Annotated in this window: 107 protein-coding genes, 2 tRNA genes and 2 pseudogenes (1 of these 111 only partly in view); 81 read left to right on the forward strand and 30 right to left on the reverse strand. The window is 66.9% G+C overall.

The features are described from left to right. Positions 1-311 precede the first annotated feature (311 nt). Positions 312-1,787, reverse strand: coding sequence for an aldehyde dehydrogenase family protein (locus tag AC3A6B_RS10805; RefSeq protein ID WP_487836713.1), 1,476 nt, complete (start codon positions 1,785-1,787; stop codon positions 312-314). A 236-nt stretch (positions 1,788-2,023) separates the two neighbouring features. Between AC3A6B_RS10805 and AC3A6B_RS10810 the strand changes: the two genes are divergently transcribed. The 12 genes and pseudogenes from AC3A6B_RS10810 to AC3A6B_RS10865 all read left to right on the forward strand — a co-directional run. Continuing rightward, positions 2,024-2,902, forward strand: coding sequence for a GNAT family N-acetyltransferase (locus AC3A6B_RS10810; RefSeq protein ID WP_487836714.1), 879 nt, complete (start codon positions 2,024-2,026; stop codon positions 2,900-2,902). A 4-nt stretch (positions 2,903-2,906) separates the two neighbouring features. Then, positions 2,907-3,842, forward strand: coding sequence for a 2-hydroxyacid dehydrogenase (locus AC3A6B_RS10815; RefSeq protein WP_487836715.1), 936 nt, complete (start codon positions 2,907-2,909; stop codon positions 3,840-3,842). A gap of 65 nt (positions 3,843-3,907) precedes the next feature. Beyond that, a complete protein-coding gene (locus tag AC3A6B_RS10820; RefSeq protein WP_487836716.1) occupies positions 3,908-4,267 on the forward strand; it encodes a DUF2946 family protein in 360 nt (119 codons plus the stop codon). Positions 4,268-4,402: 135 nt separating this feature from the next. Beyond that, entirely contained in the window at positions 4,403-6,559 is a 2,157-nt protein-coding gene (locus AC3A6B_RS10825) for a TonB-dependent siderophore receptor (RefSeq protein ID WP_487836717.1), read from the forward strand. 19 nt (positions 6,560-6,578) lie between these two features. Beyond that, positions 6,579-7,337: an ABC transporter ATP-binding protein gene (locus AC3A6B_RS10830; RefSeq protein WP_487836993.1), complete on the forward strand. Its 759-nt coding sequence runs from the start codon at positions 6,579-6,581 to the stop codon at positions 7,335-7,337. Further along, entirely contained in the window at positions 7,334-8,782 is a 1,449-nt protein-coding gene (locus AC3A6B_RS10835) for an ABC transporter permease (protein ID WP_487836718.1), read from the forward strand. Before AC3A6B_RS10830 ends, AC3A6B_RS10835 begins: the two co-directional genes overlap by 4 nt. Beyond that, entirely contained in the window at positions 8,779-10,137 is a 1,359-nt protein-coding gene (locus tag AC3A6B_RS10840) for a DUF3526 domain-containing protein (protein ID WP_487836719.1), read from the forward strand. The genes AC3A6B_RS10835 and AC3A6B_RS10840 overlap by 4 nt, the downstream gene beginning before the upstream one ends. A 149-nt stretch (positions 10,138-10,286) precedes the next feature. After that, positions 10,287-11,690 carry an aminotransferase class III-fold pyridoxal phosphate-dependent enzyme gene (locus AC3A6B_RS10845; RefSeq protein ID WP_487836720.1) on the forward strand — a complete coding sequence of 468 codons (1,404 nt, stop codon included), beginning with the start codon at positions 10,287-10,289 and terminating at the stop codon, positions 11,688-11,690. Between the two features lie 66 nt (positions 11,691-11,756). Continuing rightward, entirely contained in the window at positions 11,757-12,251 is a 495-nt protein-coding gene (locus AC3A6B_RS10850) for an Lrp/AsnC family transcriptional regulator (protein WP_487836721.1), read from the forward strand. Positions 12,252-12,271: 20 nt separating this feature from the next. Beyond that, entirely contained in the window at positions 12,272-12,652 is a 381-nt protein-coding gene (locus AC3A6B_RS10855; protein WP_487836722.1) for a (2Fe-2S)-binding protein, read from the forward strand. Next, positions 12,649-14,055, forward strand: a complete 1,407-nt coding sequence (locus AC3A6B_RS10860) for an FAD/NAD(P)-dependent oxidoreductase (protein ID WP_487836723.1) — start codon at positions 12,649-12,651, stop codon at positions 14,053-14,055. Before AC3A6B_RS10855 ends, AC3A6B_RS10860 begins: the two co-directional genes overlap by 4 nt. Further along, positions 14,052-15,065, forward strand: a pseudogene (locus AC3A6B_RS10865) (NAD(P)/FAD-dependent oxidoreductase); the annotation flags it as partial. The gene AC3A6B_RS10860 and the pseudogene AC3A6B_RS10865, both read left to right, overlap by 4 nt. Here the strand turns inward: AC3A6B_RS10865 and AC3A6B_RS10870 are convergent. The 7 genes from AC3A6B_RS10870 to AC3A6B_RS10900 form a co-directional block, all read right to left on the reverse strand. After that, a complete protein-coding gene (locus tag AC3A6B_RS10870) occupies positions 15,056-16,399 on the reverse strand; it encodes an amidohydrolase (RefSeq protein WP_487836724.1) in 1,344 nt (447 codons plus the stop codon). The pseudogene AC3A6B_RS10865 and the gene AC3A6B_RS10870 overlap by 10 nt on opposite strands. Further along, on the reverse strand, positions 16,396-17,094 hold the full coding sequence (locus AC3A6B_RS10875; protein WP_487836725.1) for an HAD-IA family hydrolase: 699 nt from the start codon (positions 17,092-17,094) through the stop codon (positions 16,396-16,398). The genes AC3A6B_RS10870 and AC3A6B_RS10875 overlap by 4 nt, the downstream gene beginning before the upstream one ends. A 195-nt stretch (positions 17,095-17,289) precedes the next feature. Beyond that, positions 17,290-18,879, reverse strand: coding sequence for an ABC transporter substrate-binding protein (locus AC3A6B_RS10880; protein ID WP_487836726.1), 1,590 nt, complete (start codon positions 18,877-18,879; stop codon positions 17,290-17,292). 22 nt (positions 18,880-18,901) lie between these two features. Beyond that, positions 18,902-20,893 (reverse strand): S8 family serine peptidase, encoded by a 1,992-nt coding sequence (locus AC3A6B_RS10885; RefSeq protein WP_487836727.1) that lies wholly within the window; start codon positions 20,891-20,893, stop codon positions 18,902-18,904. Next, entirely contained in the window at positions 20,893-21,912 is a 1,020-nt protein-coding gene (locus AC3A6B_RS10890) for a phosphatase PAP2 family protein (protein ID WP_487836728.1), read from the reverse strand. The genes AC3A6B_RS10885 and AC3A6B_RS10890 overlap by 1 nt, the downstream gene beginning before the upstream one ends. Beyond that, complete coding sequence (locus AC3A6B_RS10895; RefSeq protein ID WP_487836729.1) at positions 21,909-23,936, reverse strand: adenylate/guanylate cyclase domain-containing protein; 2,028 nt, start codon at positions 23,934-23,936, stop codon at positions 21,909-21,911. The genes AC3A6B_RS10890 and AC3A6B_RS10895 overlap by 4 nt, the downstream gene beginning before the upstream one ends. Positions 23,937-24,086: 150 nt before the next feature. Continuing rightward, positions 24,087-24,563, reverse strand: a complete 477-nt coding sequence (locus AC3A6B_RS10900) for a hypothetical protein (protein ID WP_487836730.1) — start codon at positions 24,561-24,563, stop codon at positions 24,087-24,089. A 59-nt stretch (positions 24,564-24,622) separates the two neighbouring features. On the opposite strand from AC3A6B_RS10900, the gene AC3A6B_RS10905 reads away from it, so the two are divergent. Next, positions 24,623-25,228 carry a nuclear transport factor 2 family protein gene (locus AC3A6B_RS10905; RefSeq protein WP_487836731.1) on the forward strand — a complete coding sequence of 202 codons (606 nt, stop codon included), beginning with the start codon at positions 24,623-24,625 and terminating at the stop codon, positions 25,226-25,228. 15 nt (positions 25,229-25,243) lie between these two features. Further along, complete coding sequence (locus AC3A6B_RS10910) at positions 25,244-26,221, forward strand: Bug family tripartite tricarboxylate transporter substrate binding protein (RefSeq protein WP_487836732.1); 978 nt, start codon at positions 25,244-25,246, stop codon at positions 26,219-26,221. Between the two features lie 4 nt (positions 26,222-26,225). Here the strand turns inward: AC3A6B_RS10910 and AC3A6B_RS10915 are convergent, their stop codons facing one another. Then, complete coding sequence (locus AC3A6B_RS10915) at positions 26,226-27,242, reverse strand: 1-aminocyclopropane-1-carboxylate deaminase (protein ID WP_487836733.1); 1,017 nt, start codon at positions 27,240-27,242, stop codon at positions 26,226-26,228. A gap of 127 nt (positions 27,243-27,369) precedes the next feature. Here AC3A6B_RS10915 and AC3A6B_RS10920 point away from each other — a divergent pair, with 127 nt between their 5' ends. After that, the gene (locus tag AC3A6B_RS10920; protein ID WP_487836734.1) at positions 27,370-27,879 is read left to right on the forward strand and encodes an Lrp/AsnC family transcriptional regulator; all 510 of its coding nucleotides are present in this window, start codon (positions 27,370-27,372) and stop codon (positions 27,877-27,879) included. A gap of 27 nt (positions 27,880-27,906) precedes the next feature. Here AC3A6B_RS10920 and AC3A6B_RS10925 read toward each other — a convergent pair whose 3' ends face one another. Next, a complete protein-coding gene (locus AC3A6B_RS10925) occupies positions 27,907-29,490 on the reverse strand; it encodes a phospholipase D family protein (protein WP_487836735.1) in 1,584 nt (527 codons plus the stop codon). A gap of 128 nt (positions 29,491-29,618) precedes the next feature. On the opposite strand from AC3A6B_RS10925, the gene AC3A6B_RS10930 reads away from it, so the two are divergent. The 5 genes and pseudogenes from AC3A6B_RS10930 to AC3A6B_RS10950 all read left to right on the forward strand — a co-directional run bounded on the left by AC3A6B_RS10930 (position 29,619) and on the right by AC3A6B_RS10950 (position 35,946). Further along, positions 29,619-31,721, forward strand: coding sequence for a TonB-dependent siderophore receptor (locus AC3A6B_RS10930; protein WP_487836736.1), 2,103 nt, complete (start codon positions 29,619-29,621; stop codon positions 31,719-31,721). 20 nt (positions 31,722-31,741) lie between these two features. After that, positions 31,742-32,923, forward strand: coding sequence for a PepSY-associated TM helix domain-containing protein (locus AC3A6B_RS10935; protein WP_487836737.1), 1,182 nt, complete (start codon positions 31,742-31,744; stop codon positions 32,921-32,923). After that, entirely contained in the window at positions 32,920-33,120 is a 201-nt protein-coding gene (locus tag AC3A6B_RS10940) for a hypothetical protein (protein WP_214694505.1), read from the forward strand. The genes AC3A6B_RS10935 and AC3A6B_RS10940 overlap by 4 nt, the downstream gene beginning before the upstream one ends. A gap of 74 nt (positions 33,121-33,194) precedes the next feature. Beyond that, positions 33,195-35,313 (forward strand): annotated as a pseudogene (locus AC3A6B_RS10945) (TonB-dependent receptor family protein). Next, positions 35,314-35,946 carry a phosphoribosyltransferase gene (locus AC3A6B_RS10950; protein WP_487836738.1) on the forward strand — a complete coding sequence of 211 codons (633 nt, stop codon included), beginning with the start codon at positions 35,314-35,316 and terminating at the stop codon, positions 35,944-35,946. Between the two features lie 3 nt (positions 35,947-35,949). Here AC3A6B_RS10950 and metK read toward each other — a convergent pair whose 3' ends face one another. Next, entirely contained in the window at positions 35,950-37,131 is a 1,182-nt protein-coding gene (gene metK, locus AC3A6B_RS10955; protein ID WP_126837504.1) for a methionine adenosyltransferase, read from the reverse strand. 183 nt (positions 37,132-37,314) lie between these two features. On the opposite strand from metK, the gene AC3A6B_RS10960 reads away from it, so the two are divergent. Beyond that, positions 37,315-38,205 (forward strand): lysophospholipid acyltransferase family protein, encoded by an 891-nt coding sequence (locus AC3A6B_RS10960; protein ID WP_487836739.1) that lies wholly within the window; start codon positions 37,315-37,317, stop codon positions 38,203-38,205. Then, positions 38,202-39,086: a lysophospholipid acyltransferase family protein gene (locus AC3A6B_RS10965; protein ID WP_487836740.1), complete on the forward strand. Its 885-nt coding sequence runs from the start codon at positions 38,202-38,204 to the stop codon at positions 39,084-39,086. The genes AC3A6B_RS10960 and AC3A6B_RS10965 overlap by 4 nt, the downstream gene beginning before the upstream one ends. Positions 39,087-39,188: 102 nt before the next feature. On the opposite strand, the gene AC3A6B_RS10970 is transcribed toward AC3A6B_RS10965, so the two are convergent. After that, positions 39,189-40,100 (reverse strand): alpha/beta fold hydrolase, encoded by a 912-nt coding sequence (locus AC3A6B_RS10970; RefSeq protein ID WP_487836741.1) that lies wholly within the window; start codon positions 40,098-40,100, stop codon positions 39,189-39,191. After that, positions 40,097-40,837 (reverse strand): ribosome biogenesis GTP-binding protein YihA/YsxC, encoded by a 741-nt coding sequence (gene yihA, locus AC3A6B_RS10975; RefSeq protein ID WP_487836742.1) that lies wholly within the window; start codon positions 40,835-40,837, stop codon positions 40,097-40,099. Before yihA ends, AC3A6B_RS10970 begins: the two co-directional genes overlap by 4 nt. Positions 40,838-40,908: 71 nt before the next feature. Here yihA and AC3A6B_RS10980 point away from each other — a divergent pair, with 71 nt between their 5' ends. The 5 genes from AC3A6B_RS10980 (at position 40,909) to AC3A6B_RS11000 (ending at position 46,888) form a co-directional block, all read left to right on the forward strand. Continuing rightward, positions 40,909-41,583, forward strand: a complete 675-nt coding sequence (locus AC3A6B_RS10980) for a c-type cytochrome (RefSeq protein ID WP_487836743.1) — start codon at positions 40,909-40,911, stop codon at positions 41,581-41,583. Between the two features lie 105 nt (positions 41,584-41,688). Further along, positions 41,689-43,827 carry a cytochrome c biogenesis protein ResB gene (locus AC3A6B_RS10985; RefSeq protein WP_487836744.1) on the forward strand — a complete coding sequence of 713 codons (2,139 nt, stop codon included), beginning with the start codon at positions 41,689-41,691 and terminating at the stop codon, positions 43,825-43,827. Next, positions 43,824-45,140, forward strand: coding sequence for a c-type cytochrome biogenesis protein CcsB (gene ccsB, locus AC3A6B_RS10990; protein ID WP_487836745.1), 1,317 nt, complete (start codon positions 43,824-43,826; stop codon positions 45,138-45,140). Before AC3A6B_RS10985 ends, ccsB begins: the two co-directional genes overlap by 4 nt. 89 nt (positions 45,141-45,229) lie before the next feature. Continuing rightward, entirely contained in the window at positions 45,230-46,228 is a 999-nt protein-coding gene (msrP, locus tag AC3A6B_RS10995) for a protein-methionine-sulfoxide reductase catalytic subunit MsrP (RefSeq protein ID WP_487836746.1), read from the forward strand. A 12-nt stretch (positions 46,229-46,240) separates the two neighbouring features. Continuing rightward, positions 46,241-46,888: a protein-methionine-sulfoxide reductase heme-binding subunit MsrQ gene (locus AC3A6B_RS11000; RefSeq protein ID WP_487836747.1), complete on the forward strand. Its 648-nt coding sequence runs from the start codon at positions 46,241-46,243 to the stop codon at positions 46,886-46,888. On the opposite strand, the gene lysA is transcribed toward AC3A6B_RS11000, so the two are convergent. Further along, positions 46,889-48,169, reverse strand: coding sequence for a diaminopimelate decarboxylase (gene lysA / locus AC3A6B_RS11005; RefSeq protein ID WP_487836748.1), 1,281 nt, complete (start codon positions 48,167-48,169; stop codon positions 46,889-46,891). It lies immediately after the preceding gene. After that, entirely contained in the window at positions 48,166-48,384 is a 219-nt protein-coding gene (lptM, locus tag AC3A6B_RS11010; protein WP_487836749.1) for an LPS translocon maturation chaperone LptM, read from the reverse strand. The genes lysA and lptM overlap by 4 nt, the downstream gene beginning before the upstream one ends. 12 nt (positions 48,385-48,396) lie before the next feature. Between lptM and cyaY the strand changes: the two genes are divergently transcribed. Further along, the gene (gene cyaY, locus AC3A6B_RS11015; protein ID WP_487836750.1) at positions 48,397-48,729 is read left to right on the forward strand and encodes an iron donor protein CyaY; all 333 of its coding nucleotides are present in this window, start codon (positions 48,397-48,399) and stop codon (positions 48,727-48,729) included. A gap of 3 nt (positions 48,730-48,732) precedes the next feature. Here the strand turns inward: cyaY and AC3A6B_RS11020 are convergent, their stop codons facing one another. Then, a complete protein-coding gene (locus AC3A6B_RS11020; RefSeq protein WP_487836751.1) occupies positions 48,733-51,141 on the reverse strand; it encodes a penicillin-binding protein 1A in 2,409 nt (802 codons plus the stop codon). 240 nt (positions 51,142-51,381) lie between these two features. Here AC3A6B_RS11020 and AC3A6B_RS11025 point away from each other — a divergent pair, with 240 nt between their 5' ends. The 32 genes from AC3A6B_RS11025 (at position 51,382) to AC3A6B_RS11180 (ending at position 83,268) form a co-directional block, all read left to right on the forward strand. Continuing rightward, complete coding sequence (locus AC3A6B_RS11025; protein ID WP_487836994.1) at positions 51,382-52,461, forward strand: pilus assembly protein PilM; 1,080 nt, start codon at positions 51,382-51,384, stop codon at positions 52,459-52,461. Then, a complete protein-coding gene (locus AC3A6B_RS11030) occupies positions 52,458-53,078 on the forward strand; it encodes a PilN domain-containing protein (protein ID WP_487836752.1) in 621 nt (206 codons plus the stop codon). Before AC3A6B_RS11025 ends, AC3A6B_RS11030 begins: the two co-directional genes overlap by 4 nt. Before the next feature lie 8 nt (positions 53,079-53,086). Continuing rightward, positions 53,087-53,761: a type IV pilus inner membrane component PilO gene (locus AC3A6B_RS11035; RefSeq protein WP_487836753.1), complete on the forward strand. Its 675-nt coding sequence runs from the start codon at positions 53,087-53,089 to the stop codon at positions 53,759-53,761. Continuing rightward, positions 53,758-54,297: a pilus assembly protein PilP gene (locus tag AC3A6B_RS11040; RefSeq protein WP_487836754.1), complete on the forward strand. Its 540-nt coding sequence runs from the start codon at positions 53,758-53,760 to the stop codon at positions 54,295-54,297. The genes AC3A6B_RS11035 and AC3A6B_RS11040 overlap by 4 nt, the downstream gene beginning before the upstream one ends. Continuing rightward, the gene (locus AC3A6B_RS11045) at positions 54,294-56,444 is read left to right on the forward strand and encodes a type IV pilus secretin PilQ (protein ID WP_487836755.1); all 2,151 of its coding nucleotides are present in this window, start codon (positions 54,294-54,296) and stop codon (positions 56,442-56,444) included. Before AC3A6B_RS11040 ends, AC3A6B_RS11045 begins: the two co-directional genes overlap by 4 nt. Positions 56,445-56,468: 24 nt before the next feature. After that, positions 56,469-57,014 carry a shikimate kinase gene (locus AC3A6B_RS11050; protein WP_487836756.1) on the forward strand — a complete coding sequence of 182 codons (546 nt, stop codon included), beginning with the start codon at positions 56,469-56,471 and terminating at the stop codon, positions 57,012-57,014. A gap of 36 nt (positions 57,015-57,050) precedes the next feature. Then, positions 57,051-58,151, forward strand: a complete 1,101-nt coding sequence (aroB, locus tag AC3A6B_RS11055; RefSeq protein WP_487836757.1) for a 3-dehydroquinate synthase — start codon at positions 57,051-57,053, stop codon at positions 58,149-58,151. Between the two features lie 16 nt (positions 58,152-58,167). Then, on the forward strand, positions 58,168-59,298 hold the full coding sequence (locus AC3A6B_RS11060) for a deoxyguanosinetriphosphate triphosphohydrolase (RefSeq protein ID WP_487836758.1): 1,131 nt from the start codon (positions 58,168-58,170) through the stop codon (positions 59,296-59,298). Then, complete coding sequence (locus AC3A6B_RS11065) at positions 59,295-60,557, forward strand: MFS transporter (RefSeq protein WP_487836759.1); 1,263 nt, start codon at positions 59,295-59,297, stop codon at positions 60,555-60,557. Before AC3A6B_RS11060 ends, AC3A6B_RS11065 begins: the two co-directional genes overlap by 4 nt. Beyond that, positions 60,554-61,129, forward strand: a complete 576-nt coding sequence (locus AC3A6B_RS11070) for a DUF1415 domain-containing protein (RefSeq protein ID WP_487836760.1) — start codon at positions 60,554-60,556, stop codon at positions 61,127-61,129. Before AC3A6B_RS11065 ends, AC3A6B_RS11070 begins: the two co-directional genes overlap by 4 nt. After that, positions 61,126-61,992: a class I SAM-dependent methyltransferase gene (locus AC3A6B_RS11075; protein WP_487836761.1), complete on the forward strand. Its 867-nt coding sequence runs from the start codon at positions 61,126-61,128 to the stop codon at positions 61,990-61,992. Before AC3A6B_RS11070 ends, AC3A6B_RS11075 begins: the two co-directional genes overlap by 4 nt. Positions 61,993-62,013: 21 nt before the next feature. Next, entirely contained in the window at positions 62,014-62,706 is a 693-nt protein-coding gene (locus tag AC3A6B_RS11080; protein WP_487836762.1) for a transposase, read from the forward strand. Between the two features lie 184 nt (positions 62,707-62,890). Further along, on the forward strand, positions 62,891-67,639 hold the full coding sequence (locus AC3A6B_RS11085) for a glutamate synthase-related protein (RefSeq protein ID WP_487836763.1): 4,749 nt from the start codon (positions 62,891-62,893) through the stop codon (positions 67,637-67,639). 34 nt (positions 67,640-67,673) lie between these two features. Continuing rightward, positions 67,674-69,152, forward strand: coding sequence for a glutamate synthase subunit beta (locus AC3A6B_RS11090; RefSeq protein ID WP_487836764.1), 1,479 nt, complete (start codon positions 67,674-67,676; stop codon positions 69,150-69,152). Positions 69,153-69,265: 113 nt separating this feature from the next. Further along, positions 69,266-70,087 (forward strand): ABC transporter ATP-binding protein, encoded by an 822-nt coding sequence (locus AC3A6B_RS11095; protein WP_487836765.1) that lies wholly within the window; start codon positions 69,266-69,268, stop codon positions 70,085-70,087. Continuing rightward, complete coding sequence (gene mlaE / locus AC3A6B_RS11100) at positions 70,084-70,866, forward strand: lipid asymmetry maintenance ABC transporter permease subunit MlaE (RefSeq protein ID WP_487836766.1); 783 nt, start codon at positions 70,084-70,086, stop codon at positions 70,864-70,866. Before AC3A6B_RS11095 ends, mlaE begins: the two co-directional genes overlap by 4 nt. A 20-nt stretch (positions 70,867-70,886) precedes the next feature. After that, a complete protein-coding gene (gene mlaD, locus AC3A6B_RS11105) occupies positions 70,887-71,375 on the forward strand; it encodes an outer membrane lipid asymmetry maintenance protein MlaD (RefSeq protein ID WP_487836767.1) in 489 nt (162 codons plus the stop codon). After that, positions 71,372-72,121, forward strand: a complete 750-nt coding sequence (locus AC3A6B_RS11110) for an MlaA family lipoprotein (protein WP_487836768.1) — start codon at positions 71,372-71,374, stop codon at positions 72,119-72,121. Before mlaD ends, AC3A6B_RS11110 begins: the two co-directional genes overlap by 4 nt. Before the next feature lie 153 nt (positions 72,122-72,274). Continuing rightward, positions 72,275-72,886, forward strand: a complete 612-nt coding sequence (locus AC3A6B_RS11115) for an MlaC/ttg2D family ABC transporter substrate-binding protein (RefSeq protein WP_487836995.1) — start codon at positions 72,275-72,277, stop codon at positions 72,884-72,886. Between the two features lie 16 nt (positions 72,887-72,902). Continuing rightward, entirely contained in the window at positions 72,903-73,175 is a 273-nt protein-coding gene (locus AC3A6B_RS11120) for an STAS domain-containing protein (RefSeq protein WP_487836769.1), read from the forward strand. Positions 73,176-73,233: 58 nt separating this feature from the next. Beyond that, complete coding sequence (locus tag AC3A6B_RS11125) at positions 73,234-74,181, forward strand: ABC transporter ATP-binding protein (RefSeq protein WP_487836770.1); 948 nt, start codon at positions 73,234-73,236, stop codon at positions 74,179-74,181. Next, entirely contained in the window at positions 74,181-74,945 is a 765-nt protein-coding gene (locus AC3A6B_RS11130; protein WP_487836996.1) for an ABC transporter permease, read from the forward strand. The genes AC3A6B_RS11125 and AC3A6B_RS11130 overlap by 1 nt, the downstream gene beginning before the upstream one ends. A gap of 6 nt (positions 74,946-74,951) precedes the next feature. Further along, the gene (locus tag AC3A6B_RS11135) at positions 74,952-75,194 is read left to right on the forward strand and encodes a BolA family protein (protein WP_487836771.1); all 243 of its coding nucleotides are present in this window, start codon (positions 74,952-74,954) and stop codon (positions 75,192-75,194) included. Between the two features lie 19 nt (positions 75,195-75,213). Next, the gene (murA, locus tag AC3A6B_RS11140; RefSeq protein ID WP_487836772.1) at positions 75,214-76,500 is read left to right on the forward strand and encodes a UDP-N-acetylglucosamine 1-carboxyvinyltransferase; all 1,287 of its coding nucleotides are present in this window, start codon (positions 75,214-75,216) and stop codon (positions 76,498-76,500) included. Further along, on the forward strand, positions 76,497-77,138 hold the full coding sequence (gene hisG / locus AC3A6B_RS11145) for an ATP phosphoribosyltransferase (RefSeq protein WP_487836773.1): 642 nt from the start codon (positions 76,497-76,499) through the stop codon (positions 77,136-77,138). Before murA ends, hisG begins: the two co-directional genes overlap by 4 nt. A 2-nt stretch (positions 77,139-77,140) precedes the next feature. Then, complete coding sequence (gene hisD, locus AC3A6B_RS11150; protein WP_487836774.1) at positions 77,141-78,508, forward strand: histidinol dehydrogenase; 1,368 nt, start codon at positions 77,141-77,143, stop codon at positions 78,506-78,508. A 41-nt stretch (positions 78,509-78,549) separates the two neighbouring features. Continuing rightward, positions 78,550-78,879 carry a hypothetical protein gene (locus AC3A6B_RS11155; RefSeq protein ID WP_487836775.1) on the forward strand — a complete coding sequence of 110 codons (330 nt, stop codon included), beginning with the start codon at positions 78,550-78,552 and terminating at the stop codon, positions 78,877-78,879. Between the two features lie 5 nt (positions 78,880-78,884). Further along, on the forward strand, positions 78,885-79,979 hold the full coding sequence (hisC, locus tag AC3A6B_RS11160) for a histidinol-phosphate transaminase (protein WP_487836776.1): 1,095 nt from the start codon (positions 78,885-78,887) through the stop codon (positions 79,977-79,979). Then, positions 79,976-80,605 carry an imidazoleglycerol-phosphate dehydratase HisB gene (gene hisB, locus AC3A6B_RS11165; protein ID WP_487836777.1) on the forward strand — a complete coding sequence of 210 codons (630 nt, stop codon included), beginning with the start codon at positions 79,976-79,978 and terminating at the stop codon, positions 80,603-80,605. The genes hisC and hisB overlap by 4 nt, the downstream gene beginning before the upstream one ends. Then, positions 80,602-81,258 (forward strand): imidazole glycerol phosphate synthase subunit HisH, encoded by a 657-nt coding sequence (hisH, locus tag AC3A6B_RS11170; RefSeq protein WP_487836997.1) that lies wholly within the window; start codon positions 80,602-80,604, stop codon positions 81,256-81,258. Before hisB ends, hisH begins: the two co-directional genes overlap by 4 nt. Before the next feature lie 47 nt (positions 81,259-81,305). Further along, positions 81,306-82,052, forward strand: coding sequence for a 1-(5-phosphoribosyl)-5-[(5-phosphoribosylamino)methylideneamino]imidazole-4-carboxamide isomerase (gene hisA, locus AC3A6B_RS11175; protein WP_487836778.1), 747 nt, complete (start codon positions 81,306-81,308; stop codon positions 82,050-82,052). A 13-nt stretch (positions 82,053-82,065) separates the two neighbouring features. Continuing rightward, entirely contained in the window at positions 82,066-83,268 is a 1,203-nt protein-coding gene (locus AC3A6B_RS11180; protein ID WP_487836779.1) for an AAA family ATPase, read from the forward strand. Between the two features lie 6 nt (positions 83,269-83,274). Here the strand turns inward: AC3A6B_RS11180 and AC3A6B_RS11185 are convergent, their stop codons facing one another. Beyond that, positions 83,275-84,210 (reverse strand): amino acid ABC transporter substrate-binding protein, encoded by a 936-nt coding sequence (locus AC3A6B_RS11185; RefSeq protein WP_487836780.1) that lies wholly within the window; start codon positions 84,208-84,210, stop codon positions 83,275-83,277. Positions 84,211-84,219: 9 nt separating this feature from the next. After that, positions 84,220-85,527: a dicarboxylate/amino acid:cation symporter gene (locus AC3A6B_RS11190; RefSeq protein ID WP_487836781.1), complete on the reverse strand. Its 1,308-nt coding sequence runs from the start codon at positions 85,525-85,527 to the stop codon at positions 84,220-84,222. Positions 85,528-85,708: 181 nt separating this feature from the next. Here AC3A6B_RS11190 and AC3A6B_RS11195 point away from each other — a divergent pair, with 181 nt between their 5' ends. The 9 genes from AC3A6B_RS11195 (at position 85,709) to tatC (ending at position 90,634) form a co-directional block, all read left to right on the forward strand. After that, entirely contained in the window at positions 85,709-86,551 is an 843-nt protein-coding gene (locus AC3A6B_RS11195; RefSeq protein WP_487836782.1) for a D-hexose-6-phosphate mutarotase, read from the forward strand. 23 nt (positions 86,552-86,574) lie between these two features. Further along, complete coding sequence (gene hisF / locus AC3A6B_RS11200; RefSeq protein ID WP_487836783.1) at positions 86,575-87,354, forward strand: imidazole glycerol phosphate synthase subunit HisF; 780 nt, start codon at positions 86,575-86,577, stop codon at positions 87,352-87,354. Between the two features lie 14 nt (positions 87,355-87,368). Further along, a complete protein-coding gene (gene hisI, locus AC3A6B_RS11205; protein WP_487836784.1) occupies positions 87,369-87,770 on the forward strand; it encodes a phosphoribosyl-AMP cyclohydrolase in 402 nt (133 codons plus the stop codon). Further along, positions 87,767-88,156 (forward strand): phosphoribosyl-ATP diphosphatase, encoded by a 390-nt coding sequence (locus AC3A6B_RS11210; RefSeq protein ID WP_436305177.1) that lies wholly within the window; start codon positions 87,767-87,769, stop codon positions 88,154-88,156. Before hisI ends, AC3A6B_RS11210 begins: the two co-directional genes overlap by 4 nt. A 9-nt stretch (positions 88,157-88,165) precedes the next feature. Next, the gene (locus AC3A6B_RS11215; RefSeq protein ID WP_487836785.1) at positions 88,166-88,546 is read left to right on the forward strand and encodes a DUF4870 family protein; all 381 of its coding nucleotides are present in this window, start codon (positions 88,166-88,168) and stop codon (positions 88,544-88,546) included. Further along, positions 88,543-88,986 carry a histidine triad nucleotide-binding protein gene (locus AC3A6B_RS11220; RefSeq protein ID WP_487836786.1) on the forward strand — a complete coding sequence of 148 codons (444 nt, stop codon included), beginning with the start codon at positions 88,543-88,545 and terminating at the stop codon, positions 88,984-88,986. The genes AC3A6B_RS11215 and AC3A6B_RS11220 overlap by 4 nt, the downstream gene beginning before the upstream one ends. A gap of 69 nt (positions 88,987-89,055) precedes the next feature. Beyond that, positions 89,056-89,298: a Sec-independent protein translocase subunit TatA gene (gene tatA, locus AC3A6B_RS11225; RefSeq protein WP_487836787.1), complete on the forward strand. Its 243-nt coding sequence runs from the start codon at positions 89,056-89,058 to the stop codon at positions 89,296-89,298. 13 nt (positions 89,299-89,311) lie between these two features. Then, on the forward strand, positions 89,312-89,770 hold the full coding sequence (gene tatB, locus AC3A6B_RS11230; protein WP_487836788.1) for a Sec-independent protein translocase protein TatB: 459 nt from the start codon (positions 89,312-89,314) through the stop codon (positions 89,768-89,770). Positions 89,771-89,830: 60 nt separating this feature from the next. Then, entirely contained in the window at positions 89,831-90,634 is an 804-nt protein-coding gene (gene tatC / locus AC3A6B_RS11235) for a twin-arginine translocase subunit TatC (RefSeq protein ID WP_487836789.1), read from the forward strand. Between the two features lie 24 nt (positions 90,635-90,658). Here the strand turns inward: tatC and AC3A6B_RS11240 are convergent, their stop codons facing one another. Continuing rightward, on the reverse strand, positions 90,659-91,822 hold the full coding sequence (locus AC3A6B_RS11240; protein WP_487836790.1) for a S1C family serine protease: 1,164 nt from the start codon (positions 91,820-91,822) through the stop codon (positions 90,659-90,661). Positions 91,823-92,020: 198 nt separating this feature from the next. Here AC3A6B_RS11240 and AC3A6B_RS11245 point away from each other — a divergent pair, with 198 nt between their 5' ends. Next, a complete protein-coding gene (locus AC3A6B_RS11245) occupies positions 92,021-92,794 on the forward strand; it encodes a Nif3-like dinuclear metal center hexameric protein (RefSeq protein WP_487836791.1) in 774 nt (257 codons plus the stop codon). Beyond that, positions 92,791-93,843, forward strand: coding sequence for a 4-hydroxythreonine-4-phosphate dehydrogenase PdxA (pdxA, locus tag AC3A6B_RS11250; RefSeq protein ID WP_487836792.1), 1,053 nt, complete (start codon positions 92,791-92,793; stop codon positions 93,841-93,843). The genes AC3A6B_RS11245 and pdxA overlap by 4 nt, the downstream gene beginning before the upstream one ends. On the opposite strand, the gene mscL is transcribed toward pdxA, so the two are convergent. Further along, positions 93,830-94,258 (reverse strand): large conductance mechanosensitive channel protein MscL, encoded by a 429-nt coding sequence (gene mscL / locus AC3A6B_RS11255; RefSeq protein ID WP_487836793.1) that lies wholly within the window; start codon positions 94,256-94,258, stop codon positions 93,830-93,832. The genes pdxA and mscL overlap by 14 nt on opposite strands. A 157-nt stretch (positions 94,259-94,415) precedes the next feature. Here mscL and petA point away from each other — a divergent pair, with 157 nt between their 5' ends. From petA to AC3A6B_RS11285, 6 genes are all read left to right on the forward strand, one after another. Then, complete coding sequence (petA, locus tag AC3A6B_RS11260; RefSeq protein ID WP_487836794.1) at positions 94,416-95,030, forward strand: ubiquinol-cytochrome c reductase iron-sulfur subunit; 615 nt, start codon at positions 94,416-94,418, stop codon at positions 95,028-95,030. 13 nt (positions 95,031-95,043) lie between these two features. Next, entirely contained in the window at positions 95,044-96,444 is a 1,401-nt protein-coding gene (locus AC3A6B_RS11265) for a cytochrome b (protein ID WP_487836795.1), read from the forward strand. 16 nt (positions 96,445-96,460) lie between these two features. Further along, positions 96,461-97,216, forward strand: coding sequence for a cytochrome c1 (locus AC3A6B_RS11270; RefSeq protein ID WP_487836796.1), 756 nt, complete (start codon positions 96,461-96,463; stop codon positions 97,214-97,216). Positions 97,217-97,316: 100 nt separating this feature from the next. Then, a complete protein-coding gene (locus AC3A6B_RS11275) occupies positions 97,317-97,928 on the forward strand; it encodes a glutathione S-transferase N-terminal domain-containing protein (RefSeq protein ID WP_057596959.1) in 612 nt (203 codons plus the stop codon). A gap of 19 nt (positions 97,929-97,947) precedes the next feature. Further along, a complete protein-coding gene (locus AC3A6B_RS11280; RefSeq protein WP_487836797.1) occupies positions 97,948-98,514 on the forward strand; it encodes a ClpXP protease specificity-enhancing factor in 567 nt (188 codons plus the stop codon). 43 nt (positions 98,515-98,557) lie between these two features. Continuing rightward, positions 98,558-98,633, forward strand: a tRNA-Thr gene (locus AC3A6B_RS11285). 7 nt (positions 98,634-98,640) lie between these two features. Here AC3A6B_RS11285 and AC3A6B_RS11290 read toward each other — a convergent pair. Continuing rightward, a complete protein-coding gene (locus tag AC3A6B_RS11290; protein ID WP_487836798.1) occupies positions 98,641-98,946 on the reverse strand; it encodes a DciA family protein in 306 nt (101 codons plus the stop codon). A gap of 190 nt (positions 98,947-99,136) precedes the next feature. Between AC3A6B_RS11290 and secA the strand changes: the two genes are divergently transcribed. From secA to mutT, 4 genes are read left to right on the forward strand one after another with little or no spacing between them, the layout of a single operon-like run. Next, a complete protein-coding gene (gene secA / locus AC3A6B_RS11295) occupies positions 99,137-101,920 on the forward strand; it encodes a preprotein translocase subunit SecA (RefSeq protein ID WP_487836799.1) in 2,784 nt (927 codons plus the stop codon). 19 nt (positions 101,921-101,939) lie between these two features. Continuing rightward, the gene (argJ, locus tag AC3A6B_RS11300) at positions 101,940-103,169 is read left to right on the forward strand and encodes a bifunctional glutamate N-acetyltransferase/amino-acid acetyltransferase ArgJ (RefSeq protein WP_487836800.1); all 1,230 of its coding nucleotides are present in this window, start codon (positions 101,940-101,942) and stop codon (positions 103,167-103,169) included. Then, positions 103,166-104,035 carry an ATP-binding protein gene (locus tag AC3A6B_RS11305; protein WP_487836801.1) on the forward strand — a complete coding sequence of 290 codons (870 nt, stop codon included), beginning with the start codon at positions 103,166-103,168 and terminating at the stop codon, positions 104,033-104,035. Before argJ ends, AC3A6B_RS11305 begins: the two co-directional genes overlap by 4 nt. A gap of 8 nt (positions 104,036-104,043) precedes the next feature. Continuing rightward, positions 104,044-104,466, forward strand: coding sequence for an 8-oxo-dGTP diphosphatase MutT (mutT, locus tag AC3A6B_RS11310; protein ID WP_487836802.1), 423 nt, complete (start codon positions 104,044-104,046; stop codon positions 104,464-104,466). Here mutT and AC3A6B_RS11315 read toward each other — a convergent pair. The 9 genes from AC3A6B_RS11315 to AC3A6B_RS11355 all read right to left on the reverse strand — a co-directional run. After that, complete coding sequence (locus tag AC3A6B_RS11315) at positions 104,457-104,672, reverse strand: DNA gyrase inhibitor YacG (RefSeq protein ID WP_487836803.1); 216 nt, start codon at positions 104,670-104,672, stop codon at positions 104,457-104,459. The two genes, mutT and AC3A6B_RS11315, sit on opposite strands and share 10 nt — an antisense overlap. Beyond that, positions 104,669-105,424: a cell division protein ZapD gene (gene zapD / locus AC3A6B_RS11320; RefSeq protein ID WP_487836804.1), complete on the reverse strand. Its 756-nt coding sequence runs from the start codon at positions 105,422-105,424 to the stop codon at positions 104,669-104,671. The genes AC3A6B_RS11315 and zapD overlap by 4 nt, the downstream gene beginning before the upstream one ends. Positions 105,425-105,500: 76 nt before the next feature. After that, a complete protein-coding gene (locus AC3A6B_RS11325; RefSeq protein ID WP_487836805.1) occupies positions 105,501-106,511 on the reverse strand; it encodes a hypothetical protein in 1,011 nt (336 codons plus the stop codon). A 1-nt stretch (position 106,512) separates the two neighbouring features. Then, positions 106,513-108,003 (reverse strand): MBOAT family O-acyltransferase, encoded by a 1,491-nt coding sequence (locus tag AC3A6B_RS11330; protein WP_487836806.1) that lies wholly within the window; start codon positions 108,001-108,003, stop codon positions 106,513-106,515. A gap of 83 nt (positions 108,004-108,086) precedes the next feature. After that, positions 108,087-108,686 (reverse strand): dephospho-CoA kinase, encoded by a 600-nt coding sequence (coaE, locus tag AC3A6B_RS11335; RefSeq protein ID WP_487836807.1) that lies wholly within the window; start codon positions 108,684-108,686, stop codon positions 108,087-108,089. A 20-nt stretch (positions 108,687-108,706) separates the two neighbouring features. Next, a complete protein-coding gene (locus AC3A6B_RS11340) occupies positions 108,707-109,549 on the reverse strand; it encodes a prepilin peptidase (protein ID WP_487836808.1) in 843 nt (280 codons plus the stop codon). After that, positions 109,549-110,772, reverse strand: coding sequence for a type II secretion system F family protein (locus AC3A6B_RS11345; RefSeq protein WP_487836809.1), 1,224 nt, complete (start codon positions 110,770-110,772; stop codon positions 109,549-109,551). Before AC3A6B_RS11345 ends, AC3A6B_RS11340 begins: the two co-directional genes overlap by 1 nt. A gap of 20 nt (positions 110,773-110,792) precedes the next feature. Then, positions 110,793-112,529, reverse strand: a complete 1,737-nt coding sequence (gene pilB / locus AC3A6B_RS11350; RefSeq protein ID WP_487836810.1) for a type IV-A pilus assembly ATPase PilB — start codon at positions 112,527-112,529, stop codon at positions 110,793-110,795. A gap of 118 nt (positions 112,530-112,647) precedes the next feature. Further along, positions 112,648-112,695, reverse strand: a tRNA-Pro gene (locus AC3A6B_RS11355); it runs 29 nt beyond the window's last position.

Here is a 112,695-nt window from a genome sequence, read left to right on the forward strand (position 1 = left end):
AAGGTCATGATGGTCTCGGTTCCTTAGGTGGCAAATGCGACAAGTTCATTACGAAGCGATTGCAGCACGCACACGCGCTGGGGATGTAGGGAAATGGGGTGCCTGGCGCACGAAAGCTGCGGTTTCGAGGGGGTGCGGCGGCATGCCATGCCATCTGCCCTCTATGCGTGCGGAGATGCACCTTCATGGCCAGATGCACGCGCGAACGGACTGATTCCAGGAACACCGCGGAACCGGCTTTGCCGGGCCGCTGGTGTTGCCCCGGTGAGGGGGTTGGCGCCACACGAAGTGGGCAAGCCTGGGGGAGAGCTTCATTGCGCGAAGTCGATCAGCACGCTTTTGAAGCGCAGGTTCGCCTCGACCGCCTGGCGCCCCAGGTCCTTGCCGATGCCCGACTGGTGGTATCCGCCGGTGGGGATGACGAAGTCGGCGCTGCGCCCGTAGCGGTTGATCCAGACGGTGCCGGCGGAGATGCCGCGCATCGCGCGCAGCGCCCGGCCGATGTCGGCGGTGTGCACGCCGGATGCGAGGCCATAGTGCTCGTGGGCGGCCAGTGCCAGGCCTTCCTCCTCGTCGCCGAAGGTCTGCACCGTGAGCACCGGCCCGAAGATCTCTTCCCGCACCGCCGGGTTGGCCGCGTCCACGCCCTCGATCAGCGTGGGCCGGAAGTAGGCGCCGCCGGGGCCGCCGTCGAACAGGCCGCCGCCGCAGCGCACGCTGCCGCCGGCCTCGCGCGAGCGATCGACGATCTCCTGGATGCGCCCGGCCTGCGGCGCGGAAATGATGGGCGGCAGCGTGGCCGCGTCGTCCCAAGTCGCGCCCGGACGCAGCGCTTCGAAGCGCGCCGCGATGCGCTCGACGAGCGCCTCGGCGATGCCGCGCTGCACGATCAGCCGCGACCCCGCCACGCAGACCTGTCCCGCGTTGCCGGCGATCGCGCCGGCGATCATGCCGGCCAGGCGGTCCACATCGGGCGCATCGTCGAACACCAGCTGCGGGCTCTTGCCGCCGAGCTCCAGCGTCACCGGCTTGGGGCCGGTCAGGGCGCAGGCGGCCATGATGGCGGCGCCGGTGCGGGTGGAGCCGGTGAAGGTCATTTTGGAGATCAGCGGATGGCGCGAGAGCGCGTCACCGGTGGTGCGGCCGTCGCCCTGCACGACGTTGAAGAGCCCGGGCGGCACGCCGGCCTCGACGGCCAGCTCGGCCAGGCGCAGCGCGGAGTAGGGCGTCAGCTCCGAGGGCTTGAGCACCACCGCGTTGCCGGCGGCCAGCGCGGCGCCGACCTTCCACGACACCATGACCAGCGGAAAATTCCACGGCGTGATGGCGCCGACCACGCCATAGGGCTCGGCCACCACCATGCCCAGATGGTCGTGGCGCGTGGCCGCGACCTCGCCGCCGAGCTTGTCCGCGTACTCGGCGAAGAAGCGCAGGCCCTCGGCCGTGAACGGGACGTCCCAGGCGATGGCGTCGCGCACCGGGCGCGTGGAGCACACGGCCTCCAGCGGCCCGAGCCGCGCCGCGTCGGCTTCGATCAGGTTGGCCCAGCGGCGCAGCACCCGCGCGCGGTCGCGCGGCGCGCGGCGTGCCCAGTCGCTCGCGCGCCACTGGCTCCAGGCATCGCGCACGGCTGCGTCCACCGTGTCTGCATCGGCCAGCGGAAGCTCGGCATGCGCTTGGCCGTCGGAAGGCCGTTGCACGACCATGCGGCCGGCATCGGGAACGAGGCGTCCGCCGATGAAGTGGCCCGAGGGCACGTGGATCTGTCGCGGGTCGAAGACTTGCATGGTGGACTTTCGATGGAGATCTGTCGCCGAAACGCGCGCTCGCGAAACGGCGCTCGATGCTAGGCAGGTTGGCGCGGCATTTGTGTGCGTAAGCGCGCGCGCTGCCGCATCGAATTGCGAAACCAGGGGCCACGACAGGCGAAGCTTGCAAGTTGCGGCGAAGCGCGAATTGGGTCTGGCGAAAGGCGCGGATGTCGTCCAAGATGAGCTGCCTTTCGCTGCACAAAGACCTTCCGATGCCTGCTCAGACACCGAATGCACCTGCTCTCGACGGCGTGGTGCTGCGACCGATGACCGCCGCTGACCTGCCGCCCGCACATGCGCTGACGGCCGAGCTGCGCTGGCCGCACCGACCCGCGGACTGGGAGCAGGTATTCGCGCACGCCGAGGGCATCGTCGCCGAACGCGACGGCGAGCTCGTCGCCACCGCGCTGCGCTGGCGCTGGGGCGAGCGTCACGCCACCATCGGCCTGGTGATCGTGGCGCCGGCCTGCCAGGGTCGCCGCCTCGGCCACCGGCTCATGAGCACGCTGCTCGAGGGGCTGGACGCGCACACGGTGCTGCTGCATGCCACCGCCGACGGGCGCGGCCTGTATGAACGGCTGGGCTTCGTGCGCACCGGCGAGCTGCGCCAGCACCAAGGCACGGCGCAGCCGGCGCCGCTGGTCGCGCTGCCGTCCGGCTGGCGGCTGCGGCCGGCCGGCCTGCACGAGGCGCCGGCGCTGCGGGCCCTCGATGCGGCGGCGCGCGGCATGCCGCGCGAGGCGCTGATCGATGATCTGCTGGCCAGCGCCGACGCCTGCGTGGTGCTCGACCATGACAACGAGCCGCGCGGCTTCGCGATGCTGCGCCGCTTCGGGCGCGGGCATGCGATCGGCCCCGTGGTCGCGCCCGACGTCGAAGGCGCGAAGGCGCTCATCGCGCATCTCGCCGGCCTGAACGCCGGCCACTTCACGCGCATCGATATCGACTTCGCGAGCGGGCTGGCCGAATGGCTCGAGAGCATCGGCCTCTTGCGCGTGGATGCGCCGACCACGATGGTGCGCGGCGCGCCCCTTGCCACGCCGCCGGGCGGGCCGGCGCTGTTCGCGATCGTGACCCAAGCCGTCGGTTGATGGCATGGGCACGACCGCTTTCCTCTACAAGTCCGACCCGGTGCGCGGCCGCCAGTGGGCCGAGGTGTTCCGGCGCCGCGCGCCCGAGATCGACTTCCGCATCTGGCCCGACATCGGCGACCCCGCGCAGGTGCGCTTCCTCGCGGCCTGGGAGCCGCCGCCGCAGCTGGCCGAGCGCTTCCCGAACCTGAAGGTGCTGTTCTCTTCCGGCGCCGGCGTCGACCAGTTCGACTTCGCGGCGCTGCCGCCGGACTTGCCGGTGGTGCGCATGGTGGAGCCCGGCATCGTGCAGGGCATGGTCGAGTACGTGACGCACGCGGTGCTCGGCCTGCACCGCGACGTGCCGCGCTACCGTCGCCAGCAGCAGCAGGGCCAGTGGCGCCCGCTGCCGGTGCGGCCCGCGGGCGAGCGGCGCATCGGCGTGCTCGGGCTCGGCTCGCTGGGGCAGGCCGTGCTGGCGCAGCTCGCCGGCCTGGGCTTCGACTGCGCGGGATGGAGCCGCTCGCGGCATGCGGTCGACGGCGTGCAATGCCATGCCGGCGCCGACGAGCTGCCGGCCTTCCTCGCGCGCACCGAGATCCTCGTGTGCCTGCTGCCGCTGACCGATTCGACGCGCGGTTTTCTCGATGCGCGGCTGTTCTCGATGCTGCCCGAAGGCGCGGGCCTGGTGCATGTCGGCCGCGGGCCGCAGCTGATCGATGCCGACCTGCTGGCCGCGCTCGCCAGCGGGCAGATCGGCGATGCCGTGCTCGACGTGACCGACCCCGAGCCGCTGCCGCCGGAACATGCCTTCTGGCGCCATCCGAACATCCAGCTCACGCCGCACATCGCGAGCATGACGCAGCCCTTGAGTGCGGCCGAGGTGGTGCTCGACAACCTGCGCCGCTTCGAGGCAGGGGAAGCGATGCTCGGCCTGGTCGATCGCACGCGAGGGTATTGATCCTTCTTCGCTGCCCGCAACGGGCAGCGATCTCGACAGTATGATTCCGGCCCCAAGCCCATGCCATGCTTCTGCGCCGCCTCCTGATTCGACTGCTGTTGCTGGCCGTGTTCTTCAACACGGTCATCGGCATGCCTGCGCACGAAGCAGAGCATCTGCAGCAGAGCGCGGCTGCGGTGACGGCACTGTCGGCCCAGCCGGCAGACGAAGACGCCGATGCCTCGGAGCATGGCAGCGAGGCCCACGGCGCGTGCGCGTGGTGCCTCGCCCATGCGCATCCGGGCATCGCGCCCACTTCGTCGCCGGCCGTGCATGCATTGGCCGTGCAAGCCGGCCTTCCGCGGCCGCAAGCACCGGCGACATTCATCCCCAGCCCTGGCCGTTGGCCTTTCGCCTCGCGCGACCCGCCTCACGCCGCCTCCTGAGGCCCGCCGTTGTGGCGGCGCCTTTCGCTCCGCAGTCCCGCCGCCCGGCGTGAAGTCACGCGCCACGGGCGGCGTGTGTCCGGCCCTTGCCGGGCGCGCCGCTGCGCCCCCTTTTTTGCCTTGCCGAGTCTCCTCATGATTTCCATTCAACGCCCGGGGCCCAGCGCGCCCCTTCCCCTGGCACTCGCGGTCGCCGCGCTGTTCGCCGGCCCTGCGATCGCCCAGTCTTCCGGAGCCGGCCCCGAGGCCGCCCAACTGTCCACGGTCGAAGTGGTCGGCCGCACCGAGTCGGGCGCCTACCACGCCGACGAAGCCGCCGGCGCCAAGTCCGACTTGCCGCTGCGCGAGCTGCCCCAGTCGGTGCGCATCGTCACGCGCCAGGCCATCGACGACCTCGGCGCGACCAAGCTCGACGACGTGCTCGACTACGTCGGCGGCGTCTCGCGCCAGAACAGTTTCGGTGGCCTCTGGGACAACATCGCCATCCGCGGCCTGCCCGGCAACGAGAACACCGGCATGGCCACGCTGCTGAACGGCTTCTCCTCGAACCGGGGCTTCAACGCCCCGCGCGATCTGGCAGGCGTCGAACGCATCGAGTTCCTCAAAGGGACGGCGGCCGCGCTCTACGGCAGCAGCGAGCCCGGCGGCACGCTCAACATCGTGTCCAAGCGGCCGCTCTGGAAGGCGGCCCATTCCGTCGAAGGCTATGTCGGCAGCTACGGCCAGAAGCGCGGCGCGTTTGACAGCACCGGCCCGATCGGTGACAGCTTCGCCTACCGGCTCAACGTCGCGGTGGAAGACCGCGACAGCTTCCGCGACCACGTGAGCGCCGAACGCGGCGTGATCGCGCCGGCTTTCACGTGGAAGCTCGGCCGCGACACCGTGCTGGAGTATTCGGGCGAGCTCCTGCGGCATGCCACCCCGCTGGACCGCGGCGTGGTCGCAGTCAACAACCGCCTCGGCGCCATCCCGCGCAGCCGCTTCCTGGGCGAGCCCGCCGACGGCAAGGTGACGGTGGAGAACCAGACCCACCAGTTCATCCTGTCGCACGAATGGAACTCCACGTGGCGCAGCCGGCTGGGCCTGTCCTACCGCGAGACCTCGGTGAACGGATTCTCGACCGAGGCGGCGGCCCTGCGCGCCGACAACGCGACGCTCACGCGCCAGCGGCGTTTCCGCGATTTCGACTCGGACGACATCGCCCTGCAGGCCGAACTGCAAGGCAACGTGAAGACCGGCGCCATCGAGCACGAGTTGCTGTTCGGTCTGGAGAGCTTCCGCTTCAGCATGGATTCGCTCATGCTGCGCGCCAATCCGACGGCGGCACGGCCGTATGCGATCGATATCTACAACCCGGTCTACGGCCAGCCCCAGCCGGTGCCCGGGCGCAATACCGACACGCTGGAACACCAGCGCAACACCGCGCTCTACGTGCAGGACGCGATCAAGCTCGCGCCCGAATGGCGCCTGGTCGCCGGAGTGCGCGCGGACAACTACCGTCAGTCGCTCGAGAACCGCATCACCGGCACCACCGCCCGCCAGCAACCGTCGTCGAGCTCGCCGCGCATCGGCCTCGCCTGGCTGCCGACGCCGCAATGGACTTTCTATGCGAACGCCGGCCGCTCGTTCCGCCCCAACACCGGTTCCGACTTCGCGGCCCAGGGCTTCGAGCCGGAAACCGGCCGCGCGCTCGAGCTCGGCACCAAGTGGGAGAGTCCGGACCGGCGCATGGGCGCGACCGCCGCGCTGTTCGACATCCGCAAGCGCAACGTGCTGACCGCCGACCCGGTCAACAGCGGCTACTCGGTCGCCGCCGGCGAGATCCGCAGCCGCGGCCTCGAGTTCGACTTCGCGGGCCAGCTGACGACGAACTGGCGGCTCAATGCCAGCCTGGTGCTCAACGACGTGGAGATCACGAAGGACAACGCGCTGGAAGTGGGCGGGCGCCTGCTCAACGTCCCCCGTGTCAACGGCAGCGTGCTCGCGGTCTACGAGAACGCGTTTGCCAACGGGCAGCGCTATGGCATCGGCGGCGGCGTCACGCACGTGGGCAAGCGGCTGGGCGAGGCCCGCACGCAGGCCGAAGCCGATGCCGCGACGCCCGCCTTCGATCTGCCCAGCTACACCACCGCGAAGCTGGTCGCCTACTGGCGCATCAACCCGCGCCTGCGCGCGACGCTGGACGTCGACAACCTGTTCGACACCACCTACTACACCAGCTCCTACAACCGCCTCTGGGTGGCACCGGGCACGGCGCGCACCATCACCATCGGCTTGCAGGCCAAGTTCTGAACGCGAGCAAATGCCAACCATGCCCTCGACCGATCTTCCGCGCGCCACGGCCGCGGTCCATCCTGCCCTCGAAGCCGCCGGCGTAGTTGCCGGCTATGGCGGGCGCACCATCCTGCACGGGTTGGACCTCAGGGTCGAAGCCGGGGAGATCTACGCGCTGCTGGGCGCCAACGGCGCCGGCAAGACCACCACGCTGAGCCTGTTCCTGGGCTTCGTGCGGCCAGGGCGTGGTCGCGTGCGCGTGAACGGCGCCGACCCTGTGGCCGACCCGACGTCTGCGCGGCGCCAGCTCGCATACATCCCCGAGAACGTGGCGCTCTACGAGCATCTGAGCGCGCGCGAGAACGTGGCCTACCTGCTCGACCTCGCGGGCCAGCCCGCCGGCGTACAGGCGATCGACGAGGCCCTGTCATCCGCCGGCCTGGACGCGGCGGCGCACGGACGGCGCGTGTCGGGGTTCTCCAAGGGCATGCGCCAGAAGGTGTCGATCGCGCTGGCGCTGGCGCGCAAGGTGCCGGCGCTGCTGCTCGACGAGCCCACCTCCGGCCTCGACCCGCAGGCCACGGCCGAATTCAATCGCCTGCTGGGGCTGCTGCGTGCGCAGGGGGTGGCCATCCTCATGGTCACGCACGACCTGCTCAGCGCCGCCGACGTGGCCGATCGCATCGGCTTCATCGATGGTGGACGACTGGTCGAAGAAGTCGCAGCGTCGGGCTCGGAGCGCTTCGACGTGCGGTCGCTGCACCGGCGCTACGCCGGCCAGGAGGCGCAGCAATGAGACATCCTGAGTCAACCTTGCTCGCTGTACTGCGCATCGCGCGCGAGGAATGGCGGCTGCTGCGGCGCGACCGCGTCGCCGTGCTCGGATTGACGTTGCTGCTGCTGTTGACTGCCGTGGCCACCTTCACAGCCTGGGACCAGCGCCGCACAACGGACACCGAGCGCGCGCGCCACCAGGCGCAGGTGGACCACGAGTTCGAGGCCCAGCCCGACCGGCACCCGCACCGCATGGTGCACTACGGGCACTTCGTATTCCGGCCGCTGAATCCGCTGGCGGCTTTCGATTCCGGAGTGGATGCCTACACGGGCCACACGCTCTTCCTCGAGGGACATCGCCAGAACAGCGCCAACTTCGGCGACGTGCGGCAATCCTCACTGCTGCTGCGCTTCGGCCAGCTCACGCCGGCCTTCGTGCTGCAGGTGCTGGCACCGCTGCTGCTCATCTTCATCGGCCATGCGGTCCTGGCGCGCGAGCGCGAGTCGGGCACGCTGCGCATCCTGCTGGCCCAGGGCGTTCGACCGCGACACATCGTGGCGGGCAAGCTGCTGGCCCTGTGCGGCGTGGCCGCGCTGGTGCTGCTGCCGGCGCTGCTGGCGCTGAGCTGGATCGGCGCCGCAACACCGGCACCCGCGAGCCTGACGGCCGTGCTGGCGGCGGGCTACGGGATCTGGCTGCTGATCTGGGCCGTCGGCATCGTCGGCCTGTCGGCGTGGTTCGCGCGCGGGCGCGACGCTCTCGTGGCATCGCTGGCGGTCTGGGCGGTCAGCGTCGTGCTCGTGCCGCGCCTGGCGCCCGAACTCGCGGCCTCGGCCCTGGCGCTGCCCACGCGCTTCGAGACCGACATCGCGGTGGCGCGCGACCTGGCGGCACTGGGCGACAGCCACGACCCCGACGACCCCTACTTCGCCGGCTTCAGGAAGCAGGTGCTCGCGCAGTACGGCGTCTCGAAGGTGGAAGACCTTCCGGTCAACTACAAAGGCCTGCTCGGCATGGAGGGCGAGCGGCTGACCAGCGCGCTCTTCGAGCGCTATGCCAACGCCGGCTTCGAGCGCCAGGACGCACAGTTGCGCCGCGTCGACCGCTTTGCGCTGCTGAGCCCGGTGATCGCGCTGCGCCGCCTCTCGATGGCGGCCGCAGGCACCGACCTGCAGAACTACCGCCGCTTCGTCGAGCAGGCCGAGGACCATCGCTACCGGTTGGTGCAGGAACTCAACCGGCTTCAGGCCGAGAAGCTCAGCTTCGCGGAAGACCGTTCCAGCCGCGACAGTCGCATCGGCCACGCGCACTGGCACGACTTTGCCGAGTTTCGCTACGAAGCCGCACCGCCCATCGACGCGCTGCGCCGTGCGGCGCCAGCCGCTGGGGTGCTGCTGCTCTGGCTGGCGACGCTCGCGGGTATGTTGGGGCTGGCAGCGCACCGTCTGGGAAGGATCACGCGATGAGCTGGCTCGCCCATGAATGGCGCCTCCTGGCGCGCTCGAGACTCGCTGTGATTGCGCTGGCATTGCTGCTGGTTCTGTCGGCCCTGGCCGTCATTTCCGGCTCCTGCGAAGTCGCGCGCCAGCAGCAGACGATGGCGCGCCTGGCCGAGCTGCAGCAGCAGGATCTGGCCGTACAGTCGCGCAAGTACGCCCACGGCGGAGATGCCGGCTCCTCTGCGTACTACACCTTCCACGGCACCTGGGATGCACCGTCTCCCACAGCCTTCCTCGCGCTCGGACTGCGCGATGCCGCACCCTATGTGCTGCGCGTGCGCGCACTGGCGCTGCAGGCGCAACTGCACGAAGGCGAGAGTTTCAATCCCGAACTGGCACTGGCCGGACGCTTCGACTTCGCTTTCGTGCTGGTGTACCTGGCGCCGCTGTTCCTGATCGCCTTGTTGTACGACCTGGTTTCGGGCGAGCGCCGGTCGGGCCGGCTGAGTACGCTGCTGGCCATGCCCGGCGCCGGCCGCCGCCTCTGGCTGCGCCGTGCAGGCCTGCGCGCGGCGCTGGTTCTCGGCTGCCTCGGGCTGCCGGTGCTGGCCGGTGGACTCTGCAGCGGCACCACGGTGACAGCCCTGACCCCCGCACTGCTGGCCACGGCGGCCTACCTGGCGGTCTGGAGCGGCCTGGCGCTGATCGTGGCGACACGAAGCGGAAGCTCTGCCGCCAACGCAACGGCACTCATGGGCTGCTGGGCGGCGCTGACCCTCGTCCTGCCCGCCATCGCCAACGCCGCGCTTGCGCGCGCCGTGCCGGTGCACCAGGGCGTGGAGCTGATGCTGGCGCAGCGCCAGGCCGTGCACGGCGCGTGGGACCTGCCACCCGACGCCACGATGGAGAGATTCTTCCGCACCCATCCCGAATGGAAGCACACCGCGCCACTGCCTTCGGGCTTTCACTGGAAGTGGTACTACGCCTTCCAGCAGCTCGGCGACGAGAGCGTGGCGCCGCAGGTGGGGGCTTACCGCGAAGGCTTGCTCGCGCGCCAGCGCTGGACCGCACGCCTGGGTTGGCTGCTGCCGGGCGTCGGCGTGCAGGCCGCGCTGCATCGCCAGGCCGATACCGATTTGCAGGCGCAGCTCGCCTACCAGGATCGCATCGCAGATTTCCACGCGCGCTTGCGGGCCTACTACTACCCGTACTTGTTCAACGAAGTGCGCTTCGGTCCCCGCGACTTCGCCGGCCAGCCGCGCTTCAGCCCGTCGGCCGGGTCGGCGCAGACGCCTGTGGGTCAATTGCTGGGACTGGTGCTGATGGGCGCATTGGCGCTGGTACTGGGTGCGGCCGCCACCGGTCGAGTGCGCCCGATGTGAAGGCCCCTGGCGCATGCATGACGGCAGGATCTGCTGTGACGGCTCGCACAACCGCAGCCTGCTTTGTGCAAGGCCCTCAATGCAGCACCAGCGCGAGGGGCACGCGGCCTAAGCTTTTGGACATCCAAAGGCCCGACATCCGCCCCTCTATGACACACCCCACCGCACTACCCAACCTGGCCGCGCTCGATGCCATCGACCGCGCGCACCTCATCCATCCCGTCTCGCCCTGGCGCGTGCACGAAGAGCGCGGCCCCACCGTCCTCGCCTCGGGCCGCGGCGCGTGGCTCACCGATGCTAGCGGCCACGAACTGCTCGATGCCTTCGCGGGCCTCTGGTGCGTGAACGTGGGCTACGGGCAGGAAAGCGTGGTGCAGGCCGCGGCCGAGCAGATGCGCCGCCTTCCGTATGCCACCGGCTACTTCCACTTCAGCAGCGAGCCGGCCATTCGCCTGGCCGAGAAGCTGGTGCAGATCACGCCCGCGTCGCTGACCCGCGTGTACCTGACGCTCGGAGGCTCCGAGGCGATCGACGCGGCGGTGCGCTTCATCGTCCAGTACTACAACGCCATCGGCAAACCGTCGAAGAAGCAGTTCATCGCGCTGGAGCGCGGCTACCACGGCTCCTCGTCCACCGGTGCGGGCCTGACCGCGCTGCCCGCCTTCCACCGCGGCTTCGATCTGCCGCTGCCGACGCAGCACTACATCCCGTCGCCCTACGCTTACCGCCGCGCGGACGGCGCCGATCCGCAGGCGCTGATCGCCGCCTCGGTCGCGGCGCTGCGCGCCAAGGTGGCCGAGCTGGGCGCGGACAACGTGGCCGCCTTCTTCTGCGAGCCGATCCAGGGTTCCGGCGGGGTCATCGTGCCGCCCAAGGGCTGGCTGAAGGCCATGCGCGAGGCCGCGCGCGAGCTCGGCATCCTGTTCGTCGTCGACGAGGTCATCACCGGCTTCGGCCGCACGGGCCCCATGTTCGCGTGCGAGGCCGAGGGCGTGGAGCCCGACCTGATGACCGTAGCCAAGGGCCTGACCGCGGGCTACGCGCCGATGGGTGCCACGATGATGTCGGAGCAGGTCTATGCCGGCATTGCCGACGGCGCCCCGGCCGGAGCCTCGGTCGGCCACGGCGCGACCTATTCGGCGCACCCGGTCAGCGCCGCGGTCGCGCTCGAGGTGCTGCGTCTGTACGAGGAGGGCGGCGTGCTGGCCAACGGCCAGCGCGGTGCAGCCCACTTCGCGGCCGGGCTCGATGCGCTCGCCGCGCATCCGCTGGTGGGCGATGCGCGCCACCGCGGCCTGCTGGGCGCGCTGGAGCTGGTGAGCGACAAGGCGAGCAAGCGCGGCTTCGATGCGGCGCTCGGGCTGTCGGAGCGCATCTTCGCCGCGGGCTACCGCAACGGGCTGGTGTTCCGCTCCTTCGGCGACCACATCCTCGGCTTTGCGCCGGCACTCACCTTCACCGAAGACGAGTTCGCCCAGATGTTCACGCGCTTGAAGAAGACGCTGGACGAGGTGCTGGCCGCGCCCGACGTGCGCGCGGCCCTGGCCGGCTGAGCGCGCCCGGCGCACACCAGGACCAACGCACGCAGAATCGGGGCATCTCTCCTACCCGGCACCGCCATGTCAGAAGCCTTCAAGATCGACCGACTCGACCTGCGCATCCTGGCGCAACTGCAAAAGAACGGACGCATGACCAACGTGGATCTCGCGGACGCGGTGGGCCTTTCGCCCAGCCCCTGCCTGATCCGCGTGAAGCGGCTGGAGCAGGCCGGCTACATCGCCGGCTACGGTGCCCACCTGCGGCTCGAGAAGCTCGGCGACACGCTGACCGTGTTCACCGAGGTCACGCTGCAGGACCATCACCGCGAGGACTTCGTGCGCTTCGAGACGGCGATCCGCGAGGTGGACGAAGTGCTCGAATGCCACCTGGTGAGCGGCGGCTACGACTACCTGCTGCGCTTCCTGACGCGCGGCGTCAACCACTACCAGGAAGTGATCGAGGAACTGCTCGAACGCAACATCGGCATCGCGAAGTACTTCAGCTACATCGTCATCAAGTCGCCGTTCATCAAGACGCACTGTCCGATCGAGCGGCTGTTTCCCAACCAGCGCTGACCGGCGCTTCCGTTTCGTCCATGCCCGACACCCCGCCTCGCCCTTATCCGTCAGCCCGCTTCGTGCGGCTGGCCGAAACCGACAGGCCCGCGCTGACGCTGCAGATCGATGGCCATCCGGCCAGCGCGCTGGCCGGCGACACGCTGCTGGTGGCGCTGCTCAGCCACGGCCGGCGGGTGCGCGACAGCGAGTTCGGCGACGGGCCGCGCGCCGGCTTCTGCCTGATGGGCGCCTGCCAGGACTGCTGGGTGTGGACGCCGGCCGGCGAGCGCCTGCGTGCCTGCTCGACCCCGGTGAAAGCGGGCATGTCGGTGTGCACGCGGCCGCCGGCGCAGCATTGGCCGCCGACGCCGGACCTGCTGCAGTCCCTGCAGCGCCGTGCCGACGAGGCCGCAGCATGACAGCCGCATCGCTCGATCATCCCGCGCGCGTGGTCGTGGTCGGCACCGGCCCCGCCGGGGTGCGTGCCGCGCAGGCCCTGGTGCAGGCCGGCCTGCGACCCGTCGTCGTCGACGAAGGGCGCCGCGACGGCGGCCAGATCTATCGCCGCCAGCCCGAAGGCTTCAAGCGTCCCTATGCCAAGCTGTACGGCGCCGAGGCCGCGAAGGCGCAGGCGCTGCATCGCGACTTCGATGCGCTGCGCGCGCAGCTGGACTACCGACCCGACACGCTGGCCTGGAACCTGAGCGAGGGCGAACTGCACGTGGTGCGCGAGGGCGAGCCGCAGGCGCTGCCCTTCGATGCGCTGCTGGTGTGTTCCGGCGCCACCGACCGCCTGATGCCCGTGCCGGGCTGGCAACGCGCCGGCTGCTACAGCCTGGGCGCCTCGCAGATCGCGCTGAAGGCGCAGGCGTGCGCGATCGGCAGCCGCGTCGTCTTCCTCGGCAGCGGGCCGCTGCTCTACCTGGTCGCCTCGCAGTACGTGCAGGCCGGCGCGCAGGTGGCGGCGGTGCTCGACACTGCCCCGGCCGGCAAACCCTGGCGCGCGGTGGCCAGGCTCTTCGCGCGACCGCGGCTCGCGCTGCGCGGCCTGGCGCTGATCCGAGGCCTGCGCCGCGCCGGCGTGCCGGTGCTGCAGGGCGTGTCGCCGCTTCGCATCGATGGTGACGACAGCCTCGGTGTGCAGGCGGTCGCCGTGCGCGATGCCCAAGGGGCCGAGCAGCGCTTCGAATGCGACGCGGTCGGCCTGGGCTGGCACCTGCGCGCCGAGACGCAGCTGGCCGATCTTGCGCGCTGCGAGTTCGCTTTCGAGCCGCTGAGCCGGCAATGGCTGCCGCGCATCGACGCCGACGGACGCAGCAGCACGCGCGGCGTCTACCTCGCCGGCGACGGTGTGCGCATCCTCGGTGCCGATGGCGCCGAAGCTGCCGGCCGGCTGGCAGCGCTGGCGGCGCTTGCCGACCTGGGCCATGCCCCGGGCCGCGTGCTGTACGACGCCGAATCCGCCGCGCTGCGCCGCACGCTGGCGCAGATGGACCGATTCCGCGAAGGCCTGGCGCGGGCCTTCCCCTGGCCGCATGCGCAGGCCGCGGCGCTGCCTGACGACGCGGTGGTGTGCCGCTGCGAAGCGGTGACCGCCGGCGAGCTGCGGCGCTGCGTCAGCGAGATGGACAGCCGCGAAGTCAACCGTGCCAAGGCCTTCAGCCGCGTCGGCATGGGCCGCTGCCAGGGCCGCTTCTGCGGCCATGCATCGGCCGAGATCGTGGCGCAGGCCTGCGGCCTGCCCGTGGAACAGGTGGGGCGCTTGCGTACGCAGGCGCCGGTGAAGCCGTTGATGATGAACACACGCGAGCAAGCGCAATGAGCGGCACGACCCACGACACCGATGTACTGGTGCTGGGCGGCGGCCTGATGGGCACCACCGCCGCCTTCTTCCTGCGCCGCGAGCACGGCCTGTCGGTCACGCTGCTCGAGCGCGAGGTGGTGGGCCGCCAGGCCAGCGGCACCAACTTCGGCAACGTGCGCCGCCAGGGCCGCGCGCTGGTGCAGATGCCGCTGGCCAACCGCGCCCGTGCCGTCTGGGGCCGCGTCAACGAACTGCTGGGCGAGGACCTGGAGTTCGTGCCCTACGGCCACCTGCGCGTCTGCTACACCGAGAAGCAGGCCGCGGTGCTGGAGCAGCACGCGAAGGACGTGAAGCCGCTGGGCCTCGACCTCGAGCTCTTCAGCGCCGAGCAGCTGCGCCGGCGCTGGGGCATCTTCGCGCCCGAGGTGCTGAGCGGCTCGCTGTCGCCGAACGACGGCCATGCCAACCCGCGCCTGGCCGGCCCGGCCTTCGCGCGTGCGGCGCGGCGCGCCGGTGCCAACATCGTCGAGCATGCCGAGGTGATGCAGGTCGAGCGCGATGGCGCCGGCTTCGTCGCGCACACCGCGGACGGCCGGCGCTTCCGTGCGCCGCAGCTGCTGGTGGCCTGCGGCGCCTGGTCGAACCGCATGGCCGAGCAGTTCGGCGAAGCCGTGCCGATGAACGCGCGCGGCCCGCAGATGGGCGTGACCGAACCGCTGCCCTATGCGGTCGGCCCGTCGATCGGCGTCTCCTCGCCGATCGAGCACGAGGGCCTGTACTTCCGCCAGATCGCGCGCGGCAACATCGTCTTCGGAGGCGGGCTCAAGGGGCCGGCCTACGCCGACCTGATCCGTGCCTACGTCAAGCCCGACAACGTGCTGCGCCAGCTGCGCGAGCTGCGCCGCCTGGTGCCGGCCTTCGAGCACGTGCAGCTGATCCGCGTGTGGAGCGGCATCGAGGGCTACATCGCCGACTGGCAGCCGGTGATGGGCCCCAGCGCGCGCGTGCCGGGCCTGCACTACGCCTTCGGATTCAACGGCGAAGGCTTCGCGATCGGCCCGGGCGTGGGCGAGACGATGGCCGAGTTGATCGCGACCGGGCGCACGTCGACGCCGATCGAGAGCTTCTCGATTGGGCGCTTCGCTTCTGAGTTGGCGAAGCAAGCGGCCTGAAGGGGAAGAGAAGATGCCAGCGCGCGCTCGGCCACCTCGCAGAACCAGCGCACGCCCAGCGGCAGGGCGTCGTCGTTGAAGTCGTAGCAAGGGTGGTGCAGCGCGCGATCGCCCTCGGGACCCGGATCTGCGCGGCCCTGGCCCAGCCACAGGTAGGCGCCGGGCCGGCGCTGCAGCATGAAGGCGAAGTCCTCCGAGGTGAAGGCCGCGCGCGGCGCCGTGCCGGCCTGCAGGCCGATGGCGCCGGCCGCGGCGAGCGCGAGCGCGGCCTCGTCATCGGTATTGACCGTGGCCGGGTAGTAGCGCAGGTAGCTGACCTGCGCCTGGGTGCCGCTGGCCAGCGCCACACCGTTGACGGTGGCGCGCAGCGCGGCCTCGATGCGGTCCTGCGATGCGGCGTCGAAGCTGCGCACCGTGCCGGTGATCGACACCTCCGCCGGCAGCACGTTGTGGCTGTGGCCGCCTTCGATGCGCGTGACCGACAGCACCGCCGATTCGCCCGGGTCGATGCGGCGCGAGACGATGGTGTGCAACTGGGCGACGAGCTGGCTCGCGGCAAGGATGGCGTCGGGCGTGTGATGCGGCTGCGCGGCATGGCCGCCGCGGGCGCGCAGCACGATGTCGAAGCGATCGGCTGCGGCCATGATCGGGCCGGCCCGCGTCTGCGCGTGGCCGAGCGGCAGGTCGGGCCAGTTGTGCAGCGCATAGACGCTGTCGCAGGGGAAGCGCTCGAACAGGCCGTCCTCGATCATCGCGCGCGCGCCGCCTTTGCCTTCTTCGGCCGGCTGGAAGATGAAGTGCACCGTGCCGTCGAAGCGGCGCGTGCGCGCCAGCTGGCGCGCGGCGCCGATCAGCATGCTGGTGTGGCCGTCGTGCCCGCAGCCGTGGTGCACGCCCGGCATGCGGCTGGCGTGGGCGGAGCGCCCGAGCTCGACCATCGGCAGCGCGTCCATGTCGGCGCGCAGGCCGACGCTGCGCGTCCCGCTGCCGCAGCGCAGCGTGCCGACCACGCCGGTGCCGCCGACCCCTTCATGCACTTCGAGGCCGAGGAGCCGCAAAGCCGCAGCCGCCACGCCGGCCGTGCGACGTTCCGCGAACGCGAGCTCGGGATGCGCGTGCAGGTCGCGGCGCAGCGCGACCAGTTCGGGCAGCAGGTCCGCGACCGGCGCGGCGATCGCCTGCAGGCTCAACGCCCGGCCTCGACCGCATCGGCCAGCTCGGCCAGCGTGTGGAAGTGGTAGTCGGGCTCGGTGTGCTTGGACTCGAGCGTGCCGCCGGAGCCCTTCTGCCCATGGCGCCGCTCGATCCAGCAGGTGCTGATGCCCAACTGCTTGGAAATGCCGATGTCGTGGTACTGGCTTTGCGCCACGTGCAGGTTGTCGGCCTGCTTGTAGCCCCAGGCGCCCTCGAAGCGGCCGCGGGCGTAGGCGAAGTAGCGCGCATCGGGCTTCTCGCACAGCGCGTCGTCGCAGGAGAGCAGCATGTCGAAGGGAGAGCCCAGCGTCTTGTCGAAATGGGCCAGCGCCCACTGCTGCGCGTTGGTCATCGTCACCAGCTTGAAGCGCTTGCGAAGCCGCTTCAGCGCTTCCACGGCATCGGGGAACGCCGGCCACTGCGCCACCGAATCGCGCAGGCCCTGGGCGAGCGCGTCGCTGTCGGGCAGGCCCAGCTTCGGCGCGATGGCGTGCCAGCAGCGCTCCAGATCGTCGGGGTACCAGCCCGCCTTGCCGTCGGCGCGCGCATGGCGGTAGGCGGCGAGGAAGTCCTCGTCCGTCACGCGGGCCTCGGGCACGGCGGAGCGCAGATAGGCGAGCATGCCGCCCTCGAAATCGATCAGCGTGCCGACGACGTCGAAGGTGAGCACCTTGAAATCTTGCAGGGACATGAGAAGTTCCAGGGATGACGGCAATGCCGGTTGTCCTGAGCATAGGGGCCGCCTTCTGCATGGCCGAACCGAACTGGGCCCGCGCTGCGGCACAGGATTTTGTTGTCCGCGCGTTGCCGGCATCTTCTTCTGCCGCCGGTTCCTGCGGCCGGGGTTGCTGGTCCGCCGGTTAGTTGCGTTCGAAGCGCCTGCCGCTCAGCGCATCGTGATCCACTGCCATTCCAGCCAGTTGTCCGGTCGGTGGACGGCCTCGACATTGGCGCGCATCGCCCAGGGAATGACCTGCCGATGCAGCGGGATGTGATGCACCTGCTCTCCATGCTCTCGCATGGCCGCCTTGATGAGCGATTCGCGGCGCACCGGATCAGGCTCGATCGAAGACGCGGCGGCCAATTCGTCGAGCTTGGGATTGCGGTAGTCGCCGAAGTTGAAATGCCCGATGCCATTTGCGCCGCGCATGCGCAGTACCTGGGTCAAGGTGGACTCCGCATCGCTGACGGAGCCGCCCCAGCCAAACAGGTACATCGAGACGTCAAGCTTCTCGAGCTTGACGAAGAAGGTCGACCGCGGCTGGGCATTGACGTTGACGCGCACGCCGATCTGCGCCCACATGCCGGCCAATGCGATGCAGATTCGCTCGTCGTTGATGTACCGGTTGTTCGGGCAGTCGAGGATGATGTCGAAGCCGTTCGGATAGCCTGCGTCCGCCATGAGAGACAGCGCGCGCGCGCGGTCGAAAGGCAGGCGTTTCTCGAATGCGGGATCGTTAAAGACGGCGAGCGGCGAGGGCATGACGACGCCGGTAGGCCGCGATTGGCCGCGCATGACCGCACTGCGTAGCGTCTCGATGTCGACCGCGTGGTACAGCGCCTGGCGCACGCGCACGTCCTTGAACGGGTTGCGCCCCTTGACCGAGCTGTAGATCAGCTCGTCGCGGGCCTGGTCCATGCCGATGAAGAGGACGCGGTTCTCGAAGCCGTCGACCACCTTGACATCCCTGGCGGCACGCAGGCGATCGACGTCCTGCGGCGCCGGGTCCAGCACCAGGTCGACCTGTCCGGAAAGCAATGCCGCGGTGCGGGTGGCATCGCTCTTGATCGGCGTGTAGATCACCTCGCGGACATTGCCCTCGAAGCGGCCCCACCAATCGAGATTGCGCCGGAAGACAGTGCGCGTGTCGGGCTGCCGGGAAACGAGCACGAACGGCCCCGTGCCGTTGGCGTTGTGAGTCGTATGGCGCGTCTCTCCCGCCTTGAAGTCCTGCGGCACGGCGGCGTCGTGCGCCTCGCACCATGACTTGCTCATCATCTGGACCAGCGCCGCGTGCTGCAGGAAGATCGGATTGACTTGAGGCAGAGCGAACTCGACGGTAAGCGCATCGATCTTTCGCACCTCGCCGAGCGCACTCGCGTACGCGCGTATGCCCGAGGTCGGATGCCGCGCGCGTGCGACCGAGAACACCACGTCGTCGGCAGTGAAGGGCTGGCCTTCGTGGAAGCGCACATTCGGGCGCAGCTGCATGCGCCACAGCCGTGGACCGAGCTGTTGCCACTGCGTCGCGAGCGCCGGAACCAGCTTGAGCTGGCGGTCTCGCCCGACGAGCGTCTCGTACACCTGGCCGTTGATCGAGTTGGTCAGAACCTCGTTCTGCGAGTAGGGGTCGAGTGTCTGCAGGTCGCCCTGGCTCGCCCAGCGCAGCACCTGTGCCCAGCCGCTTGTGCCGATCACCAGCGAGGTCGCCAGGACGAGTGCCCGGAGCCCGATTCGTCTGCGCACCTTCGTCATCGTGATCTCCGCTGGGATCGAACTACGCCTCGTCATTGCCATCCTGCGGCGTGACGCCGCGGGCTCTCGCCTTCCGGTCGCCATGGGTGATTCGGACTTCGCACAGCTGTGCGTCAGGACGCCCCCGCGCCATCCATCGCGCGACGTGCGGGGTCGCCCCGCTCGTGCCCGACAAGTGGGCCGTGGTGCCGCTCCAGAAGCCGGGCACCGTTCGGCCCGGCAGCATGGCGCTGCGATCGGCCGCGCCGTAGACGTCGGGACCGCGCCGCCGGGCCTTGTTGAGCGTCGGCCCGTTCGCGGAATACCCGCTCACAGCCTTTTCCCGCAAACGGAAGGCGCCAACGACCACCACGTTTTCGCCATTGGCAACGCTGCTGAGCGTGTACTCGTCGTCGACGTAACGGCTGGGATCATTGACGAAGCGGGTCTGCTGTGGCCGCCGAGCGCCGATCAGGATGTCGTTGCGCTCCACCCAGGCATGGACGGTGACGCCCGCGTCGATCGTGGTCGAGACCTCGATCGACCACGGGCCGTAGAGGGCCTCGCCGCCGCCCTCGTCGAGCGCAGTGGTCGAACGGATCGCCAGCAAAACCATCGTGCCGCTGAGGCCCTGTGCCACGCGGCGCGCGAAGACCACGCTGGCGAGCGTGCGGTCGCCGACGCACAGGCTCGCCGCCTTGCCGACTGACACGGCCTGCGAACGGCAGCCGTTGGGCGCGATGACCTCGACGGTGACTGCTTCGGCATGCACCGCCTTTTCGTCGACCGGAAGCCAGACTTCGATATACGACTCGCGCGGGTTGTCCGGCGGAACAATGAAATCGAAGCGGCCCGGCTTTCCCTTGCGGGCGTGGCGAACCGCGTGCACGTTGGTGCCGGCGGTATTGCCGGCTGCGATCGCGATCTGGACGCGGCTGTCTCCGCCGAGCTCGGCCAGCGCGAGTTCGGTGATGGTGCTGCCGTCATGCGGCCCCGCGATGCTCCCGAGGCTGATGTTGATGTTGCAGCGATAGTCCTTCTTCCCGATCAATTGGGCGACGTCGCGCGTGCGCTGCGCGAGGTAGCGCGCGCCGTCGACGACGTAGACGCCGAGTGATCCCCCCGAGGTGTCGGCAACGGTCTCGGTTGGCAGCTGCACGAACATCAGCAGGAACTTTCCCCATGACTCCGGCCTGTGACTGTTCCATGCAACATGCAGCACCCCCGCGCCGTGGGTGCGTCCGGCATCGCCCCATTGAGGGCGATGGAGCCCTTCCGCATAGAGACGGCGCTCTCCGGCCTCGCCGCGCTCCGGAAACGCCGCCAGCACCTCATCGATCTCCGAGTTCCACAATTCCTCGCCGTAGGACACGCCGTCAAAGCGGGTCCACGGCAACTGCGGAAGCTCCTTCGCGTTCTGGTCCCACACGAGCAGGAAGTCGCTGCGGCCATGGCTGCGGAAGCCTTCGTGGCCGAGGCAGCAGCCATCGTCGATGACGCCGATCGTGCGCAGGATCGCGGAATCCTCGGCGCTCGCGTCGGCCGCGGCTTCGAGCGCGGCCTCGGTCTGAGCCACGGCCTCATCCGCAGCCGCGGTCGTCTGTGAAGCCGTCGGCTGAGGCGGTCGCGAGAGGTGGTCGGCCGCAGGTTGGCCTTGCCCGATGGCGTCCGGCAGGCCGCCGCGCGCGAGGCCGAGCTGGAAGCGCACCAACACGCCGCTGCGAACGGCCTCGATCAGGTTCTCCAGGGTGTCGACCGGCACGCAGGCCGTGACATAGCGGGAGGACGGCCCCTGGGCGGTCGGGAAGTTGAGCGGATTCGATGCGACGATGGCGGCGATGTGCTCCCAGCCAGGCGCATCGGTGGCGGGCTGCCTGGGCAACTCCATCAGCACCCGCACATGCGCCGGCCTGCCATCGCCGAAACCTTCCCAGTCGCTGAGCTCCGCCCAGACCAGATAGGGATCGATCGCGAAGGGACTGTCCAGACGATGGTGCGTATCCGCCTCCGTCCACACGGGCGAAGAGGAGGGCATCATCGCTCCTTCCACTCGGCGACGGCCTGTTGCCACAACCAGGCGAAGGAGGCGGCGGCGCTGGGCGCCGTGCCCGACGGGGGATGCGCGGCATACCTGACGTAGTTCCACAGCATGTCGGCGAGCTCGATCCCGCCCTTCGTATCGCGCGGAAAGTGAATGCCCGCCACGACCCGGTTGAACGAGATCCGGCTCGCCAGGCGCAGCATCATTGTTTTCAGGTCCGCGCGCCACTTTGCCTGCCACGGGGGCACGCAGTCTTGCGGCAGCGCATCGTCGATGATCCCGAGAAGAAGATGGGCGATGAAATACGCTTCTGCCGCGTGGCCCATGGGGTAGGTGGTGTACGAAGGCGTCGGGATCATCGGCTGGATGCGCGGCGACAGCTCGTTGGGCCGCGGCAGGTTGAACACCATCTTGACGCGCTGGGTGATGTGCGACGCGAATGCGACCCCGGCCGACAGCACGTCCAGTGTCCGCGGCGTGGTGTTGGCATTGAGCGGGAGGATGTTGGCCCAGAACGCGGGATTGAAAGTAAGCTGCGCCATGATCTCGGGCGAGCGAGCGAGCCGGTTCAGGGCTGCTGCCTCGACCAGGCCCAGCTCGCTCTTCAGGTCGTCGACCGACGGCGCTACCAGTTCGCCAAGAGGTTGCGGAGCGCCCGGTGCTTCCTGCATGTTGTGGTGAACCCCGTAGTAGAGCAAGACCTTGTCGCGGGTGCCGGCCACGGTGATTCGGCTCAGCAGTTCGCCTGCCACGATCTGGCTGCGCACCCGACCCGACACCGCCAGCAGCGCGGCCGGACCTTTGGCGCGCGGCCAGCATGGCGGGTCAATACCGGGCGTCGCGAGCTCCTCCGGCGAAGTGCCCTGCACCAGCAGCTCGCGCGCCAGGTTGAGCGCCATTGCCGTCGACTGGCCGCGGCGTCCGCCTTGCCCGACGTCGCCGCCGTCCCAGCCATCCCACCCGTCCCAGCCATCCCATCCGTCCCAACCATCCCATCCGTCCTGTGTGCTCATGGCATTTTTCCTTGTTGGTCAATGTGAAGGGGACGCGTTCCCCCCAGCGGCAGGCCTGCCGCGTGCAATGCGTCGCCGAAAAGTTCCGCCAGGCCCGAGCGGCCGCCGGGCGACCGCGCGACGTAGTCGCGCACGGTGAGGCCGGGCTCCAGCTGCAGGATATGGCGCACCGTGGCAGCGGCTTCGTCGGTGCGCCCCGTCAGCGACTGCGCGATCGCGAGCACGCGGTGACTGGAGATGTGCTGGCTGTTGAGGCGCAACGACGACTTCGCTGCTGAGATTGCGCGCTCATAGTCGCCGCCCGTGAGCGCCGCACTCGCGAGCAGGCTTTCGTAGAAATGACGGGAGGGATCGAAAGGCGACAGGCTGAGCGCCTTCTCGATGTGTGCGAGCGCGCCCTTGCCATCGCCGCGGAAGCTGCGCTCGTTGCCCTTCTGCAGCCAGGTCAATGACTCGTTGGGGTTGGATGCCAGCGCAGCGTCGTACATGCGCTCGGCCGCATCCAGATCTTTCAGGTAGCTCGTGTGGACGTTGCCGGCCATCGTGAGGGCGAGCGAGGATTCGGGGTCGATGTCGAGTGCCTGCTGGGCGTACGAAAGCGCCTGCTGCCCATCCCGGTCACGGTCGCTCGACCAGCCCTGAACGACCCGGAACAGGTGCCAGCGCGCGAGCCAGGCAAGCGGCGTCGGATGGCGCGGGGCGCGCTCGTGCAGCGCGAGCAGCGCCGCGTGCGCCTGGTCGAATTCGACTTGCGACAGCCGATACAGGCGGCAGATCGCAGCGAGCAGCAGCGTGTGGGAGGCCAGGTTCGGCAGCGGGGTGCAGCTCGCGCGCCGCGACTCGAAGCCGAAGATCGCGCTGGCGATGCCGTTCACCAGTGCGCCGATCAGCATGCTGTCGATGTGCAGCGCCGCGTCCTGGCTGTCGCTCACGGTGTCGGCCCAAACTACCTGACTGGTTTCGGCCGATGCCAGTTCGGCCTGCACGGTGACCTTCTTGCCTGACAGGAAGAACCTGCCCGAGACGATGAAGTCTGCATGCAACAGCTCGGCCAACTCGCGCACCGAATGGTCCCGTCCGCGCAGCGCGGTCGTCGACAGGCGCGAGATGACGCAGATCGCATTGCTGCGCGCGAGCGCACCGATCACCTGGTCGGCCAGGATGTCGCCGATGCCGAAGCCACTGCCATCCTCGCGGTACGGCACGAACGGCATGACGGCGATCGTGGGATTGAGCGCCATTGGAGTACCCGGGCCCCGTGACTCGTGTGCAACTTCCTCGGAGGGCCTGACGCGATAGAGATGCACCGGCATGGTGACATGCTTGAGGTAGCACGCGCCGAGGTCCTCGAGGCGCCCGTCGAGCCCGTCGACGAGCTGGCCGGCCACCGCGGCGGAGACGATCGTCCCGCCCGCACTGGCCTGGCTCGTGATGCGGGCCGCGAGATTCACGCCGCGCCCGAAAAGCGCGTTCTCGCCGGCGAACACGCCGGCGCAATGCACGCCGATGCGCCAGCGGATCTGGTCATCGACCGGGAGCTGAGAGTTGCCACGATGCGCTTGCGCGTGCAGGCGGGCAGCGCATGCGACGGCGGCTCGCGCGTCGGGGAATTCGAGCACCAAGCCATCGCCGCGGCTTTCGAGCACCACACCACCATGCATCGCGACGATGCCGCGTGCGACCTCGCCCAACAGACGGGAGATGCGTTGAACCGCTCCCGCCTCGTCGCGTTCGATCAACCTCACCGACTCGACCACGTCAGCGAAGGCGATGATCTTGTCCGTGTAGCGCAGCTCGGCAGAAAAATGATTGACCGCGTTCACTGACGTCCGCGGTGTGTGAGCAGTTGAGTTGGCCGCTCGGGCCGGAAGACAGTCATTCGCTGCGCGCTCCTCGAGCCAGCGAGAATAGCCGTGAGAGGCCGTCCTGACAATGGCCCGAACAGCCTGCCTCGGCGCCGCGCGCGTCGGTACGGCGGTGTGCGGTCGCATGGATTCGGGCGATTGAGCGAGCGCACAGGCCATGGCGGCACCCTATGCGCTCAGGTGCAACCCGCGCATCCCTCGCCCGGTGGACGTTTCAAGGCAGGAGGCCTGGATGCACAGGACCGTCGGCGGCAAGCCCTCAGAACTGCGTCTGGCCGCTACCGGTGCGATCGTGCGTCTGCTTCACCTTCATCGAGAAGCGGCGAGAAGATCACCACCCAGGGCCGCGACGGCCGAAACGGGATAAGGGCCTTTGCGCCGCACCGCCCGGACGAACTCGATGGCCTGCACCTGCTGCGCGCTGTACTCGGCAGCAGGGCCGGCCGGGAAATGCTTCGGGTCCTTGTCCATGGCGATCAGCAGCAGGTCGTCCGTCGTCAACGGATCCGAGCCTTGGGCACGGTCCCCCAGGCCGACCTCGAGTGCGAAGGCCCATTCCGCCGGCGCCGCCGGATCCTTGCGCAGCATGCGCGCCGCGAGCTTCGCGGCATGGGGACTCAGCCGGGCGATCATTGCAAAACATTCATCCAGATCCACGTAGACCTCCTCCAAAGTTGGCCGGGGGATGCTGCCAGCGCCGGCGAAATCGGCTGTAGGCGGCTTCCGTGATCCGGCGTCGGCCTTGCACGCACCACGGCTGCGCAGGCCCGGAAAACTGATTTCCATCCGCCTCCTTGCGCTGTCCGGCCGCCTTGCGCAAACTGCGGCGCCACCAAGGAGACGACATGGACGAGACACTGCAGCAGGAACTGCTGATCCGCCGGCTGGTCGAGCGCTGGGCGGTCTGGCGCGACGCCGGCGACTGGGAACGCTTCGCCACCGTGTGGCATCCCGAGGGCGTGATGATGGCCACCTGGTTCCAGGGGCCGTTTCGCGAGTTCATCCGCGTCACGCAGGAGGGCTGGGCCAAGGGCGTGAGCATCCTGCACTTCCTGGGCGGCTCGGCCATCGAGGTGGCGGGCGAGCGGGCCCTCGCGCAGACCAAGATGACCATCTCGCAGCGCGGCATGGTGGAGGGCGTGCTCTGCGACGTGGTGTGCACCGGCCGCTTCTACGACTTCATCGTCAGGCATGAAGGCGAATGGAAGCTGCTGCATCGCCAGCCGATCTACGAGAAGGACCGCATCGATCCGGTCGACCCTGCCTCCACCGTCGAGCTCGATGCGCAGGCGCTGGCGAAGTTTCCCGAGGGCTATCGCCATCTCGCCTACATCCAGACCCGCATCGGCTACACGGTCAAGCCCGACATGCCGATGCTCAAGGGCGAGGCGGTCGAGGCGCTGTACCGTCGCGGCGCCGCGTGGCTCGCCGGCGGCGCGCTCGAGCGCTGAGCGCGGAGGCCTGCCATGGACCCGTGCCTCACCCGCCGCGCGGCGCTCGGCGCCGCGCTGGCGTTCACCGCATGCGCGGCCGTCGCGCAGGGCGCTTATCCCGACCATCCGCTGCGCATCGTCGTGCCGCAGCCGGCGGGCGGCGGCTTCGACTTCGTCGCCCGCACGCTGTCCGACCGCCTGGGCAGGCAGCTGGGCCAGCCGGTGGTGGTCGAGAACCGGCCGGGCTCGGGCACGGTCGTCGGCACCGACCTGGTTGCCAAGGCGCCGGCCGACGGCTACACGCTGCTGCTGGGCTCGGTCTCGAACCTGGCCCTCAACATGGGCATGTACCGCAACCTGCCCTACGACAGCCTGCGCGACTTCGAGCCGCTGGGCCTGGCCGTGGCCTACAGCTACACGCTGATGGCGCGCAAGGAGCTGCCGCAAGCCACGCTGAAGGAAGTGATCGCCTACGCCAAGGCCAACCCGAAGAAGCTCAACTACGCATCGGCCGGCAACGGCTCGGGCCAGCACGTGATCGCCGCGGCGCTGTGGCATGCGGCGGGCGTGGAGCTGACCCACGTGCCCTATCGCGGGGCGCAGGCGGCCTACCAGGACCTGATCGGCGGCCGCGTCGACCTGTTCTTCGATCTCTCGTCGACCGCGCGCACCCAGGTCGATGCCGGCGCGGTGCGCGCGCTCGCGGTGTCCGGTGCGGCGCGCATCCCGACGCAGCCCGACATCCCGACCATCGCGCAGACCGGCGCGGCGCCGCTGGAGCTCGAATCGTGGTTCGGCCTGTTCGCGCCGGCGAAGACGCCGCCCGCCATCCTGGAGCGCCTGCGCACCGAGCTCGCACGCGTGATCGCGATGCCGGAAGTGGCCGAGACCTTCCGCAAGGCCGGCGGCAAGCCGCTCGCCCTTTCGGCCGCCGAGACGCGCGCGCTGGTGCAGAAGGACGTGGAGCGCTGGAGCCGGATCGTGCGCGAGCTCGACATCCGGCCCGAATGAGCGCTCAGCCGTTGCGGAACAGAAAGCTGTAGGCATTGAGCGCCGGCACGCCGCCCAGGTGGGCATAGAGCACCTTCGAGCCCGGCGCGAACTCGCCGCGGCGCACCTTGTCGATCATTCCGTGCATCGACTTGCCCTCGTACACGGGGTCGGTCAGCATGCCTTCCTGCCGCGCGCAGAGGCGGATGGCTTCCAGCGTGCCTTCGTTGGGCAGCCCGTATTCGGGGCCGCCGTAGCGTGTGTCCAGAATCACGTCCTCCTCGGTGACGTCGCGGCCCAACCCGACGAGCTCGGCGGTGCCGCGCGCGATGCGCAGGATCTGCGCCCGGGTCTGCTCGGGCTTGGCCGATGCGTCGATGCCGATGACGCGGTCCGCACGGCCGTCGGCCGCGAAGCCGACCACCATGCCGGCCTGCGTGCTGCCGGTGACAGAGCAGACCACGATGTAGTCGAACTTGAAGCCCAGCTCTGCCTCCTGTGCGCGCACCTCTTCCGCGAAGCCGACGAAGCCCAGGCCGCCGTAAGGGTGCTCGGAGCAGCCGGCCGGGATCGGGAAGGGCTTGCCGCCGGCCTTGCGCACGTCTTCCATGGCCTGCTCCCAGCTGGGGCGGATGCCGATGTCGAAGCCGGCGGCGTCCAGGCGCACATCGGCGCCGAGGATGCGCGACATCTCGATGTTGCCCACGCGGTCGTAGACGGCATCCGAATAGTTGACCCAGTTCTCCTGCACCAGCACGCACTTCATGCCCAGATGCGCGGCCACGGCTGCGACCTGGCGCGTCTGGTTCGACTGGATGCCGCCGATGGACACCAGCGTGTCGCAGCCCTGGGCCAGCGCCTCGGGGATCAGGTACTCGAGCTTGCGCGTCTTGTTGCCGCCGAAGGCCAGGCCGCTGTTGCAGTCCTCGCGTTTGGCGTAGAGATCGACCTTGCCGCCGAGGTGCGCGCTCAGGCGCTTGAGCGGCTGGATCGGCGTCGGGCCGAAGGTCAGCGGATAACGGGGATAGCGGCTCAGGTTCATGGCGGTGCTCCTTGGGACAGCGATGGAGACATCGTAGGAAGAAGTGCGGTTCACAGGGTTGTGAAAACCTGTCTTTCAACGCACCATGAGCGTTCTGTTGATCCATTTCTCAGCGCTTCATTTCACGATGACTAGAATTCAAGCAATAAAAGTGCGCGGCGCGCCGGAAGCGCCGCCTGTACTCGATCGCACCGACAAATCGATACTTCGCGCACTGCAGCGCGATGCCTCGATCTCTAACGTGGCGCTGGCCGCCAAGGTCCATCTGAGCCCGCCCGCCTGCCTGCGCCGCGTCGATCGGCTGAAGCGCTCGGGACTGATCGGCGCCACGGTCGCGCTGATGAATCCGAAGGCGCTGGGCGCCGGCATGCTGGTGATGATCGGCGTGGTGCTCGACCGCTCGACGCCCGAATCCTTCAGCGCCTTCGAAAAGGCGGCGGTGAAGATCTCCGGCTGCATGGAGTGCCACGTCGTGACCGGCGAGTTCGACTACTTCATGCTGGTGCGCACCGCCGACAGCGAGAGCTTCAACCGGCTGCACGCCGAGCAGCTGCTCTACCTGCCGGGCGTGCGGCAGATCCGGTCCTTCATGGTGCTCAAGCAGGTGCTGTCGACGACGCAGATTCCCTTGCCGTGATTCAGGCCGCTGCGTCGAACCGCTCGCTCATAGCTGATCCGTCGGCACGAACCACGAAAACAGCAGCAGCTGCAGCCGCGTCAGCAGGCTCGAGTCGGGCTCGTCGTCGAGCACCTCGTTGGTCTCGTCGCCGGTGCCCACCCATTGCACGCTCTGGCCGTCGGGCTTGAGGACCACGCGGTAGACGCCCTCGATGTCGTCCAGCAGGTAGGCATAGAGCAGCGCCTGCGTGAGCTCGAAGCTGTGCACGCGCACGCCGAACTCGGTGTTGAGCCGCTCGGAGCGCGGGTCGAGGTTCATCGAGCCGAGCAGCACCCACTCGCGGTCGATCAGGGCCAGCTTGGCATGCAGGCGGCCGCGGGCCTGGCGCAGCAGGCGGCGGATCTGCGTGTTGCGTTTCAGCTGCTGCGTACTCAGCTCGAGCAGTTCCACGCCTTCCTGCAGCAGCGCGACGCGAAAGCGGTTGTAGTTGACATTGACCAGCGGCTCGTCGCTGTCGGCCAGCGAGTTGGTGATGATGGTGATGCGCAGGCCGCGCGCGCGGGCCGCGCGGATCCGCGCCATGCCCTCGTCGCCGGGGATGAAGTAGGGCGAGACCACCAGCACCTGCGACTTGGCGCTGGCCACGGTGGCGTACCAGCGGTGCGCCAGCGTCTCCGTGCCGGGCGGCCGGGTTCCCAGCGCCTTGTTCGGGCTGTCGGACAGGGCCTGGGCCTCGGCGCGCATCCAGTGCAGCTCGCCGCGCGCGAGCTGCTCGCCAAGGGGCGGCTCGCTGAGGATGTCGCTTTCCGGCGGCGCATCGGGCCAGGGGGCATGGGCCTCCGAGGTGGCGAGGTCGAACTCGGCCACCAGCTTTTCAGTCGGGTCGGCCGCGCGCACCATGCGCTGCAAGGGGTAGACCACGTCGCTGTTCCAGTAGTCGTCGAAGATGCGCGCGGACTGCGGCACCACCGGGCCGGCCATCAGCAGCTCGAAGTCGATGAAGTTCGCGCCTTCGCTGCGCAGGAAATACTCGTCCGCGAGGTTGCGCCCGCCCGCGATCGCGATGGCGCCGTCGGCGATGAAGAGCTTGTTGTGCATGCGGTGGTTGAGCCGCTTGAAGTCGGTGAAGAAATCCAGCCAGCGCGTGGCCGTGTGCTCGCGCCCGTTCACGAAAGGGTTGAACAGGCGCACCTCGGCCTTCGGCTCGGCGGCCAGCGCCAGCAGCAGGCGGTCGAGTCCGCCCGTATAGAAGTCGTCGAGCAGGAGGCGTACCCGCACGCCGCGGCGGGCGGCATCGCGCAGCTCGCGCAGGATCAGGAGGCCGGTCTTGTCCTTGCCGAGCTGGTAGGACTGCACGTCCAGTGAAGCCTGCGCGCGGCGGATCAGCTCGAGCCTGGCGTCCAGCGCGAAGCTGGCCTGGGGCAGGGGCCGCACGGCCGACAAGTTGTCGGGCTGGGTGTTGATGGGGGCGACGATGCGGCCGAGCTCGGTCTTGGCGGAGACCGGTATCGCCAGCTCCGGCGCTTGGGGTTCTCTGGCCGGCAGGCCGGCGCAGCCCGCGGCAAGACAGGCCAGCCCGATCGTGGCGTGCCGCAGCAGCGGAAGAAGACGGGTGAAAAGGTCTGGCATGGCGCGGGGGATGGATGGTAGCCGCGCGAACCTGCCTCAAGGAGCAGCCGCTCCAGGGGATTGTTGAGTTTTCATTTAATTCACCAATAGAATGCGAATCACTCTTAACAAGATTTCGGGACGAGGGTTTGAACTCCAACTTTTCCGCGCGGCGACAGGCCGCATCGCTCCTGGCCGGATGCCTGGCCGTTTCTGGGTCGTCGCAGGTCTTCGCGCAGGCGGCGAGTGAGGCTGTCCTGCCCACTGTGCGGGTCGACGCCAGCGCCGAAGCCGAAACCGCCACCACCCCCGTGATCGGCTACCGCGCGAAGAACGCCGCAACCGCGACCAAGACCGACACGCCGCTGTCCGAAACGCCGCAGGCGGTGACGGTGATCACGCGCGACCAGATCGTGGACCAGGGCGCGACCAACCTGCAGGACGCGCTGGGCTATGCGGCCGGCGTGCGTTCCGACGCCTATGGCCTCGACGCGCGCACCGATTCCTTCCGCGTTCGCGGCGCCTATCCCGATGTCTACCTCGATGGTCTGCGCCAGGCCTACGGCTACTACACCAGCACCACGCGCACCGAGCCGTACATGCTCGAGCGCCTGGAGGTGCTGCGCGGACCTTCGGGCATGTTGTTCGGATCGGGCACCGCGGCCGGCATCATCAACATGGTGAGCAAGCGGCCCTTGCTCGAAACCCAGCGTGAAGTGGGCATCCAGTACGGCAGCTGGAACCGCAGGCAGATCCAGGCCGACCTGACCGGCCCGCTGACCGCGGACGGCCAGTGGTCCTACCGGCTGATCGCAGTGCAGCGCAAGGCCGACACGCAGGTCGACTTCGTGCCCGACGACCGCAGCCTGATCGCGCCCTCGCTGACCTGGCGTCCCAGCGCGGCGACCTCGCTCACGCTGCAGGGCCTCTACCAGAAGGACAAGAGCGGAACGACCTCGCAGTTCTTTCCGTGGGAAGGCACGATCCTGCCGAATCCGAACGGCCGCCTGCCGACCAGCCGCTTCATCGGCGAGCCCGGCGACTACTACGACAGCGAGCGCAAGACTGTCGGCTGGCTGTTCGAGCACAAGTTCAACGAGAACTTCACCTTCCGCCAGAACTTCCGCCACGCGCAGAACGAGAACGACAACAGCTACCACTGGGCAGACGCCTTCACCATCCCCGGGGGCTGGGGCGCCGACCCGGTGGGCAAGCGCATCCTGTCGCGCTTCCTCGACAGCGGCCTCACGCGCAACCGCATCGACACGCTGGACAATCATCTCGAGAGCCACTTCGACACCGGCGCGCTCAAGCACACGCTGCTGGTCGGCGCGGACTACCAGCGCCATCGCGAGAACGTGTGGGTCGGGATGTCCACCAGCGAGATCGACGCCTATGCGCCGATCTACGGCAACCGGATCGAGCCCGAACGCTTCGCGCGGCCACGCACCACGCAGCGCGCGACCGGCATCTACCTGCAGGACCAGATCAAGCTGGGCAACTGGAACTTCATCGCCGGCCTGCGGCATGACCGCGCTGTGGCCGGCGCCGAAGGCAGCGAGGACGCCAGGGACAGCGCGACCAGCAAGCGCTTCGGCGTGCTGTATGCCTTCCCCTCGGGCTGGTCGCCTTACGTGAGCTATGCCGAGTCCTTCACGCCGCAGTCGCCTCGCGACGGCCAGGTGTTCACGCCGCTGCGCGGCGAGCAGTGGGAAGCGGGCGTCAAGTACGAGCCCGCGGGCCGCGGCCTGGCCTTCAATGCCGCGGTCTACGACCTGCGCGAGAAGAACCAGATCGCACAGCCGATCCCCGACGTCTACACGCAGATCGGCGAGACCAAGACGCGCGGCGTCGAGCTCGAGGCCAAGGGCTCGATCACGCCGAACCTGGACATCACGGCGCACTACAACTACACCGACCTGGACCCGCAGCTCGAAGGGCTGCCGCGCCACCAGGCGGCCGTCTGGGCCAAATATCGCTTTGCCATCGCCGGCACGCCAGGCTTCTCGGCCGGCGCGGGCGTGCGCTACATGGGCGCCTTCCGCGACGTCTCCTTCGGCGGCTACGGCCCGCGCATCCCCAGCGTCGCGCTGCTGGACCTCGTGTTCGCCTACGAGACCGCGAAGTGGCGCTATGCGCTGAACATCAACAACGCGACGGACAAGGAGTACTTCAGCACCTGCCTCGCGCGCGGCGACTGCTGGTGGGGCACGCGCCGCAACGTGGTGGCGAGCGCCACCTACCGCTTCTAACGCTCCCCGAGAGAACCGCGATGAACAGCCGACGAATCAAGACCTGGGCCTGGGTGCACAAGTGGAGCAGCCTGGTCTGCACCGTGTTCATGCTGCTCCTGTGCATCACCGGGCTGCCGCTGATCTTCCACCACGAGATCGGCCACCTGTTGGGCACCGAGGTCGATGCACCGAAGATGCCGGCCGGCACGCCGCGCGCGAGCCTGGACCGCGTGATCGAGGTCGCGCACGCGCTGCATCCGGAACGCGTGGTGCAGTTCGTCTCGCAGCCGGAGGACGACGACGGCCTGTGGTTCGTCACGCTCACGCCGACGCCGGCGCCGACGGATGACTTCAAGTCGGTTGCGGTCGACGCGCGCACGGCCAAGGTGCTGGCGCAGCCCAAGTTCGACGAGGGCTTCATGTACGTGATGTTCAAGCTGCACGTCGACCTGTTCGCGGGGTTGCCCGGCAAGCTGTTCCTCGGCTTCATGGGCCTGCTGCTGCTGGTGGCGATCGTCTCCGGCGTGGTGCTCTATTCGCCCTTCATGCGCAAGCTCGACTTCGGCACCGTGCGGCGCGAGCGCCGGCCGCGCCTGAAGTGGCTGGACCTGCACAACCTGCTCGGCATCGTGACCCTGGTGTGGGCCTTCACGGTCGGCGCCACCGGCATGATCAACACCTGGGCCGACCTGATCATCAAGTACTGGCAGTACGACCAGCTGAGCACGCTGCTGGCGCCCTACCAGGGGCAGCCCGAAGTGCCGAAAGCCGAGCGCGGCTCGGTGCAGCGCTCGCTGGAGCTGGCGCTGCAACGCGCGCCGGACACCAAGGTGTCCTTCATCGCCTTCCCGGGCACGGCATTCTCGAGCCCGCACCACAACACCGTCTTCCTGCGCGGCAACGAGCCCTTCACTTCGCGCCTGCTGCAGCCGGTGCTGGTCGACGCCAAGACCAACGAAGTGACGGCCAGTCCCCAGCTTCCGTGGTACCTCACGGCGCTGCTGGTCTCGCAGCCGCTGCACTTCGGCGACTACGGCGGCATGCCGATGCAGATCATCTGGGCGCTGCTCGACATCGCCACCATCATCGTGCTGGGCAGCGGGCTCTACCTGTGGCTCAAGCGCGGCAGCGCGGTGCCGGCCGCGGCGCGTGCCGGCGAGGCGGAGCACCAGGCCGTCCCGCTGGCGCAGCCCGCCGCGACGGCGAAGGCGGGCTCATGACGAAGCACCACCATCGCCCCCGCTTCTGGCACATGTGGGGCTGGCCGATCGTGCTGGGCGTGCTGACCTGCATCGGGCTGGTGTCGGCGCTCTTCAGCGACGGCGGCGCCGGCGATGCGCTGGCATGGGTCGCCCTCGGCATTCCGTGCGCGGTTTGTGCCTGGTACGGCTGGCGCCGGCCGGCGCGGCGTTCGTAGGACCCGCAGCCGGTCCAGCGCCATAGGGTCTTGCCCGTCGCGGCGGCGCCGCGGCCGGCCGCAGAATCGCCGCGATGAATTCCTCCGTCGCCAAGGCTTGGCTGCTGCTTCTTTCCGCCTCCGCCGCCCAGGCGCAGGATGCCGAGTCCGCGCCCACGCTGCGCGAGATCACGGTCTCCACGCCGCGCGGCGCGGCGCGGCCCTTCGACGTGCCCGGTTCGGTCGACCGCGTGGAAGGCAGCGAGATGCGCGATGCGCGCCTGCAGGTGAACCTGTCCGAAAGCCTGGGCGCGGTGCCGGGACTGCAGGTCCAGAACCGCCAGAACTACGCGCAGGACCTGCAGCTGTCGATACGCGGCTTCGGCGCGCGCTCCACCTTCGGCGTGCGCGGCGTGCGCCTCTATGTCGACGGCATCCCGGCTACGCTGCCTGACGGCCAGGGCCAGACCTCCAACATCGACATCGCCTCGGCCGATCGCGTCGAGATCCTGCGCGGTCCTTTCTCGGCGCTGTACGGCAATTCCTCGGGCGGCGTGGTGCAGGTGTTCACCGAGGAAGGGCAGGGGCCGCCGACGCTCGGCTTCTCGGTCGCCGGCGGCAGCTTCGGCACCGCGCGCATCGGCAGCAAGCTCAGCGGTTCCTCGGGCGCGGTCGATTACCTGCTGAGCGCCAGCCGCTTCCACACCGACGGCTGGCGCGAGCACAGCGCGGCCGACCGCGAGATCCAGAACGGCAAGCTGGGCTTCCGGCTCGATGACGGCAGCAAGCTCACGCTGGTCTTCAACAGCGTGCACCTCTACGCCCAGGATCCGCTGGGACTGTCGGCCGCCCAGTACGCGCTGAACCCGCGCGGCGTCGATCCGGCCGCCACGCAGTTCGACACGCGCAAGACCGTGGACCAGCAGCAGCTCGGCCTGACTTACGAGCGCCGCATCGATGCCGTGAACACGCTGCGCCTGATGGTCTATGGCGGCCAGCGCAGCACCGTGCAGTTCCAGGCGATCCCGACCTTCGTGCAGCAGAACCCGCTGCATGCCGGCGGCGTGATCGACCTGGCGCGCGACTATGGCGGCGTGGACCTGCGCTGGAGCTCGAGGCTGCAGCTGGCCGACCGGCCCTTCGACCTGGTCGCCGGCCTAGCCTACGACGAGCTGCGCGAGCGCCGCCGCGGCTGGGAGAACTTCGTCGGCCCGTCCAGCGCGCCGCTGGCGCAGGGCGTGCTGGGCCGGCTGCGCCGCAACGAGCGCAACGAGGTGCGCAATCTCGATCCCTATGTGCAGGGCAGCTGGCGCTTCGCCGATCGCTGGACGCTCGAAGCCGGCGTGCGACGCAGTACCGTGCGCTTTTCATCCAACGATCTCTACATCGCCGGCACGAACCGCGACGACAGCGGCAGCGCGCTACCGCAAGACCTTGCCCGTGGCCTCGCTGCGCTACGAGGCCACGCCCGATCTGGCGCTCTACGCCTCCGCCGGCCGCGGCTTCGAGACGCCGACGCTCAACGAGCTCTCCTACCGCGCCGACGGCATCGGCGGGCTCAACTTCGCGCTGCAGCCTTCGGTCAACACCAGCGTCGAGGTCGGCGCCAAGGCGCGGCTGGCGGGCGGCCTGCTCACCGCGGCGCTGTTCCAGACCCGAACGCGCGACGAGATCGTAACCAACACCAACTTCGGCGGCCGCGCCACCTTCCAGAACGCCGGCCGTACCCAGCGTGACGGCTTCGAGCTCTCCTGGCTGCACGAAACGGCGAACCACTGGCGCACGCAGCTGGCCTACACCTGGCTCGATGCGCGCTACCGCGATGGCTTCTGCTCGCCGACGCCCTGCAGCGCGATCAGCACCGTGCCCGCGGGCAACCGCATCCCCGGGATCGCGCAGCACGCGCTCTTCGCCTCCTTCGGCTGGGTACCGCCCGAAGGCTGGCGCGCCGGCACCGAACTGCGCGTAGTTGGGCGCATCCAGGCCAACGACCGCAACGACGCTGCAGCACCCGGCTACGCGGTGGTGGCGCTCTATGCGGGCTACCTCAAGCGCTGGAAACGCTGGGAGTTCAATGCCTTCGCGCGCGTGGACAACGTCTTCGATCGGCGCTACATCGGTTCGGTGATCGTCAACGAGTCGAACCTGCGCTATTTCGAACCCTCCCCGGGCCGCAACTGGACGATCGGCATGGGAGCGGCGTATCGTTTCTGAATGGACTTCAGGGATCGACGCGACGCAGGCCGCAAGCTCGCCAAGGCACTGGACGCATGGCGAGGGCGGCCCGACGTCGTCGTGCTCGCATTGCCGCGCGGGGGCGTGCCGGTAGCCTGGGAAGTCGCGCGCTTCCTGGGCGCTCCGCTCGACGCGCTGGTGGTACGCAAGCTCGGCTTTCCGGGCCAGGAAGAATTCGCAATGGGCGCCATCGCATCGGGCGGCGTGCGCGTGATGTCGGAGCTGCCCGGCTTCTGGCCGGTGTCACAGGAGGCCATCGAGGCCGTGGTCGCGCGCGAAACGCAGGAGTTGGCGCGGCGCGAAGAGCTCTACCGCGACCAGCGCGCGCCGCTCGCGCTGGCGGGGCGTGTCGTGATCCTGGTCGACGACGGTCTCGCCACCGGCGCCACCATGCATGCAGCCGTGCTCGCGGCGCGGGCCGCGCAGCCGCAGCGCATCATCGTGGCGGTGCCGGTGGCTTCGCGCGAGGCGGTGCAGTTGCTCGGCACCGTGGCCGACGAGGTGGTGAGCGTCTTCACGCCCGAGCACTTCCGGGCGGTCGGCCTCTGGTATGCGGACTTCGGGCAGACCAGCGACGACGAGGTGCGAGAACTGCTGCGCCAGCGGCGCTGACGCTCAGAGTCCGGCGGCCGCGCGCAGCGCCGTTGCCTGGCTCGTGCTCTCCCAGGTGAACTCGGGCTCTTCGCGGCCGAAATGGCCGTAGGCGGCGGTCTTGCCGTAGATCGGGCGCAGCAGGTCGAGCATCTGGATGATGCCCTTGGGACGCAGGTCGAAGTGTTCCTGCACCAGCGCGGCGATCTTCTCGTCGGAGATCACGCCTGTGCCCTCGGTGTAGACCGTCACGTTCATCGGCTTGGCCACGCCGATCGCATAGGCGACCTGGATCTGGCACTGGCGCGCGAGGCCGGCGGCCACGATGTTCTTGGCCACGTAGCGCGCCGCGTAGGCGGCCGAGCGGTCGACCTTGCTCGGGTCCTTGCCGGAGAACGCGCCGCCCCCGTGCGGGCAGGCGCCGCCGTAGGTGTCGACGATGATCTTGCGGCCGGTGAGGCCGCAGTCGCCCTGCGGGCCGCCGATGACGAAGCGGCCGGTCGGGTTGATCAGGTACTTCGTCTCCTTGAGCCACTCCTTGGGAAGCACCGGCTTGATGATCTCCTCGATCACCGCCTCGATGAAGCTGCCCTTCATCTTGGTCGGCGTCTCGCTCTGGTCGGGGTGGTGCTGGGTGGAGAGCACGACGGTGTCGATGCTGTGCGGCTTGCCGTCCACGTAGCGCATCGTGACCTGGCTCTTGGCGTCCGGGCGCAGGAAGGGCAGGCGGCCGTCCTTGCGCAACTGCGCCTGGCGCTCCACCAGTCGGTGGGCGTAGTAGATCGGCGCGGGCATCAACTCGGGCGTTTCGTCGCAGGCATAGCCGAACATCAGGCCCTGGTCGCCGGCGCCGGTGTTGAGGTGGTCGTCGCTCGCATGGTCCACGCCCTGCGCGATGTCGTTGGACTGCTTGTCGTAGCAGACCATCACGGCGCAGCCCTTGTAGTCGATGCCGTAGTCGGTGTTGTCGTAGCCGATGCGCTTGATGGTGTCGCGCGCCACCTGGATGTAGTCGACGTGCGCATTGGTCGTGATCTCGCCGGCCAGCACCACGAGGCCGGTGTTGGTCAGCGTCTCTGCGGCCACGCGGCTGCGCGGGTCCTGCGCGAAGATCGCGTCCAGAATTGCGTCCGAGATCTGGTCCGCCACCTTGTCGGGATGGCCTTCGGAAACCGATTCGGAAGTGAAGAGAAAGTCGTTCGCCATTTCGATGAAACTCCATGCAAGTGAATTGGCGCGTTGCCAACCCGGTAGGAGCCTTGGCGAACGCTTTAGCAGTGATGTTTAACGTCGCCCTGCAAGTAGTTCCATAACTCAGCGACAATTTGCATTCTATTCGAGCCGCGTTACCCTGCGCGCGCGTCCTGGTTTTCACCCCCCTCCGTGTCGATGATTGCTTTGTTTCGATTGCTCGCCCGTGTGCCGCTGCCCCTGATGCATGCGCTAGGCGGCTTGCTGGGCTGGCTGGTCTGGTGGCTGGCGCCGACCTACCGAAAGCGCTTCAAGGACAACGCCGAGAGCGCCGGCTTCACGCCTGTCCAATACCGGCCGGCCATTGCCGCGGCGGGCGCCATGGCGGCCGAGTTGCCGTGGCTGTGGGCACGGCCGCAGGGCGAGAGCGTGCTGCCGCGCATCGTCCGGTGGGAGGGGGTGGCCGAACTGGAGGCCGCATTGGCCGCGCGCAAGGGCGTGATCATCATCTCGCCGCATATCGGCAGTTGGGAGACCCTGGGGCAGGCGGTCGGCGAGCGCTTCGTCGATGCCTACGGCCCGATCACTGCCTTGTTCAGGCCGGCCCGCAAGAAATGGATGGCCGCACTGATCGCCGGTTCGCGCGACCGGCGCGGTCTGCAGACGCTGCCGACCAGCGTGAGCGGGGTGCGCGGGTTGATGCGCACGCTGCGCGCCGGCGGCTATACCGGCATCCTGCCGGACCAGGTGCCGCCGCTGGGGCAGGGCGTGTGGGCGCCTTTCTTCGGCCGGCCCGCCTACACGATGACCTTGCTGCCGCGTCTCGCGCAGCAGACCGGTTCGCGCGTGTTCCTTGCCGTCTGCGAGCGGCTTCCGCGGGGCGCCGGCTACGCGATTCGCATCGAGCCCTTCGACGGCACCGCGTTGAACGATCCTAAAGCGACGCCCGAAGCCGCTGCGACGGCCCTGAACGAAGGCATCGAACGGCTCATCCGCCGGCTGCCGGGCCAGTATGTCTGGGACTATGCGCGCTACAAGCGGCCGCGCGGCGAGGCGGCGCCCGCAGCGGCAGCGCAGGCGGCACCATGAGCCTGTCGTCCCAACTGGGCATCGGCTTCATGCGCACGCTGGCCCATGTGCCCCTGCCGCTGGTACGTGGCTTCGGCGCATTTCTGGGCCGCGTTCTGCATGTCGTCGCGGCGCGGCGCCGGCGCGTGGTCGATACCAATCTCGCGTTGTGCTTCCCGAACAAGTCGCCCGAGGAGCGGCGCCGCATCGCGCGCGAAACCTTCGTCTATGTGGCGCAGTCCTGGCTCGATCGCAGCTGGCTCTGGCACGCGCCGGAGACCACGGTGGCCGCCCGGCTCAAGGTGAAAGGGTCGGCGCGGGAGATCGACGAGATCGCCAATGGCAGCGAGCCGATGATCCTGTTCGCGCCGCACTTCTACGGCCTCGATGCGGCAGCGACCGCGCTGACCATGCACACGGCGCGGCCCTCGACAACCATCTACACCACGCAGCGCGACCCGCTGGTGGACGAGTGGATTCGCGAAGGGCGCAAACGCTTCGGCAACGTGGTCGCGCTGAACCGGGTCGACGGCATCAAGCCGATCGTCGCGGGCCTGCGCAAGGGTGGCTTGCTGTACCTGCTGCCCGACATGGACTTCGGCCGCGACCAGACAGTCTTCGTGCCCTTCTACGGCGTGCCTGCCTCGACCGTGCCCTCGCTGTCGCGCTTCGCCCGCCTGGGCCGGGCCAAGGTCGTGCCGGTGGTGTCGAAGCTCACCCGCGCGGGCTACGAGATCGAGGTGCTGCCGGCCTGGCAGGACTTCCCGAGCGAGGACGTGGTGGCCGACACCGCCCTGATGAACGAGCGTCTGCAGGGCTACATCGACACCATGCCCTCGCAGTACTACTGGGTGCACCGGCGCTTCAAGACGCGGCCGGACGGCATGGCGCCGGTGTATTAGGCCCGCCGGCTTTTTTCACTTCGCTTCGCTGCGTGTAACTCCACCCCCCGCGGGGGAAGGCGCGGCCCGCCTTGGGGCGGCCCGGCGGCGGCCGCAGTCTCTCTATTGAGCCCGCTGCAGGAAGGCTTCGATCTCGCTCGCGACGTACTGCGGCTGCTCGTGCACGATCCAGTGCGTGGCGCCCGGCACCTTCTTGATCTCGAGCTTCGGCACGTAGTCTTCCAGCCCTTCGAGCAGTCCCGGCAGCAATGCGGCGTCGTCGAGTGCCCAGAAGACGAAGGTGGGCACATTCACCACCAGCCGCTCGCGCGGCAGCGTCGGAATCTCCGACGGCTTGCCGGGCAAGGCCGGCTTCATCGGCGTGACGCGGTAGAGGTTGCAGGCGCCGGTCAGGCCTGCGTCCCACACCTCGCGGTACTGCTTCTTGACATCCTCGGTCAGCCAGCCGAAGCCGTCCGCCCCCGCCTTCATCAGCGTGAAGAAGGGCCACATGCGCTTGTAGTCGTCGGCAGAGAGCAGCGCCTCGGCATCGGGCCGCGCGAGGAAGTTCATGTAGGCGCTCGCGGCCTGCTGCGCCGGGTTGTCGAGCAGCTCGCGCGTGAAGGTGCCCGGATGCGGCGAGTTGATGATCACCAGCTTGCCCAGCTTGTCGGGGTGCTGGTTGGCATAGCCCCAGCCGAAGGCGCCGCCCCAATCATGCGCCACCAGCGCCTCGATGCGGCCGTCCGCATTCTCGCTTTGGGCGAGCTGCTCGATGTCCTGCACCAGCAGGTGCGCGCGGTAGGCCGATACCTCGGTGGGCGAGCTCGATTTCTCGAAGCCGCGCAGGTTCGGCGCCACGCAGCGGTAGCCGCCGTGCTCGGGGCTCGCGAAGTATTCGAGCAGCTCGTCCCAGATGAAAGCGGCCTCGGGAAAGCCGTGCAGGAACACCATCAGCGGCCGGCCGGGCGCGCCCGCGGCGCGGCAGCTGAGCGTGGTGCCGTTGGGCAGCGCGCGCGCAAAGGTTTCGATCATGGCTCGTTGTCTCCTTCTTCTGTCGGTTCTGCCGGCTGCTCGTCCTGCGGATGGGCCCAGCGCCACAGCAGTTCGGCCGCCTCGTCGACCCCCTGTTGCTTCAAGGCCGAGAACAGTTTGACCTCGCCGCCGCCGGCCTGCAGTCGCGCAATCGACAGCGCCTTGGCGCCTTCCGAGCGCGTGAGCTTGTCGGCCTTGGTCAGGAGCACCAGGAACTTGAGCCCCTGTTCGACCCGCGGGCGGATGACCTCCAGCAGGATGTCGTCGAGTTCGGTGAGGCCGTGGCGCGGGTCGCACATCAGCACCACGCCGCGCAGGTTCTCGCGCGTCATGAGGTAATTGCCCATGACGCGCTGCCAGCGCAGCTTGGCCTCGCGCGGCACGGCCGCATAGCCGTAGCCCGGCAGGTCGGCCAGCACGGCGTCGTCGACTTTCTGCTTGCCGACGCCGAACAGGTTGATGTGCTGCGTGCGCCCGGGCGTCTTGGAGGCGAAGGCCAGGCGCGTCTGCTGGGTGAGCGTATTGATGGCGGTCGACTTGCCGGCGTTCGAACGCCCGACGAAGGCGATCTCCGGCAGCTCGAAGGCCGGCAGATGTTCCAGCTGCGGCGCGCTGGTGAGGAAGTGCGCGGTGTGCAGCCAGCCGCGTGCGACGCGGATGCGTTCGGCAGCCGCGGCATCGACGACGGGGGCCTTGCGGGAAGGGGGAGTGGCCGGCAGGCGCCGCGGGGTGGTCATCGATGAGCTTTCGGAACGGGGCGCCATTGTAGAATCGCGCGGTTTTGCGCCATAAATCCAAAGCCCCCGCTATGAAGTTGTTCGCTCATTTTCTGCTTGCAGCCCTCATGGGCGCCGCCGCCGGTACCAGCTTCGCGGCCGACGAGCCCGGGGCCAAGCCGGCTGCCGCGGCCCCTGCCAAGGCCACCAAGCCCGACCCCGCCAAGGGCGACACCCTCTTCAACGCCACGCCGGCCAACAGCCAAAGCTGCGCCTCGTGCCACAACGCGGACGGCAATTCGGCCATCCCGGCCAATCCCAAGCTGGCCCAGCAGCACCCCGAATACATCCTCAAGCAGTTGCAGGACTTCAAGTCCGGCAAGCGCAAGAGCGCGATCATGAAGCCGCTGGCTTCGGCGCTGTCCGACGAAGACATGCGCAACATCGCCTGGTTCGTCGGTTCCAAGAAGGTCAAGACCGGCTTCTCGAAGGAGAAAGACCTGGTCTCGCTCGGCGAGAAGATCTACCGCGGCGGCCTGGGCGATCGCCAGATTCCGGCCTGCGCCGGCTGCCACAGCCCCAACGGCGCCGGCATCCCGGCCCAGTACCCGCGCCTGGGCGGCCAGCACGCCGACTACACCGTGCAGCAGCTCACCCTGTTTCGAGACGGCGGGCGCCTGAATGCGGCGCAGATGACCGGCGTGGCCGCCAAGCTCAATGACCGCGAGATCAAGGCCGTGGCCGACTACATTGCCGGCCTGCGTTGATTTCCGGCGCGCAAGCGTGAACTAACCGCCGATAAAAAACCCCAAACAAGGCGGGCCGATCCAGCGAGGATGGCCCGCCTTTTTGCTTTCCCACGATTCCCCTTCATGTCAGTTTCCACCCACGGCCTTCGAGTCCGGCACGGCCCCCACGCGGTCCGCGCGGCGGTGGAGCTCATGTCGTCGATGCGCTTCGCGATCGCGCTGCTCACCGTCATCTGCATCGCATCGATCATCGGCACCGTGCTCAAGCAGCATGAGCCGATCAACAACTACATCAACCAGTTCGGGCCTTTCTGGGCCGAGGTGTTCCGCGCCGCCAGGCTCGATTCGATCTACAGCGCCTGGTGGTTCCTGCTGATCCTGGCCTTTCTGGTGATCAGCACCTCGCTGTGCATCGCGCGCAATACGCCGCACATCTTCAAGGACTTGCGGACGCTCAAGGAAGGCATCCGCGCGCAAAGCCTCAAGGCCTTCGGCCAGCGGGCCGAAACGGTTCTCGACGAAAGCCCGGACGTCGCGGCCAACCGCATCGGCCAGCTGCTGGCGGGCGGTGGCTGGAAGGTCAAGCTGCAGCACCGCGACGGCGACGGCTGGATGGTGGCCGCGCGCGCCGGCGGCGCCCACAAGCTCGGCTACATCGCGGCGCACAGTGCGATCGTGCTGGTGTGCCTCGGCGGCCTGCTCGACGGCGACCTGATCGTGCGGGCCCAGACCTGGTTCAACGGCAAGAGTGTCTACACCGGCGGCGGCCTGATCTCGGACGTGGCACCACGGCATCGCCTGTCGCCCGGCAACCCGACCTTCCGCGGCAACATCCTGGTGCCCGAAGGCGGGCAGGGCAGCGTCGCGATCCTGAACCAGTCCGACGGGGTGCTGCTGCAGGAGCTTCCGTTCTCGATCGAGCTCAAGAAATTCATTGTCGACTACTACTCGACCGGCATGCCCAAGCTGTTCGCCAGCGAGGTGGTGCTGCACGACCGCGAGACTGGCGCCCAGGTGCCGGCGCGCATCGAGGTGAACCATCCGGCCAGCTACAAGGGCATCGAGATCTACCAGTCGAGTTTCGACGACGGCGGCTCCAGCGTGAAACTCAAGGCGGTGCCGATGGCGGCCGCAGCCAAGCCTTTCGAAGTGGAAGGCATCATCGGCAACAGCTCGGAGATCACCAACGGCAGCGACCGGCTGACGCTCGAGTACACGGCGCTGCGCGTGATCAACGTCGAGAACTTCGGCGAGGGCGCCGGCGGCGCGATGACCAGCGGCGCCGACGTGCGCAAGGTCGACCTGACGAGCGGCATCGAGTCGCGCCTGGGCGCGGCCAACAAGACCAACAAGCCCAAGGTGCTGCGCAACATCGGCCCGAGCATCGGCTACAAGCTGCGCGACGCCGCGGGGCAGGCGCGCGAGTACCAGAACTACATGGTGCCGGTCGATACCGGGGACGGCCAGCCGGTCTTCCTGCTCGGCATGCGCGAGCGGCCGGAGGAGCCCTTCCGCTACCTGCGCGTACCCGCCGACGACCAGGGCTCGATGGACAGCTTCGTGCGCATGCGCGCCGCGCTGGCCGATGCCGGCACGCGCACGCGCGCCATCGAGCGCTATCTCGTGCGCGGGGCCGATCCCAAGCGCCCCGAGCTGGCTGAGCAGCTGCGCATCTCTGCCGGCCGCGCGTTGGCGCTGTTCGCCGGCGCCGAGCGCGCCAAGGCCGATGCGGTCAGCGCCGGCGGCTGGCAGGCGATCGCCGAGTTCATGGAGGCGAACGTGCCCGAGGCCGACCGGGAACGCGCCGGCGCGGTGCTGGTGCGCATCCTCAACGACGTGCTGTTCGAGGTGCTCAACCTGAGCCGCGAGAAGGCGGGGCTGACCGCCCTGCCGGCCGACGAGAAGTCGCAGGCCTTCCTGACCCAGGCGGTGCTCGCCATCAGCGACGCGTATTTCTATCCCGCGCCGGTGGCGATGATGATGACCGACTTCAAGCAGGTGCAAGCCAGCGTGTTCCAGGTTGCCCGCGCGCCCGGCAAGAACGTGGTCTATCTGGGCTGCCTGTTGCTGATCGTGGGCATTTTTGCGATGCTGTACGTGCGCGAGCGCCGGCTCTGGGTGTGGCTCGCCAAGGATGCGAGCGCCAATGGCACGGCGGCCACCATGGCTTTTTCAGTCAACCGCAAGACCATCGACAGCGATCGCGAATTCGAGCGTCTCAAAGACAGGCTGCTCGCCATCAGGAAAGACACCGCGCCATGAACACGACCACCCTCACGCTGAACGACGGCTGGCTTTCGCGCCGCAACGCCTTCGACTGGGTGTTCGCCGCGCTGGTGCTCGCCGGCGGACTGTTCGCGTTCTCGCGCTATGCCGGCGCGATGGACATCTACGAAAAGGTCATCCTGCTGGCGGCGATGCCGGCTGCCATCTGGCTCGGCTGGTTCTGGCGGCCGCTGCGCGTGCTGGCGCTCGTGGTGACGGCAGCCGCGCTGTTGGGCATCGTCTCCTACCAGGGCGACCTGGCGCGTGCCGACACGGTGTTCTGGCTCAAGTACTTCCTGTCCAGCCAGTCGGCCATCCTGTGGATGAGCGTGCTCTTCTTCATGAGCACGCTGTTCTACTGGATCGGCTTCTTTGCGGCCAAGCAGGCCGACGCCATGGACCTCATCGGCTCGCGCCTCGCGTGGGCGGCCGTCACGATGGCGCTGATCGGCTCCATGGTGCGCTGGTACGAAAGCCACCTCCTCGGGCCGGACATCGGCCACATCCCCGTCAGCAACCTCTACGAAGTGTTCGTCCTGTTCTGCTGGCTGACGGCAACCTTCTATCTCTACTTCGAATCGCGCTATGGCACGCGGGCCCTGGGCGCCTTCGTGATGTTGGTGGTCAGCGCCGCGGTCGGCTTCCTGCTCTGGTACACGCTGGTGCGCGAAGCCCACGAGATCCAGCCGCTGGTGCCGGCCCTGCAGAGCTGGTGGATGAAGCTGCACGTGCCGGCCAATTTCATCGGCTACGGCACCTTCGCGCTCGCGGCGATGGTGGCCTTCGCCTACCTCATCAAGGAGCAGGCGCAGGAAACGCGCTGGTACAAGCTCACGCCGATGTGGCTCCTGGGCGTGGCGCTGTGCTTCGTGCCGGTCGCGTTCCGTCAGCGCGTGCAGGAAGCCGGCGGCAGCTACTGGTTTGTCTATGCGGCCATCTCGGCGCTGATCGCCGCCGGCATCCTGCTGGGCCGCAAGCGCATCGCGGCACGGCTGCCGGCCAACGAGGTGCTGGACGACGTGATGTACAAGTCGATCACGGTCGGTTTCGCGTTCTTCACCATCGCCACAGTGCTCGGCGCCTTGTGGGCGGCTGACGCCTGGGGCGGCTACTGGAGCTGGGACCCGAAGGAAACCTGGGCGCTGATCGTCTGGCTCAATTACGCGGCCTGGCTGCACATGCGGCTGGTCAAGGGGCTTCGGGGCACCGTGGCCGCCTGGTGGGCGCTCGGCGGTCTGGCGGTGACGACCTTCGCCTTTTTGGGGGTCAACATGTTCCTGAGCGGGCTGCACAGCTACGGCACCTTGTAAAAGTGAAACCGGGTGAACGCCCGGCGCGTAACCGAATCAGCATTGGGAACGAACTCCTTCCTGCACACCATCAAGGCGAAAGGCGATCCATGTTGATTCACTCCCGCGACAAGGGCTTCATCCACCCGCATTCCAGCGAGATCACGCCCCGCAGCATCTACGAAGGGCGGCGCGACATGCTCAAGCTGCTGGCGAGCGGCGTCGCCGGCGCGGCCATGGCCTCATGGGCCGCGCGCGATGCGCTTGCACAGGCCGCTGCGCCAGGCAAGCTGGCGGCGCTGAAGGGCGCGAAGTCGGCGGTCCCGGGCGCGCAGACCATGGAAAAGCTCACCGACTACAAGGACGCCACGAGCTACAACAACTACTACGAGTTCGGCACCGACAAGGCTGACCCGGCCAGGAATGCCGGCACCCTCAAGACCCGGCCCTGGACCGTCGAGGTCGAAGGCCTGGTCAAGAAGCCGGGCAAGTACGACATCGAGGACCTGATCAAGCTCAGCGCGCAGGAAGAACGCATCTACCGCTTGCGCTGCGTCGAAGGCTGGTCGATGGTGATTCCGTGGGTCGGCTACTCGCTGGCCGAACTCATCAAGAAGGTCGAGCCCCAGGGCAATGCCAAGTACGTGGAGTTCGTCACGCTGGCCGATCCCAAGACCATGCCCTTCGTCGGCTCGCGCGTGCTCGACTGGCCCTACACCGAAGGCCTGCGCATGGACGAGGCGATGCACCCGCTCACGCTGCTGACCTTCGGCATGTACGGCGAGGTGCTGCCCAACCAGAACGGCGCCCCGGTGCGCATCGTGGTGCCCTGGAAGTACGGCTTCAAGAGCGGCAAGTCGATCGTCAAGATCCGCTTCGTCGAGAAAGAGCCCGGCACGGCCTGGAACAAAGCGGCGGCGCAGGAGTACGGCTTCTATTCGAACGTGAATCCGAACGTCGATCATCCGCGCTGGAGCCAAGCGACCGAGCGGCGCATCGGCGACGGCGGCGGCTTGTTCGCGAAGCGCCACAAGACGCAAATCTTCAACGGCTACGAGCCCCAGGTCGGCCAGCTCTATGCCGGCATGGACCTCAAGAAGTTCTACTGAGCCGAGCCGATCGTGAACAAGCTTCTGATGCACCCGGCGGCCAAGCCCCTGGTCTTCGTGCTCTCGTTGCTGCCCTTCGCATGGCTGGTCTACGGCGCCTTCACCGACGGCCTGGGCGCCAATCCGGCGGAGTACCTGATCCGCTCGACCGGCGACTGGACCTTGCGCTTCATCTGCATCGTGCTCGCCGTCACGCCGCTGCGGGTGATCGCCAAGACCAATGCGCTGGCGCGCTTTCGCCGCATGCTGGGCTTGTTCGCCTATTTGTATGTCGTCGTCCATCTGTTGAGCTACAGCTGGTTCGACATGGGCTTCGACATCGCGGAAATCGCCAAGGACATCGCGAAGCGTCCCTTCATCCTGGTGGGCTTCACGGCCTTCGTGCTGCTCACGCCGCTGGCCGCGACCTCGTTCAACCGGGCCATCAAGGCGCTGGGCGCGAAGCGCTGGCAGACCTTGCACAAGCTGGTCTATGTGATCGCCGGGCTGGGCCTCTTGCACTTCTTCTGGATGCGCGCGGGCAAGAACGACTTTGCCGAAGTGTTCGTCTATGCCGCGATCATCGCCGTGCTGCTGAGCTGGCGCGTCTGGAACTTCGTGAGCAAGAAGAGGGCGCCGCAGCGCCCCTCGCCGGCAGCACGGGTGCAGCGCAGCGCTTGATCAGTCGTCGAAGCGTTCGCTGCGCAGCTGATCTTCGATGCTTTCGCGCCGGCGGATCAAGGTGGCGCGCTCGCCGCTGACCAGCACTTCGGCGGCACGGCCGCGCGTGTTGTAGTTGCTCGCCATGGCCATGGAGTAGGCGCCGGCCGAAAGCACTGCCAGCAGGTCGCCGGCCTCCACCGTGAGCGCGCGGTCGCGGCCGATCCAGTCGCCGCTTTCGCAGACCGGGCCCACGACGTCGTAGCTGAGGGCGTCGCCCTGGCGCTCGGCCACCGGAACGATTCGGTGGAAGGCCTGGTACATCGCCGGCCGCGGCAGATCGTTCATCGCCGCATCGACGATGCAGAAGTTCTTTTCTGCGCCGGGCTTGGTGTAGAGCACTTCCGTCACGCAAACCCCGGCGTTGCCGACCAGCGAACGACCCGGTTCGACGATGAGCCGGCGCCGCCCGAAGCCGCGCGCATCGAGGCGCGCGAGCAGCTGCTGCCATAGCGCATCGGCCGCGGGCGGCGTGTCGCCGTTGTAGTCGATGCCCAGCCCGCCGCCGAAGTCGAGGTGGTGCAGCGCAATGCCGGTCTTCTCGATCGCCTCGACCAGGTCGAGCACCCGCTCGAGCGCTTCGAGGTAGGGCGAGGCGTCGGTGATCTGCGAACCGATATGGCAGTCGATGCCGACCACCTGCAGGCCCTGGAGCGATGCAGCGTGTTGGTAGATGGCGACCGCGCGATCGTGCGCGACGCCGAACTTGTTGCCCTTGAGGCCGGTCGAGATGTAGGGATGCGTCTTCGGGTCGACGTTGGGATTGATGCGCACGCTGATCGAGGCGCGCCGGCCTTCTTCGAGTGCGACGGCGTTGAGCACGTCGATCTCGGCCTCGCTTTCCACGTTGAAGCAGCCGATGCCGGCCGCGAGCGCCTGCCGCATCTCGCTCTTCGTCTTGCCGACGCCGGAGAAGATCACCTTGGCAGGGTCGGCGCCCGCGGCAAGCACGCGCGCGAGCTCGCCGCCGGAGACGATGTCGAAGCCGCAGCCCGCCTCGGCAAAGACGCGCAGCACGCCCAGCGAGGAGTTGGCCTTGATGGCATAGCAGACCAGTGCGTCGCGGCCTTCGAAGCCTCGCTGGTACGCACCCAGCGCATCGAGCATCCATTGCTTCGAATAGATGAATAGCGGCGTGCCATGCTCGCGCGCCAGGGCCGAGAGCGATGCGCCTTCGACGTGCAGCGTGCCGTTCTTGCGTGCGATGTGGGGATGCCCCGGAAGGCGCTGGTCGCTGCTCACTTGGTTCCTTCGCTTGTTGCCGGCGACTGCACGGGCGAATTGGCGGGCTCGTTGCGCGACGATTCGGGAACCAGCAAGCCCGGCAGCGTGGCGCGATTCTTTGCCGCCGGATCGGTCGGAAGATAGAGCGGGCCCTTCTGGCCGCAGCCGGTCAGCGCGACCCCAACGATCGAGAGGCCAATCGCGCTCACTAGAATTTGACGAACATTCAACATGGCGAAATTGTAATGACCGACCCCGAGTACATGGACCGCGCGGAAGCGGCGCTGGCTGCCATCGAGCGCAGCTGCGATCGCATCAACGACGCGACCGACGCCGATATCGACAATCAGCGCGTGGGCGGCATGATCACGATCACCTTTCGCAACCGCAGTCAGTTGATCGTCAACCTGCAGCCGCCGTTGCATGAAATCTGGCTGGCGGCCAAGTCCGGCGGCTATCACTACCGGCACGACGGCCGTTCATGGGTCGACACCAAGACCGGGGAGGAGCTCTTCGGCAACCTGTCGCGCGAAGCGACTGCGCAAGCCGGCCAGCCCTTGCAGTTCGCGGCCGGCTGACGGTCAGTTGCGGAAGAGATCGAGGATGCGGTTGCGCTCTTCGGGCGGCGGCGCCGGACTGACGGGCACGCCGGAGATCGCTTCAACCGGCGGCGTCGGCCCGGCCTCGACGCCCAGGCTCGAGACGCCTCGGCCCGGCGCATAGTCGTCGTAGTACCACTCGCCGCCGACGTTGACCACGCCGGATGGCGGCGTGGCCGTCAGCTCGGCCACCGGCACGCCCTTGATCGCGGTCTCCATGAAGCTGATCCAGATGGGCAGGCTCAGGCCGCCGCCGGTCTCGCGATCGCCGAGCTTGCGCGGCGTGTCGTAGCCCATCCATGCCACCGCGGCCATCGTGGGCTGGAAGCCGGCGAACCATGCGTCCAGCGAATCATTGGTGGTGCCGGTCTTGCCGTAGAGGTCGGGGCGCTTCAGCGTGGCTTGCGCCTTGGCGGCCGTGCCGCTGCGCGCCACTTCCTGCAACAGGCTGTCCATGATGAACGCATTGCGCTGCGGAATCGCGCGCATGGTCTCGTTGAGCAGAGGGGGCTGCGTCTCCACCAGGACCTTGTCCTTGTGATCGGTGATGCGGGTCACGAGGTAGGGATTGACGCGGTAGCCACCATTGGCGAACACCGAGTAGGCAGTCGCCATCTGCATCGGCGTGACCGATCCGGCGCCGAGCGCCATCGGCAGGTAGGCGGGATGCTTCTCGCGCTCGAAGCCGAAGTTGCTGACCCAGTCCTGCGCGTAGCGCGTGCCGATCGACTGCAGCACGCGGATCGACACCATGTTCTTCGACTTGGCGAGCGCGCGGCGCAGCGACATCGGTCCTTCGAAGGTGCCGTCGTAATTCTTGGGCTCCCACGGTTGTCCGCCGGTGGTGCCGGCGTCGAAGAACAGCGGCGCATCGTTGACGACGGTGCCGGGCGTGAAGCCCTTTTCGAGCGCGGCCGAGTAGATGAAGGGCTTGAAGCTCGACCCCGGCTGGCGCCAGGCCTGCGTGACGTGGTTGAACTTGTTCTTGTCGAAGTCGAAGCCGCCGACCATGGCCTTGACCGCGCCGTCGCGCGGATCGAGCGCGATGAAGGCACCCTCGACCTCGGGCAGCTGGGTGATCTCCCAGGTGTTCTTCGGGGTCTTCACGACACGGATCACCGCGCCGCGACGGATCCTGATGTTGGGCGGCGCCTTGTCCGAGAGCCCGGACTGAGCTGGCCGCAGGCCGTCGCCGATGATCTGCAGCGTGTCGCCGTTGCCGCGCACGGCGTTGATTTCCTTGGCGCTGGCCCTGAGCACCACGGCTGACATCACATCGCCATTGTCCGGATGATCGGCCAGGGCGTCGTCGACCGCTTCGTCGAGTTCCTTGGGGTCGGCCGGCAGGTCGACGAACTTCTCGGGGCCGCGATAGATCTGGCGGCGCTCGTAGTCCATGATGCCTTTGCGCAAAGCCCGATACGCGGCGGCCTGGTCGGCGGCCACCAGCGTGGTGTAGACCTTGAGGCCCCGCGTGTAGGTGCTGTCGCCGTACTGCGCGTACATCAGCTGGCGCACGGTTTCGGCCACGTATTCGGCATGCAGCCGGGTCGGATCCGCGGCGTCGCGCAGGTGCAGTTCTTCCTTCTTGGCTTCCGCGGCCTGCTCGGCCGTGATAAAGCCGGCTTCCTGCATGCGGTCGATCACATAGAGCTGGCGCCCTCGTGCACGAGAAGGGTTATTGACCGGGTTGTTGGCGCCGGGCGCCTTCGGCAGTCCGGCCAGCATCGCCGCCTGGGCGATCGTGATGTCCCTGAGTGGCTTGCCGAAATAGGCTTCGGATGCCGCCGCGAAACCGTAGGCCCGGTTGCCGAGATAGATCTGGTTCAGATAGATCTCAAAAATCTGGTCCTTGGAGAGCAGGTGCTCGAGCTTGAAGGTCAGCAGCACCTCGTAGATCTTGCGGGTCAGCGTTTTTTCCGAGCTCAGGTAGACATTGCGCGCCACCTGCATGGTGATGGTGGAGGCCCCCTGGCTCTTGACGCGATTCATGTTGGCCAAGCCGGCGCGGACCAAGCCCTTGTAATCGACTCCGCCATGATCGTAGAAGCGCGCATCCTCTGCGGCCAGCACGGCGTCTTTCATCACCTTGGGGATGGTCGCGATCGGGGTGAGGTTGCGGCGCTCTTCGCCGAACTCGCCGATCAGGATGCCTTCCGAGGAAAAAACCCGCAACGGCAGCTTGGGGCGATAGTCGGCGAGATCGGAAATGTCCGGCAGGTTCGGATAGGCGACGGCCAGCGCGACGGCAATCACGCAGACCAGGGATACCGCCCCGGCCGCAGCGATGCCCAACCCCCACAGCACGATGCGCGTGAGCCATGAAAGCAAGGCCGGGCGCTTGGGGGGAGGGGTTCTGGCGGGCCCGTTGGGGCGAGTTTTTTCGGGCATGAAGGGTGGGGAAGTCAGTGCTCATTATAAAAAGGCGACCCCGCTGGACGGCTCTCGCGCCGGGCATAAAACCCAAGTACTCGCATTTGTGACCGAAGTTGCAGATCCGTACTGTTACGTTCCCTTTTGACAACGCTTCCAGGTGGAGTGAGGATTCGCCGCTTGGTTGCCCGTGCACCTCCTGCTAGCATGCAACCACTCGCAAATATTTCCAATCGTTACAAACGGATGGGATCGAACTTGACTGCTTTGGGATCGTTGTTTAGCCGTCAGCCCGCGCCACTGCTCGGGTTGGACGTTAGTTCGTCCAGCGTCAAGCTGGTCGAACTCGGCCGCGATGCCAGCGGCAAGCTGGTATTGGAGCGTTGTGCGATCGAGCCCCTGGAGCGGGGATGGATCACCGACGGCAATGTCGAAAAATTCGACGAGGTGGCCGAAGCGGTGCGGCGCGTCGTCCGCAAGAGCGGCACCCGCACCAAAAACGCTGCGTTGGCGCTGCCGCCTTCGGCCGTCATCACCAAGAAAATCGTGCTTCCGGGCGGCATGAGCGAGCAGGAACTCGAGATTCAGGTCGAGTCCGAGGCCAACCAATACATCCCGTTCTCGCTGGACGAAGTGAGCCTGGACTTCTGCGTCATCGGGCAAAGCGCGAATTCGGCTGGCGATGTCGAAGTCCTGATCGCCGCGTCGCGCAAGGAAAAGGTGCAGGACCGCCAAGGCCTCGCCGAAGCGGCGGGCCTGAAGGCCATGATTCTCGATGTCGAGTCCTATGCGTCGCGTTTGGCGACGGCGCGGCTCATCGAGCAGTTGCCCGGACAAGGCCGTGATGCCGTCGTCGCGCTGTTCGAGGTGGGCGCGTTCACCACGAGCATGCAGGTCTTGCGCAACCAGGAAGTGCTCTACGACCGCGACCAGGCTTTTGGCGGCGCCCAGCTCACTCAGCTGATCGTTCGGCAGTACGGCTTTTCTGCGGAAGAGGCGGAAGCCAAGAAGCGCAGCGGCGATTTGCCCGACGACTATGGGTCGGGTGTGCTGAAGCCCTTCGTCGCGAGCATTGCCCAGGAGATCGCCAGGGCACTGCAGTTCTTCTTTACCAGCACGCCGCACAACCGTGTCGACTACGTGCTGCTGGCGGGCGGTTCGGCGTCGCTTCCGGGGCTGACCAGCGCCGTGACGCGGCAGACTTCATTCGCCTGTTCGCTTGTCAATCCCTTCGACGGGATGGAGATCGGCAGCGGAATCCGTGAGAAGAAGGTGCGCCGCGAGGCGCCGTCCTATCTGACATCGTGCGGCCTGGCGATGCGGAGGTTTTTGCAGTGATCCTGATCAATCTGCTTCCGCACAGGGAAGCCTCGCGCAAGCGCAGGCGAGAGGCCTTTTATGCGACCTTGGGCGCTTCGGCGGTGCTCGGCTGCCTGATCGCAGGTGCGGCATTCCTGTGGTACCAGGCCCAGATCTCCAGCCAGCAAGAGAAGAACAGCTTTTTGCAGTCCGAGATCACCAAGCTCGAATCGGAGATCAAGGAGATCTCGACCTTGCAGGCCGAAATTGCAGCGCTGCGCGCGCGGCAACAGGCGGTCGAAGACCTGCAGGGCGATCGGAATCTGCCGGTGCATCTGCTCAACGAACTCGTTCGCCAACTTCCGGACGGTGTCTATCTGACGAGCATGAAACAAGACAATCAGACGGTCACGCTTCAGGGCATGGCGCAGTCCAACGAACGCGTGTCGGAACTGCTGCGCAATCTTGGCAACAACAGCCCGTGGCTGGTCAAGCCGGAACTGGTCGAAATCACGTCCGCGAATATCAATCTGAGTCCGCGTGACCAGCGGCGGGTTGCGAACTTCACCATGCGCATCGGCCTCAAGCGGCCCACGGATGCACAGAAGGCCGCGGCCGGCGCGGCCACGGCGGCATCGGCTGCAGTCAAGGGATAGGCGTCATCATGGCAACAACGCGCGCTTCCCAAAAGATCGACATCGCTGCCGCCGTGCAGCGCTTCGGTGATCAGTTCCGGGGGCTCAATCCGAACGATCCGTCCGTCTGGCCGCCGGTGCCGCGCTACGCCTTGTGCGTGGCCGTCACGGCCCTGGTGCTGGTGGGGCTGTGGTTCGTATGGCTCACCAATTCGAACGACGAGCTCGAAGCCGAGCGGGCCAAGGAAGTCACGCTCAAGGCCGACTACCAGAAGAAGGTCGCGCAGGCCGCCAATCTCGAGTTGCTGAAGAAGCAGCGCGAGCAGGTGCAGCAGTACGTGACCCTGCTCGAAAAGCAGCTGCCGAGCAAGGCGGAAATGGACGCATTGCTTTCCGACATCAACCAGGCCGGCCTGGGCCGCAGCCTCCAGTTCGAATTGTTCCGTCCGGGGCAGGTTTCGGTGAAGGACTACTACGCCGAGTTGCCGATCGCCGTGCGGGTGACGGGGCGCTATCACGACATGGGCGCCTTTGCCGCGGACGTTGCCAATCTCTCCCGCATCGTGACCTTGAACAACCTGTCCGTGACGCCGCAAAAGGATGGCGCTCTGACCCTGGATGCCACGGCGCGGACCTTCCGCTATCTGGACGAAGAAGAGCAGGCGGCGCAGAAACGGGCCGCGGCGGGGGCGAAGAAGAAATGAGAACGCTCGGTTTTCTGTGGCTCGGCGTTGCTGCCGTCGGCCTCAGCGGTTGCATGGGATCGGAGCAGGAGGATCTTCAGCGCTGGATGGCGGAGCAGAGGGCGCAGGTGCGGCCCACGGTGCCTCCCATCACGGAGCCGAAGAAGTTCACGCCCCAGGCGTACACCGAGGGCAGCGCCTTCGAGCCCTTCAATATGCAGAAGCTGACGCAGGCGCTGCGGCGCGACTCGAACCAGCCGAGCACGTCGGGGCTCATCGCGCCCGAACTGGCTCGCCGCAAGGAGGCGCTCGAAGCATTCCCGCTCGATTCGATGGCCATGGTCGGAAGCATGAACCGCAAGGGCGAGCCGGTGGCCCTGGTCACGGTCGACAAGCTGCTGTACCAAGTGCGCGTCGGCAACTATCTGGGACTCAACTACGGGCGCATTACCCGTATCAGCGAAACCGAACTCGCCTTGCGTGAAATCGTGCAGGACGCCGCCGGTGAATGGATCGAACGCGTGGCGACGCTGCAGTTGCAAGAGAGGTCGAAATGAATTCCAAGAAATCAATGTTCGCGCAGTGGCTGCGCGCTGCCGGCGTGAGCCTGTTTGCATTCGGCACGATCGCCGTCGCGCAGGCGCAGAACGCCATCGAATCAGTCACGAGTTCGATGCAATCCGGCTCGGAGGTGATCCGGGTCGACCTGACACAACCGCTGACTGCCGTTCCAACCGGCTTCGCGATTCAGACACCGGCGCGCATCGCGCTCGACTTCCCGGGTGTGACGAATGCCATCGGCCGCTCGGCGATCGACGTCAACCAGGGCAACTTGCGTTCCGTCAACGTGGTGCAGGCCGGTGAGCGCACGCGCCTGGTGCTGAACCTGAAGCAAGCGACCGCCTACAAGGCCGAAGTCCAGGGCAAGTCCTTGCTGATTTCGCTGGAGCCCGTTGCTGGCGCCGCATTGGTTGCCTCCACGCCTTCGGCCTTTGCCGAGAACCGCAACCGGGACACCCTGCCTCTGCGCGACGTCGATTTCCGCCTGGGCTCGGACAACACCGGCCGCGTGATCGTCGACCTCGCCAACAACCAGGTGGGCGTCGACATTCGCCAGCAAGGCAAGAACCTGGTGGTCGAGTTCACCAAGTCGACCCTGCCCGAGGGCCTGCGCCGCCGCCTCGACGTTTCGGATTTCGGCACGCCGGTCCAGCTGGTGACGACGCAGCAATCGGGCGATCGCGTGCGCATGACCATCGAGCCCAAGGGCGATTGGGAGCACAGCGCCTACCAGAGCGAGAACCAGTTCGTCGTCGAAGTGCGTCCGCGCAAGGTCGACCCGACCAAGCTCACCCAAGGCGCCGGCTACAGCGGCGAGAAGCTCTCGCTGAACTTCCAGAACATCGAGATCCGCTCGCTCCTGCAGGTGATTGCCGACTTCACGAACTTCAACATCGTGACCTCGGACTCGGTGACCGGCGCGCTGACCCTGCGCCTGAAGGATGTGCCGTGGGACCAGGCGCTGGACATCATCATGCAGGCGAAGAACCTGGGCATGCGCAAGAACGGCAGCGTTCTGTGGATTGCGCCCAAGGATGAAATCAACGCCAAGGAAAAGCTGGAGTTCGAAGCCCAGGCCGCCATCCAGAACCTGGAGCCTCTTCGCACCCAGTCGTTCCAGTTGAACTACACCAAGGCCATCGCTATCGCCCAGGGCCTGACCGGCACGGGCGCATCCAGCGGCGGTGGCGGCGGTTCAGGAACGACGACGCGCATCCTGAGCCCGCGCGGTAGCGTGATCGCCGAGTCGCGCACCAACCAGCTCTTCGTTTCGGACATTCCTTCGCGCCTCCAGCAGGTCGCCGAGCTGATTCAAAAGCTCGACGTGCCGGTTCGCCAGGTGCTGATCGAGGCGCGCATCGTCGAGGCTTCGGACACCTTCGGCAAATCGCTGGGCGTGCGGCTCGGCGGCGGCATCGCCGGCGGCACGGTGGGCTCGAACAGCGGCCGCCCGATCTTCGGCAACGTCGGTGTCATGCCGGTCGTCACGCCGGCAACGGCGACCACGACGGGCAGCGCGCTCACGACTTTCACCAATTCGAATTTCGTGAACCTGCCTTCGACCGGCGTTTCCGGCAACGGCAATGCGCCGGGCACTTTCGCGATCTCGCTCTTCAACTCCAGCTTCTCGCGCATGCTGAACCTCGAGATCTCCGCGCTCGAAGCCGACGGCAAGGGCAAGGTGGTGTCGAGCCCGCGCGTGGTGACGGCGGACCAGACCAAGGCATTGATCGAGCAGGGCACCGAACTGCCCTACCAGGTCGCCACGTCCAGCGGCGCCACCTCGATCGCGTTCCGCAAGGCCAACCTCAAGCTCGAGGTCACGCCGCAGATCACGCCCGAGGGCAACATCATCCTGACGCTCGACGTCAACAAGGACACGGTCGGCCAGGCCACCACGGCCGGTTTCGCGATCAACACCAAGCACGTGCAAACCGAGGTGCTGGTCGAAAACGGCGGTACGGTGGTTATCGGTGGTATCTTCGAGCTCACCGAAACCAACGATGAATCGCGCGTGCCGGTGCTCGGTGAAGTGCCCTATGTCGGGGCGCTGTTCCGTACGCGCAATCGCGTTGCCAACAAGACCGAAATGCTCGTCTTTATCACCCCGAAGATGATTACCGACCGCAACGCCGCGCGCTGAACGCGCGGGCGTTCGTAGCACCGCGTGGCGGTCGCGCTCGTCGGCTTGCCCGGCGCCGGAAAATCAGCAGTGGGCCGGCGCCTCGGCCAGCGCCTGCAGCTTCCCTTCATCGACAGCGACGAGGTGATCGAGCGGCGCGTCGGCTGCTCCATCCGCGACTACTTCGAACGCGAAGGCGAAGAGAGCTTCCGCAATGTCGAAGAAGCCGTGATCGCCGATCTCGCGGCGGCGGCCCAGGGCGTTGTGGCGACCGGCGGCGGCGCCGTGCTGCGGGAGGCCAACCGGATCCAGCTGCGCACGCACTTTCACGTGATCTACCTGCGATCCTCGCCCGAGGATCTGTTTCGCCGGCTGCGCCACGACGTCAAGCGCCCCCTGCTGCAGGTAGCCGATCCCTTGGGTCGGCTGCATGAGCTCTACAGCGCACGCGACCCGCTCTATCGCGAGACGGCCCACGACGTGGTCGAGACCGGCAGGCCCTCGGTCGCGATGCTGGTGAACATCATCGTGATGCAACTCGAATTGGCCGGCGCGGTCTCCGCGGAAACCCGGAGTCACCCGCCGGGCTGAGGCAAGCCCTTGCGGCATGCGCCTAAACTCGGGGCCATGCGCCTGTCTGCCTCCCCCGAATGCGTCGAGATCCAGCTCGGCGAACGCAGTTATCCGATCCTGATCGGCAGCGACCTGCTCGGCGAACCGAAGCATCTTGCAGCGGTACCCGCAGCCGCCACGGCGCTGATCGTCACCAACACCACCGTCGCGCCGCTCTATGCGGCCGCATTGCGCCGGACGCTGGCCGGGCGCTTCCGCGCCGTGCACGTGCTCGAGCTGCCCGACGGCGAAGCGCACAAGGACTGGCAGACGCTGAACCTGATCTTCGACGCGCTGCTCGGCCACGGCTGCGACCGCAAGACGGTGCTCTTCGCGCTCGGCGGCGGCGTGGTGGGCGACATGACCGGCTTCGCCGCCGCGAGCTATATGCGCGGCGTGCCCTTCGTGCAGGTGCCGACCACCCTGCTGGCCCAGGTCGACTCGTCGGTGGGCGGCAAGACCGCGATCAATCACCCGCTCGGCAAGAACATGATCGGCGCGTTCTACCAGCCGCAGCTCGTGCTGTGCGATCTCTCCACGCTCGGCACGCTGCCGCCGCGCGAGCTCAGCGCCGGGCTGGCCGAGGTCATCAAGTACGGCCCCATCTACGACATGCGCTTCCTCGACTGGATCGAGTCGAACATCGACGCGCTGGTGGCCAGAGAGCCGGCCGCATTGGCATACGCCGTCAGGCGCAGCTGCGAGATCAAGGCCGCGGTGGTGGGGCAGGACGAGCGGGAAACCGGCCTGCGGGCGATCCTCAATTTCGGCCATACCTTCGGCCACGCGATCGAATCGGGCTTGGGCTACGGCCAATGGCTGCATGGCGAAGCGGTCGGCTGCGGCATGGTACTGGCCGCGCACCTGTCGCAGCGGCTGGGCGGCGTCGACAACGCCTTCGTGCAGCGTCTCACGGCCTTGATCGAGCGCGCGGGCCTGCCCGTGGTCGCGCCGGCGCTCGGCGCGGAGCGCTATCTCGAGCTGATGCGCATCGACAAGAAATCGGAGGCCGGCGAGATCCGCTTCGTCGTGATCGACAAGCCCGGCTCGGCCGTCATGCGCAGCGCTCCCGACGCGATGGTGCGCGAGGTGCTGGCGCAATGCTGCGCAGCCTGAATCCGGAGCCTTGGCGATGAGCCTGGTGCGCCATGCCAGCGATCCGGCGCGCTCGCGCGGGCGGCGTTACCCCGAGCCGCCTGCGCCCACGCGCGATGCATTTCAGCGCGACCGCGACCGCATCGTCCATTCGACCGCATTCCGGCGCCTGGTCTACAAGACCCAGGTGTTCCTGAACCACGAGGGCGACCTGTTTCGCACCCGCCTGACCCATTCACTCGAGGTTGCGCAGCTCGGCCGTTCCATCGCCCGCGCGCTGCGGCTCAACGAAGACCTGGTGGAAGCCGTCGCGCTGGCGCACGACCTCGGCCACACGCCTTTCGGCCATGCGGGCCAGGACGCGCTCAATGCCTGCATGTCGGAGCACGGCGGCTTCGAGCACAACCTGCAGAGCTTGCGCGTGGTGGACGAACTCGAACACCGCTACCCCCAGTACGACGGCCTCAATCTGAGCTTCGAGACGCGCGAAGGCATCCTCAAGCACTGCTCGCGCGCGAATGCAGAGCGCATCGAAGCGAGCGAGCCGGGCGGCGTGGCGCGACGTTTCTGCGACGGCACGCAGCCTTCGCTCGAAGCGCAGCTCTGCAACCTCGCCGACGAGATCGCCTACAACGCCCACGACATCGACGACGGCGTCAGATCGGGGCTGATCAGCATCGAGCGCGTGAGCGAGGTCGGCCTGTTCGACCGCTACCGTCGCGAAGCGTTGGCAGAGTATCCGCAATTGCAGGGAAGGCGCGTCCTCTATGAGGCGATCCGGCGCATGCTGAGCGCGCAGGTCTATGACGTGATCGATGCAACCCGCGCCGCGCTCGAGGCGGCCGCGCCGGCCGATGCCGATGCGGCGCGCGGGGCCGGTCCGCTGGTGCTGTTCGGCGACGCCATGCGCGCGCAATCCATCGAGCTCAAGCAGTTCCTTTTTCGCAATCTCTATCGGCACCCGCGCGTCACGCAGACCACCGACCGGGCGCAGCAGGTCGTGCGCGAGCTGTTCGCCGCCTACCTGGCGCGCGCCGAAGAGATGCCGGCCTCCTATACAGAGCGCATCGACCGGCATCGCGCGGTGGCGGACTACATCGCCGGCATGACCGATCGCTTCGCGATGCGGGAACACGAGCGCCTCACGGGACGGCGGTGGACCGAATGAGCAGCGGCAAGGCGCATGCGCGTATTCCGGTCGCCGCACTGGCCGTGGTCGTCGCGGGCGTCGCGGCCGCCTTGCATCTCGGCAAGCTGGCGCCGGCCGTCCCGGCCTTGCAGGCCTCTCTGGGCATCGGCCTGGTGGAAGCGGGCTTTCTGCTGTCCTTGGTGCAGGTCGCCGGCATGACCCTCGGCCTCGTGGTCGGCCTTGCGGCGGACACGATCGGCCTGCGCCGCAGCATGCTCGCGGGCCTGGCCGTGATCAGCGGCGCCAGCGTGCTCGGCGGGCTGGTCGGGAGCTCGGGCGAGGGCGGGGCGAAGGCCGTTCACCTGCTGCTGGTACTGCGCGCGCTCGAAGGCGTCGGCTTCCTCCTGGTGGTGATGCCGGGGCCTGGACTGATCCGTGCCATGTCGCAACCGAGCACCGAGAAGGCTGCGATGGGCCTTTGGGGCGCCTACATGCCGCTCGGCGTCGCCCTGGCGCTGCTGCTCGGGCCGGCGCTGATCGCGTGGGCAGGCTGGCCGGGCTGGTGGTGGGCGCTGTCGCTGGTGTCGGCGGCCGCGGCGGCGTGGGTCGTGCTCGGCGTGCCCGCGGACACGAAGCGCATCGCATCGCCTGCGGCTGCCTCGCCGGAGAACTGGTCGGGGCGACTGCTCGACACCGTGCATGCAGGCGGGCCCTGGACGCTCTCGCTGGCGTTCGCGGTGTACTCGGCGCAATGGATGGCGGTGATCGGCTTCCTGCCCGCCATCTACACCGACGCCGGCGTCTCGGATGCCTGGAACGCAGCGCTGACAGCGCTCGCGGCGGCGATGAACATCGTCGGCAACGTCGCCGGCGGCCGCTTCCTGCAGCACGGCATCGCGCCCGAACGACTGCTGCGTGCGGGCTTCGTTGTGATGGCGCTCGGCGGCGCTGCGGCCTTTGCGCAGATCGGGCAGGCCGCCGATGCCGCCAGCCTGCCGCCCGCCCTGCGCTATCTCGCAATCTGCCTGTTCTCGCTCGGCGGCGGCCTGGTGCCGGCCACGCTCTTCATGCTCGCCGTTCGGCTGGCGCCCGGGCCCTCCACCGTCTCGACGACGGTGGGGATGATGCAGCAGGCATCGTCGCTCGGCCAGTTCATCGCGCCGCCCGTTGTTGCCTGGATCGCCCACCGCATGGGGGGCTGGCAATGGACGTGGGTCGTGACCTTGGCATGCTCGCTGACGGGCATGGCCCTCGTGTCCCGACTGTCGCCTTCAAGTCCCCGCACGGGCACGGCATGAACACCGGTGCCACAATTTCGGCAGCGCAGGCGCAGGCCGACACGCAACGCTGGCTCGAGCGTGCGGTGATCGGGCTCAATCTCTGCCCGTTCGCAAAGGCGGTGCATGTGCGAGGGCAGATTCACTATGCGGTCTATCTGCCCGGCGAAGACGCCGACCTGATCGACGCATTGCTCCTCGAGGCGCATGAGCTTGCAGCCCGCGACCCGTCCGAACGCGACACCACACTCTTGATCGCACCGAATACCTTGGCCGACTTTCTGGACTTCAACGATTTCACGGCCCGCGCCGAACGCGGACTGGCGCGCGCGGGTTTCGGCGGCCAGTTCCAGCTGGCGAGCTTCCATCCGCACTATCAGTTCGCCGGCACGGAGGCCGAGGACATCGGCAATGCGACCAATCGCGCGCCGTACCCCACGCTGCACCTGCTGCGCGAAGACAGCGTAAGCCGCGCTGTCGAGGCCTTCCCGGAAGCCGAGGCTATTTTCGGTCGCAATATCCAGACCCTCGAGGCGCTCGGTGCCGCAGGGTGGGATGCGCTGGATGTCGGTCCGGGCGGAGCGGCGCGATGAGCAGCAAGACCGTCGCCCGCGCGTCGAAAGCCGAAGCCGAGCTGCAAAGCGAGTTGCGCCCCGGTCAATCGATCGAGCTGCTCAAGGAACTGCACATCCTCACGCGCGAGGGCCGGCTCAACCAGGATTCGCGCCGCAAGCTCAAGCAGGTCTATCACCTGTTCCAGTTCATCGAGAAGCTGCTGTGCGAACTGCCGGGCGAGGGCGCCCAGGCCACGCTGGCCGACCATGGCGCGGGCAAGTCCTACCTCGGTTTCATCATCTACGACCTGTTCTTCAACCAGCGCGGCGGTGGGCACGTGTACGGCATCGAAACCCGGACCGAACTGGTCGACAAGTCGCGCGCGCTTGCTGCTCGGCTCGGCTTCGAGCGCATGTCCTTCCTCAATCTCACCGTGGCCGAATCCGCCGGCGCGACGGAATTGCCGGCGCGGATCGACATCGTGACCGCGCTGCACGCCTGCGATACCGCAACCGACGACGCGATCGCTTTCGGTCTCGCGAAAGAGGCGCGCTTCATGGTGCTGGTTCCCTGCTGCCAGGCCGAGATTGCCGCCTGCCTGCGGCAGACCAAGGCGCTGGCGCTGTCGCGCACGCCTCTGGCCGAACTCTGGCGCCATCCGCTGCACACGCGCGAAATCGGCAGCCAGCTCACCAATGTGCTGCGCTGCCTCTACCTGGAGGCCAATGGCTACCAGGTCACGGTGACGGAGCTGGTCGGCTGGGAGCACAGCATGAAGAACGAGCTGATCATCGCGCGCCATACCGGCCAGCGCAAAGCCAGCGCGGCGACGCGGCTGCGAGAACTGCTGGCCCAGTTCGGGCTCGAGTCCTTGCTGGCGACGCGCTTTCGCCTGCCCTGATCGATGCGCTGAACCCGCGCCATGGCACGCCTGCCCCGCCTGACGCTGGCCGACCAGCCGCACCACGTGATCCAGCGCGGCAACAACCGCCAAGCCATATTTATCGACCGCGCCGACCGCGAGACGCTGCTGGGCCTGCTGGGCGAGAACGCCGTGCGCTTCGGCGTCGCCTTGCATGCCTACGTGCTGATGGACAACCACTTCCATCTGCTCGCCACACCGTCGACCGCCGATGGGCTGCCGCAGTGGATGCAGGCGGTCGGCCGGCGCTACGTGCGCTACTTCAACGACCGGCACGGGCGCAGCGGCACCTTGTGGGAGGGCCGCTACAAGTCCACGCTGATCCAGACCGACCGCTATCTGCTGGCCTGCATGGCCTACATCGACCTGAATCCGGTACGCGCCGGCATCGCGGCCGAAGCGCGCGACTATCCGTGGTCGAGCCATGGGCACTACGCCGGGCTGCGGCACGACAAGCTGCTGACCCCGCATCCGCTCTATTGGTCGCTGGGCAACACCCCGTTCGCTCGCGAAGCCGCCTATGCCGATCTGGTGCGTGCGGGCATTCCGGCCGCCGATCAGGCGGCGCTGACGGAAGCTACTTTGCATGGTTGGGCCGCGGGGGATCGTGACTTCCTGGATTCGTTACAAAAAGCCACGCCTCGGCGCGTGCTGAAGGCTCGGCCCGGTCGTCCTTCGACCCCTCGGCATTGATCCCGAAATTGGCACTTCGTTTGAAGAGCAGGGTCATCTTGCTATCAATTTTGATGTGTCCCTTAATAAATTCCGAGTCATCAACTCAACATTTAATTGGAATCTGACCCCGAATAAAGTGTTTGGCATTGTTTGTGCAACGCAATATGCTCCTTTTCCCTGCGAAAAACTGAAGGAGCACGCCATGACGACGGCTGCCGAGATCGAGTATCTCCAACAACACGGCCTTTATTCCGGTGCCGACGAGCACGACGCCTGCGGCGTGGGCTTCGTGGCCCACATCAAGGGCGAAAAGAGCCATGCCATCGTGCTGCAGGGCTTGAAGATTCTCGAAAATCTGGATCATCGCGGCGCAGTGGGCGCTGACAAGCTGATGGGCGACGGCGCCGGCATCCTGATCCAGCTGCCCGATCTTTTGTATCGCGAGGAGATGGCCAAGCAGGGTGTCGTGCTGCCGCCGCCCGGCGAGTACGGCGTCGGCATGATCTTCCTACCCAAGGAGCACGCCTCCCGCGAAGCCTGCGAGCAGGAGATGGAGCGCGCCATCAAGGCCGAAGGCCAGGTGCTGCTGGGCTGGCGCGACGTGCCGGTCAATCGCGAAATGCCGATGTCGCCGACCGTGCGCAAGAAGGAGCCGCTCCTGCGCCAGGTCTTCATCGGCCGCGGCAACGACGTCATCGTGCAGGACGCGCTCGAGCGCAAGCTCTACGTGATCCGCAAGACCGCCAGCGCCAGCATCCAGCGCCTGAAGCTCAAGCACAGCAAGGAGTACTACGTTCCGAGCATGTCGAGCCGCACGGTCGTCTACAAGGGCCTGCTGCTGGCCGACCAGGTCGGCACTTACTATCTCGACCTGCAGGACAAGCGCTGCATCTCGGCCCTGGGCCTGGTGCACCAGCGCTTCTCGACCAACACCTTCCCCGAGTGGCCGCTGGCCCACCCCTACCGCTATGTGGCGCACAACGGCGAGATCAACACGGTCAAGGGCAACTACAACTGGATGAAGGCGCGCGAAGGCGTGATGTCCTCCCCGGTGCTGGGCGCCGACCTGCAGAAGCTCTACCCGATCAGCTTCGCCGACCAGTCCGACACCGCCACCTTCGACAACTGTCTCGAGCTGCTCACGATGGCCGGCTACCCGATCAGCCAGGCCGTGATGATGATGATTCCCGAGCCCTGGGAGCAGCACGCGACCATGGACACGCGCCGCCGCGCTTTCTATGAATACCACGCCGCGATGCTGGAGCCCTGGGACGGCCCGGCCTCGATCGTCTTCACCGACGGCCGCCAGATCGGCGCCACGCTCGACCGCAACGGCCTGCGGCCTTCCCGCTACTGCGTGACCGACGACGACCTGGTGATCATGGCGTCCGAATCCGGCGTGCTGCCCGTGCCCGAGCAGAAGATCGTGCGCAAGTGGCGCCTGCAGCCCGGCAAGATGTTCCTGATCGACCTGGAACAGGGGCGCATGATCGACGACGAGGAGGTCAAGGCCACCCTCGCCAACAGCAAGCCCTACAAGCAGTGGATCGAGAACCTGCGCATCAAGCTCGACAGCGTCGAGGCCGAGGCCGTGCAGGCGCCGGTGAGCCAGGTCGCGCTGCTCGATCGCCAGCAAGCCTTCGGCTACACGCAGGAAGACATCAAGTTCCTGATGAGCCCGATGGCGGCGGCCGGCGAAGAGGGCATCGGCTCCATGGGCAACGACAGCCCGCTGGCGGTGCTGTCCAACAAGAACAAGCCGCTCTACAACTACTTCAAGCAGCTGTTCGCGCAGGTCACGAACCCGCCGATCGATCCGATCCGCGAAGCGATCGTGATGTCGCTGGTGTCTTTCATCGGCCCGAAGCCGAACCTGCTCGACATCAACCAGGTCAACCCGCCGATGCGGCTCGAAGTGAGCCAGCCGATCCTCGACTTCGCCGACATGGCGAAGCTGCGCGACATCGGCAAATACACGCAGGGCAAATTCAAGAGCTACACGCTCGACATCACCTATCCGCTCGCCTGGGGCGAGGAGGGCGTCGAGGCCAAGCTGGCGTCGCTGTGCGCCGAAGCGGTCGATGCGATCAAGGGCGGCCACAACATCCTGATCGTGAGCGACCGCGCGGTGAGCCCGACCCAGATCGCGATCCCCGCGCTGCTGGCGCTGTCGGCCATCCACCAGTACCTGGTGCGCGAAGGCCTGCGGACCACCGCCGGCCTGGTGGTCGAGACCGGATCGGCGCGCGAGGTGCATCACTTCGGCGTGCTGGCGGGCTACGGCGCCGAGGCCGTGCACCCGTACCTCGCGATGGAAACCCTGGCCGCGATGCACGAGGACCTGTCCGGCGACCTGAGCGCGGAGAAGGCGATCTACAACTACGTCAAGGCGATCGGCAAGGGTCTGTCCAAGATCATGTCGAAGATGGGCGTCAGCACCTACATGAGCTACTGCGGCGCGCAGCTGTTCGAAGCCATCGGCCTCAACAGCGAAACGATCGTCAAGTACTTCACCGGCACCGCCAGCCGGGTCGAGGGCATCGGCGTGTTCGAGATCGCGCAGGAAGCCATCCGCATGCACAAGGCGGCCTTCAGCGACGACCCGGTGCTCGCCCACATGCTGGACGCCGGCGGCGAGTACGCCTGGCGCACGCGCGGGGAAGAGCACATGTGGACACCGGACGCGATCGCCAAGCTGCAGCACAGCACGCGCGCCAACAACTTCAACACCTACAAGGAATACGCGCAGCTCATCAACGACCAGAACCGCCGTCATCTCACGCTGCGCGGGCTGTTCGAGTTCAGGATCGATCCGGTCAAGGCGATCTCCGTGGACGAGGTCGAGCCGGCGAGCGAGATCGTCAAGCGCTTCGCGACCGGCGCGATGTCGCTCGGTTCGATCAGCACCGAAGCGCATTCGACGCTGGCCGTGGCGATGAACCGCATCGGCGGCAAGAGCAACACCGGCGAGGGCGGTGAAGATCCGGCACGCTACCGCAACGAGCTCAAGGGCATCCCGATCAAGGTGGGCGACACGCTCAAGAGCGTGATCGGCGAAGCCAACGTCGAGGTCGACCTGCCTCTGCAGGACGGCGACTCGCTGCGCTCGAAGATCAAGCAGGTCGCCTCGGGCCGCTTCGGCGTCACCGCCGAGTACCTCTCGTCGGCCGACCAGCTGCAGATCAAGATGGCGCAGGGCGCGAAGCCCGGCGAAGGCGGCCAGTTGCCGGGCGGCAAGGTCTCCAACTACATCGGCGCGCTGCGCTACTCGGTGCCGGGCGTGGGCCTCATTTCGCCGCCGCCGCACCACGACATCTACTCGATCGAGGACTTGGCGCAGCTGATCCACGACTTGAAGAACGTCGCCCCGCATGCCAGCGTGAGCGTCAAGCTGGTGAGCGAGGTCGGCGTCGGCACGATCGCGGCCGGCGTCGCCAAGTGCAAGAGCGACCACGTCGTGATCGCGGGCCATGACGGCGGCACAGGCGCCTCGCCGTGGTCGTCGATCAAGCATGCGGGCAGCCCATGGGAGATCGGCCTGGCCGAAACCCAGCAGACCCTGGTGCTCAACCGCCTGCGCGGCCGCATCCGCGTGCAGGCCGACGGCCAGATGAAGACCGGCCGCGACGTCGCGATCGGAGCGCTGCTCGGTGCCGACGAGTTTGGCTTCGCGACCGCGCCGCTGGTGGTCGAGGGCTGCATCATGATGCGCAAGTGCCACCTCAACACCTGCCCGGTCGGCGTGGCCACGCAGGATCCGGTGCTGCGCAAGAAGTTCACCGGCAAGCCCGAGCACGTGGTGAACTACTTCTTCTTCGTTGCCGAGGAAGTGCGCCAGATCATGGCGCAACTGGGCATCCGCAAGTTCGACGAGCTGATCGGCCGCGCCGACCTGCTCGACACCCGGAAGGGCATCGAGCACTGGAAGGCCCGCGGCCTGGACTTCAGCCGCCTGTTCGCGCAGCCGAACGTGCCGGCCGACGTGCCGCGCTACCACGTCGAGGCGCAGGACCACGGCCTCGCGAAGAGCCTCGACAACAAGCTGATCGAGAAGTCGCGCCCGGCGATCGAGAAGGGCGAGAAGGTGCAGTTCATCGAGGTGGCGCGCAACGTCAACCGCTCGGTCGGCGCCATGCTCTCGGGTGCGCTGACGAAGGTGCATCCGCAAGGCCTGCCCGACGATTCGATCCGCATCCAGCTCGAGGGCACGGGCGGCCAGTCCTTCGGCGCCTTCCTGGCGCGCGGCATCACGCTCTACCTGATCGGCGATGCCAACGACTACACCGGCAAGGGCCTCTCGGGCGGCCGCGTGGTGGTGCGTCCCAGCCTCGACTTCCGCGGCGAAGCGATACGCAACACCATCGTCGGCAACACCGCGCTGTACGGCGCGACCACCGGCGAGGCCTACCTGTGCGGCGTGGCCGGCGAGCGCTTCGCGGTGCGCCTGTCGGGCGCCACCGCGGTGGTCGAAGGCACCGGCGACCACGGCTGCGAATACATGACCGGCGGCACGGTCGCGGTGCTCGGCAAGACCGGGCGCAACTTCGCGGCCGGCATGAGCGGCGGCGTTGCCTTCGTCTATGACGAAGACGGCCAGTTCGCGTCGCGCTGCAACCTCTCGATGGTCTCGCTCGACAAGGTGCTGACATCGGCCGAGCAGATCGCGAGCGTGCACCGCAAGATCTGGCACGACGGCGAGACCGACGAGGCGCAGCTCAGGAAGCTGCTGGAAGACCACCACCGCTGGACCGGCAGCAAGCGCGCGCGCGAGTTGCTCGATACCTGGGCGGTTTCGCGCACCAAGTTCGTCAAGGTCTTCCCGAACGAGTACAAGCGCGCGCTGGCCGAGATCCACGACCGCCAGGTCGAGCTCACGAGCAGCGGCAACAACGCCCACGTCGGCATGGAGCCGCACGCGATGGCCAGCAGCAAGCCGGTGGCCGCCGTCTGAGCGCCCGCGAGAACGAAGAAATCAAGGAATCACGATGGGAAAAATCACCGGCTTCATGGAGCACGAGCGCATCGAGGAGGGCTACAAGCCCGTCAAGGAGCGCGTCAAGCATTACAAGGAATTCGTCGTCGGGCTCGACGAGTCCCAGGCCAAGGTGCAGGGCGCGCGCTGCATGGACTGCGGCACGCCTTTCTGCAACAGCGGCTGCCCGGTCAACAACATCATTCCGGACTTCAACGATCTGGTCTACCAGAGCGACTGGCAGAGCGCCTTCGTAGTGCTCGATTCGACCAACAATTTCCCCGAGTTCACCGGCCGCATCTGCCCCGCGCCCTGCGAGGCCGCCTGCGTGCTCAACGTGAACGACGATCCGGTGGGCATCAAGTCGATCGAGCATGCGATCATCAATCGCGCCTGGCAAGAGAACTGGGTCGCGCCGCGGCCGGCCAAGCACAAGACCGGCAAGAAGGTCGCGGTGGTCGGCTCCGGCCCGGCCGGCATGGCGGCCGCGCAGCAGCTCGTGCGCGTGGGCCACGACGTGACCTTGTTCGAGAAGAACGATCGCATCGGCGGCCTACTGCGCTACGGCATCCCCGACTTCAAGATGGAGAAGGTGCACATCGACCGCCGCGTCGAGCAGATGAAGGCCGAAGGCGTGGTCTTCCGCACCGGCGTGATGGTCGGCGCCGCAAAAGACCCGCTCGGCAAGGGTTCCAAGGTCACGAACTGGGCCAAGGAAACCGTGACGCCAGAGCAGCTGGACCGCGAGTTCGACGCGGTTATCTTGACCGGTGGCGCCGAACAATCGCGCGACCTGCCGGTGCCGGGCCGCGATCTCGACGGCATCTATTTTGCGATGGAGTTCCTGCCGCAGCAGAACAAGGTCAACGCCGGCGACAAGGTCAAGGGCCAGATCCGTGCCGACGGCAAGCACGTGATCGTGATCGGCGGCGGCGACACCGGCTCCGACTGCGTGGGCACCAGCAACCGCCACGGCGCCGCGAGCGTCACGCAGTTCGAATTGATGCCCCAGCCGCCCGAAGAAGAGAATCGTCCGCTGACCTGGCCCTACTGGCCCTACAAGCTGCGCACCAGCTCCAGCCATGAAGAGGGCTGCGAGCGCGAGTTCGCGATCTCGACCAAGGAGTTCATCGGCGAGAAGGGCAAGCTCACCGGCCTCAAGACCGTCCGTGTGGAATGGAAGGACGGCAAGATGGTCGAGATTCCCGGCTCGGAAGAAGTGCTGAAGGCCGACCTGGTGCTTCTGGCCATGGGCTTCGTGAGCCCGGTGGCCAATGTGCTCGATGCCTTCGGCGTGGAGAAGGATGCACGCGGCAATGCCAGGGCGAGTGTCGACTTCGTCGGCGGCTACGCGACCAACGTGCCCAAGGTGTTCGCCGCTGGCGACATCCGCCGCGGCCAGTCGCTGGTGGTGTGGGCGATCCGCGAAGGGCGCCAGGCGGCGCGCTCCGTCGACGAATTCCTGATGGGATTCAGCGATCTGCCGCGTTGAATTAGGCGGGGATTAGGCCCCCACTTCGGGGCATGGGCACGACCCGTGCTTCATTTATCATGGGTGCAACCGCGAGCCGGGATGCCTGAAGGCGCCCCGGCTTTTCTGTTGATATGGACCCATCCACCACCTCTCTTGTTGAATTTCGCGACCTCGGCTTCGGCTACGGCGAGCGCGCCATCCTCGATGGCGTCTCGTTCGCCGTGCCGCGCGGCAAGGTGACGGCGCTGATGGGGGCCTCCGGCGGCGGCAAGACCACTGTGCTGCGCCTGATTGGCGGCCAGCTGCGCGCGCAGCGCGGCGAGGTGCTGGTGGATGGCCAGGACGTCGGCAAGCTCGGGACCGACGCGCTCTATGCCGTGCGGCGCCGCATGGGTATGCTGTTCCAGTTCGGTGCGCTGTTCACCGACATGAGCGTATTCGACAACGTCGCCTTTCCGCTGCGCGAGCATACGGGGCTTCCCGAAGCCCTGGTGCGCGACATCGTGCTCATGAAACTCGATGCGGTCGGCCTGCGCGGTGCGCGGCACCTGATGCCCAGCGAGGTCTCGGGCGGCATGGCGCGGCGCGTGGCGCTGGCCCGTGCGATCGCGCTCGACCCCGATCTCGTGATGTATGACGAGCCCTTCGCCGGTCTCGATCCGATCTCCCTCGGCACTGCGGCTCGCCTGATCCGCCAGCTCAACGACACGCTGGGCCTCACCAGCATCGTGGTCTCGCACGATCTTGAAGAGACTTTTCGTATCGCCGACCACGTGATCATCCTGGCCAATGGCGGCATCGCCGCGCAGGGCACGCCCCAGGAGGTGCGCCAGAGCGGCGATCCGCTGGTGCACCAGTTCGTCAATGCGCTGCCCGATGGGCCGGTGCATTTCCACTATCCTGCCGTCGGCGTCGAGGACGACTTCGGCAACACCCACGGAGAGCGCGAATGAGCTGGTACCGGCCCGCCGATGTGGGTTTCGCCGTGCGCGCCAAGCTCGCCGACCTGGGGCTCGGCGCACGCCTGTTCCTGCGGCTGGTGTTCCGCGGTTCGCGCAGCCTGCGCCGCTTCGGCCTGGTGCGCGACCAGATCCATTTCCTCGGCAACTACTCGCTCGCGATCATCGCGGTCTCGGGACTGTTCGTCGGCTTCGTGCTCGGCCTGCAGGGCTACTACACGCTGCAGCGCTACGGCTCCTCGGAGGCGCTGGGCCTGCTGGTGGCGTTGAGCCTAGTGCGCGAGCTCGGCCCGGTGGTCGCGGCCTTGCTGTTCGCGGGCCGCGCGGGCACCTCGTTGACGGCGGAGATCGGCCTCATGAAGGCCGGCGAACAACTGAGCGCGATGGAGATGATGGCGGTCGATCCCGTGCAGCGCATCCTTGCGCCGCGCTTCTGGGCCGGCGTGATCACCATGCCGCTGCTGGCGGCCGTGTTCAGCGCGGTCGGCGTGAGCGGCGGCTATGTGGTCGGCGTGCTGATGCTCGGCGTCGATCCGGGCGCCTTCTGGGGCCAGATGCAGGGCGGCGTCGATGTCTGGCGCGACGTCGGCAACGGCGTGGTGAAGAGCATCGTCTTCGGCTTCACGGTGACCTTCATCGCGCTGCTGCAGGGCTACGAATCCCAGCCGACGCCCGAGGGCGTGTCCCGCGCTACCACTCGGACGGTGGTCGCCGCTTCGCTCGCAGTGCTCGGACTCGACTTCCTGCTGACTGCAATGATGTTCAGCATCTAGTAAATAGGGAAGACACATACATGCAACGTTCCAACAACGACATCTGGGTCGGCCTCTTCGTGCTGATTGGTGCGGCGGCGCTGCTCTTTCTCGCGCTCCAGTCGGCCAACCTCCTGAGCCTCAGCTTCCAGAAGACCTATCCTGTGACCGCACGCTTCGACAACATCGGCGGACTCAAGCCGCAAACCGCGGTCAAGAGTGCGGGCGTGGTGGTCGGGCGTGTCGAATCGATCACGTTCGACGACAAGAACTTTCAGGCCAGCGTCACGCTCGCTTTGCAAAGCCGTTACAGTTTCCCCAAGGACAGCTCTCTCAAAATCCTGACCAGCGGCTTGCTCGGCGAGCAGTACATCGGGATCGAAGCAGGGGCTGAGGAGAAGAACCTTCAAGCCGGTGACACCATCACCGCAACGCAATCGGCCGTCGTGCTGGAGAATCTGATCGGTCAGTTTCTCTACAACAGGGCGTCCGAGGGCAGCACGCCATCGGGCAACGCCAACAAGAAATGAAACCGCGATCCACTTCCAACTTGCCGTCCGCGATCCGCGGCGCCGTTCCCGTCCTGCGCCGCCTCGGCGCGCTTGCCCTTCTCGCCATCGCGAGCGGCTGCGCAACCGGCCCCAACCCCAATCGGGCCGATCCCTTCGAGCCTTTCAATCGCGGGGTTTCGCGCTTCAACGATGTCGTCGACGACGCAGTGCTGCGTCCCGCCGCAACGGCCTACCGCGAAGTGCTGCCCTCGCCGGTGCGCACCGGCGTCAACAACTTCTTCGGCAATCTGTCCGACGTCTGGAGCTTCGTCAACAGCGTGCTGCAGCTGAAGCTGCAGCACAGCGCCGAGACCTTCATGCGCGTGAACGTCAACACCGTCTTCGGACTTGGCGGCCTGCTCGACATCGCCACCGAAGCCGGCATCGACCGTCACAGCGAAGACTTCGGCCAGACCTTGGGCCGCTGGGGCGTGCCGAGCGGTCCTTACGTCGTGCTGCCGCTGTTCGGATCGTCGACCTTGCGCGACACGGCAGCGTGGCCGATCGATCGGCGGGGCGATCTGCTGCGCGAGTTGAACGACATTCCGGTTCGCAACTCGCTGTATTTTGTGCGCGTGATCGATGGCCGGGCCAACCTGCTGCGTGCCGGGCAATTGCTCGATGATGCCGCGCTCGACAAATACTCGTTCACGCGCGACGCCTTCCTGCAGCGCCGGCGCAACGAAGTGCACGATGGCAACCTGCCGAATGACGGCAACGAGTGAGCCGGTCGCTTGCATCCGGTTGCGGCCCTTTCCCTCCTGGCGGGAACCGTGCATGCGAACCGTTTCTCCAATTTGCTACGGTCGCCTGACCTGAAACTTCAAACAAGGGACTTATCGATGAACCAGATCCTGCAACGCCGATCCTTCGGCCTGATGTTCGCTGGCCTGCTGCTCATGGGCGCTGCCGCTTTCGTGCGGCCAGCCCATGCCGCCGACGAAGCGCCCGACGCGCTGGTGAAGCGTCTCTCGACCGATGTGCTCGACACCATCAAGGCCGACAAGACGATCAAGGCGGGCGATATCAACAAGATCATGGTCCTGGTCGACACCAAGATCATGCCGAATGTGAACTTCCAGCGCATGACCGCTTCGGCCGTGGGCCCGGCCTGGCGCCAGGCCACGCCCGAGCAGCAGCAACGCCTGCAGGAAGAGTTCAAGAAGCTGCTGGTGCGCACTTATGCAGGCGCGCTCGACCAGGTGAGCGACCAGACGGTGGTCGTGCGTCCCTTCCGCGGCTCGCCTGACGACAAGGAAGTGCTGGTGCGCAGCGAGGTCCGCGGCAGCGGCGACCCGGTCCAGCTCGACTACCGGCTCGAAAGGACGCCCGGCGAAGCCGGCGGCTGGAAGATCTACAACCTGAACGTGCTCGGCGTGTGGCTGGTCGATACCTACCGCAGCCAGTTCGCGCAGGAAATCAACGCCAAGGGCATCGACGGCCTGATCGCCAAGCTGGCGGAGCGCAACAAGCTGAACGGCAAGAAGTGACCGGAACGAGCTCCCGATGCTGGTCCTGCCGCCGAAGCTGACGCACGACGAAGCGCCTGCGTGCGTGCTCATGCTCAGGCAGGGGCTCGCGGGGCAGACGGGTTCATCGACCGTGGTCGACGCCGGCGCGCTGGCGCAGTTCGATTCGTCGGCGCTCGCGGTGCTGCTCGAATGCCGGCGCGAGTCCAGTGCGCTCGGCCGCGGCTTCGCGGTGAAGAGCTTGCCGTCGCGCCTGCGCGAGCTCGCGTCGCTGTACGGCGTAGCAGGCCTTTTGCCGGCCGCACCCTAAGGTCTGTTCGCCGGCAAATCCTGGAAAAAGCGCCAGCCCTCTAAAATCGCGGGTTCCCATGCCCGCGATCTCTTTCCAATCGGTCTCCAAGACCTATCCTGCCTCACGCCAGCAACGCGCCCAGGGAAAGCCCGGCCTGCGCGCCGTCGACGGAGTCACGTTCCAGATCGAAGAGGGCGAATTCTTCGGCCTGCTCGGGCCCAACGGCGCCGGCAAGACCACCCTGATCAGCATGCTCGCCGGGCTCTCGAAGCCGAGCTCGGGCGCCATCAGCGTCCATGGCTTCGACGTCCAGCGCGACTACGCCCAGGCGCGCCGCCAACTCGGCGTGGTGCCGCAGGAACTGGTGTTCGACCCCTTCTTCAACGTTCGCGAGTCGCTGCGCATCCAGTCGGGCTACTTCGGCATCAAGAACAACGACGACTGGATCGACGAGCTCCTGCACAGCCTCGGTCTCGCCGACAAGGCCGGCGCCAACATGCGCCAGCTCTCCGGCGGCATGAAGCGCCGCGTGCTGGTGGCGCAGGCGCTGGTGCACAAGCCGCCCGTGATCGTGCTCGACGAGCCGACCGCCGGCGTCGATGTCGAGCTGCGCCAGACCCTGTGGCAGTTCGTCGCCAAGCTCAACAAGCAGGGCAGCACGGTGCTCCTGACCACCCACTACCTCGAAGAAGCCGAGGCGCTGTGCCATCGCATCGCGATGCTCAAGCAGGGCCGCGTGATCGCGCTGGACCGCACGAGCGAGCTGCTGCGTTCGGCCGCCAGCAATGTGCTGCGCTTCAAGACCGACGGCATGCTGCCGTGGGCCCTCGCGCAGCACGCCCGCATCACAGGCCGCATCGTGCAACTGCCGGCGCAGAATGCCCGCGAGGTCGAACAGATGCTCGCCGCCATTCGCGAAGCGGGGCTCGATGTGGAAGACGTGGAGATGCGCAAGGCCGATCTCGAAGACGTGTTCATCGACCTGATGGCCGGTGAGCAGACGCCGCTGGAGGTGGCCAGATGATGGTTGGTGCGTTGGGATGGCGTGCGCTGCTCTACAAGGAGACTCTGCGCTTCTGGAAGGTCGGTTTCCAGACCGTAGGCGCCCCGGTCCTGACCGCAGTGCTCTACCTCATGGTGTTTGGTCACGTGCTCGAAGACCACGTCAAGGTCTACGGCACGGTCGGCTACACGGCTTTCCTGGTGCCCGGCCTGGTGATGATGAGCGTGCTGCAGAACGCGTTTGCCAACAGCTCCTCGTCGATCATCCAGAGCAAGATCATGGGCAGCCTGGTGTTCGTGCTGCTGACGCCGCTGTCGCACTGGGGCTGGTTCTTCGCCTACGTGGGCTCCTCGATCCTGCGCGGCCTGGCGGTCGGCGTGGGCGTGTTTGTGGTGACCGCGCTGTTCGCGATGCCGAGCTTCGTCGCGCCGCTGTGGATTCTCGTGTTCGCCTTCCTGGGCGCCGCCATGCTCGGCACGCTGGGCCTGATCGCCGGGCTCTGGGCCGAGAAGTTCGACCAGATGGCGGTGTTCCAGAACTTCCTGATCATGCCGATGACTTTCCTGTCCGGCGTGTTCTATTCGATCAACTCGCTGCCGCCTTTCTGGCAGACCGTGAGCCACCTGAACCCTTTCTTCTACATGATCGACGGCTTCCGCTACGGCTTCTTCGGCGTCAGCGATGCCTCGCCCTGGCTGAGCCTGGCGATCGTCGGCAGCGCCTGGCTCGTCGTGAGCGCGATCGCCGTCCACTTGCTGCGTATCGGCTACAAGATCCGCGGATAACCTCTCATGACCGCCGAAGAACTCCAATCGATCATCCAGGCCGGCCTGACCTGCGAGCACATTACGCTCGAAGGCGACGGCCGGCACTGGTATGCCACCATCGTGTCTTCCGAGTTCGAGGGCAAGCGCGCGATCCAGCGACATCAGCGCGTCTACGCCACCCTCGGTGCCAAAATGCACACCGACGAAGTGCATGCGCTCTCGATGAAGACCTACACGCCCGCCGAATGGGCGGACCAAAACTCCTAGTTCTCTCGCTGGACCTTTCATGGACAAACTTCTGATTCGCGGCGGGCGCACGCTCCGCGGCGAGGTGCTCATTTCCGGCGCGAAGAATGCCGCGCTGCCCGAACTCTGCGCCGCCCTCCTGACCGATCGTCCCGTCACGCTGCACAACGTGCCGCGTCTGAACGATGTCACGACCATGCTCAAGCTGATCCGCAACATGGGCGTGGCAGCCGAGCGCGACGACAACGGCACTGTGCGCATCGACGCCGGAGCGCTGCACACGGCCGAAGCGCCCTACGAACTGGTGAAGACGATGCGCGCATCGGTGCTCGCGCTCGGGCCGCTCCTGGCGCGTTTCGGCAAGGCGAGGGTGTCGCTGCCGGGCGGCTGCGCCATCGGCTCGCGGCCGGTCGACCAGCACATCAAGGGCCTGCAGGCGATGGGCGCCGAGATCGTGGTCGAGCATGGCTACATGGTGGCCAGCCTCACGGGCGGCACCAAGCGCCTGCACGGCGCGCGCATCACGACCGACATGGTGACCGTCACCGGCACCGAGAATTTCCTCATGGCCGCGGCGCTGGCCGACGGCGAGACGGTGCTGGAAAACGCGGCACAGGAGCCCGAGATCTCGGACTTGGCCGAGATGCTGATCGAGATGGGCGCGAAGATCGAAGGTTACGGCACCAGCCGCATCCGCATCCAGGGCGTCGACAAGCTGAACGGCTGCACGCACCAGGTGGTGGCCGACCGCATCGAGGCCGGCACCTTCCTGTGCGCCGTCGCGGCCACCGGCGGCGATGTGGTGCTGAAGCACGGCCGTGCCGACCACCTCGATGCGGTGATCGAGAAACTGCGCGAGGCGGGCGCCCAGGTGGCCGCGGTGGACGGCGGCATCCGAGTCCAGAGCCAGGGCCGGCTCAAGGCGCAGAGCTTCCGCACCACCGAATACCCGGGCTTCCCGACCGACATGCAGGCCCAGTTCATGGCGCTCAACGTGATCGCCGAAGGCACCTCGACGGTGACCGAAACGATCTTCGAGAACCGCTTCATGCACGTCGACGAAATGCTGCGCCTGGGCGCCAAGATCCAGACCGACGGCAAGGTGGCCGTGATCGAAGGCGTGGCGCAACTCTCGGGCGCGACCGTGATGGCGACCGACCTGCGCGCCTCGGCCAGCCTGGTGATCGCCGGCCTGGTGGCCGAGGGCGAAACGCTGGTCGACCGCATCTACCACCTGGACCGCGGCTACGACCGCATGGAAAGCAAGCTGCGCGGCCTCGGCGCCGACATCGAGCGCGTGGCCGGAGCGGTGGAGATGCAGCCGTGATCACGCTCGCCCTGTCCAAGGGCCGCATCTTCGAGGAAACGCTGCCGCTCCTGGCCGCGGCCGGCATCGAGGTGACCGAGGACCCGGAGAAATCGCGCAAGCTGATCCTCGCGACCACGCGGCCCGACGTGCGCGTGGTCCTGGTGCGCGCCTCGGACGTGCCCACCTACGTGCAGTACGGCGGCGCCGACCTCGGCGTGACCGGGCTCGACGTCCTGCTCGAGCACGGCAACCAGGGCCTCTACCAGCCGCTCGACCTGCGCATCGCAGCCTGCCGGCTGAGCGTGGCCGTGCGCGCCGACTACGACTACGCCTCGGCCGTCCGGCAAGGCTCGCGCATCAAGGTCGCGACCAAGTACGTCGGCCTGGCGCGCGAGTTCTTCGCCAGCAAGGGCGTGCACGTCGACCTGATCAAGCTCTACGGCAGCATGGAGCTCGCGCCGCTCACCGGCCTGGCGGACGCCATCGTCGACCTGGTGTCGACCGGCAACACGCTCAAGGCCAACCATCTGGTCGAGGTCGAGCGCATCATGGACATCAGCGCGCACCTGGTGGTCAACCAGGCCGCGCTCAAGCTCAAGCAGGCGCCGATCCGCCGCATCATCGACGCCTTCGCCTCGGCCATTCCTTCCGCCTGACGATGAACCTGAAAGCCTCTCCCGCCCGCCTGTCGACCGCCTCGGCCGGCTTCGAAGCCGATTTCAAGGCGCGGCTGCATTGGTCGGCAGAATCCGACGCCAAGATCGAACAGGTGGTGGCCGATATCCTCGTTGACGTGCAGGCGCGCGGCGATGAGGCGGTGCTCGACTACACCCGCCGCTTCGACGGGCTGAGCGCGGCCACGGTGGGCGCGATGGAGCTGTCGCAAGCCGACTTCAAGCAGGCGTTCGACGCCATACCCGCTGCGCAGCGCGAGGCCTTGCAGGCTGCCGCCGCGCGCGTGCGCCGCTATCACGAGGCGCAGAAGAAGGCCTCCGGCGAGAGCTGGAGCTATCGGGACGAAGACGGCACGCTGCTGGGCCAGAAAGTGACGCCGCTGGACCGCGTGGGTATCTACGTGCCCGGCGGCAAGGCGGCGTATCCGTCGAGCCTGCTGATGAACGCGATTCCGGCCCACGTGGCCGGCGTCGGCGAAATCATCATGGTGGTACCCACCCCGGTCCGCGGCAGCGTGGCCACGGGAGGTTCCGGCGCGCAGGCCGCGTCGACCCAAGGCGAACGCAATGTGCTGGTGCTGGCCGCCGCCTATGTGGCCGGCGTGACGCGCGCCTTCACCATCGGCGGCGCGCAGGCGGTGGCCGCGCTGGCCTATGGCACGGCAACCATCCCGAAGGTCGACAAGATCACCGGCCCCGGCAATGCCTATGTCGCCAGTGCCAAGAAGCGCGTCTTCGGCACCGTCGGCATCGACATGATCGCCGGCCCGAGCGAGATCCTGGTGTTGGCCGACGGCAGCACGCCGGCCGACTGGGTGGCGATGGATCTGTTCAGCCAGGCCGAGCACGACGAGCTGGCGCAGAGCATCCTGCTTTGCCCCGACGCTGCCTATATCGAGCGCGTGCAGCAGGAAATCGACCGCCTGCTGCCCTCGATGCCGCGCGCCGAGATCATCGCGGCTTCGCTCAACGGCCGCGGCGCGTTGATCCACACCCGCAGCATGGAGGAGGCCTGCGCCATCAGCAACCGCATCGCGCCCGAGCACCTGGAAGTCAGCAGCCGCGAGCCGCAGCGCTGGGAACCGCTGCTCAAGCATGCCGGGGCGATCTTCCTCGGCGCTTACACCAGCGAAAGCCTGGGCGACTACTGTGCCGGTCCCAACCACGTGCTGCCCACCAGCGGCACCGCGCGTTTCAGCTCGCCGCTGGGTGTCTACGATTTCCAGAAGCGATCGAGCCTGATCGAGGTGAGCGAGGAGGGCGCCCAGGCCCTGGGCCGCATCGCCGTGACCTTGGCCGAAGGCGAGGGCTTGCCCGCGCATGCCGAAGCGGCCCGCCTGCGCCTGCGCTGACGGAGAGCGAAGTGATGCGAATGCTATCGATCGGGCCTGGCTTGGCCCTCGCCCTGCTGGCCTTCGGCACCGCCTGCCAGGCCATGAGCATCCGCGAGCTGCGCACGCTGGAAACCAGCGAAAAGGACGGCAAGCTCTACGCCAACTACTATCTCGTCGGCGTGGTCGAGGGTCTGCGCGAGGCCGGCGACATGGCCCAGCGTGCGGGCCAGAAACCGCCGTTCTGCATCAATGGCCGTCGGCTCGAGCCTTCGATGGCCCGCTCGCTCTACCAGACCGAACTGACGCGCAATGCCAACAGCTACGAGGCCGACATGCCGGTGCAGCTCGTGCTTTCGGCCGCGCTGCGCAACAGTTACCGCTGCCCCTGAATCGAATGACTTCCGCTTCCGCCAATACCGCCCGCGCCCTGCGCCGCATCCGCGCCGACGTCCAGTCCATGCATGCCTACGCCGTGCAGGATGCGCGCGGGCTGATCAAGCTCGACGCCATGGAGAACCCTTTCGGCCTGCCGCCCGCGCTGCAGGCCGCGCTGGGCCAGCGGCTCGGCGCGCTCGCGCTGAACCGCTATCCCGGGGCGCGCGGCGCGGATCTGCAGCGCGCGCTGGCGGCGTATGCCGCCGTTCCAGAGGGCTTCAGGTTGATGCTCGGCAACGGTTCGGACGAACTGATTTCGCTGCTCGCCATGGCCTGCGATCTCCCCGGGGCGGCCATCCTGGCGCCGGTGCCCGGCTTCGTGATGTACGCGATCAGCGCCCAGCTGCAGGGCCTGCGCTTCGTCGGCGTGCCGCTGACCGCCGATTTCGAGCTCGACGAGGCCGCCATGCTCGAGGCCATCGCGCGCGAGAAACCGGCCATCGTCTACCTCGCCTATCCCAACAACCCGACCGCCAACCTCTGGGACGATGCGGTGATCGAGAAGATCATCGAGGCCCAGGGCGCGCAGGGCGGCCTGGTGGTGATCGACGAGGCCTACCAGCCCTTCGCCGGCCGCAGCTGGGTCGACCGCATCGCTCGCCACGGCCACGTGCTGCTGATGCGCACGCTCAGCAAGTTCGGCCTGGCGGGCGTCCGGCTGGGCTACCTGATCGGCCCCCAGGCCCTGATCGCCGAAATCGACAAGGTGCGGCCGCCCTACAACATCAGCGTGCTCAATTGCGAGTGCGCGCTGTTCGCGCTGGAGCACGCCGACGTGTTTGCCGGGCAGGCGGCCGAGATCCGCGCCCAGCGCCGGCGCATCTTCGAGGCGCTGGCCCGGCTGCCCGCGGTGAAGAGCTGGCCGAGCGACGCCAACATGATCCTGGTGCGCGTGCCCGATGCCACGCGGACCTTCGAGGGAATGAAGGCGCGCGGCGTGCTGGTCAAGAACGTTTCTAAAATGCACCCATTGCTCGCGAACTGCCTGCGCCTGACCGTCGGAACCATCGACGAGAATGCGCAGATGCTCGCGGCTCTCGAAGCATCCCTATGAACACCCCTTCGGCACCCGAAGCAGTCGTCGCCGCTGTAGCGCGGACCGCCACCGTCACGCGCAACACCGCGGAGACGAAGATCACGGTCCGCGTCGACCTCGACGGCAGCGGCCGCTCGAAGCTCGCCACCGGCATAGGCTTCTTCGACCACATGCTCGACCAGATCGCCCGCCACGGCCTGATCGACCTCGACATCGACTGCCAGGGCGATCTGCATATCGACGGCCACCACACGGTGGAAGACGTGGGCATCACGCTCGGCCAAGCGGTCGCGAAAGCGGTCGGCGACAAGAAGGGCATCCGGCGCTACGGCCACGCCTACGTGCCGCTCGACGAGGCGCTGAGCCGCGTGGTGATCGATTTCTCCGGCCGCCCCGGCCTGGTCATGCACGTGCCCTTCACCAGCGGCATGATCGGTACCTTCGACAGCCAGCTCACCTACGAGTTCTTCCAGGGCTTCGTCAACCACGCCTTCGTGACCCTGCACATCGACAACCTCAAGGGCGTCAACGCCCACCACCAGTGCGAGACCGTGTTCAAGGCCTTCGCGCGCGCGCTGCGCGCCGCGCTCGAACTCGATCCTCGCTCGGCCGGCGTCATTCCTTCGACCAAGGGTTCCCTCTGAGCAGCAGCAAGAACACCGTCGCCGTCGTCGACTACGGCATGGGCAACCTGCGCTCGGTATCGCAGGCGGTCCAGCATGCGGCCGACCAGCTTGGGGTCGAGGTTGTCGTGACCTCCGACCCGGACGTGGTGCGCCGCGCCACGCGCGTCGTGCTGCCGGGGCAGGGCGCCATGCCCGATTGCATGCGCGAACTGCGCGACTCCGGCCTGCAGGAATCGGTGCTTGAAGCGGCCGCCGCCAAGCCGCTCTTCGGCGTCTGCGTCGGCATGCAGATGCTGCTGTCGACGAGCGACGAGGGCCCGACCGAGGGCCTGGGCCTGATTCCCGGCGAGGTGCGCAAGTTCGAACTGACCGGCCGTCTCCAGCCGGACGGCAGCCGCTACAAGGTGCCGCAGATGGGCTGGAACCAGGTCGTTCAGATGCGGCCGCACCCGGTGTGGGCGGGCGTGCCGGACCGGAGCTACTTCTATTTCGTGCACAGCTTCTATGCGCGGCCGGCGGATTCCCTCCACAGCGCCGGTGAGGCGGAATATGGCGAGCGCTTTACCGCCGCCATTGCACGCGATAATATTTTTGCGACCCAGTTCCACCCCGAGAAGAGTGCGGACCACGGGCTGCAGCTCTACCGAAACTTTCTCCACTGGAATCCCTGAAGAAGCAGTTCCTGCGCTTCATCGCGCGTTCCACGCAATCCCGCACCATGCTCCTCATTCCTGCGATCGATCTCAAGGATGGCCATTGCGTTCGCCTCAAGCAAGGCGATATGGACCAGTCCACCACCTTCAGCGAAGACCCGGCCGCGATGGCGCGCAGATGGGTCAACGCCGGCGCACGGCGGCTGCACCTCGTCGACCTGAACGGCGCCTTTGCCGGCAAGCCGCAGAACCATGCGGCGATCAAGGCGATCCTGAGGGAGGTCGGCGACGACATCCCGGTGCAGCTCGGCGGAGGCATCCGCGACCTCGACACCATCGAGCGCTACATCGACGACGGCCTGCGCTACGTGATCATCGGCACCGCTGCGGTCAAGAACCCCGGCTTCCTGAAGGATGCCTGCAGCGCCTTCGGCGGGCACATCATCGTCGGCCTCGACGCCAAGGACGGCAAGGTTGCGACCGACGGCTGGAGCAAGCTCACCGGCCATGAGGTGGCCGATCTGGGCAAGAAGTTCGAGGACTACGGCGTCGAATCGATCATCTACACCGACATCGGCCGCGACGGCATGCTCTCGGGCATCAACATCGAAGCCACCGTGCGGCTCGCGCAGTCGCTCACCATCCCCGTGATCGCATCGGGCGGGCTCTCGAACATGGCCGACATCGACAAGCTCTGCGCGGTCGAATCGGATGGCGTCGAAGGCGTGATCTGCGGTCGGGCCATCTACTCCGGCGACCTCGATTTCGCAGCCGCGCAAGCGCGCGCCGACGAACTGGCCGACGCCGCCTGATACTTCATCGAGCGTGCTCTCCGCGCTCGCCATCGCCAACTACCGTTCGCTGCGCCAGCTCACGGTGCCGCTCGGCCGGTTGACGGTGGTCACCGGCCCGAACGGCAGCGGCAAATCGAGCGTTTACCGCGCGATGCGTCTTTTGGCCGACACGGCCCATGGCGGCATCGTACGTTCGCTGGTGCGCGAGGGCGGCCTGTCCTCCACGCTCTGGGCCGGGCCCGAGCGCTTCTCGGCCGCCATGCTGCGCGGGGAGGCGCCGGTGCAGGGGACGGTGCGCAGCGAGCCGGTCAATCTGCGGCTGGGCTTTGCCGGCCATGATGCCGAGGACTTCGGCTACGCGATCGACGTCGGCCTGCCGCCGCCGGTGCCGCCGACGGCCTTTTCGCACGATCCCGAGATCAAGCGCGAGGCCATCTGGAATGGCCCGGTACTAAGGCCTTCGACACAACTGGTCGATCGCAAGGGTGCCTCGCTACGACTGCGCGGCGATCGCAGCGGGAGCTGGGAGCCGGTCGGCCGGCCGATCGCGGCCTTCGCGAGCATGATGACCGAGTTCGCCGACCCGCAGGCCGCGCCAGAGATGCTCACGCTGCGCGAGCAGATGCGCTCGTGGCGCTTCTACGACCACTTTCGCTCCGACGCTGACGCACCCGCGCGCCAGCCGCAACTGGGCACCTACACGCCGGTTCTCGCCGACGATGGCGCAGATCTCGCCGCGGCGCTGCAGACCATTCGCGAAATCGGCGACACGGATGCGCTGGATCGTGCGGTCGAGGACGCCTTTCCCGGCGCACGGGTCGAGGTGAGCGCAGGCGACCGCTTCGAGACCCTGATGCACCAGCACGGCCTGCTGCGGCCGCTGAGCGCCGCCGAGCTTTCCGACGGCACGCTGCGCTATCTGCTGTGGATCGCCGCGCTGCTGACACCCCGGCCGCCTGCGCTGATGGTGCTGAACGAGCCTGAAACCAGCCTGCATCCCGACCTGCTGCCGCCGCTGGGCCGGCTGATTGCGCAATGCGCAACCGGCGCGCAGGTCATCGTGGTGTCCCACGCGGCGCGGCTGATCGCGGCGCTCGAGGAGGCGGCCAGCGAAGACAGCGCCGGCGGGTTGCCGGCGATGCAGTCGGTGTTGCTGGAAAAGACGCTGGGCGAGACGCGGATCGCCAACCTCGACATGAGCGACATTCCGCCCTGGCACTGGCCAGCTCGATAGCCGGCACTACTCTGTTTTTACCGCCAGGGTCTGGATGATGGTCTCCAGCTGCGGGCTCATCGGCAGGTCGATGCTGGTGCTCGAAAGAGGCAGCTTCTGCAGGAACCAGCGCTTGTACTGGCGTTCGATCTCGCCGTCGATCGCCAGCGCCTGGAAGCTGTCGTTCACCACCTTGGCCAGCTGCGCGTCGCCCTTGCGGTACATGATGCCGTAGGGGTCGTAGGAGAGGAAGTCGCCGACCACCTGGTATTCGCCCTGCACCTTGCCCTTGTTCTGCGCGATCAGGCCATAGAGCAGCACGTCGTCGGTCGCAAAGGCATCGGCCTGCCCGGCCACCACCTGCGCGAAGGATTCCGCATGGTCGCGCATCGCGATCAGGGTCAGGTTGAGCTTGAACTTCTGCGACAGGTCCTGCATCGTCTTCTCGTTGGTCGTGCCGCGCGTCACCACCACCCGCTTGCCGGCCAGGTCGCGAAATCCTCTGATCGGCGAGCCTTTCTTCACCAGCACCTTGGTGCCCGAAACGAAGATCGTGGGCGAGAAGGCCACGCGCTTCTGGCGTTCGAGGTTGCTGGTGGTGGAGCCGCATTCGAGATCGACCTGGCCCTTTTCCACTGCATCGATGCGCGACTCGGAGGTGACGGGCACCCACTTGATCTCCAGGCTCTTGTGCACCGCCGCCTCGATCGCGGCCACCAGGGCGCGGCACAGCTCGATCGAGTAGCCGATCGGTTCGTTGCGCGGCGACAGATAGGAGAAGGGGACCGAGGATTCGCGGTAGCCGATGGCGATGGCGCCGGTGTCGCGCACCTTGGCCAGCGTGCCCGTGAGCGCCGCGGGCGCCGCCGGGGCGGGCTCGGGCTGCGCGCGGGCCATTGCAGTCATGCCGAGTGCCGCCGCGAACAGCGCAACAGCCAGCGACGATTTCCAGGTGGGCTTCATGGCCGTGCCTCAGGCATGCACCGGATGGGCCAGCGTGGCCTTCAATTCCTCGTCGATCTTGCTGGCGTTGGCCGCGGCATCGCTCTCCGAAAGCAGCTCGCCCTCCCACTTGGCCACCACCGCCGTAGCGATCGAGTTGCCCACCGCGTTGGTGGCCGAGCGGCCCATGTCGAGGAAGGTGTCCACGCCCAGGATTAGGAGCAGCCCGGCTTCTGGGATGTTGAACTGGTTCAGCGTGGCGGCGATCACCACCAGCGAGGCGCGCGGCACGCCGGCCATGCCCTTGGAGGTGAGCATCAGGATCAGCAGCATCGTGATCTGAGTGCCGAGCGACAGCTCGATGCCGTAGGCCTGGGCGATGAAGAGCACGGCGAAGGTGCAGTACATCATCGAGCCGTCGAGGTTGAAGGAGTAGCCCATCGGCATCACGAAGCTGGAGATCTTGCGCTTGACACCGAAACGGTCGAGCGCGTCGAGGATCTTCGGATAGGCCGCCTCGGAACTCGCCGTCGCGAAGGACAGCAGGAAGGCCTCCTTGATCAGCACCAGCAGCTTGAACACGCGCGGCCCGAGAAAGGCGAAGCCGGCGAAAATCAGGATGCCCCACAACAGGAACAGCCCAAGGTAGAAGTCGCCCATGAAGACCGCGAACTTGAGCAGGATCTCCAGCCCGTTCACCGCCACGGTGGCGGCCATGGCGGCCATCACGGCCAGCGGCGCCAGCTTCATGACGTAGCCGGTGATCTTGAGCATGGCGTGGGAGAGCTCGTCGATCGCGTGGACCAGGGTCTTGGCCTTGTCGCCGAGCGAGGCGAGGGCGACGCCGAAGAACATGGAGAACACCACGATCTGCAGGATCTCGTTGTTGGCCATGGCCTCCGCAAAGGACTTGGGCACCAGGTGGCTGACGAAATCCTTCAAGGTGAACTTGGAGGTGGCCAGGTTGGCTGAGGCGCCGATGTCGGGCAGCGGCAGGCCCAGATTGAGGCCCGGCTGCAACAGGTTGGCCATGACCAGGCCCAGCACCAGCGAGACCAGGGAAGCGGTGATGAACCAGCCCAGCGCCTTGCCGAACACGCGGCCCACCGAGGCCGCGTCGCCCATGTGGGCGATGCCCACCACCAGGGTGGAGAACACCAGCGGTCCGATCAGCATCTTGATCAGCCGCAGGAACACGTCCGAGATGATCGAGATGTAGCCTGCGATCTGGGCCGCCGCCTTCTTGTCGGGAAAATTGATGAAGATCATGTAGCCGATCACGATGCCGATCACCATCGCGATCAGGATCCAGGCTGCCGGCGGCAACTTCCTTTTCATGTTTGAGCCCCTTCTTGTCGAACAAGTGATGTGGAGATGACGTCCCTCACCGCCAATCCGCACGCCGCGGCCGCCGGCTGTCGCGATTTCATGCCAAAACCATGCTGCCTGCAATGCGAATTTGGCCTGCGGTCATGCCGGTGCGGCCTGGGGTGACACGGGCCAAACCTAGAATCGGGCCATGTCCTTCAAAGAGATCGTCTTCCGCGCCCAGCCTGCACTGCACCTCGGCCTGCCGGATGGCAGCGCCTGCACCGTGGCGCGGCACGGCGCCCACCTGCTGTCGTGGACTACGGCCGACGGCGTCGAGCGCCTGTACCTGAGCCCCGAGGCGCGCTTCGACGGCCAGAGCGCGATCCGCGGCGGCGTGCCGATCTGCTGGCCGCAGTTCAACCAGCGCGGTCCGCTGCCCAAGCACGGTTTCGTGCGCAATGTCGCGTGGCAGGCCGAGGCGGGCGCTTCCGGCGGCAAGAGCGACACGCTCGTTCTCTCGCTGCACGACGACGAGGCCACTCGCGCCATCTGGCCGCACGCCTTCCACGCGCGGCTAACGGTCACGCTGGCGCCGCATTCGCTGCGCGTCGCGCTGTCGATCGACAACACCGGCCGCGCGCCTTGGTCCTTTGCGGCCGCGCTGCACAGCTATCTGCGCGTGGACGACATTGCCGACGCCTCGCTGGAAGGCCTGCAGGGCGCCAACCGCTGGGATGCGGTGCGCGACGACCGGCATGTCGACCTGGCGCCCGCGCTGCGCTTCGGCACCGAATTCGACAGCGTCTACACGGCGCCCGCGCGTCCGCTGCGGCTGGTGCAGCCCTCCGGCACGCTCGAGATCGCGCAGAGCGCGAGCTGCACCGAAACGGTGGTGTGGAACCCCGGTCCGGCGCTGAGCGCCCAACTGGCCGATCTGCCCGACGACGGCTGGCGCCACATGCTCTGCGTCGAGGCCGCCCGCATCGACGAGCCGGTGCTGCTCGCGCCCGGCGCCACGTGGCAGGGCTGGCAGCAGCTCACCGTCCTTTGAATCTCACAAGCTCCGGATCCGCCATGCTCGCCAAACGCATCATTCCCTGCCTCGACGTCACCGGCGGCCGTGTCGTCAAGGGCGTCAACTTCGTCGAGCTGCGCGACGCCGGCGATCCGGTCGAGATCGCAGCGCGCTACAACGCGCAGGGCGCCGACGAGCTGACCTTTCTCGACATCACGGCCACCAGCGACGGCCGAGACCTGATCCTGCCGATCATCGAGGCGGTGGCCTCGCAGGTCTTCATTCCGCTGACCGTCGGCGGCGGCGTGCGCACCGTCGAGGACGTGCGCCGCCTGCTCAACGCGGGCGCCGACAAGACCAGTTTCAACTCGGCGGCGATCGCGAATCCGCAGGTGATCGATGACGCCTCGCGCAAGTACGGCGCCCAGTGCATCGTGGTCGCGATCGACGCCAAGCGGCGCTCGGCCGACGATGCGGCCCTGCGCGGGCCCGGCTGGGACGTCTACAGCCATGGTGGCCGCAAGAACACGGGGCTCGACGCGGTGCGATGGGCCGTCGAAATGACGCGCCGCGGCGCCGGCGAGATCCTCTTGACCAGCATGGACCGGGACGGCACCAAGAGCGGGTTCGACCTCGAACTCACGCGCGCCGTCAGCGACGCGGTCAGCGTGCCGGTGATCGCGTCCGGCGGCGTCGGCAATCTCGAGCACCTGGCCGACGGTATCCAGACCGGCGGCGCCGATGCCGTGCTGGCGGCCAGCATCTTCCATTACGGCGAATACACCGTCGGCGAGGCCAAGGCCTGCATGGCCGCGCGCGGCATCCCGGTGCGCCTGTGACCGACAATACCCCGATGAACTGGCTCGACGAAGTGAAGTGGGATGCGAACGGCCTGGTGCCCGTGATCGCGCAGGAACAGGGCAGCAAGGACGTGCTGATGTTCGCCTGGATGAGCCGCGAGGCGCTCGCCCGGACGGCCGAGCTGGGCCGCGCGGTGTATTTCAGCCGCTCGCGCGGAAAGCTCTGGTTCAAGGGCGAAGAATCGGGCCACGTGCAGACCGTGCACGAGATCAGGCTCGACTGCGACAACGACGTGGTGCTGCTCCAGGTCACGCAGCTCGGGCACGAGCCCGGCATCGCCTGCCATACCGGGCGCCACAGCTGCTTTTTCAGCAAGTACGAGAACGGCCGCTGGACCGTGACCGAGCCGGTCTTGAAAGACCCCGAATCGATCTACACATCGTCCCCAAGATGAGCGCCGACGCCCCCGAACGCAATGCCGAAGACGCGCTCGCGCGACTGGCCGCCGTGATCGAAAGCCGGCTGCCCGCGCGCGGCGGCGACCCCGAAAAAAGCTACGTCGCGCGCCTGCTGCACCGCGGCCCCGACGCCTTTCTCAAAAAGATCGGCGAGGAAGCCACCGAGGTGGTGATGGCCGCGAAGGACGCCGACCATGGCGGCGAGCGCACGAAAATAGTGAACGAAGTGGCCGATCTCTGGTTCCACAGCATGGTGGCGCTGGCGCACTACGGCTTTTCGCCGCGCGACGTGGTGGCCGAGCTCGAGCGCCGCGAAGGCCTGAGCGGCATCGAGGAAAAGGCCCTGCGCAAGGCGCAGGATCGCGAAGCTTCCAACGACTGAGAGGACGCCATGCCCAACGACATCGTGACCGTGGAGCCCGACAGCTCGCTCAAGACCTGGGGCTGGATCAGTTACATCCTGCATCTGGTGGTGGCGGTCGGCGCCGTGCTGCCCGGCATGCAGGCATCCATCGCGCTGCTCCTGATCGCGCTGGTGGTCGATCTGGTCAAGCGCGACGATGCCGCCGGCAGCTGGCAGGCGACGCATTTCAGCTGGCGCATCCGCTCGGTGCTGTGGGCCGGCGTGCTGTACGTGCTGACCTCCTGGCTCTGGCTGCTGCTGCTCCTGCCGGGCTGGATCGCCTGGGCGCTGATTTCCCTCTGGTTCCTCTATCGCATCGTCAAGGGGATGGTGCGCATGAATGCCGGACGACCGATGGAGTCGGCATGAGCACCGCCGGGCAGCCCCAAGGTGCGAAGGCCCCATCGGGGGGCAGCGAGGACACGTCAGTGCCGAACGTGGGGGCGCACGCCTCCTCTGACCCGAACTGCATCTTCTGCAAGATCATCGAGGGCAAGATTCCCTCGCGAAAGATGTACGAGGACGACGATCTCTTCGGCTTTCACGATATCGCGCCCTGGGCCCCGGTGCACTTCATGCTGGTGCCCAAGCGCCACATCCCTTCGATGGCGCAGGTCACGCCGGACGACGCGGCGCTCTTGGGAAAAATCATGACGCTGGCGCCCCGGCTGGCGATCGAGCAGGGCTGCCGGCCCTATCCGCAGGGCGGCTTCCGCATCGTCGTCAACACCGGCGCCGAGGGCGGGCAGGAGGTTCACCATCTCCACGTTCACGTCATGGGCGGCCCGCGGCCCTGGCTCAAGGGTTGATATTCGCCATTGCCGCGGGTTGTGACATCTGCGCCGACTAAAATCAAACACATTCTTCAGGAGTAATCCATGGGTTCACTTTCCATCTGGCACTGGCTGATCGTGCTGCTCGTCGTCGTGATGATCTTCGGCACCAAGAAGCTCCGCAACATGGGCTCCGACCTCGGCGGCGCGGTCAAGGGCTTCAAGGACGGCATGAAGGACGGTTCGGCGACCGCCGAATCGCCCGCCGCCCCGAATCCGCAGGTGACCGGCAACACCAACGCCGCCGACAAGTCGACGATCGACGTCGAAGCGCGTCAAAAGTCTTGAGCCGCATCCGTCCGTGATCGACCTCGGCATCTCGAAAATCGCACTGATCGGCGCGGTGGCGCTGATCGTCATCGGGCCCGAGAAGCTGCCGCGCGTCGCGCGTACCGTCGGCACCCTGCTGGGCAAGGCGCAGCGTTATGTGAACGACGTCAAGGCCGAGGTCAACCGCTCGATGGACCTGGACGAGCTGCGCAAGATGAAGGATACGGTGCAGGAAGCCGCCCGTGACGTCGAGCACAGCATCCAGACCGGCGCGAGCGAGTTCGAGAAGCAGTTCTCCGAGAGCGGCCAGACCCTGTCGGAACTGGCCGAGCCCGCGCCGTCCTACCCCGAGTACAAGCATCCCCGCAAGAACTGGCGCCTGAAGCAGGGCGCCACGCCGCAGTGGTACAAGGCGCGCAACGGCGTGCGCACCCGGGCGCTTTCGGGCGCAGCGCGCGTGGCCCGCTACCGTCCCCACAAAATCAACTAGCCGCAACGCCGATCCGGCCGCGCCCAGCGCGCGCCGGACGCCCGCCCGCAGCGCTCCCACATGGCCGATTCCCCCGACAAGAACAAAGAAGACGAACTGGCCGGCACCGAGCAGCCTTTCGTGCAGCACCTGATGGAGCTGCGCGACCGCCTGCTCTATTGCGTTTACGGGCTGGCGATCGCGGGCATCCTGCTCGCGATCTGGCCCGGCCCGAGCGGGCTGATCGACATGATCGCGGTTCCGATCCGCGCGCACATGCCGCCCGACGCGAAGCTGATCGCGGTCGGCGTGTTCTCGCCCTTTTTCGTGCCGCTGAAGGTGCTCATGATGGCGGCAGTGCTGCTGGCCTTGCCGTGGCTCATGTATCAGTGCTGGATGTTCGTGGCGCCGGGCCTCTACAGCCACGAGAAGAAGTTCGCGCTGCCGCTCATCATCTTCGGCAGCTTCCTGGCTTATGCCGGCATCGCCTTCGTGCAGTTCTTCGTGCTCGACAAGATGTTCGGCTTCATCCAGCGCTTCACGCCGGCGAGCGTGGCGGCCACGCCGGATATCGCGTCGTACGTGGAGTCGATCCTGTCGCTCTACCTCGCCTTCGGCGTCGCCTTCCAGGTACCGATCGTCGTGATGCTGCTGGTGCGCTTCGAAATGGTCACGATCGAGAAGCTGAAGAATTTCCGCGGCTATTTCATCGTGCTGGCCTTCGTCGTGGCGGCGGTGCTCACGCCGCCCGACGTCGTTTCGCAGCTCGCGCTGGCAATACCGATGTGCCTGCTCTACGAAGTCGGCATCGTGGCCGCGCGCTACTTCGTGAAACACAGCAAGGCGCCCGAGGAAAACGAGAGCGCCGATTCCGCGCAGCCCTGAGCGGGGGCGGCGCGGGCCGCTCGCCTACTCGGGCTCGCCCGGCGCGCGGCGGATCGGACTCCGCGGCCGGGGACCCGGCGTGACGTCGAGCTCCATCTTGTCCTTGCCGCGCTGGAGCGCAAATCGCGCCGCGTTGCCGGGCTTGAGCCCCGCCACGGCGGTCAGCAGTTCCTGCACGTTGTCGACGCTCTTCTCGCCGACGCCGGTGATCACGTCGCCGGGGCGGACGCCTGCCCTGGCGGCCGGGCCGTTCTGCAGCACGCCCGTGATGATGACGCCCTTGTTCGCCTTGACGCCGAAGGTTTCCGCCAGCTCGGGCGAGAGGTTGTTGGGTTCCACGCCGATCCAGCCGCGCGTGACCTTGCCTTCCTTGACGATGTCTTCCAGCACCTGCTTGGCGGTCGAAACCGGAATTGCGAAGCCGATGCCCAGGCTGCCGCCGGAGCGCGAATAGATCGCGGTATTGATGCCTTCGAGGTTGCCGTTGACGTCGACCAGCGCGCCGCCCGAATTGCCGGGGTTGATGGCCGCATCGGTCTGAATGAAGTTCTCGAAGGTGTTGATGCCGAGCTGGTTGCGCCCCAGCGCCGAGACGATGCCGCTGGTGACGGTCTGGCCGACGCCGAAGGGGTTGCCGATGGCGAGCACCTGGTCGCCCACCTGCAGGTTGTCGGAGTTGCCCAGCACGACCACCGGCAGCTTGTCGAGCTCGATCTTGAGCACGGCGAGATCGGTGTCGGGGTCGGTGCCGATCACCTTGCCGCGCGCGTGACGGCTGTCGTTGAGCGTGACGTCGATTTCGTCTGCGCCTTCCACCACGTGGTTGTTGGTGAGGATGTAGCCGTCCGTGCTGACGATGACGCCGCTGCCCAGGCCGACCTGGGGCTGGTCTGCACCCTGGTCGCCGAAGAAAAAGCGGAACCACGGGTCGTCGCTGCGCGGACTGCGCCGCGCCGCTTTGCTGGTGTTGATGCTGACCACGGCCGGCGAGGCCTTCTTGGCGGCGGCGCTCAGGCTGCCGGGCGCGATCGCCGTCGGATTGGCGGTCGGCGCCTCGATCACCGAGACCACACCGCCGAGCGAGGTGGCGCGCCGGCCAACCCACTCGGGCTTGAGCGTCGCGACGACGAAATAGGCCGCGAGCATGACGGTCACGGCTTGGGCGAACAGCAGCCAGGTGCGTTTCATGAAAAACAGGAAAAGAAGGACGTTGAAGCGGGAGGGCGGCGCGGCTAGCGCCGAAGACTGCATTGTCCCTCAATGGACCTGCCGCCTCGTTCCGCAGGCGCGCACACGAGTGAATCGGACTGTTTCCGTCCATATAGTGAAAACCCTGAGCCCTGTGGTCTGCGGCCTTGACCGGTCGCGCGGGTCCACAATGGCGCGATGAGTACGACCCGCCACGAACTCCTGCATGCGTTCGACCTTCTGCTCGCGCCCGAGCGTTTCAAGGACTACGGCCCCAACGGCTTGCAGGTCGAAGGCCGCACCACGGTGCGCAAGATCGTCTCGGGCGTCACCGCGAGCCGCGCGCTGATCGAGGCCGCGATCCATGCCGAGGCCGATGCGATCTTCGTGCACCATGGCCTGTTCTGGCGCGGCCAGGACGGGCGCGTGACGGGCTGGATGAAGCAGCGGCTCAGTCTCCTGCTCGGCGACGATGTGAGCCTTTTTGCCTATCACCTGCCGCTCGATGCGCATCCCGAACTCGGCAACAACGCGCAGCTCGGGCTCAAGCTGGGCCTGGTCGCGCACGCGGGCTCGACCGGTCGCTTCGGCGAGCAGGAGATCGGCTTCCTGGGCGCGCGCGACAACGGCGAGAGCTTCCCGAGCGCAAAAGCGCTGGCCACCCACGTCGAGAAAGCGCTCGGCAAGCCGGTCACCCTGCTCGACACGGCGCATCGTCCGATCCGCAACATCGCCTGGTGCACGGGCGGCGCGCAGGGCTATTTCGAGGCGGCCATTGCGGCCGGCGCCGATGCCTTCATCACCGGCGAAATCTCGGAGCCGCAGGCGCACTACGCGAGGGAAATGGGCGTCGCCTTCCTCGCCTGCGGCCACCATGCCACCGAGCGCTACGGCGCACCCGCGGTGGCGGCGCACGTGGCCGCGCAGCTCGGCCTCGCGCATCAATTCATCGACATCGACAACCCGGCGTGAAGCGCGACACCGCCCCGATCGCGATCACGCTCGGCGATCCCGCAGGCATCGGACCCGAGATCATCGTCAAGTCCTTCCGCGATGCACCCGGCATCACGCAGGGCTGTTTTGTCGCAGGCGACGTGGACACTGTGCGCCGCGCAGCGCAGGCGCTCGCAGCGCCGGGCCGCGTGCCGCTTTCCGTGGCGCTGATCGATGCGCCCGCCGACCTGGCCGCGGTGCCGCCGCATTGCATCCCTGTGCTGCAGGCTGCGAGCCCGCTGCCGTCGCCCATCGCGATCGGCGAAATCAGCGCAGTCGCCGGTCGCATCGCCGGCGACTGCGTGGTGTGGGCCGCGCGTGCGGCGTTGCGCGGCGAGCTGGCGGCCATCGTCACCGCGCCGCTGCACAAGGAGGCGCTGGCAGCGGCCGGCTTCGCCTTTCCCGGCCACACCGAACTGCTGCAGGCCGAAGCCGCGGCCCACCTGGGCCGGCCGGTCGCCGAAGTGCCGGTGCGCATGATGCTGGCCAATGACGAGTTGCGCACCGTGCTCGTGAGCATCCACATGTCGCTGCGCGACGCCATCGAGGCGGTGACGGTCGACGGCGTGCTGCAAACGCTGCGCATCGCGCACCGCGCGTTGGCGGCCGTGCTGGGGCGTGCGCCGAAGATCGGCGTCGCGGGGCTCAACCCGCATGCGGGGGAGGGCGGCCTGTTCGGCTCGGAAGAACGCGACATCATCGCGCCGGCCATCGCGGCCGCGCGCGCGGAAGGCATCGATGCCGACGGGCCCCATGCGCCCGACACCGTCTTCATGCGCGCCCGCGCCAAGCGCCAAGGGGCGGGCGAATTCGACGTGGTGATCGCGATGTATCACGACCAAGGCCTGATCCCGGTCAAGTACCTGGGCGTGGAGAAGGGGGTGAACGTGACGCTGGGCCTGCCGCTGGTGCGCACCAGCCCCGATCACGGAACTGCGTTCGATATCGCGGGCCAAGGCGTGGCCGACGCCTCCAGCCTGATCGAGGCGATCCGGATGGCGCGCGCGCTGGCCTTCAGGGCCGCTTGAGGCTGTCGCGGATCTCGCGCAGCAGCGCGATGTCTTCCGGCGGCGTGGCTTCGGCGGGTGCCTCCTCCTGCTTTTTGCGCAGCTTGTTGATCTGCTTGACCATCATGAAGATGATGAAAGCCAGGATCACGAAGTTGACCGCGATGGTGATGAAGTTGCCGTAGGCCAGCACCGGCACGCCGGCCTTCTTCAGATCCGCCAGGTTGCTCGCCACGCCGGCCGGCGCGGTGCCCAGCACGATGTAGAGGTTCGAGAAGTCGAGCTTGCCGAACACGATGCCGACCAGCGGCATGATGACGTCGCCGACCAGCGAGTCGACGATCTTGCCGAAGGCCGCGCCGATGATCACGCCGACCGCGAGGTCGATCACGTTGCCCTTGACCGCGAACTCGCGAAATTCCTTCAGAACGCTCATGTCGCTCACCTCGCGTCTTTGTTGTTGGACTGCGGCAGTATAGGAGGTCGCATTGCACCGCCTGCAGGGCTCGCGCTCGCGTTGAATTCGCTTGTGACGCTCCGCTACAATCGTCGGTTGACTCCAAGCCCCCAGCGAAGAAGATTTGAGGACCCCCATGAGTGACATCTCCGTCGGCCAACAACGGATCGACAGCAGCAAGCGGACGTGGTTGATCGCATCCGGCTGTGCCGGTGCAGTGGGAGGCGTGGCAACCGCCATCCCGTTCGTGAGCACTTTCCAGCCCTCGGAGAAAGCCAAGGCGGCCGGTGCGCCGGTCGAGGTCGATATCGGTGGCCTGCAGCCCGGCGAGAAACTCACCGTCGAATGGCGCGGCAAGCCGGTCTGGATCCTCAAGCGCACGCCGGCCCAGGTCGCCGAGTTGCCCAAGCTCGACGGCCAGCTCGCCGATCCACAGTCCAAGCGTAATCCCGACGAGTTCACGCCCGAATACGCGCGCAACGAAGGCCGCTCGATCAAGCCCGAAGTGCTGGTGGTCGTCGGCATCTGCACCCATCTCGGCTGCTCGCCGATCGACAAGCTCCAGGCCGGCCCGCAGCCCTCGCTGCCCGACAACTGGGAAGGCGGTTTCCTCTGCCCCTGCCACGGCTCGACCTTCGACCTGGCCGGCCGCGTCTTCAAGAACAAGCCCGCGCCCGACAACCTCCCGGTGCCGCCGCACATGTACCTCTCCGACACGCGCCTGCTGATCGGCGAAGACAAGAAGGCCTGAGAGGAACAAGAACATGGCTGAATTCAAGGAAATCTCGCCCAACGCCCCCACCGGCGAGAAGCTGCTCAACTGGGTCGACAACCGCTTCCCGCTGACCCAGCTCTGGAACGACCAGTGGGGCAAGTACTACGCGCCGAAGAACTTCAACATCTGGTACATCTTCGGCTCGCTCGCGATGCTGGTGCTCGTGATCCAGATCGTGACCGGCATCTTCCTGACGATGCACTACAAGCCCGACGCTGCGCAGGCCTTCGCGTCGGTCGAGTACATTATGCGCGACGTGCCCTGGGGCTGGCTGATCCGCTACATGCACTCGACGGGCGCCTCGGCCTTCTTCATCGTGGTGTACCTGCACATGTTCCGCGGCCTCATCTACGGCAGCTACCGCAAGCCGCGCGAGCTGATCTGGATCTTCGGCTGCGCGATCTTCCTGTGCCTGATGGCCGAAGCCTTCATGGGCTACCTCCTGCCCTGGGGCCAGATGAGCTACTGGGGCGCCCAGGTGATCGTGAACCTGTTCGCGGCGATCCCCTTCGTCGGCCCCGATCTCGCACTCCTGATCCGCGGCGACTACGTGGTGAGCGACGCCACGCTCAACCGCTTCTTCAGCTTCCACGTGATCGCGGTGCCGCTGGTGCTGCTGGGGCTGGTGGTCGCCCACCTGATCGCGCTGCACGAAGTGGGTTCGAACAACCCCGACGGCATCGAGATCAAGGCCAAGCTCGACGCCGACGGCCATCCGCTGGACGGCATTCCGTCGCATCCGTATTACACGGTGCACGACATCTTCGGCGTGGTGGTGTTCCTCACCATCTTCTCGGCCGTGATCTTCTTCGCTCCCGAAGCCGGCGGCTACTTCCTCGAGTACAACAACTTCATCCCGGCCGATTCGCTGAAGACGCCGAACCACATCGCACCGGTCTGGTACTTCACGCCCTACTATTCGATGCTGCGCGCGATCACCGGCGAGATGATGTATGTGCTGATCGCCTGCGTCGTGGCCGGCGCTGTCTTCGGCGTCTGGAAGGCGCGTGTCATTGCGCTGATCAAGGGCGCGATCGTGATCGCTGCGGTCATCGTCGCGGCGATGATGCTGCAGATCGACGCCAAGTTCTGGGGCGTGATCGTCATGGGCGGCGCCGTCATCATCCTGTTCTTCCTGCCCTGGCTGGACAACAGCCCGGTCAAGTCGATCCGCTACCGTCCGGGCTGGCACTGGTTCGTGTACGGCGTGTTCGTCGTCAACTTCGTGATCCTGGCCTACCTCGGCGTGCAGCCGCCGTCGCCGATCGGCGAGCGCGTGTCGCAGGTCGGAACGCTGTTCTATTTCGGTTTCTTCCTCCTGATGCCGTGGTGGAGCCGCCTCGGCGAATTCAAGCCGGTCCCCGAGCGCGTGACCTTCAGCGCCCACTGACCGGGAGCACACAAGAATGAAGAAACTGATCCTCACGTTGATTGCGGCGCTCGGCTTCGTGGCCGGCGCACACGCCGCCGAAGGCGGCATCGCCTGGGACAAGGCGCCGAACAAGACCAACGACTTGGCCGCGCTGCAGAACGGCGCCAAGCTGTTCGTCAACTACTGCCTCAACTGCCATTCGGCGGCGTTCATGCGCTACAACCGGCTGCAGGACATCGGCATCACCGAGCAGCAGATCAAGGACAACCTCCTGTTCACGACCGACAAGGTCGGCGAGACGATGAAGGCCAACCTCGATCCGCGCCAGGCCAAGGAATGGTTCGGCGGCGTTCCGCCCGACCTCACGCTGGTCGCACGCTCGCGCGCCGGCCACGGCGGCACCGGCGCCGACTACCTCTACACCTACCTGCGCACCTTCTATCGCGACGACACCAAGGCGACCGGCTGGAACAACCTCGTGTTCCCGAGCGTCGGCATGCCGCATGCGATGTGGGAACTGCAAGGGGACCGCCGGCCGGTGTTCGACAAGATCGAATCGCATGGCCACACGGCCGAGGTATTCAAGGGCTGGGAGCAGGTCTCGCCCGGAACGATGACGCCGCTGCAGTACGACCAGGCCATCGGCGATCTGGTGAGCTACCTGCAATGGATGGCCGAACCCGCGCAGAACACCCGCATCCGCGTCGGCGTCTGGGTGATGCTGTTTCTCGTCATGGCGTTGGTCTTCGTATGGCGCTTGAACGCCTCGTACTGGAAAGACGTGAAGTAAACCAAGCTGAGAACGCGGCTGGTATTGCCGGCGCGCGTCCTTGTGGAGTGGGTTGCCATTGCGCATGCCCACTCTTTTTAATTTTTAGGAGTCTTTCGCCATGATGGTTTTGTATTCAGGAACGACCTGCCCCTTTTCCCATCGTTGCCGCTTCGTGCTGTTCGAAAAAGGCATGGATTTCGAGATCCGCGACGTCGATCTCTACAACAAGCCCGAAGACATCAGCGTGATGAATCCGTACGGCCAGGTGCCGATCCTGGTGGAGCGCGACCTGATCCTGTACGAGTCGAACATCATCAACGAATACATCGACGAGCGCTTCCCGCATCCGCAGCTGATGCCCGGCGACCCGGTCGACCGCGCCCGCGTGCGCCTGTTCCTGCTCAATTTCGAGAAGGAACTGTTCGTACACGTCTCCACCCTGGAAAACCGCACCGCCAAGGGCAACGAGAAGGCGCTCGAGAAGGCGCGCTCGCATATCCGCGACCGGCTCACGCAGCTCGCGCCCGTGTTTCTCAAGAACAAATACATGCTTGGCGACAATTTCTCGATGCTCGACGTCGCGATTGCGCCGCTGCTCTGGCGCCTGGACTACTATGGCATCGACCTCAGCAAGAACGCCGCGCCGCTCCTGAAGTACGCTGAACGCATCTTCTCGCGACCGGCCTACATCGAAGCGCTGACGCCGTCCGAAAAGGTGATGCGCAAGTAGTATCTGCAGTTTCGTTCTCATGATCAACGCGCTCGAGTCTTCTTCCACCCGCCCGTACCTGATCCGGGCGTTGTATGAGTGGTGCACGGACAACGGCTTTACCCCCTATGTGGCGGTGCAGGTCGACGACACCGTGCAGGTGCCGCGCGAGTACGTGAAGAACGGCGAGATCGTGTTGAACATCAGCTTCGATGCGACCAGCTCGCTCAAGCTGGGCAACGACTTCATCGAGTTCAAGGCCCGCTTCGCCGGCACCGCGCGTGAGATCAGCGTGCCGGTGGGCCGCGTGATTGCGATTTATGCGCGCGAGAACGGGCAGGGCATGGCTTTTCCGGCGCCCGCACCGGCCGCAGTGCCGGCCATCGAGGACCACGGTCCGGTCACGGCGTCGCGCACGACCTTGCGCGACGCCTCCCGCGGCACCGAAGGCGATGCGAGCAGGGTGGTGCATCTGGTCAGCGGCGAGGCTTCCGCAGATGACGCGGCGACAACGACGACGGCGGGCACCGCGCCTTCGGACCCCGAAGACCCGCCGAGACCGCCGACCAATGGCGGCTCCCGTCCCTCGCTCAAGCGCATCAAGTAGCGGCGGCCCGGCAGGCGCCGCGCCGCTAAAATTCATCCTCCACGCCGCTTTAGCTCAGTTGGTAGAGCAACCGCCTTGTAAGCGGTAGGTCGTCAGTTCGATTCCGACAAGCGGCACCATTGTCTTTCAGCGACGCGCCTGCACCTTGATGCGCAGCGTCACCTCGTCCCATCCCCTGGATTTCAGCCGCGTCTGAAGCAGGGGTAGCAGCTGGCGCAGCTTGGCAGCGGCGGCGTTGCCCCGCACCAGCAGGCACCAGGTGCCGCCTTCGACCGGCCCCGCCTGCACGGCAGCGCGCAAGTCGGGCGGAATCAGTTCCTGCACCGCCTGCAATCGCTCGTTCGCATCTCGCGCGCGCGCGAAGAGGCCAGCCAGGGTGGGCGAATCCTGCGCGGCCTGCTCCAAAGTGACGGGATTGAAACGGCGGTTCATGGGGGAAGACGGTGAAGAGCCTAAGGTGGCAACGCGGCTAAAATGCCCGGTTTGCCGGCGTTCGCGCCGGCGGGGGCCGTTTGCCTTGGCGTGTTGATTTTGCGCCAGGCGCGCCCACCTGCTTTCACCTATCTTAGGAATTTCGGTCGCGGTGCCCGCATGCGTTGGGGTCCCTGTCGACCCTGCTCGCATGGCCACCAACTTCCTGACCCAGATTTTCGGCAGTCGCAACGACCGGCTCCTCAAGCAGTATCGCAAGACGGTCGAACGCATCAACGCGCTCGAACCCGCATTCGAAAAACTCAGCGACGATGCGCTGCGCGCGAAGACCCAGGAGTTCAAGGACCGGCTGGAGCGCGGCGAGACGCTGGATGACCTGCTGCCCGAGGCATTTGCGACGGTGCGCGAAGGCTCCAAGCGCGTCATGAAGATGCGCCACTTCGATGTGCAGCTGCTCGGCGGCATGGCGCTTCACAACGGCAAGATCTCCGAGATGCGCACCGGCGAGGGCAAGACGCTCACCGCGACGTTGCCGGTGTACCTGAATGCGCTGACCGGCAAGGGCGTGCACGTTGTGACGGTGAACGACTACCTCGCCAACCGCGACGCCCGCTGGATGGGCCGCCTCTACAACTTCCTCGGGCTCTCGGTCGGCATCAACCTGCCGCAGATGCCGCGCGAGGAGAAGCAGCAGGCCTACGGCAGCGACATTACCTACGGCACCAACAACGAGTACGGCTTCGACTACCTGCGCGACAACATGGTCTACGAGACGCAGGACCGGGTGCAGCGCGGACTGAACTACGCCATCGTCGACGAGGTGGACTCGATCCTGATCGACGAGGCGCGCACGCCGCTCATCATCAGCGGCCAGGCCGAGGACCACACCGAGCTGTACCTCGCGATCAACAAGGTCGTGCCGCTCTTGACCAAGCAGGAGGGCGAGGCCGATCCGCGCACCGGCGAGGGCGTCACGAAACCGGGCGACTTCACGGTCGACGAGAAGACTCACCAGGTGTTCTTGACCGAGGACGGTCACGAGAAGGCGGAGCAGATCCTCTCCGAATTCAAGCTGCTGCCCGAGGGCGCCTCGCTCTACGACCCGGCCAACATCACGCTGATGCATCACCTCAATGCGGCGCTGCGTGCGCGGCATCTGTACCACCGCGACCAGCATTACGTGGTGCAGCAGGGCGAGGTGGTGATCGTCGACGAGTTCACCGGCCGCCTGATGACCGGCCGGCGCTGGAGCGACGGCCTGCACCAGGCCGTCGAAGCCAAGGAAGGCGTCGAGATCCAGGCCGAGAACCAGACGCTCGCCTCGATCACTTTCCAGAACTATTTCCGCCTGTACGGCAAGCTGGCGGGCATGACCGGCACGGCCGACACGGAAGCCTACGAGTTCCAGGAGATCTACGGCCTGGAGACCACGATCATTCCGCCCAACCGTCCGAGCCGGCGCGAAGACCAACTGGACCGCGTCTACAAGACCACGCGCGAGAAGTACGACGCAGCCATCGAAGACATCCGCGAGTGCTACGAGCGCGGCCAGCCGGTGCTGGTGGGCACCTCCTCGATCGAGAACTCCGAGATCATCGACGGCCTGCTCGCCAAGGTCGGCCTGCCGCACCAAGTGCTCAACGCCAAGCAGCATGCGCGCGAGGCCGAGATCGTCGCGCAGGCGGGCCGGACAAAGATGATCACGATCGCGACCAACATGGCGGGTCGCGGTACCGACATCGTGCTCGGCGGCAACGTCGAGAAGGCGATCGAAGCGGTGGAGGCCGACGAGACGCTCGATCCTTCGGCCAAGGCGGCCGAGATCGCACGCCTGCGCACCGAGTGGGACAAGGACCATGAGTTCGTGAAGTCGCTCGGCGGCCTGCGCATCATCGCCACCGAGCGGCACGAGTCGCGGCGCATCGACAACCAGTTGCGCGGCCGCTCGGGCCGGCAGGGCGACCCGGGCTCATCGCGCTTCTACCTGAGCCTGGACGATCCGCTGATGCGCATCTTCGCGGGCGACCGCGTCAAGGCGATCATGGACCGCCTCAAGATGCCGGACGGCGAGGCCATCGAAGCCGGCATCGTCACGCGCAGCATCGAGAGCGCGCAGCGCAAGGTCGAGGCCCGCAACTTCGACATCCGCAAGCAGCTGCTGGAGTACGACGACGTCTCCAACGATCAGCGCAAGGTGATCTACCAGCAGCGCAACGACATCCTCGACGCCGGCGATCTCACGGCGCAGATCGAGGCGCTGCGCGAAGGCTGCTTCACAGACCTGGTTCGCCAGTACGTGCCGCCCGAATCGGTCGAAGAGCAGTGGGACCTGGCAGGCCTCGAGAAGGCGTTGAGCGACGAATGGGGCATCGACATCCCGCTGCAGAAGGACGTTGAGGCCGCGAGCGCCATGGGCGACGAGGACATCGTCGAGAAGGTGGTGGCCGCGGCCAACGAAGCGTTCAACGCCAAGGTGACGCTGATCGGCCAGGAGAACTTCACCCAGTTCGAGCGCATGGTGCTGCTGCAAAGCATCGACACTCACTGGCGCGAGCACCTGGCTTCGCTGGACTACCTGCGCCAGGGCATCCACCTGCGCGGCTACGCTCAGAAGCAGCCCAAGCAGGAATACAAGCGCGAGGCTTTCGAGCTCTTCGGCCAGCTGCTCGACTCGGTGAAGAACGAGGTCACGCGCCAGCTCATGACGGTGCGCGTGCAGTCGAGCGAGCAGCTGGAGCAGGCCGCCGACGCGATGGAAAGCCGCGGCGAGAACCTGGCCAACATCACCTACACCGCGCCGACCGAGACGGGCGACGTCGAGATCCGCGTCGACGAGGAAAGCCAGCGCCGCCTGGCGGCGATTGCGACGGGCCTTCCCGCCGGCGCCGCCGCCTTCGCGCGCGTCGGCCGCAACGATCCCTGCCCTTGCGGCAGCGGCAAGAAATTCAAGCACTGCCACGGCAAACTCAGCTGATACCGACCAGGACGCCGCCATGCCCGTGAATCTCTCCGCTCCCGACCCCGCCGCCCTGCATGCGGTGCCCGGCATTCGCATCGGCGTGGCCGAAGCGGGCGTGCGCAAGGCCAACCGCAAGGACCTGACGGTGGTGCTGATCGACGAAGGCGCCGCCGTCGGCGGCGTGTTCACGCAGAACCGCTTCTGCGCAGCGCCCGTGCAGGTGTGCCGCGAACACCTGGCCCGGAACTTCGGCATTCGCGCGATGCTGATCAACACGGGCAATGCGAACGCCGGCACCGGTGAGGACGGCCTGGCGCGCACGCGCGCGACCTGCATCGCGCTGGCCCGCAAGCTGAACCTGGCACCCGAGCAGATCCTGCCCTTTTCCACCGGCGTGATCATGGAGCCGTTGCCGATCGACCGCATCGAGGCCGGCCTGCCCGCCGCGCTGGCCGACGCGGCGCCCGACCACTGGGCGCGCGCGGCCGAGGGCATCATGACCACCGACACCGTGCCCAAGGCCTTCAGCCGGCAGGTGCAGATCGGGGGCGCGACGGTCACCGTCACCGGCATCAGCAAGGGCGCCGGCATGATCCGGCCGAACATGGCGACCATGCTCGGCTTCATGGCGACCGATGCGAAGATCGATCCGTCGCTGATCCAGCCGTTGGCCAAGGCATTGGCCGACGCTTCGTTCAATCGCGTGACCATCGACGGCGACACGTCGACCAACGATTCCTTCGTGGTGATCGCCACGCAGAAGGCTGAGCACGGCACCATCACCGCACTCGATTCCGTGGAGGGCCGCGCATTGGTGGAAGCGATGCAGACCGTCGCGCGCCAGCTGGCCCAGGCCATCGTGCGCGACGGCGAAGGCGCGACCAAATTCATCACCATCCGCGTGGAAGGCGGGCGCGATGCCGCCGAATGCAGGCAGGTGGCCTATGCGGTGGCGCATTCGCCGCTGGTCAAGACCGCGTTCTACGCGAGCGACCCCAACCTCGGGCGCATCCTCGCGGCGGTCGGCTATGCGGGCATCGCCGACCTCGATCAGACCGGCATCGATCTCCACCTCGACGACGTGCATGTCGCCGTCAAGGGCGGACGCAATCCGAGCTACCGCGAAGAAGACGGCCAGCGCGTGATGAAGCAGAGCGAGATCACCGTGCGCATCGGCCTCGGTCGCGGCGACGCCGCCGATACCGTGTGGACTTGCGACCTGAGCCACGACTACGTTTCCATCAACGCCGACTACCGGTCATGAATGAGAAGTTCGAACGCCTGATCGAGCGTGCCGAGCAGCTGATCGGCCGTATCGAATCGATCCTTCCACAGCCGCTTGCGGCGCCTGCCGACTGGAACGCCTCGATCGCCTGGCGCTACCGCCGCCGCAGCTCGGGACACGGCACGCTGGAGCCGGTGCGCCACCTGGCTTCGATGCCGCTGGACGCATTGAAGGAAATCGATGCCCAGAAGGAAAAGATCGAGCGCAACACGCGCCAGTTCGTCGAAGGGAAGCCGGCCAACAACGTGCTGTTGACCGGGGCCCGCGGCACCGGCAAGTCTTCGCTGATTCGCGCCTGCCTGCAGGCCTATGCGCCGCGGGGACTGCGCTTGATCGAGGTCGACAAGGCCGAGTTGACCGACCTGCCGGACATCGTCGAGGTGGTTTCTCAGCGGCCCGAGAAGTTCATCGTGTTCAGCGACGACCTGAGTTTCGACGAGGGCGAGCCCGGCTACAAGGCGCTCAAGTCGATCCTCGACGGTTCGATCGCAGCGGCCACGCCCAATGTGCTGATCTACGCGACCAGCAACCGGCGCCACCTGCTGCCCGAATACATGAAGGACAACCTGAGCTACACCCACACCGAGGACGGCGAGGTGCATCCCGGCGAGGTGATCGAGGAAAAGATCTCGCTGTCGGAGCGCTTTGGCCTCTGGGTCAGCTTCTATCCATTCAGCCAGAACGAATACCTGGCGATCGTCGCGCAATGGCTGTCGTCCTTCGGCGTCGATGCGAAGGCGATCGAGGCGGCGCGGGCCGAGGCGCTGGTATGGGCGCTCGAACGCGGTTCGCGCAGCGGCCGCGTGGCATACCAGTTCGCGCGCGACTACGCGGGCCGCAGCTGAACCCGACCATGACGGACGCGCGCAAGCACACCGAGGTGGCGGTCGGCATACTCATTCGAGAGGACGACGCGCTGCTTCTTTCGACCCGGCCCGAGGGCAAGCCTTACGCGGGCTACTGGGAGTTTCCGGGCGGCAAGATCGAGACGGGCGAGACGGTGGAAGAGGCGCTCAGGCGCGAACTGCACGAGGAGCTCGGCATCACGATCGCCGGCGCTGAGGTCTGGAAGACCACCGAACACGACTATCCACACGCGCTGGTGCGCCTGCACTGGTGCAAGGTCCGGGCGTGGCGGGGCGAGTTCGAGATGCGCGAAGGCCAGGCGATGCGCTGGCAGCAGTTGCCGCTCGACGTGGCGCCGGTGCTGCCGGGTGCGCTGCCGGTGCTTGGCTGGCTCGCGCAGGAGCGCGGCCTCGCCAACGATCACTGTTGAATCTTGGGGTCGCCGAAAGGCTCGTCGTCGGGCGGCGCCTCGGCCGGCATCCTGAACTCTTCGCTGGCCCAGGCGCCGAGGTCGACGCCCTTGCACCGTGCGCTGCAGAAGGGCCGGTACGGATTGCTGGGCGCGTAGACGCTGTCTTTCCCGCACGCCGGACACCGGACGATGCGCTCGCCAGATGAATTGAGCTTGGTCATCATGCGCAGAGAGTCAGCTCGAAGGGGGTGTCGTCCGTGCTCTGGTGCAGGCGATCGTCGGCTTCATGTCGCATCAACCGCACCGACACCATGAGCCGGTTGCCGCTGATCTCGGGAATGAGTCCGAGTTTCGGGTCGATGCGCAGGCGCAGCAGCTGGAAGCTGCGGCCCTGAGGCAGATTTTGCTGGAACTGGCCGCCGGCTGCCATGACCTTGTAGGGCACGTCGGCGTCGCGCAGGAGCTTCAGCAGCAGGTAGATCGATTCGGCCAGCGGCGCGAGCGTGGAGGACCAGCGTTCCAGGTCGTCGCGCCGGTCGGAGGCCCTGCCGTTCTGCCAGGCGTAGTAGGCCGGCAGGTCGAACTCGCAGGTGCCGCCGGGAATGCCCGCGCGGCTGCGGATGCTCATCAGCCACTCGTTCTCGGTCAATGCCTGGCCGGCCTTGCCGGGCACCGTGTTGAGCGTCGTGAAGTTGCTTTCGAGCTTGCCCACGACCTGGTCCAGCACCGCTTCGGAGATCGCCGGGTTGCCGCGGTAGCTGTTGAAGACGTTCTTGTGCTTGTCGAGGTCCCGCAGCACGTCGGCCTTGAGATCGGCGCGCGCCGCCACGTCCATGATCTCGAAGATCGTGACGAGGGCGTAGTGATGGGAGAGCGCCGAATCGGCCGGCACCAATTCGCCGAGGCGGCGAAACAGGTGCTCCAGCCGCAGGTAGGTCCGGATGCGCTCGTTGAAGGGGTACTCGTACAGAATCACGCGTCGGCTTCCAGTCGCACGATGATAGCCCGAAGACTCGCTGCCGCGCCGCAGTGAAGGGGAACTGGCATTCGTCCTACGGCGCGTTCGGTCGACCACTAGAGAGGCGCTCGCGCACCTCCTTGAGCATCAACTCGCCGACCCACAGCTGACCGTGCATGGACAGGTGGGTGTCGTTGGGGAAATAGAGGTCGCGCACGGTCGCGCGCGCCTCCTTCGCCGCGGTGAACAAGTCGGGGCCGAGTTTGGTCTTGTTGAGGGCGGCCACGAAAGCAGCGGAGTGCTGCGGTTCCACATAAGTTGTGGTCTTGTCCGGAATAACCATCCACAGGATCGGCGGCGACGGATGCGCCTGACTGATCGCTTCCATTTGCCTGACTGTTCGTTCGGAAAGCTCGGCTGCCGTGGTGTCATCGGGAAAGAACAGCGCCTTGTCGCACAGCTTGTTGCTGAAATACGCGCAGCCGTTGGGCACGGTGCGCACCCTGGCGCGCTCGCCGAACTGGACGTCGGCCGATTCGATGGCGCGTTTCGTGTTGCGATAGGTATTCAGGCCGGTGGTTAGCTTGGCGTTGGTGTTGAGTTCGAAGCCCGGAACCTGGGTGAGGGGCTGCGCAAAGGGCTCCTTCTTGACCGACAGGGGCTTCTTCGACATCGCGCCGCACTTCTCGCTGTCGTCGAGGCGCTCGGCAAGCAGGCGCTCGATGCTCTCGATCACGATCAGCTTGCCGCGGAAACCGTTGTCCTCGACCCATTGGCTGAAATTCTTGCAGATGAAGGGAAGTTGTCCCCAGTAGATCGTCGTGACGCGGTAGCCAGCCTTCACCAGCACGCTCTGCCATGTAAGGGTCATCGAGAAGCTGTCGCCGACGACGAGGATGTCGGCCTGGTCTATCGGGACGCCGTGCATGGACTCGAACGGCAGAGGAGGCGGCGGGTTGCGCCACCCGAATTCATGATCGGACACACGCCCGATGCGCGACAGGTCGCCATAGGGAATCGGCGTGAACAGCGTGACCAGCAGCAGCGCCACGATCACCGCAAAGCCCGCGAAAAAGATCCGCAGCCAGAGTTTCGCTGGGGTCATGTCAGAACTGGAAATAAAGGAAGGGGCTGTAGAGGCCCAGTTGGGACACGCACATGCCGAACAGCACGACCACGAAAGCGGCGATCAGCGCCGTGACCATCCGCATCGAGCGCGGACGCCCCGCCAGCGCGATCGGACCAGGCACCCAGCGCTCCAGCGCGATCGTGGGCGGCAATGCCAGGCAGATGAACAGGCCGAGCAGCAAGGTCTGGAAGAACTCCGGCTTGCGGTACGGAACCGCGAACTCGCCGAATGCGCTCGGTGGCGCTCCGTGCATGCCGAGCATGCCCTTGTAGATTTCGAGCGCCGTGGCGACGCTCTCGGCACGAAACACGACCCAGGCGATCATCACGCACAGGAAGGTCAGCAACCAGCCGGCCACGCGCCCCACGCGGCTCGGCGTGGCGCTGCGTCGCACCTTGGCGTTCCACAGGTGGTTGACCATCAGGAATGCGCCGTGCAACGCGCCCCAGATCACGAAGGTCCACGCCGCACCATGCCAGAGGCCGCCGAGCAGCATGGTAAGAAACAGATTGAGGTAGCGGCGCGCCTCGCCCTTGCGGTTGCCGCCCAGCGGCACGTACAGATAGTCGCGCAGGAAGGTCGACAGCGAAATGTGCCAGCGCCGCCAGAACTCGATGATGTTGGTCGACTTGTAGGGCGATCGGAAATTGAGCGGCAATTGCACGCCCAGGCACAAGGACAGCCCGACCGCCATGTCCGAATAGCCCGAGAAGTCGAAGTAGATCTGCAGCGTGTAGGCCAGCACACCGAACCATGCCGTGTAGAGCGATGGCGCGATGCCGTTGTGCACGCCGTTGAACATCAGGTCGGCGTACTGCCCCATCTTGTCGCCGATCAGCAGCTTCTTCGCGAGGCCGAAGCTGAAGATCGCAATGCCGAGCGCGAGCTTGTTCGCATCGATCCGGTAGATCGCCGGGTTGGCGAACTGCGGCATCATCTGCGCGTGATGCAGCACCGGACCCGCGATCAGATGCGGGAAGTAGGTGACGAACAGCACATAGTGAATGAAGCTGCGCTCGTGAACCTTGCCCTGCCAGCAGTCGACCAGGAAGGCGATCTGCGTGAAGGTATAGAACGAAATCCCGATCGGCAGTGCGATATGAAGCAGCGGAATCGGCGCCAGTCCTGCAGCAGCCAGCCCCTCGTTCACGTTCGAGACGAAGAAGTTGGCGTACTTGAAGACCGCCAGCACCCCGAGGTTGACGACGAGCGCAGCGATCAGCATGCGCTTGCGCTGGCGGTCGTCGCGTTCGGGGCTCGGCGTGAGGCGCAGTCCGAACCAGTAGTTGACGCAGATCGAACCCACCAGCAGCGGCAAGGCCTTGACGCTCCACCAGCCATAGAAGAACAGCGATGCGAGCGCAAGAAAGCCGGCGGCCGCGCGCGCGTTGCGCTTTCCGATCAGGAAGAACCCGACAAGAACAATCGGGAAATAGAGAAAGATGAATGCGTACGAATTGAAAAGCATCTTGGGGAGGGCTGCGTCGCGTGGCCCATTCGAGCGCGCCGCCTTGTTGTTGTCTCGCGCGTGTAGCGGCAGTCAACCGGGGATTATCGCGTGCCTGCGCCGGTCCACCGTTCCCACAGATTTCGGACGTCGGCGGAGAGTTCCGCCAGCGACATTTTCTCGTTGAAGATCACCGCGTCCGCCGCGGCGCAGCGCTGCGCGCGGTTGGCCTGCTGAGTGATCACGGCGCGAACGGCTTCGGGCGTCCAGCCCGAACGCGCCACCACGCGCTGCACCTGGGTTTCTTCGGTCGCGTCGACGACCAGCACGCGATCGACGAGGGCGCGCCAACGCTTCGATTCGACCAGCAGCGGTACATCGAAGACGATCAGTTGCCCGCCTGCGGCCGCCGCCTGACGCTCGCATTCCACGCCGATCAGGGGGTGCAGGATCGCTTCGAGCCTTTTTCTGGCCTCCGCGTCGGCAAACACCAGGTCTCGCATCCGCGCCCGGTCCAGGCCGCCATCCACGGCGATGACTGCACGGCCGAACTCGGCTTCGATCGCAGGCATGGCGGCTCCTTGCGGCTGGGCGATCGCGCGTGCAATGGCGTCGGTGTCGATCAACGTGGCGCCGGCGATGACCAGCATGGACGCGACGGTGCTCTTTCCGCTGCCGATGCCGCCGGTCAGTCCGATGCGCATGGCACGCGCGCCTTTGCTTGTCAGAGGCCGGCCACGCGAAGGATCGCGTCCGGACCGAAGAGCATGGCTGTGAAGCCCGCACCTGCGAGGAAAGGGCCGAAGGGCACGTAGCCGCCTTCGCGCAGCCCGCTGTTGAGCTTGAGCGCAACGCCGACGATCACGCCGATCACCGACGCCATCAGGATGATGGGCACCAGTGCCTGCCATCCGAACCACGCGCCGAAGGCGGCGAACAGCTTGAAATCGCCGTAACCCATGCCTTCCTTGCCGGTGCTCAGCTTGAACAGCCAGTAGACCGCCCACAGCGAGACATAGCCCGCCACGGCGCCCCAGACGGCATTGACCAGGCTGACGCCCGTGAAACCTGCGAGGGCAGCGAGCAGGCCGGCCCAGAGCAAGGGCAGCGTGATGTCGTCGGGCAAGAGGGTGGTGTCCCAGTCGATCAGCGCGAGCGCGATCAGCGCGGCGGCAAAGCCGCACCAGGCCAGGCTGCCGAACTGGCCGGGCATGCGCCACACGCACCAGGCGAACAGGGCGCCAGTCGCCAGTTCGACCAGCGGATAGCGCAGGCTGATCGGCGCCTTGCACGCCGAGCATTTGCCGCGAAGAAGCAGGTAGCTCAGCACGGGCACATTCTCGTACCAGCGGATCGCATGGCCGCACTGCTGGCAGCGCGAATGCGGCACCATCAGATTGAAGGGCTCGGCAGCAGCGGGTTCCGCGCCGTTGAGGCTCGCGCATTCGGCAGCCCATTGGCGCTCCAGCATTTTCGGCAGGCGATAGATCACGACGTTGAGGAAGCTGCCGATCAACAACCCCAGCACGCCGGCCAGCGCGGCGTCCACCCCCTGCGAAACCAGCATCAGACGACCTGGCCGAGCTTGAAGATGGGCAGGTACATCGAGACCACGATGCCGCCGATGATCACGCCGAGGAACACGATGATGATGGGCTCCATCAGGCTCGAGAGGCCGGCCACCATGTCGTCGACTTCTTGTTCATAGAAGTCGGCGGCCTTGCCCAGCATGTGGTCGATCGACCCGGACTCCTCGCCGATCGCGGTCATCTGCAGGACCATGGAGGGGAACAGGTTGGCATTGGTCATGGCCGACGTCAGGCTGGTGCCGGTCGAGACCTCCTGCTGGATCTTGGCCGTGGCGTCGGAGTACACCGTATTGCCGGACGCGCCACCGACCGAGTCGAGCGCCTCGACCAGCGGCACGCCGGCCGCGAACATGGTCGCCAGCGTGCGGGTCCACCGCGCGACGCAGGACTTGTCAATCAGGGTGCCGAAGATCGGCAGGCGCAGCAGCAGCCGGTCCATGACCCGTTGAACGCGCTCGTTGCGCTTCCAGGCCTGCATGAAGAAGTAGAGGCCGCCGCCGATCACGCCGAAGATCAGCCACCAGTAGGCGACGAAGATCTCACTGACGGCCATGACGAACAGCGTCGGGGCCGGCAGGTCGGCGCCGAAGGAGGTGAACACCTGCTTGAAGGCAGGAATCACGAAGATCATGATGATCGCCACCACGACGAACGCGACGACGACCACGGAGGTCGGGTACATCAGCGCCGACTTGATCTTCGACTTGATCGCCTCGGTCTTTTCCATGTAGGTGGCCAGGCGATCGAGCAGTTCTTCCAGGATACCTGCGGCTTCGCCGGCCTCGACCAGGTTGCAGTAGAGGTTATCGAAGTACTTGGGAAACTTGCGGAAGGCGGCGGACAGCGAGGTACCCGTTTCCACGTCGCTGCGAATGTCGTTGAGCAGCTTGGCCACGCTCGGATTTGCGTTGCCGCGGCCCACGATGTCGAAGGCCTGCAGCAAGGGAACGCCAGCCTTCATCATCGTTGCCAGCTGGCGCGTGAAGATGGCGATGTCCTTCGGCTTGATGGCCTTGCCGGAACGCATGCGCCGCTTCTTGATTTTCGTCGCGAGCACGCCCTGGCGCCGCAGCGCCGCCTGAACCTGGTTTTCGCCGGCAGCGCGGACCTCGCCGCGTACTACCTTGCCGTTGCGATCTTTGCCTTCCCACTCGAAGACGACTTCCTTGAGGGTTCGGGTTGATGCTGCTGCCGTTGCCATTCGAGCTCCGCTTCTCAATGCTATTCGTTGGTGACCGCGAGCACTTCTTCAAGTGAGGTCAGGCCCTGCATGACCTTCTTCAGCCCCGATTGACGTAGCGAGCGCACGCCTTCGGCTTCGGCCTGCCTCGCGATATCGAGGGCGCTGCCGTCGCGCAGAATGATCTTCTGGATCTCTTCGGTAATCGGCATCACCTGATAGATGCCCACTCGTCCCTTGTAGCCGCCGTTGCAGGCCGAGCAGCCGACCGGGCGGTAGGGCTTCCAGGTACCGTCCACATCGCTTTCCTTGAAGCCGGCATCGAGCAGCGCCTCCTTCGGCACATCCATGGCCGGCGCCTTGCAAACCGTGCAGAGGCGGCGCGCAAGCCGCTGCGCGGTAATCAGGATGACGCTCGACGCGATGTTGAAGGGCGCGATGCCCATATTCCGCATGCGCGTGAGCGTCGTGGGAGCGTCGTTGGTGTGGAGGGTCGACAGGACCAGGTGGCCCGTCTGCGCAGCCTTGATCGAAATGTCGGCGGTTTCGAGGTCGCGGATTTCGCCGACCATGATGATGTCCGGATCCTGGCGCAGGAAGGCACGCAGCGCGGTCGCGAAGGTCAGCCCCGCCTTTTCGTTGACATTGACCTGGTTCACGCCGGGGAGGTTGATTTCCGACGGGTCTTCCGCCGTGGCGATGTTGACGCCGGCCTTGTTGAGCAGGTTCAGGCACGTATAGAGCGACACCGTCTTGCCGGAGCCGGTCGGGCCCGTGACCAGCACCATGCCGTAGGGACGCCCGATGGCAGTGAGCAATCGTTCCTTCTCATCCGCGTCGTAACCCAGTGCGTCGATGCCCAGGCGTGCACTACTCGGATCGAGAATACGGATCACGATCTTTTCGCCGAACAGGGTGGGCAAGGTGCTCACGCGGAAATCGATCACGCGATCGGGACCGATCTTGAGCTTCATGCGGCCGTCTTGCGGCACCCGCTTTTCGGAGATGTCCAGCCGCGAAATCACCTTGATCCGCGACGCCAGCTTGTCCTTGATGACCGTGGGTGGACTTGCGATCTCGCGCAGTTCGCCGTCGACGCGGAAGCGCACGCGATATTGATGCTCGTAGGGCTCGAAGTGGATGTCCGACGCGCGCATGCTGAATGCATCGAGCAGCATCTTGTGCAGAAAGCGAACGACCGGCGCATCTTCGACCTCGGCCACCGCCGGATCGTTATTGTCGCTCGAGGTATCCGCCGAAATCTCGTCGAACTCGAACTCGGCGCCGACGATGCTGTCGATGGTTTCGGAGGCGCTCACTGCAGCCGCCTCGATCATGCGCGAGAGCTTGTCGTACTCCGCGATGACCCAGTCCACGCCCATCTGGGAGGCGAACTTGATCTTTTCGGCTGCCTGCTGATCCGAAGGATCGGCTGTTGCAACAATGAGACGATTGTTGCGCTTGCTCAGGACGACGACGCGGTAGGCTTGGCACAGCTTGGGATCGAGCAGGTCCTTGGGAAGGCGCTGCGGATCGATCGCGTCGAGGTCGAGCAGAGGCGCGCCGAAGGCGCTCGACAAGGTGTGCGCGAGGTCGGCGGCCGAGACGGCGCCCGTGCCGGTCAGCTCCGCGATGAAGCTGGTCCGCCCGCTGAGCGACTTTTGATAGATGTCTTCTGCTGCTTTTGCCGGCAGTTTGCCGGCCGAAATCAAGGCCCGCGCGAGTCCCGGCAGGGCGATCGACGAGTTTTCTTTGACGAGGGGTTCAGCAGCGGCCATTCAACGAATGTAACAAGACGTGAAAAATTGCTTCACGATCATCGCTGATCCCCCAAGGGCTGTAAATCGCTTCGCAACAACAGACCGCGGAGCATTTTGCATTTACAGCCGAAAAGGCTGGTCGGGGTGAGAGGATTCGAACCTCCGGCCTCTACGTCCCGAACGT

This window comes from Variovorax sp. Soil_C_33, from assembly GCF_057656935.1.

Coding starts and splice junctions, on each gene's coding strand:
- AC3A6B_RS10805 (WP_487836713.1), bottom strand. CDS start 1,787: ATGCAAGTCTTCGACCCGCGACAGATCCACGTGCCCTCGGGCCACTTC.
- AC3A6B_RS10810 (WP_487836714.1), top strand. CDS start 2,024: ATGCCTGCTCAGACACCGAATGCACCTGCTCTCGACGGCGTGGTGCTG.
- AC3A6B_RS10815 (WP_487836715.1), top strand. CDS start 2,907: ATGGGCACGACCGCTTTCCTCTACAAGTCCGACCCGGTGCGCGGCCGC.
- AC3A6B_RS10820 (WP_487836716.1), top strand. CDS start 3,908: ATGCTTCTGCGCCGCCTCCTGATTCGACTGCTGTTGCTGGCCGTGTTC.
- AC3A6B_RS10825 (WP_487836717.1), top strand. CDS start 4,403: ATGATTTCCATTCAACGCCCGGGGCCCAGCGCGCCCCTTCCCCTGGCA.
- AC3A6B_RS10830 (WP_487836993.1), top strand. CDS start 6,579: ATGCCCTCGACCGATCTTCCGCGCGCCACGGCCGCGGTCCATCCTGCC.
- AC3A6B_RS10835 (WP_487836718.1), top strand. CDS start 7,334: ATGAGACATCCTGAGTCAACCTTGCTCGCTGTACTGCGCATCGCGCGC.
- AC3A6B_RS10840 (WP_487836719.1), top strand. CDS start 8,779: ATGAGCTGGCTCGCCCATGAATGGCGCCTCCTGGCGCGCTCGAGACTC.
- AC3A6B_RS10845 (WP_487836720.1), top strand. CDS start 10,287: ATGACACACCCCACCGCACTACCCAACCTGGCCGCGCTCGATGCCATC.
- AC3A6B_RS10850 (WP_487836721.1), top strand. CDS start 11,757: ATGTCAGAAGCCTTCAAGATCGACCGACTCGACCTGCGCATCCTGGCG.
- AC3A6B_RS10855 (WP_487836722.1), top strand. CDS start 12,272: ATGCCCGACACCCCGCCTCGCCCTTATCCGTCAGCCCGCTTCGTGCGG.
- AC3A6B_RS10860 (WP_487836723.1), top strand. CDS start 12,649: ATGACAGCCGCATCGCTCGATCATCCCGCGCGCGTGGTCGTGGTCGGC.
- AC3A6B_RS10875 (WP_487836725.1), bottom strand. CDS start 17,094: ATGTCCCTGCAAGATTTCAAGGTGCTCACCTTCGACGTCGTCGGCACG.
- AC3A6B_RS10880 (WP_487836726.1), bottom strand. CDS start 18,879: ATGACGAAGGTGCGCAGACGAATCGGGCTCCGGGCACTCGTCCTGGCG.
- AC3A6B_RS10885 (WP_487836727.1), bottom strand. CDS start 20,893: ATGCCCTCCTCTTCGCCCGTGTGGACGGAGGCGGATACGCACCATCGT.
- AC3A6B_RS10890 (WP_487836728.1), bottom strand. CDS start 21,912: ATGAGCACACAGGACGGATGGGATGGTTGGGACGGATGGGATGGCTGG.
- AC3A6B_RS10895 (WP_487836729.1), bottom strand. CDS start 23,936: ATGGCCTGTGCGCTCGCTCAATCGCCCGAATCCATGCGACCGCACACC.
- AC3A6B_RS10900 (WP_487836730.1), bottom strand. CDS start 24,563: ATGGAAATCAGTTTTCCGGGCCTGCGCAGCCGTGGTGCGTGCAAGGCC.
- AC3A6B_RS10905 (WP_487836731.1), top strand. CDS start 24,623: ATGGACGAGACACTGCAGCAGGAACTGCTGATCCGCCGGCTGGTCGAG.
- AC3A6B_RS10910 (WP_487836732.1), top strand. CDS start 25,244: ATGGACCCGTGCCTCACCCGCCGCGCGGCGCTCGGCGCCGCGCTGGCG.
- AC3A6B_RS10915 (WP_487836733.1), bottom strand. CDS start 27,242: ATGAACCTGAGCCGCTATCCCCGTTATCCGCTGACCTTCGGCCCGACG.
- AC3A6B_RS10920 (WP_487836734.1), top strand. CDS start 27,370: ATGACTAGAATTCAAGCAATAAAAGTGCGCGGCGCGCCGGAAGCGCCG.
- AC3A6B_RS10925 (WP_487836735.1), bottom strand. CDS start 29,490: ATGCCAGACCTTTTCACCCGTCTTCTTCCGCTGCTGCGGCACGCCACG.
- AC3A6B_RS10935 (WP_487836737.1), top strand. CDS start 31,742: ATGAACAGCCGACGAATCAAGACCTGGGCCTGGGTGCACAAGTGGAGC.
- AC3A6B_RS10940 (WP_214694505.1), top strand. CDS start 32,920: ATGACGAAGCACCACCATCGCCCCCGCTTCTGGCACATGTGGGGCTGG.
- AC3A6B_RS10950 (WP_487836738.1), top strand. CDS start 35,314: ATGGACTTCAGGGATCGACGCGACGCAGGCCGCAAGCTCGCCAAGGCA.
- metK (WP_126837504.1), bottom strand. CDS start 37,131: ATGGCGAACGACTTTCTCTTCACTTCCGAATCGGTTTCCGAAGGCCAT.
- AC3A6B_RS10960 (WP_487836739.1), top strand. CDS start 37,315: ATGATTGCTTTGTTTCGATTGCTCGCCCGTGTGCCGCTGCCCCTGATG.
- AC3A6B_RS10965 (WP_487836740.1), top strand. CDS start 38,202: ATGAGCCTGTCGTCCCAACTGGGCATCGGCTTCATGCGCACGCTGGCC.
- AC3A6B_RS10970 (WP_487836741.1), bottom strand. CDS start 40,100: ATGATCGAAACCTTTGCGCGCGCGCTGCCCAACGGCACCACGCTCAGC.
- yihA (WP_487836742.1), bottom strand. CDS start 40,837: ATGACCACCCCGCGGCGCCTGCCGGCCACTCCCCCTTCCCGCAAGGCC.
- AC3A6B_RS10980 (WP_487836743.1), top strand. CDS start 40,909: ATGAAGTTGTTCGCTCATTTTCTGCTTGCAGCCCTCATGGGCGCCGCC.
- AC3A6B_RS10985 (WP_487836744.1), top strand. CDS start 41,689: ATGTCAGTTTCCACCCACGGCCTTCGAGTCCGGCACGGCCCCCACGCG.
- ccsB (WP_487836745.1), top strand. CDS start 43,824: ATGAACACGACCACCCTCACGCTGAACGACGGCTGGCTTTCGCGCCGC.
- msrP (WP_487836746.1), top strand. CDS start 45,230: ATGTTGATTCACTCCCGCGACAAGGGCTTCATCCACCCGCATTCCAGC.
- lptM (WP_487836749.1), bottom strand. CDS start 48,384: ATGTTGAATGTTCGTCAAATTCTAGTGAGCGCGATTGGCCTCTCGATC.
- cyaY (WP_487836750.1), top strand. CDS start 48,397: ATGACCGACCCCGAGTACATGGACCGCGCGGAAGCGGCGCTGGCTGCC.
- AC3A6B_RS11020 (WP_487836751.1), bottom strand. CDS start 51,141: ATGCCCGAAAAAACTCGCCCCAACGGGCCCGCCAGAACCCCTCCCCCC.
- AC3A6B_RS11035 (WP_487836753.1), top strand. CDS start 53,087: ATGGCAACAACGCGCGCTTCCCAAAAGATCGACATCGCTGCCGCCGTG.
- AC3A6B_RS11040 (WP_487836754.1), top strand. CDS start 53,758: ATGAGAACGCTCGGTTTTCTGTGGCTCGGCGTTGCTGCCGTCGGCCTC.
- AC3A6B_RS11045 (WP_487836755.1), top strand. CDS start 54,294: ATGAATTCCAAGAAATCAATGTTCGCGCAGTGGCTGCGCGCTGCCGGC.
- aroB (WP_487836757.1), top strand. CDS start 57,051: ATGCGCCTGTCTGCCTCCCCCGAATGCGTCGAGATCCAGCTCGGCGAA.
- AC3A6B_RS11060 (WP_487836758.1), top strand. CDS start 58,168: ATGAGCCTGGTGCGCCATGCCAGCGATCCGGCGCGCTCGCGCGGGCGG.
- AC3A6B_RS11065 (WP_487836759.1), top strand. CDS start 59,295: ATGAGCAGCGGCAAGGCGCATGCGCGTATTCCGGTCGCCGCACTGGCC.
- AC3A6B_RS11070 (WP_487836760.1), top strand. CDS start 60,554: ATGAACACCGGTGCCACAATTTCGGCAGCGCAGGCGCAGGCCGACACG.
- AC3A6B_RS11075 (WP_487836761.1), top strand. CDS start 61,126: ATGAGCAGCAAGACCGTCGCCCGCGCGTCGAAAGCCGAAGCCGAGCTG.
- AC3A6B_RS11080 (WP_487836762.1), top strand. CDS start 62,014: ATGGCACGCCTGCCCCGCCTGACGCTGGCCGACCAGCCGCACCACGTG.
- AC3A6B_RS11085 (WP_487836763.1), top strand. CDS start 62,891: ATGACGACGGCTGCCGAGATCGAGTATCTCCAACAACACGGCCTTTAT.
- AC3A6B_RS11090 (WP_487836764.1), top strand. CDS start 67,674: ATGGGAAAAATCACCGGCTTCATGGAGCACGAGCGCATCGAGGAGGGC.
- AC3A6B_RS11095 (WP_487836765.1), top strand. CDS start 69,266: ATGGACCCATCCACCACCTCTCTTGTTGAATTTCGCGACCTCGGCTTC.
- mlaE (WP_487836766.1), top strand. CDS start 70,084: ATGAGCTGGTACCGGCCCGCCGATGTGGGTTTCGCCGTGCGCGCCAAG.
- mlaD (WP_487836767.1), top strand. CDS start 70,887: ATGCAACGTTCCAACAACGACATCTGGGTCGGCCTCTTCGTGCTGATT.
- AC3A6B_RS11110 (WP_487836768.1), top strand. CDS start 71,372: ATGAAACCGCGATCCACTTCCAACTTGCCGTCCGCGATCCGCGGCGCC.
- AC3A6B_RS11115 (WP_487836995.1), top strand. CDS start 72,275: ATGTTCGCTGGCCTGCTGCTCATGGGCGCTGCCGCTTTCGTGCGGCCA.
- AC3A6B_RS11120 (WP_487836769.1), top strand. CDS start 72,903: ATGCTGGTCCTGCCGCCGAAGCTGACGCACGACGAAGCGCCTGCGTGC.
- AC3A6B_RS11125 (WP_487836770.1), top strand. CDS start 73,234: ATGCCCGCGATCTCTTTCCAATCGGTCTCCAAGACCTATCCTGCCTCA.
- AC3A6B_RS11130 (WP_487836996.1), top strand. CDS start 74,181: ATGGTTGGTGCGTTGGGATGGCGTGCGCTGCTCTACAAGGAGACTCTG.
- AC3A6B_RS11135 (WP_487836771.1), top strand. CDS start 74,952: ATGACCGCCGAAGAACTCCAATCGATCATCCAGGCCGGCCTGACCTGC.
- murA (WP_487836772.1), top strand. CDS start 75,214: ATGGACAAACTTCTGATTCGCGGCGGGCGCACGCTCCGCGGCGAGGTG.
- hisD (WP_487836774.1), top strand. CDS start 77,141: ATGAACCTGAAAGCCTCTCCCGCCCGCCTGTCGACCGCCTCGGCCGGC.
- hisC (WP_487836776.1), top strand. CDS start 78,885: ATGACTTCCGCTTCCGCCAATACCGCCCGCGCCCTGCGCCGCATCCGC.
- hisB (WP_487836777.1), top strand. CDS start 79,976: ATGAACACCCCTTCGGCACCCGAAGCAGTCGTCGCCGCTGTAGCGCGG.
- hisA (WP_487836778.1), top strand. CDS start 81,306: ATGCTCCTCATTCCTGCGATCGATCTCAAGGATGGCCATTGCGTTCGC.
- AC3A6B_RS11185 (WP_487836780.1), bottom strand. CDS start 84,210: ATGAAGCCCACCTGGAAATCGTCGCTGGCTGTTGCGCTGTTCGCGGCG.
- AC3A6B_RS11190 (WP_487836781.1), bottom strand. CDS start 85,527: ATGAAAAGGAAGTTGCCGCCGGCAGCCTGGATCCTGATCGCGATGGTG.
- AC3A6B_RS11195 (WP_487836782.1), top strand. CDS start 85,709: ATGTCCTTCAAAGAGATCGTCTTCCGCGCCCAGCCTGCACTGCACCTC.
- hisF (WP_487836783.1), top strand. CDS start 86,575: ATGCTCGCCAAACGCATCATTCCCTGCCTCGACGTCACCGGCGGCCGT.
- hisI (WP_487836784.1), top strand. CDS start 87,369: ATGAACTGGCTCGACGAAGTGAAGTGGGATGCGAACGGCCTGGTGCCC.
- AC3A6B_RS11210 (WP_436305177.1), top strand. CDS start 87,767: ATGAGCGCCGACGCCCCCGAACGCAATGCCGAAGACGCGCTCGCGCGA.
- AC3A6B_RS11215 (WP_487836785.1), top strand. CDS start 88,166: ATGCCCAACGACATCGTGACCGTGGAGCCCGACAGCTCGCTCAAGACC.
- AC3A6B_RS11220 (WP_487836786.1), top strand. CDS start 88,543: ATGAGCACCGCCGGGCAGCCCCAAGGTGCGAAGGCCCCATCGGGGGGC.
- tatA (WP_487836787.1), top strand. CDS start 89,056: ATGGGTTCACTTTCCATCTGGCACTGGCTGATCGTGCTGCTCGTCGTC.
- tatC (WP_487836789.1), top strand. CDS start 89,831: ATGGCCGATTCCCCCGACAAGAACAAAGAAGACGAACTGGCCGGCACC.
- AC3A6B_RS11240 (WP_487836790.1), bottom strand. CDS start 91,822: ATGAAACGCACCTGGCTGCTGTTCGCCCAAGCCGTGACCGTCATGCTC.
- AC3A6B_RS11245 (WP_487836791.1), top strand. CDS start 92,021: ATGAGTACGACCCGCCACGAACTCCTGCATGCGTTCGACCTTCTGCTC.
- mscL (WP_487836793.1), bottom strand. CDS start 94,258: ATGAGCGTTCTGAAGGAATTTCGCGAGTTCGCGGTCAAGGGCAACGTG.
- petA (WP_487836794.1), top strand. CDS start 94,416: ATGAGTGACATCTCCGTCGGCCAACAACGGATCGACAGCAGCAAGCGG.
- AC3A6B_RS11265 (WP_487836795.1), top strand. CDS start 95,044: ATGGCTGAATTCAAGGAAATCTCGCCCAACGCCCCCACCGGCGAGAAG.
- AC3A6B_RS11270 (WP_487836796.1), top strand. CDS start 96,461: ATGAAGAAACTGATCCTCACGTTGATTGCGGCGCTCGGCTTCGTGGCC.
- AC3A6B_RS11275 (WP_057596959.1), top strand. CDS start 97,317: ATGATGGTTTTGTATTCAGGAACGACCTGCCCCTTTTCCCATCGTTGC.
- AC3A6B_RS11280 (WP_487836797.1), top strand. CDS start 97,948: ATGATCAACGCGCTCGAGTCTTCTTCCACCCGCCCGTACCTGATCCGG.
- AC3A6B_RS11290 (WP_487836798.1), bottom strand. CDS start 98,946: ATGAACCGCCGTTTCAATCCCGTCACTTTGGAGCAGGCCGCGCAGGAT.
- secA (WP_487836799.1), top strand. CDS start 99,137: ATGGCCACCAACTTCCTGACCCAGATTTTCGGCAGTCGCAACGACCGG.
- argJ (WP_487836800.1), top strand. CDS start 101,940: ATGCCCGTGAATCTCTCCGCTCCCGACCCCGCCGCCCTGCATGCGGTG.
- AC3A6B_RS11305 (WP_487836801.1), top strand. CDS start 103,166: ATGAATGAGAAGTTCGAACGCCTGATCGAGCGTGCCGAGCAGCTGATC.
- mutT (WP_487836802.1), top strand. CDS start 104,044: ATGACGGACGCGCGCAAGCACACCGAGGTGGCGGTCGGCATACTCATT.
- AC3A6B_RS11315 (WP_487836803.1), bottom strand. CDS start 104,672: ATGATGACCAAGCTCAATTCATCTGGCGAGCGCATCGTCCGGTGTCCG.
- AC3A6B_RS11325 (WP_487836805.1), bottom strand. CDS start 106,511: ATGACCCCAGCGAAACTCTGGCTGCGGATCTTTTTCGCGGGCTTTGCG.
- AC3A6B_RS11330 (WP_487836806.1), bottom strand. CDS start 108,003: ATGCTTTTCAATTCGTACGCATTCATCTTTCTCTATTTCCCGATTGTT.
- coaE (WP_487836807.1), bottom strand. CDS start 108,686: ATGCGCATCGGACTGACCGGCGGCATCGGCAGCGGAAAGAGCACCGTC.
- AC3A6B_RS11340 (WP_487836808.1), bottom strand. CDS start 109,549: ATGCTGGTTTCGCAGGGGGTGGACGCCGCGCTGGCCGGCGTGCTGGGG.
- AC3A6B_RS11345 (WP_487836809.1), bottom strand. CDS start 110,772: ATGGCAACGGCAGCAGCATCAACCCGAACCCTCAAGGAAGTCGTCTTC.
- pilB (WP_487836810.1), bottom strand. CDS start 112,529: ATGGCCGCTGCTGAACCCCTCGTCAAAGAAAACTCGTCGATCGCCCTG.